Origin of the sequence: Shewanella piezotolerans WP3, assembly GCF_000014885.1 — a bacterium.
Classification (GTDB): Bacteria; Pseudomonadota; Gammaproteobacteria; order Enterobacterales; family Shewanellaceae; genus Shewanella; species Shewanella piezotolerans.
This window is the reverse complement of record NC_011566.1, coordinates 2,741,200-2,856,542: the sequence shown is the minus strand read 5'-3', so window position 1 is coordinate 2,856,542 and position 115,343 is coordinate 2,741,200. Positions and strand designations below refer to the sequence as shown.

The window sequence follows — 115,343 nt, the reverse complement described above, 5'->3', positions numbered from 1 at the left end:
ATAGTGGACACTTTAATCACTAAATATTTCTATCAAGTATGCGGAGCACTTTTAGTCACACTTAGCGTATCCATTTGCTTTTTTCTAGTGTTAAAAATATCTCCTCCTAATGAAAGTATGCTGAAGGAGATCAATGGCCCAATTGATAAGATAGAATATACCGATAATCAATTTATAATTTCTATTGGTTCATTAAGTTTGACTTATGAAAAATGGAATGGAGATATCACAAATGTCACCAAATTTCTTAGTAAAAAAATTAATGACAATGTGGATTTATTAGTCTATTTTGACCAATCTGATAGCGGAAAGATCTACTCAGTTCACGTTGGGAAAGTACCAGTTAGGACATTGAAATCAGTACTCGAACATAGGCGTAACCTAATCGCATCAATAGTGATGATATCAATCTTATGTATATTGTTGGGGCTGGCTGGCATATCTTTTGGTGGGAGAATTGCTGAAATGAACAAAAGCATTATGTAGTAGAACATTAAGCTTTAATCTGTGATTTATTACAGTTCTTCCTAGACATCAAAAGTTAAATTAGAATCCAAAGCCCCGTAAGGGGCTTTATTTTTGACTACTTTTAAGCCACTTTGAGTTAAAACAGAAACTTCGCACTCTATTCACCGTAAGGTCTGGATTGGCAGTTTTATGTTTCTACACCTGCCGAAACGCTTTGGAATAGTCTGCCAGTTTACTTTGGATCTCATGCTGACTTTGTTCGGAATGCCTGCCGAAAGTGATTGGATTTTGCAAATGTAGAGTCTATTGAAATCAGCATATGATCCAATTTTCACCAGCACAGATCCAATTAAAATCAGCATAAATAAGAAATACATAGACACCCATAGTTAATGGCGTCAATCGCGACCTCCTACTATGCTTGCTTTGAGCATTTAACAAGGAGGTTGCATGCCGAGGCCAAGACGAACCCTTATTAGTATTGAAGACACCCCCTATTACCACTGTTGTAGCCGTGTTGTTCGGCGTGCCTTTTTGTGTGGTGATGATAAATACACAGGTAAAAACTATGACCACCGCAGAGGCTGGGTTGAGGAGCAACTACTTAAGTTAACCGAAGCATTTGCCATTGACGTTGCGGCATACGCTGTAATGAGTAACCATTTGCATGTGGTGCTTTATATTGATTTAGATACCGTGAACAGCTGGTCAGATAGAAAGGTTGTCGAGCAATGGCATAAACTGTTCAATGGCACAGCGCTGACGCAAAAATTTGTTAAAGGTGAAGTGATTGAAGAGTGCATGGTCGCACAACTTAAACAGCTTATCGCGACTTACCGCTCACGTCTAAGTGACTTAAGTTGGTTCATGCGGTGCTTGAATGAACCTATCGCGAGGCAAGCCAATATTGAGGATAATTGTACAGGGCATTTCTGGGAAGGGAGATTCAAGTCTCAGGCGTTGTTGGATGAGGCTGCAGTGCTTGCCTGTATGGCCTATGTAGAGCTCAACCCTATTCGTGCCAAGATGGCGAATACACCGGAGAAATCTAATTTTACGAGTATCAAATTAAGAATCGAAGCTGCACTAAAAGGCGAGCAGCCCAAGTCACTCTTGCCCTTTATTGGTAACGAAAGAGTCAATCAGCCTAAAGGCATTGCATTCTCGCTAAAAGACTATTTAATCCTAGTCGATGAAACGGGAAGGGTTATTCGTGATGATAAGCGTGGGGCTATCTCTTCAAGTGCAGAAACCATTTTGAATCGACTCAATATACCATCAACGAACTGGGTTAAAATCGTCACGGAGTTTGGGCATTTATTTCATGGTCCGGTTGGTACGCTGCAGGAGCTTAATCGTTATTGTGAGCACTTAAGTAAACGACGACGGCACTTTTCCAACAGTTGTCAATTTATGCAAGGCAGCTAATTTAAAGCAGTACCTTTTGCCACCTTTTCCTCTATATTCCCGATAGAGTTAGCTAGTTACGTCTTCGAGCACATTGTTTTGGCTTCATTCATCAATTTTACCTTTTGTTCTTCCGCAATAAGCATTGAAAGTACTTTTGTAGAAGTAGGGCAAGATAGTGTCAGTTGATATTAAGAGGGAAGCTGGCTATGTTATTGATTTATAGTGGCTGGCAATAGAGATTACTATCGGGCGTTTTTATTCCAATGATCCGGTTGGGTACACTGCTGCAAATCCTGTAATGTCGTTTAATAGATATATGTATGTGAATAATAATCCATACAAATATAACGATCCTAATGGCGAGTTTTTAAACTTTATAGTTGGCGCTGTGGCGGGAGCTGCGTTGGATGCAGCAGTACAATACGCGACTACTGGTGAAGTAGATTTTGGAGAAGTGGCTGTTGCCGCTGGAGCCGCTAGTGTAGGTGTTGTTAAAAATATAGGTAAAGTCTCAAAGTTATTTAACAAGGGGCCTAAACCTAAACCCGGTTCTAAAGGTGGTCCCGGAGCAGGTAAAAACTTCTCAGAAAAAACTAAAGAAGCAGCTAGACAAGAATCGGGAAATAAGTGTGTATTTTGCGGGAAAAAAACAATTAGATCGAAAACATCTCACCCAGACAGATGGTAAGCCCCTAGTTTTCTAGACACTTTCTAAGTTCTCATAATACTGCTTTTCAAAATTCATTGGAGACAGTCCGTTATTACTACCATGATGCCGCACTGGATTGTAGAAATATTCGATATAGTTAAATATTTCAGCACGCGCTTCATCTCTGGTTTTGTAGACTTTTCGCTTAATCCTGTCTTTTTTCAGTAATGAGAAAAAGCTTTCAGCAACTGCATTATCATGACAGTTTCCTCTTCGACTCATACTCGCTTCCAGGTTGTGCTCTTTAAGAAAGCTGCGCCAATCAGAGCAAGTATATTGCACGCCTTGATCGGAATGGATAAGCACCTTTTCTGTTGGAGTGCGTCTCCATACCGCCATCAGTAGCGCATCAATAACTAGGTCAGCTCTAGCTGTACTTTTCATTGTCCAACCGACAACTTGTCGAGAGAATAGATCGATAACAACAGTGAGATATAGCCAACCTTCATGAGTCCGAATATAGGTAAAGTCGGTCACCCAAACTTTATTGGGCTCAGCGATGTCAAACCCTCTATTTAACGTATTTGGTGCTGTATGACTAACATCGCCTCTGCCAAAACTTGGATTGCGCTTATAGCCACGTACAGCCTTAATATCAGCTGTTCTCATGATCCGATATACCCGATTTTTTCCAACAGCCTCACCATCATCTTTAAGGTCTAAAGTGATATTTCGGTAGCCATACACACAACCGCTTTCTAGCCAATACTGTTTAATTTTACCTAGTAGTCGCTTATCTTCAGTAGCTCTGCGACTCAGAGGCTCCTTAAGCCAGGCATAGAAGCCGCTGCGGTGAACGCCAAGTATTTCGCATAGGGTTTTTACTGGGTAGTGCTTGAGCCTAGACTTTATGAACGTGTACTTTTCTTTGACTCGCTTGCAAAGTACACGGCGGCCTCCTTTAGGATATTTCGCTCTTCGGTTACGCGACGTAGTTCAGCCTTGAGTTTACGTATTTCGTCTTGTTGATTATCAATGGTGATGTGTTGCTTTTCCGGCTTATCAAACTTATTAATCCAGTTGTGCAAACTTTTGGAAGTGACGCCTAATCTATCAGCAACATCTGCGATTTGATAACCACGCTCAGTGACTTGTTTAACAGCTTCTATTTTGAACTCATCTGGATATCGTTTTCCGCGCATGTAACACCTCATATTTTTGGTTAAGTATAACTCTATGAAGTGTCTACTGTTCTAGGGGCTTACCAAGATCGAATATTGACCATTCTATATCCAAGAAAAATGGTGGGAATAATACGCTTGATAATGCTCAAAACACTTGTCAGAGTTGTAACTTAGAAAAGGGTGCCAAAGATACGGCTGAATACCTAAAATCAAAAACCAATTAAAGAGAGAAGGTTGTAGTATGACAAAATCTAAAGAGCGACCTTTAGTTAAGGTCGTCTTTAATTTAGAAGACGATTGGCATGGCTTTGAAACAGAAACCGTTTGGGCTGAATATCTCAGCGGAAACCGTTGTAAGCTAAAGAACTCACCGTTTTATGCGAAAGGAGTTAGTTTTGAAGATGTCGTGCATGTTAATAAAGAAAAACAGAGTGACGCATTTGTATTTGAGTCTATTTCAATAGCAGCAGGACATTCAACATATAGAATAATCGTTGCTAGAAGTACAGCCCTTAGTTTGTTTGAGAAGTATTGGAAACCTATTCAAGATCTTGGGTGTTCCTATGAGGCAACGCAAGATCTATATAGTATTCTTGCGGTAGATGTACCAAGTAAAGCCGATATTCATGAAGTTTATCGACTTTTGGAAAAAGGTGAAGATGATGAAATATGGGATTTTGATGAAGGTCATTGTGGACATCAGGTATAACCTATAATGGTCGCCACTTGAGATATTTTTTTACAAGAGCAGCTTCGGCTGCTTTTTTTATATCATCAGTTGAGCTTCCCACCAAGCAACTTTTCAAGAACTCACTTGTAAGATCTAGTGACCAACCGGGACAGGCAGCGGCAAGCCAAAAAACTAAGCCATCATTTTTTGATATTTCAACGTATTCTATTAAGATTTCAATGATTTCTTGCGCAGGAATCATTCTGTTCATTGCAATAGCTCTGATAGCACCTTCCAAATAATCGTTTTGTTTATGGGCTATCCAATAATCTATCTTCTCTACGTGATTGTACTTTATGTTCTCAAGGTTTGTTATTGCGTCACCGATAGCAACACTAATCATTGGCACAAGAGTTTGGTCATGAGCCAATTCGTATAAATAAGGTAAACTCTCGATGTATGAACAATCTGAAAGTGCCATGATCATGTGGTATTGTGTTTCCCAAGTTCTAGAGCTTTTCATTTCTTTTTGAAGTGCATTAAGAAGGCTAGAACCTGCACTAGTATCTTTAGTTTTTCTAAGTTTTTTTGCAGCAGATCTCCTTTTTGCAGAAGTAGAGTGAGACAGCATGTTAACTAGTTCAATATCGTATTCAGGCATTGTAAATAATTCTGGTGACAAGTAGTTAAATTCTAACATCGTAATGGATTAACCTAAAGTTTAGAGTATCTTAGTTTGAATCACTAAAAACTTAGTGAAGTGACTCTATACGTGCTCATTTCATTATGGGGTTTATTTTTGGCTGCTTTTGAAGCCAAAAGACAAGGCTAGATCGCAGCGCTCTAATATCAACAAAACAAGCTCTCGCTGAAAATACTGGTATTTATCTTCGATTTGCAGGTTTGTGATTTTAGCTAAAAATTTATTACCAGTATGTTCTTGAATGCGCTCAATATGAGTCGTTTCAAAAACATAAATTTTGTCAGCCCATTCAAGTTGCTCATTCGTACAAAGTGTTGAGCCAGCTTTTGCTACATACTTGGCGCTTAAACCCGCAGATTTGTATTGATTACTTTTATCAGCAGCACCGACTAGCTCTTCTGCTGTTTTGCTACGCTGTTTGTTTGCCGTACAAAGAAAAAGGATATTCATATTTGCCCCTTAAATTTTGAGGTTCTCATCATCTAATAAATAAACAACATAACATTCAAGAAAAATCACCTCGTTTTAATCGTTCTATCAGCCCTAGAACTTGTTCTTTACCTGCTGATGTATTAAATAGTGTGATCGGTGCTTTACCTAATAGATAGCTTTGCTTTTTATTGAGCCACTGAAACACATAATCTTCAGTTTTAAATATATCGATTAATACCTCGAAAACATCGGTGGGCACATCGATATTTTTACTCTTCCAAATAGTGATAGTTTTGGCGTTGCCAAATTCAATAAAATCATCTGGTGAAATAGCCAACTTTTCAATAACTGATTCAGGTATTTCAATCATCAATTTTCCATCGATATTAACTGCTTTTGAACAAAGTGGATTTTTCATTATTGCTCCTTCAAATAGGTTCGTGCCTTGTTACCCAATATTAGATTAATTTGAAGAGCCAAAAGTGGTTATTACCAAGCGTTCTTGTGGTCATTTTTATTCGGGTTTTTGGTGGTTTATTTGCGGAGCAATGGTTGTTTAGGAGCGTAATTTGCATCTGCATATTCCGTTAAAACTGTACCTTAGTTTCATTTACTAATAACCAGGATCCCGTTTAGTAGTGACCATTAAAACTCTATGAAATTAACAGGTAGGTTTTAAATCGTGTTTCGGTAAGTTTCGCAAGATTTGTTGAATTCAACCTGAGCATATTCATATTGCTCAATAGGGATATTGTGAGCCAGGCAAAAAGCTTTTCCTCTTAAGAAGTACAAATAAAGATGTAGAGATGAATGCTGAATCAGAGGTAAAAAATAAGCTGCATTTGAACTGTTGTTTACGCCTGGCAGTAATTGCTTATATTTAGGCGAAGAAGCAAGTGATGTAAGTGCCTGGTATAAACGATATAAGGCAAGGTAATTAATGTTTGTCGGCCCAGAGCCAGAGAATAAAATATATGAGTTAGGTTTGGCTAAAAAACCTGATGGGATCATTAGTTCCGCCTCCTTGTTTTCAAAGCTGCAATATAGCTCTAATGCTGAGATCTTGAGCTTAATATTACTCGGTTCATGCATGAGAAATTCACTACAAGATTTCCCTATAAGTTGGCATAAATAATTTAAATACTTAAAAGCAAAAGGCTCGAAATCAGCCTCTGATATAAAGAGCGTAAAAAGTCGGAAAATCATCTTGAAAATGCTTTCGTTCAATTGAGAGAGGACGGTTAGTTTTTTTTGAGTGTTAATATCATCACATTCATGGTTTACCCATACAGCCAAAGCAAACAAACCACATAGAGCATCTAGGTTTGTTTGGTTACAAATTGACTTCCAACCTGCACCTAAAGACAAACCATTATCTTTAGATATACATGATGTAATCTGAGGAGGAAGCTGAGCAACGATATCAGTTAATTCCAAATATCGCTTTTGGTTTGATGCCAATAAAGGCCATATAGGGTGATAAAGCAAGCGAGTGCATTCTTGCTCATACCCTTCAATATGCTCAAGTGGGTGATATCTAGAGCATATTTCTCCTTTCGATTTACGCTTTAAAAACCGATAAATTGCACGAAACTCTGAATGTGTTTTATCGATAGAGTCGTCACCAATAATAGATTTAGCTAATTGATAATGGCTACCAGCCTTTTTTTCCTCACATAAAAAACTGACCCAGAATACTGCCGCTATTTTGCGTAATCGCTTTGGCAGCGAACGATATTGCTGAAACTGATTAAAGCTTTTCCCTTTGCTGCACTGGCTCTGAATTTTTCTAAAAGGCATAAGCCCTCCAAGGGATGACACTAATCTTAAAAAAATGGCACTGACGTATAACTACATTAAGTCTAGTCTTAATTAGATTGTTTATTAGTCAACTTGTCGTAGTTGGTCTTGTAAGGGGGTGGCATGAGTGAAGATGAAGTTGATGAATTAGCGAAAAAGTTAGAGCAGGACTTGCTAAAAATGTATGGCAGCCCAGTTTTAAAAGGTGCTGAATTACAAAAAGCACTTGGTTACAGCTCGATATATGCGTTGAGGCAGGCAGTGGTAAGAAAAACACTACCTATCCCCACATTTATTGTACGTAACCGTAGAGGAACGCATGCATTAGTTAAAGACATTGCTCGATGGTTAGCAGAGCAAGCAAGGGAGGATAAATGACGTATTAAAAGGTTGGCGTAGAAAAGACAAAGCCTCAAAGCTGGTAACTTTGAGGCTTAAATTGCTTTGTCGATTGGTCATACACGACAACTATAAGCATTGTCTTCAATAGTCGTTTTGTCAAGGTTTCATCAAATGAAGTCTGCGGCTAGCTGCGTCTTATGAAAATTAATCATGAGGAATGACTATGTTGTCGAAAAAAACACGATGTTTGATAGCCAGACTATTACAAACAACTAAATTATCACTGAGAGCGGTAGCACGTACTGCAAATTGTTCCCACGTTACCGTGATGAAAACAAAGAAAGTATTGGAAGAAAATAGTATCTCGTGGCAATCAATGGAAACAATGGATGAGGTGGAGATTAATGTACTTTTTTTCCCTAACTGGCCATTTAGAAACGTTCAAAAAATTAAACCTAATATGGACGCTGTTATTGAGTTTATAAGTAAGCCAAAGCAAACGAAGAGAAATGCTTACTACCAAGTGTACCTTCCAACTTGCCCTGAAGGCGCAGCGTATAAACTGACTCAGTTCTACAAGTTTGTTCGAGAGCACGAGGGGCTGATAAAGCTATCCATGAAGCTTATGCATAATGCAGGTGAAGTAATGTATGTTGATTATGCCGGAACTCAAATTCCTTATGAGCCAGAAAATGTAATCGACCCATTAAAGGCAAGTATTTTTGTTAGTACTTTAGGTGTCTCTTCATACATCTTTATATACGCTACACCCAGACAAACCACTAAAGACTGGATTGAAGCACAGGTCGCCATGTTTGAGTTTTATGGTGGTGTGCCTGAAATAGTTATTCCCGATAATCCTAAAGCTCTTGTCACCTCTTCAAATCCTGAGAAGGTGCTCAATAAGAATTATGAAACTTTTGGTAAATGGTACAGCACAAATATCTTACCTGGGCGACCAAGAAAACCTAAAGATAAAGCAATAGCTGAAAACGCTGTTGGTTTTGTCACTAATCGTATTTTATCGAATATGCTAGATATGCATTTTGAAAGCATCGAAGCGATGAACCAACTCCTTCTTGTAGAGTGCCAAAAGTTAAACAGGGAAAAGTTTCAAAAGCTTAGCACCTCTCGACAGGCGTTATTCGATAAAATTGATAAGCCGATGTTGAAAACCTTACCAGATAAACCCTTTGAATTAATAGAAAGCGTATACGAAATGAATGTGCCGACAGATTACTGTGTTTTAGTAAAAGAGCATTATTATTCTGTGCCGTTTTCGTATGCAAATAAGCCCGTTACTATTCATGTAAAGTCTAAAAATGTCGAGATTTTCTATCAAGGAAAATTGATAGCCACACATAAACGCAGCTATTCAGTAGGCGAAATGACACGAGTATTTGAGCATATGCCACCAAATCATCAGTTTTTTGAAGATAAAGATATTGAGTATTATTGGCAATGGGCTGAAGTTTATGGGCAATACACTAAGAAAGTTATCGCTGCTCAGTTTGATTGTGCTCATAAAAAGTCACGCTTAGCGAATGATCGTTGCCGCAAGATTATCAAACTTGCTGAGTCTTCTAACTTATCCAATGAAGAATTTGAAAAAGCCTGTGAGTTTGCTACTCAATATAACCAAATGTCACCAACACGATTAAGAGATGTTATCTCAAGCAAAGCTTACGAAATAGATTTAAGTGACGTTAATACATTGGTTCAAATTCCTTTTTCTAATAAGCACCTTCGTGGTGCTGATTATTACAATTCGCATTAGGAGGTCACATGATCAGTCCGCAATTAACCGAGAAGTTTCAGCAATTGAAATTATCCGCCGCTATGAGTGGTTATGAGCAAATCGCTGAAAATCACGATATAGAACGAGAGCTTTTAGATAAAGCACTTGAAGAGCTACTTGATATTCAATTAGCGTCACGATTTGAAAATTCGCAACGCCTAGCTAGAAAAAACGCTGCCTTAAAATGGCCGCAAGCTATGTTAGAAAACTTACCTATAAATGATGCGTCACCATTCTCTCTTGACGATATCCAAGTGTTAGGCTCATGTGAATGGGTAGTTAATATACAAAATATATTGCTCATTGGTGCTTCCGGCTTAGGTAAAACCACTGCGGCTTCTGCGGTCGGTAATGGCGCTATTAATAAAGGGTTTAAAGTTAAATTTTTAAAGTATAGTCACCTCATTAAATCACTGGTTGAGGCAGAGCTTAATGGTGATACAGATAAATATATTAAAAAGCTTAACCGAATGGCTGTACTGATAGTCGATGATTGGGGCTTAACGCCATTAACAGATGAAGAGCGTTTACTGTTATTTAATTTGGTAGAAGAGCGAGAAGGTAATGGGTCTTGGGTTATCACCTCTCAATTTGATGTAGGCGATTGGCATAAGGCCGTTGGTGAACAATACATTGGAGATTCTATCTTTGACCGTATCGGTCATACGAAATTCAAATACACTTTCGAGCAAGGCAGTGATTCATTTCGCAAAATTAATGCTCAGCAAGGAGGAAAAAATGCTAACAAGTAACGAAAGCTATCTAAGTGTTTTAGGTCAGATTAACCTTGATGATTTATATATACAGCAAGCGTTTGAGCATTATCAGCGTCAGTTTGCATGCAGTGATATTGCCCAGCAATTTGTTCACATGAATTGCTTATTTGAAGAGCATACTCAGCATATTGATGATGTTGGTTTTTGTGACCGAACCTTGGGGAAGTGCATTCCTAAGTGTCGCACGCCTGAAGGTGCTGCTATTCGTGGCAGCTTACAACGAAGTGGCTTAGTTCGCTCAAGCGGTCATGAGTTATTCCGTGGTTGTATTGTCTTTCCAACTATTAAAGATGGCCATATTGTTTCAGCAACGGGCTACCGAATTGGTCGCATTCGAGGTGGCGACAAAGCGATTGTTTACTGGCATAAACCAGAGCCGAAAGCATTTGTTGATTCAGGAATGACTTTTGCGAAGGAATTAATTCATGGACAAACCTACCACTAAGCACTTTTGGCCTTGTGTAGAGTATTATCTAGAGCTTTGTCTTGCCAAAGGGCAAAGCTCAGATACCGTTCGCAATAAACGAGGAGGCCTTAAGAAGTTCATTATTTGGTGCCAAGAGCGCAACATCAGTACGATTGACCACATTAATTTAGATTTAATGGATGACTATGCTGCTTACCTCAATAGCTATCGTAAAAAGCTAGATAACGAACCGTTAGGGCCTGCTCAAAAGCGTAATTTACTGACGTATGTAAAAACTTTTGTGAAGTATATGCACAGAAAGGGATTGTTATCGAAAAACACGCTATCTGATATAGAATTACCAAGCAAAGGGCATCAGATACCGAAAGCATTATACAGCGTTGAAGAAATAGAAGTTATCTTAGAGCAGCCGTTATTGTTTGGCATTAAAGGGCTGAGAGACAGAGCTACACTCGAAATATTCTTTGCCACCGGTATTCGCCGTGGCGAGTTAGTTAAGCTCAATGTTGATGATATCGACTTTACCGGCAAAATGGTGTGTGTACATGGTAAAGGCAAGAAAGAACGACTAGTTCCCATAAGTCAGCGTGGGTGTGAATGGCTTGCGTTTTATACCGGTAAAATACGCCCAAGGTTTGCCTTTATCAGCTCAGGAAAAGCATTGTTTTTAGCGAATAACGGCAAACGCTATGTACCAGGTAAATTATCAGATATGGCTTCACAATATGTCAAATTAGCAGGATTTGACCGCACAGGCGCTTGCCACTTATTCCGTCATAATACCGCAACCACCATGTTAGACAATGGTGCTGACTTACGTCATATCCAAGAAATGCTCGGCCATGCTAGTATTCTTACCACTCAGCTATATACCCACGTTAGCCGTAAAAAACTGTCTGAAGTTTATGAAGCAACTCATCCATCTGCGGAAGGTGGTAGTGGGTTGTTTTAAGTCCATAAAAGTCACCATTTAATACTGAAGCCATATCACACCTTATAAAGTGAGATATGCTAATCATCGTTTGTAAAACAGGTATAAAGTCTATAGCTTAGTAAAACAATTTTGATACGAAGTTACGTGGTATATTTTAGTTATGAGTAAGCCTGATAGAGATAGAGTTGTATTCCACTCAATACATGATATGTCGAGTGGTCATTATTTATCAAAAGCAGAGCCGCTATTGAATAGCGAGTTATCGGAAGATATCAAAGACATAAACGATATACTTGAATTGTACAATATATCGCTGTTTTTTGAAAAAGAGATATATCTTAAAAACTGGTCTGAAACAGACATTGTGGCTTATAAAGAAAAAGTTAATAGTTTCAAAACTGTAGTTGGTAAGTTTATAACTAATATTGATGATAGTAGCTTCCTATCGCATTTTGAAAATATATTTTACGGTTATTGTGAGAGCTTCTGGGTATTAATAAATAATTATCAACAGTTTAAAAGAATATCACCATCTCAAATAGAAGAAGTTTTAAATAAATATCCGCATCAAATTAGGTACTTGTTGAGTCAAAAAAAATTGGTTAATAAGTATAAGCTTGTTCTTTGTGAATTTTTAAAAAGTTATCAGTAAAGTGCAGAGATCCTTCTGTCTATATATGAAGTCGAAAATAGTTTTAATGAAACTCAACTGTATCTACCTAGTTGTTTAACTATTCAAGATAAAGAAAATATTATTTCATCTTATATCGACTCAGAGCATTGCAACACTAACTATCTACCGATAATACAAAATGCTAAAAAACATGGTGGTTTCCGCATCTCAGATAAAACAAAATTGGCAGCTAAGAGGCAATATCAACAGTCTATTGAAGACTTTTTCGATAGTGGTTCTAGTTCATCATTTGAATATGGGGTAGCTATCAGTTATCCAGAAAATGCTTCTAAAACTAAACATGCTTGGATTGAGCAGGGTACAGTCCATTATGAATTTAGCTTAGATTACATTAAAGAAAATAATCACCCACATATTCTGTATAGAAACTTCAAAACACTTTTTGAGTATATGGACGAACAGAATATTGTAGGCCTAACCAGCAAAGAAAATCAGCTCGGAATTTTTGAAAGAACTTTAGGAGTTAGGTCAAAAACTGAATATGTTTATGGTGTAGCGTTCACACAATTAGAAATGGCGTCTATGGGGCAAATATTCACGTATTCTAATATACCAAAAGGGCTTGGACATTCATTAGAAGATATTTTAAAGGCAGTTTTCAATAATATTTTGCCAGAATTATATGACTTACCAAGTAATGCAAATTTAACCGTCCCAACTGCAAATGCCTCTGCTTTAGAGAAAATAAGAATAATCGCACCTGAGTTTGAATCGATATTAAAGCAATACAAATTATTTGTAGAAAATAAACAGATTGATTTTGAACTTCTACAAATGTCATCTGGGCCTACAGCAATCAAAGATATTTCAAGCTTAAATAGCAATAAGTACATATATATTAACAAGGATGTTCAAGAAGTTAATTTTCTAACCCATCTGCTATTTTCGGATCAGACTATGCTAACTTATGTTGACCCTTTCAAAGATAAAAAATACAGGAATTTTGTTGATTTATTGGTAAAAGAAGAGGAAATAAAGTTTGGGAATTATGAAGAATATCAGCATGAGAATCTAAATTATTTAATAGATAAGAATTATATATCTGCCGATGAAAATAATAACATTAAAGTCACTAATTGGAATCGAATTTTAATATTAAGAGATGTCTTTGAAAATGAAGTCGCTTCGTTACACCATTATCCTGCCGATATTCAAGACGAAGTTATTAATATGAGTAATGACGGCATTGTGTATTTTGGAAATTCACTTTTTTCAGTACCTGAGCAAAATTACTTCAATTACTATCTAAACAAAAGTGAGTTTACAAACGGACACGATCTAAGAAATAGCTATTTACATGGTACACAAGCTAACCCGACTGAAATTCATTTGCATGAAAATTCGTATTTACTTTACTTAAAGATTTTAATCTTAGCCATTTTCAAAATAGAAGATGATTTGTTTATTTATAAAAAGCTTATGGCTAACTAAGAATAATAGTTAGGAAGGATCGTAGTTCGTACTAATTTATATGCAGGCACGATACTATGATCCACTTATCGGGCGGTTCTATTCGAATGATCCTGTTGGGTTTACAGGTGCTGTAGATACTTTTAATCGATATTCATACGTTGGTAATAACCCATATAAATATACTGACCCTACAGGAATGACAAAAGAGTTTGATGAACTTATGGAAAAACGAAAACAGGAGAAACGCGACGAATGTAACAAAAATCCCAATTGTTCCGGTACCAGCAGTAGAGTAATTACTAGAGAAGTCAGTGGAAAGTTATATAATGTTAAGATGTACCGTTGTGGTACAGCTGAATGTGTTGCTAGTGGTGCTAACATTCCTTACGAAGGAAATGAAAAATATTTTAATGCTCTCAATAATAAAGCGGTTGATGACGGCAAGGTTGCTCTGACTGCCATATCTATAACAACTGGAATTGGCGGGCTTTACTTAACTTCAGCCAGACTGCATGCTCTAGCTTTTGGTTCCGCATCTTTAAATGCTTCAATAACGCCGAATCAGGATAACTTTGCTTCTATGGTGCTCACAGGGGCAAACCCATTTTTGGCAAAGATTCACCCGACTATTGCAGTTGGTGTAAGTAGTTACCAAGTATTAATTGAGGCAGGGGTAGTGATAGATGATAGATAGAAAAGCCAATTTGAATATAGTCGCCAATTTAGTGCCTGCAGTCTTGCCAATACTTGCATACTTCGCACTTTTTGAGATTGGGATGATAGCAGGCTTGATGGTGTGTTTTGGTGTATTTGGCATTTCATTTTGTATGCCTATTGAAGTTCGAGTATATGGCTCACGTTCAAGGTATGTATGGTACGTGCTCTGGGCTGTCATCTTCTCTCTAATAATATTCATTTTTTGTTTTTTTTATCCCGAGTACACTACTATAGCGAGAATAGTTTTTGGGTTGGGCTTTCTTGTTACAATTTATATTTACGCATCAAAAATTGATGAGATTTAATGTCATAGCAAGTTAACGGAATTAACGGTGCCATCCAAGCAAAGCAAATAGTGCCACCCATCGTTAATGGCATCAATCGCGACCTCCTACTATGCTTGCTTTGAGCATTGAACAAGGAGGTTGCATGCCACGCCCCAGACGAACTTTCATTAGTATTGAGCTCTTTATTTGATAAGAAGTCCCTATTATCACTGTTGCAGCCGCGTTGTTCGGCCTGCATGCTGTCGAAACAAAGAGTGTGTGGTGATGACAAATACACAGGTAAAAACTACGACCACCGCAGAGGCTGGGTTGAGGAGCAACTACTCAAGTTAACCGAAGCATTTGCCATCGACGTTGCGGCATACGCATTCTTTACCAAAGAGAGGGAGTAATCATTTGCACCTTGTACTTTATATTGATTTAGATACCGTGAATAACTGGTCAGATAGAAAGGTTGTCGAGCAATGGCATAAACTGTTCAATGGCACAGCGCTGACGCAAAAATTTGTTAAAGGTGAGTGATTGAAGAGTGTATGGTTGGCTAATAACAATGTTGTTATCCGGCGTATTGTTGATGAGATTAGCGGCTAATGCCATTTCATTTTCAGCCACACTCCCAAAAGATGAGTCTACTAACAGATGACTACTGAGTTCCATTAGACACACCATGCGAGCTTGGGGATAGGAAGCATTACTCGATTGGTTACTCGTGCGAGAAAAAGCACTATCGTTTTCAAGTGTATCAGGGGGGCTTCAGACGACACCGTCTACGCCATAAAGATTAAGGCCGCACCATTGTGGATGCTCAGCCAGCATGTTCCACCTCTGTGGAGTCTGTCGAAAGATATCTTCTACAACGTCACTGGTTAATTTCTTTCTTGTTTGAGTGACAGTGCTTCGAGCAACATAACCGACTTCATTTAGGAGGATAATATCCAGTTTATAAATCAGTTGCCTAACGGACTCCCCGGAAATTAAGCCATGCCGATAACAGCCAAAATCATTGACTCCATAGGTAATTTTTGTATGTGAAGCGTGGCTACACCATTGGATTGTGAACAGTTTTTGAATAAGCTCTGGACAAAGAAGCTCCCCAAGATTGGCGAACTCAGTAGGTCGATTGATAGAAATACGCGTTAAAGCTTCAGAAAGTTCCATTAAAAAATCCAGTACAAACAAGAGTCTGTACTGGATTTTGAAGGCTTTTAAAGATCGGTTAACCAATCATATTGGTTTTACCTGATCGGCATTAGGCGCTTAGAGCAACTTTTGTATAGTAATGTCATCCCCATAAGGTTTAGAGGAAAGTTGATGCGAGCTGTCACTGTTCTTTGCTACTTTCATCATGCTTATCTGAACCGTCTGCTTTACCTTTAGCTACAGACTCAGGAGCTTTTGAGCGACTATGTTTTTTCTGATCTTTACCAAATTGTGGCATTTTATACTTTGCACTGTACTTTAGTACGGCTAAGTTGCTGGCGATTACGCCAATAACTAACAATATCAGTAAACCAACTTCAAGATCAGACATAAACTTATCCTTAATTAATCTACAGCTAAACGCGCTTCACAGATGCGAATGTCTTCTGGTGTATCAACTTCGGGAGAGTCAAAGGCGCTGATGGCGACTTTAATTTTATGACCGTGTTCTAGTGCACGTAATTGCTCAAGTTTTTCAAGATCTTCTAAACGCCCTAAAGGTAGTTTAGCAAATGTTTGTACAAACTTGCGGGTATAAGCATAAACACCCAAATGTTTATATACTGGGTAATCATCAGTATCACGCCCAAAAGGAATACGTGCTCGTGAGAAATACAGCGCGTTAAACTCATTATCGAACACGAGTTTTACGTGTTTAGGGTCGTTGAGCTCTTCCTCTTCGGTGATTTGAAAACCGAGTGTTGCCATTCCGAACTCACCGGGATGACGCTCAAAAAGACTAATAATTTGTTCTATCGAAATCGGATCGATAAGCGGCTGATCGCCCTGCAGATTGACCACTAAGTCATCTTCCGCTAGTCCCAGCTGGGTAATCGCATCTTCGATACGGTCGGTACCTGATGCTGCCTCTGCACTTGTCATGACAACTTTTCCGCCAAACCCTTCAACAGCATCTTTGATGCGATCGTCATCGGTTGCGACGTAGATATCAGTCAACCCTTTTGCTAACGATGCACGCTCGTAAACATGCTGGATCATTGGTTTGCCATTGATTGGAGCGAGTGGCTTACCTGGAAAACGGCTTGAGCCGTATCGAGCAGGGATTAACAAGGTTACATTCATTCAATTTACCTAATAATAAAATTAATGGGCTTCCTTTATAGAAGCCCATTTAGTATCTAAAAGCGAGTTTAGATACGACGGAATAACTTAGTTAGCATTTCGTCGGTGACTTTCTCTTCCCAACCTTCACCGTAAACATTGTCCCATAATGGACCCATGCTCTTAGTGACGGCAACCATCTTAGCGATAGTTTCATCTGGCAGATCACGACAGATGTTCTTCGGAAGTACGATGTTATGGGTTTCCATCATCTTACGGAACTCTGCCACGCCTTCTGGATAGAACTCTTCAAGTACGTCAAATGCTAGGCAATTACCAATACCGTGATGGTAACCGAGAACGTAACCTAAGCCATAAGAAACAGCGTGACATGCGCCTACTTGGCTATAAGCAATGCTCATTCCGCCCATGTAAGATGCCATCATTAACTTGTCATCTTTCTCTTCATGGTTATCAATAAAGACTTCACGACAAAGATCCATCGACTTTTCAGCGAAGGCTTTAGCAAATTCATTAAGGTAAGTACCCTCTAATGATTCAACACAGTGGATGTAGCAATCCATACCTGTATAGAACCATTGGTCAGTCGGAACGCCAGCGATGAGTTCAGAGTCCATAATGATCTGATCAAATACTGTGTAATCTGAGTTAAGACCCAGCTTACGAACTGGACCACATAGTACTGCAGTACGTGACGCTTCGGCACCTGTACCAGATACCGTTGGGATACCAATGTGGTGAACCGCTGGATTCTTGATTAAGTCCCAACCTTGGTACTCGGCACTGCCACCTTCATTGGTTAGCATCAAAGATACTGCTTTTGCCAAATCAAGAGTAGAACCACCACCAAGACCAACCACGCTTACTGGAAGCTTAGTGCTAAACGCTTGTACTTGCTCAGTTAACGCATCAACTTGTTTCGTTGTTGGCTCATCGTCAACATTAACGTAAACCACTAAATCGTGTGCTTTAGCTGGTACACGTGCACCGAGAGGCTTTTCTTGATGAACATCGTCTACTAAGAAAACCACAAAATCATCTTCGCTGTTACGCTCTTCAGCAAGAACGGCATCTAATTGTGCGAAAGATCCACGTCCAAAAATCATTTTTGGTACACATTTGAAATTTTTAAAACTCATTACAACATTCTCCGTTGAGATTATTACTGTAAAAAGTGCCGCGGGTTCTTATAACTGAAGCCGCGGCATATTAAATGCGATTAAGCGAAAGCGCGCTTAATGTTTTCAATACGTTGGTTAATCTCTTCTTCTGTCCAAGAAAGTTTAATCAACATTGAGATAGTGCGACTCATAATGGCATCAGACTTAGGTACTGATACTTGAGTATAGTCAGGTCTATCCTCGATTAATGTGATCGGCAAAGCTGATGGCGACTTAAGCTCTTGAATATGCTTCCATTGATTTAGGTAGTGCCAGTTGTTGATATACCAGTAAAAACAACCGTCAACGCCATTTTCTGCAAGCTTTTTGTTGATTTCAATCGTACGTGCTTCAGTTGGCATAAAGAAAGTCAGGAAGCCTGCTGAATCACCTGCAGGATCTGGGATTTCACGGAATGTCACTTCAGGGATCGCAGCCATAGCATCTTTGATAACTTTTTTATTGGTACGTTGTATATCAATAATTTTATCAAGCTTACGAAGCTGAGCTAAGCCCATAGCAGAGTTCATTTCAGAGATACGGAAGTTCAAGCCCATGATCGGATGATCTTCGGCGCCGCGATCGTTACCGACGTGGTCATGGCCATGATCTGAGAACATGTGTGCATGATTGTAGATAGTTTCGTTATTGGTAATTACCGCTCCACCTTCACCACAAGTAATAGTTTTGACGGAATCAAAAGAGTAACAACCGACATCACCAATGGTACCAAGGGCTTGACCTTTATAGCTGCCACCAATGGCTTGGCAAGCATCTTCTAGAATGATTAGATTGTGCTTGGCACATACGGCTTTAATCTCGTCCATTTTGGCCATTGAGCCACACATATGCACAAGATTAATTGCTTTAGTCTTAGGGGTGATAACCGCTTCAATGCCTTCTGGAGATAGACAAAGTGTTTCATCTATCTCTGCAAAAATAGGGACCGCACCTGCCATGAAAACAGCTTCTACAGAAGCGACAAATGTGAAAGGCGGTACAATAACTTCGTCGCCAGCACCAATGCCAGCTGCTGCCATTGCAGTTTGCAATGCTGCTGTGCCACTCGATACTAAATGTGCGTGCTTTGCGTTCATTTTTTCGCAAAGTAGCGCTTCCATTTCACGGGTCTTCCAACGATCATTACGCATATGATCGAAGTTATAACGGAATGTAAAACCATTATCCATTACGTCTGCAACTTCCTGCTTCTCTTCAGGACCAAATAATTCAAAACCAGGCATGGAAATTTCCTTAGAATTTACTGCGCATAAAAGCGCTAAAAATAACTAATGGATTATAACTGCGATATGGGGGTAACTGCGAGATTTCTTGATGATTTTCTTCCGATATATATCAAATATCCCTTAAACAAGCTGTTTTAGTGCGAATGATTTACTACAAAGAGGTCGATTGGCTGCAAGTAATAAAATAAAAGGCAATCATTGCGGGACAATGATTGCCTCTTTAACTGTCAAGCATGCTTATTTTCCAAGCTCGCTTTCTTTATTAACAGTGACATCTAAGTCAGAAAGAAGCCCGTTTTCAACGCTATAGATCCAGCCATGAATAGCGACATCTTGGCCGTTGTGCCAAGCTTCTTGCACTATGGTCGTACTGCTGACATTGGCGACTTGCTCCATTACATTAAGCTCACAAAGTCGGTCAAAGCGGGCATCTTCGTCTAACTGATCTAAATCTTGTTTGTGTAGACGATGTATATCACGTAAATGCCCAAGCCAGTTGTCGATAAGGCCTAAACGCTCAGTTCCCATTGACGCTTTAACACCACCACAGCCATAGTGGCCAACGACCATGATATGTTTTACTTTCAACACTTCAACGGCATATTGTAATACCGACAGGCAGTTTAGATCGGTATGAATGACCATATTAGCGATATTGCGATGAACAAAGACTTCGCCAGGCATAAGATCGATAATTTGGTTAGATGGTACTCTACTGTCGGAGCAGCCTATCCATAAATATTCAGGGTTTTGCTGCTTAGCTAACTGTTCAAAGAATTTAGGGTCTTCTTCAAGAATACGGCCAGCCCAGCGTTTGTTGTTATCAAAAAGCGGTTTAAGTAATTTCATTCTGGTCTTATTTTCAGTCTGTTAACGAGAATATTGATGCGTTGCCAGCATAGCATTAATGACTTGGCTTGCTGGTCTATTCAGTCGTGCTGTTATGCTAGATAACAGCATAGAGCACAAACCTTAACTAATTGTTAAAATTAAGCGTTGTTCAATAACAAATAAGGTTAATCTGTGGCTTTTAAAAACTGACTAAGCTGTTCGTTAATAAATTCAGGCTGTTCAAGAGTCGATATATGCCCTGCATCTGGAATATGAACAAATTTACTGTCTACAATGATGTCGTGCATTAGATAGCTTTCTAGCACCGAACGGGCTTTATCTTGTACGCCTGCCATGATTAAGCAGGGAAGGGTTAGCTTATCTGCTTCTTCAGTTGTATCGCGTCTACCGAAAATCATTTTGCCTAATCGATAAATAGTGTCTACCTGCTCATTATCAAGATTTGCTAAACGAGCATTAAATAACTCAACTAGTTCAACCTTAGGCTGGTCAGCAAAAAACAGTGGTGCTATAGATGAGCACAGTGAAGCAGAGACACCTTGTTCTTGCTTGATCATGTCGAGCATGGCGTAGTATTTATCGCGAGTGATTTCTGGTTCATAACCGATAAAGCTGTTCAGCATCACTAAACGTTTAACACGCGTTGGCGCCGCAAGGGCTAACTCGGCGCCCCACATTGCCCCAACGGATAAGCCGATGACTGAAAACTCTTCAATTTCTAAACTATCCATTAATGAAAGCATCTGGGCTGATATATCACGAAGGCTGCGGTTACTTGTAGGCATTGAAGCTGACAAGCCATGGCCCCATAGATCTGGCACAATACAGCGATAGTATTGGCTCAAAAATTCAATCTGCGGTGCCCACATTTGCGCATCCCACAGGTAGCTGTGGCCAAATAAAAGGGCTGGGCCTTGACCAATATCAATAAAGCTTAGTGTCTGGTTATCAATAACATATTGCTGCCTATAGGCGGCGAAGTCTTTATTTTTCACGGATTATTCTCTGTCAATTGTGAATATATTAGATATTAAGTGAATACTGTTTTATAGCGGAGTCGGCGCCACTCGAAAAACATATTCTTGTGCCAAACTCTCTAGATTATTGGACAGTAATTCTTTATATAAGACTGAAGAGTTCAGCAGTATCTTTCGTAAGCTTTGAGTGTCAAAACTATCCACAAAGCCTTTAGCTACGGGGTAATAGCTTAAATGCCAAGGCTCTGCACTCACGCCGCTCAACCCATGCTGAAAAGGAAAGTAAAAACCGAACTGTGGAGCGTTCTGCACTAACCAACTATAAAGTTGATGGCAAGGACCATTCGACGCGTATTCTTGCGATATTAGTTGCAAGTTGGCTTTAGAGATAGTGTTGCTATCGAAAACATCGATATCAGTTCCCCAGTGATGACGTGAAGTGCCTGGCAGTGCTGACCATAATAAGATTAGTGCTATTATTTGCTCAGGGCTCTTTTTATCAACGTCAACAGGCTTTGAGTCTGAATCGAGCAACACTCGCTTACCGCTGGCTTTTGCATTCCAAATAAGCTGTTGTCGATCAAAGTCTCGAAATGCGGAACATATTTCTATCGCGATACCGTCTTTCGCGGCTGCTATGCGCATTTTATCAAATGCGATCGCGGTTTCTGTTTCGAGTTGAAAGCCGCAGTACTCAACTAAATGAGCACTGCTAAGTCCGTAAAGATGAGGCAAGGCTATTGGCAAAGTAAGTTTTCCAAAATAGCTTCGTAGCACAGCGTAAGTTGCTCAAGATCTGATACTTTTACACACTCATTGACCTTATGAATTGTGGCGTTGACAGGCCCTAATTCAAGAACATGTGCTCCGGTCGGTGCAATAAAGCGACCATCGGAGGTACCACCTGATGTTTGCGGATCAGTGTCTAGTCCCGTCACTTTTTTAATCGCATCACGGGTAGCATCAAGTAATGGACCATCACCAGTTAGAAAAGGTAGCCCATTGAATATCCAATTGATATCGTAATCTAACCCATGGGCATCAAGGATATTGAGCACTCGCTCAATTAGGATCTCTGCGGTGACTTCAGTGGAATATCTAAAATTAAACATTACCTCTAAAGTGCCTGGAATGACGTTCGATGCGCCTGTACCACCGTTGATATTGGCTATTTGAAAGCTAGTCGGTGGAAAGAACTCATTGCCGTTATCCCATTTCATACGCGCTAGTTCATCTAGTGCTGGAGAAGCTTTATGTATTGGGTTATCAGCAAGGTGAGGGTAGGCAACATGGCCTTGCATCCCTTTAACCGTTAAATTGCCTGTTAAGCTACCGCGGCGGCCATTTTTGACAATATCGCCTAGCTTATGAGTAGATGATGGTTCACCGACAAGTGACCAAGTAATTTTTTCATTACGAGCTTCTAAGGTATCGATGACGCGTGTAGTACCGTTAATAAACGGTCCCTCTTCATCACTGGTAATGAGGAACGCGATAGAGCCTTTATGATCTGGATGCTTCTTTACGAATCGCTCTGTGGCGACAACCATCGCTGCGAGTGAGCCTTTCATGTCAGCAGCGCCACGACCATGGAGGTAATCATCAATTACGACGGGCTCAAAGGGAGGTGTATGCCAGCGATTGAGATCGCCAACGGGGACAACATCGGTATGACCTGCAAAACAGAATACGGGACTCTGTGTGCCTTTTCTCGCCCACATATTGGTGGTGTCTTCAAACACCATATCTTCAATATTGAAACCGGCATCTTTTAGTCTATCGGCCATCAAAGTTTGACAACCCTCATCCAGTGGTGTGACTGAAGGTCGAGAAATAAGGTCTTTAGCTAGTGCTAGTACAGGCGAATTGTTGAACTGGCTCATAGTTCGAACCACGCTTTATATTCAGCCTCTTTGAATCCAACTTTGACTTTGCCGTTGCCTGCGAGTACCGGACGTTTTATTAAAGTCGGGTATAGCACCATAAGCGCAATAGCTTTCTTCTCGTTGATGTCATCTTTTTCTGCATCAGTGAGATTTCTAAAGCTAGTGCTACGTTTATTAAATAAGGCTTCCCAGCCAACAATGGCCGACCACTCTTTTACTAACTCTTCGGAAAGTCCGTCTTCACGAAAATCGTGAAAACTAACGCTAAGATTATTTTGTTCAAGCCATTTGCGGGCTTTACGTACGGTATCGCAATTCTTAATGCCGAAAAGTGTCAAAGGGGGTACTCCATTGTATTATTTTAGTGTTTTGCATTGTGGCATTGCTTTTCTCAAGCCTCAAGATGAATTCGTGTTCTAATGCTGTTATTGAGGTTTATTCACGCCAATGCAAGTGACTTTTAAAGTTTATTTTCTTAAAGCCTACAAGGCTGCAACAAAAAGCCTAATGGAAATGATTAGGCTCTCATTATGCAGATAAAGAACATGCAGAGTTAGAGTATTGCGGAAAAAATAACGTCTTTACCAGCTTCTAAGCTACCTTGTTTTTTCTCCAAACTTTGTATGTCTTCCATATTTGCGATAAGCACAGGTGTTAATAAGCTATCAGCGTGCTCTTTTAAATATTCGATATCAAATTCAAGAATCGGTTCACCCATTTTTACCTCTTGCCCCTCTTCGGCAAGACGCTGGAAACCATTTCCTCTGAGCTCAACAGTACCGATGCCAAAATGGACGAAAATCTCTAAGCCTTGTGGAGATTCAATACTGAACGCATGGTTAGTCTCAAAAATTTTACCTATGGTTCCGTCAATGGGCGCGACAATATGCTTACCCGTTGGTGAAATAGCCAAGCCATCACCGACTATTTTCTCGGAAAATACCGCATCTGGTACTTTCTCGATAGCAACAATTTTGCCTGAAACGGGTGCGTATACGTTTACACTTCCCGCGATGTCTGTTTGTCCGGAAACAAGACGTCTAATGCGGCTTAAAAATCCCATTTATTTGCCCCTTGGAATCATTATTATATTCAAATTAGACTGCACTTATTATATCTCTATAAACTAAGACCTGTTAGATAAAGATTTAATTCCTCAATTCTTTTTAATTTGTGAGCGTGTTGTGCCATTGCTAAACACGCTTGGTGTGAACTGGCTCTTATGGCTGATTTAACTTCCAGTAATGAGGCTAAATTGACGCTGAGTTCGTCTATTCCCATACCAACTAAAAGCGGCGCTACGATTGGATCGCTGGCTAGCTCACCGCAGAGTGATACTTTAACATTGTGTTTTTTTGCACTATCTATTGTCATTTGAATCAAGGTTAATATAGCGGGTGATAGTGAGGGGTAATCTCTTGTTAGCTGTGGGTTAGTTCTATCAGCAGCCATAGCATATTGGGTTAAATCATTGGTGCCTATGCTAATAAAGTCAAGCCTTGGCAACATTGATTCAAGATTAATAACCGCAGCTGGGGTTTCTACCACTATGCCATAGCTAAGCTGACCAAAACCTTTTTCTTGTTCATTTAAGCTGACTTTACACAGCTCTATTAACTCAAAAAGCGTATCGAGCTCCTCAACTTGATTAAGCATTGGAAACATCAATCTAATAGGGCCGTGGTTTGCTGCCCGCAAAATCGCTTTCAGCTGGGTAGTCAATATTTCTGGGTGGGCGAAGGTATAGCGTATGCCTCTCACACCTAGCGCTGGGTTGTCTTCACAAGCGGGATTTAAACAAGGGAGCTCTTTATCCGCACCAACATCGAGTGTCCGTATGGTAAAGGGCTTACCATCCATCAAGTGCAGCGCATCACAGTAAAAGTGATACTGAATTTTTTCTGATGGAATGGTGGTGGTGTTCATTAACATAAACTCTGTTCTGAACAAACCGATCCCTTCAGCCCCAACATCGGTAAGGTGGCTTATTTCATTTAAGCTACCGACATTGGCAAGAAGGCCTACGCTGTGACCATCAAGTGTTTGCGTCGGTAGATCTTTAAGCAATAGTAACTGTTGCTTATGCGCCTCATCTTGTTGACGAAGCTCAGTCAATTTTTTAAACGTTTTAGCGCTGGGCTTAAGATGAAGCTCGCCATCAATGCCATTAAGGACGACATCGTCGCCGTTATGGATCTGTGCTCGAGTGAACTGACAGCTTAACAGTGCAGGTAAGCCCGCACTGCGAGCCAAAATTGCAGTATGGCTAGTTAGCCCGCCAGTATTAAGCACTAAGCCGGCTATGTGCTCTAGCGGTAACATGGCAAACTCTGCAGGAGTTAAATCATGTGCCAGTATAATCGTGGGCTGAGTCATCTGGCTGAGATCTAGGTGCTGCGCGCCACTGAGTCTCGCAATCAGCCGACTGGCAAGGCATAACACATCTTGGGCTCTGTTAGCGAGGTAGGGGTCGTCGAGTTGTTCTAATTCAGATGCTTGCAGCGCAAAAACCCTTTCAATAGCAACTGCTGCATTAATCTGTAATTGCTCCACTTCTGCTAATACGAGTTCCAGTAGAGATTCATCATCTAAAAAAAGTATGTCAGCTTCTATTAGATCATAGTGGTCAGAACCAACTTCAAGTTTTGCTAAACCCTCTTCTAGGTGGCACTTTTGTTTCTTAAAAGCTTGGGTTAGTTTTCGTTGTTCATCTGCTATTTGAGCTGTTGGTAGCCTACGGTAGTCAATTTTTTCATGGTGCAGGTTTAAATGTAGGGCTTGGCCAAATGCAACGCCTGAAGAAACAACAATACCTTTAATAGACATGACGTAACCTTTTAACTAAGAGTAATCAGTAATTCGGAAACTTCTTCTACGGCTTGCTCGGCTTGTTCACCGTCAGCAATCACTTTCACTTCAATACCATAATAGAGTCCTAGGGTTTGTAGTTTAAATAAACTTTTTGCACTGGCTTGTTTACCGTTACATTCAACTAAAATATCGCAATCGAATGACTTTGCCTTTTTAACTAAAAGTGCTGCTGGGCGAGTGTGTATGCCGTGTTTGGCGGTAATCGTGACTATTTTCTGATACATATATTATTCTCTATCTAGCGCCAAGCGAGTGACTAAGGCATCTGCGTAACTATCTTTGATGATTAATTATCTGATAGTTCTTTTTTTTGAGTGCCTTAGTGGCCTCGGCAAGTGTTTCCTTCTTTACCAAAATATAATCAGTATCAAAGGTAGAAATTGCGAAGATTGAAATTTTTTGTTCAGCAAGAGCACCAGATACACTCGACAAAATGCCTGTCATTGAAAAACCTAAAGGCCCGAGCACTTCTAAGCAACTCCAGCCATGCTCCTGCTCTAAGCTGTCTATTTCGAAAGTGGAGTCTACGACAACCGATAACTCTTCTCGTGTCTTACCTATAAAATAGATCTCTTGTTGGAATATGCTGCTTGGCACGATAGTGTCGGGAGCTAGGCTATGGATAGTAAAAAGCTGCGGATGAACAGCTAATGTCATACGTGCCATAAATTCAATTCCATTTAGATAAGTTTTACAAATTGAATTTAGCTTAACATAGATTGAGAAATGAAAAAGGGGCAAATAATGCCCCTTTTAGAGTGTGGATAAGGTGTTCAGCTTACCTTAAATTGGCCTAAGGTTTTAGCCGAGTTCTGACTAATAGATTGTAATGACACCGCAGCGTGATGATTACTTTCATTCGCTTTAACAGAGACTTCGGTTAATTCTGTAATACTGCAAATGTTTCGATTGATCTCTTCAGTAACTAAAGACTGCTCTTCTGTTGCACTGGCTAGCTGGGTATTCATGTCACTAATATGTGCGATTAAGGCTAAGATCTCTCCTAGAGAATCACCTACACCTTTGGCTTGGCTTTGTACTTGTTCAGATTGCTGCTGAGTGCGTTCATTACTTGAGACTACCGAGCCAACACCAGTTTGGATTTCAGTAATAATCTTTTGGATTTCATCGGTAGAGTCCTGAGTACGATTAGCAAGAGCACGCACCTCATCGGCTACAACGGCAAACCCACGGCCATGAGCTCCAGCTCGGGCTGCTTCAATCGCTGCGTTAAGGGCTAACAGGTTTGTTTGGTCGGCGATGCCTCTAATGACATCCAATATACTGCCAATCTGCTGTGAAGAACTGCCGAGGTCATGGGTGATCTGCTCCGATGTTTTAAGTTCCTCAACTAAGCGTTGGGTATTGTCTAAAGTGCTGCCCATTTTTTCCATACTTAGCTGTGCCTGCAGCTTAACACTGTTCGCTGCTTCAGCAGCCTGGCTGGTGTTACTGGCCATTTCATGGGTGGTTGATAACATTTCGTTGATTGCTGTGGCGACGCTGCTGGTTTCTTGATGCAGGTGGTCAACACTGTTATTGGATTCCTGAACAGCATTAAGCAAGCGATTAGCATCATCATCAAGACTTTTACCTAAAGGCTGTAATTGAGCGACAGTATCAGCAATTTTAATGACAAACAGGTTAAATGCTTCAGCGAGTTCTGCAACCTCATCTTTACCTTTTGTCGGTAATCTTTTGGTTAAGTCGCCTTCACCTTGAGCGATATCTTTCATCGCAGCTATTGCATCTTTTAGTGGCGCAGTAATTGAGAGGTTAAGCATTAAAAAGAATGAAAAAATTGGAATGGATATCATCAACATTATTACTAAATAATCGATGGCCATCGAATACATGACAGTGCTGACTTCACTTTTATAGCTACCTGTAATGAGTGTCCAATTCCAGGCTGGGTAATATCTAGCTTCAACTAATTTCGCCTCCGATTGTCTGCTTTGTGGGTTGATAAAATTGATCTCTCCTCGAGAAGAGCCAGCGATTGAAGCTTGAGAGACTAAGGCTGATAGTGTGGTGTCATTTCCTACTTGGCTAATGCTCGCAATTGATCTGCCTATTGCTTGTTGGTTTTCGCCATGGGCAAGAATGGTTTTGTCTTTGCCTGCTAGGATAAAGTAACCGTCATTACCAAAGTTTATCTGATTAATGAGGTTGGCAGTTTCTTTCTTTGCGTCGTTTTCAGAAATATCACCTTTGAGCACTTGCTGCCTATGCGCCTCAACGATACTAATGACTGTATTGAGTTGAGCATCATTTTGTTGCCACTTTTGTGTCACAAGGTTGTTGTACTGTTCATTGATCGAGAAACTGGCAAAAACGACAGTGCCAATTGCAGCGAGCATAAGCATTAAAATCAGTCTTTGGAGGATGGTAAGTTGTCTTAAAATAGCTGTCATAACTGCTAAGCTCTAGGATAGAAAGAGTAGTGTAAATGTACCGCTTATTTGAGGTGAAAAGAACATATAAGATTATGTTTATTTTAAAAATGTTAACTATATCGGTTCTTTGGCGTTTTTTCTTATTGGTGCATTAGTTGCGTTTGTTTGTGGCCTTTTGAACCTACAGCGTCCACCTTTGTAGTTAGAAGGAAAAATGGAGTAGCTCTTAGATATTAATTTGGCTAAAGAGTGAACGAGTTACTCGCTATAAGACATTATTGGCATGATTTTACTTTGATTTGTTACAGGTTTGCGGCAATATGAAACGATTACAACAAGAAGGTTTTCATTATGCTAACAACGCAAGATTCTGTAACCACTGATGACATATTACGTAAGCTTTGTATATCGGTCTCTCATGTACTTTCTAGCACCACAAATAGCCAGATCACACATGCAGGAATGGTGCAGTCAATAACACGTACTTGCTTAAAACCTGATTTGGGTTGTTTTTCTATTTTTGATGGTGGCTTTTCAGGCCTAGTAGTGATTAATTTTTCTGCTCCAGCAGCGATCGAGATTTACCGAGAATATATGTTAAATATGGGAATGCCTGAGTCTGAGCTTGCATTTTCACATACCTCTGATGAAGTCGGTAATGTGATGGGGGAGCTGATGAATCAGATGTTAGGCGATTTTATCAATAAAATAAGTAAAGAGTTACAGACATCGATTAGCCAAAGTCAGCCGAAAATGCTCACCATAAACAAAGAATTGACGATATCAGTTGATACCAATCTTGATGAGGCCGTGGCGCGAAGAGTCTCCTTTAAAACCCAGAATAATCATATCTTTTATCTTGAGTTTGCGATGGATAAAACGGAGTTTATTAAGTTAACAGACTTTGATGCGGACGAAGACTTTGACTTAGATGATCTGTTGGCAGAACACGGCCAAGCTACCGCTGAAAAAAAGCCTCAGTCAGCAGTTAATGCTGCAAAAGAGACGCAAATGAGTAGCGCAGACGATCTGTTTGACGAGTTAGGTATATAAGCTGATTCAAATATTGCTCTATAGCTATATTGATGAGAGCGAAGCAAGTAACTACATAAAAACTAAATAAAACTATAATAAAGGTTTGAAATAAATCATGGTTACAAAAGCAACGTCCATTGATATAGCTTATAAAGCGGGAGTGTCTCAATCAACAGTCTCAAGGGCTTTAAGGGACAGTCCGTTGGTTAATTTGGAAACTCGTCAACGCATCCAAGCTATTGCGAAAGAACTTAATTATAAAGTTGATAAAAACGCCAGTAACTTGCGCATGCAAAACAGTCAGACGCTTGCGTTACTGCTTTGCGAAGACCCTACCAATGATGATTCGCTGATCAATCCTTTCTTTTTATCTATGCTGGGCTCTATCACTAGAGCTTCCGCGCAAAAAGGCTATGACCTGCTGGTCTCATTTCAACAGTTAAGTAGCGATTGGCATGCGGATTATGAGGACAGTAATAAGGCTGATGGGATTATATTACTCGGCTATGGTGATTTTGTTGATTACGAGAGAAAATTAGCAAAATTATTGGAGCAAAATACTCACTTTGTCATTTGGGGCGCGGAGCATAATCATAAATCGGTATTAACCATTGGTTGTGATAACCATCAAGGTGGCGTGAGTGCGACTGAGCATCTCTTGTCTAAAGGGCATAAAAACATTGCTTTCATTGGCGATTCATCTAGTCATAGCCCTGAGTTTCGTGACCGTTACTTAGGTCATCTAGCGGCACTGAAAAAAGCTGGGATCAAGGACAATTCCGCCATGCAGTTTGCAGCGATAAGCACAGAAACATCGGGATTCGATGCGACCAATGCTTTATTGAATAGCGGTGAGAGCTTCGATGCAATTTTTGCAGCTAGCGACCTTATCGCAATTGGCGCCATTAGAGCGCTTAACGCTAGGGGGCTAAAAGTTCCCGCTGACGTAGCGGTAATTGGTTATGATGATATACCGGTAGCCAGTTTTGCGAACCCACCGTTAACGACGATCAAACAGAACACCAAACTTGCAGGAGAGATCTTGGTTGATAGTGTATTAAAGCTAATTAATGGTGAGCAGGTGTCTCCACAGTTGATCCCAACGAACGTGGTTATTAGGCAATCAACTTAACCATTCTCGTTCTACATGCCTAATCGCTATTATTTAAACTAAAGTTCACTTGTTGCAGCTATCTAAGATGCTACATTGATAACTCGACGGTGTTTAAGATCAACTGGTTGCAAGTGCTGAGCTCAGAGCGACAGCCTGCCAAATTGACCTCGGCCAATAAGTGGGTCTGAGGTCGTGAGAGGAGTGCTCTAGCGTGAAGTTACTGCACGGCAAACTTAAATAAGAATTCGGTGATAATTTTATCGAAATTAGAAAGTTATTATTGGTTTTTATGGGAGTTATTTAATGGCACATGATCACGACCACAGCGGTGCAGGGCATAGCCATGGCGCTGGAAATCAAAAGGCAGTAGGGATAGCTGCGCTCCTAACGGGTAGCTTTATGTTTGCCGAAGTCGTTGGCGGTGTTGTGTCGGGCTCGCTGGCGTTAATTGCAGATGCTGGCCATATGTTGACAGATTTTGTGGCCTTAAGCTTGGCTTGGGTTGCGTTTTATCTGGCTAAGCGTCCAGCGTCTTGGAAAGCCACTTACGGGTTTGACCGTTTTGCTGTGTTAGCGGCTTTAGTTAATGGTCTTTCCCTGTTCCTTATCGCGGCATGGATCTGTTTTGAAGCTTACAAACGGATAAATGAACCTGTAGAGGTGCTTGGTGGCACCATGTTCTTGGTCGCCGTTGGGGGCTTAGTTATTAATATTCTCGCGTTTTGGATCTTAAGCCGAGGCGAAAAGGATAACTTAAACATTAAGGCTGCTTTGCTACACGTTGCTGGAGACTTGTTGGGCTCTGTGGGCGCCATTATAGCGTCAATCGTTATTATCTATACAGGTTGGACACCGATTGATCCTATCTTATCTGTCTTTGTGGCCATTATTATTCTTCGTTCGGCATGGCATGTTGTGCGAGAAAGTGGACATATCTTGCTTGAGGGGGCACCGAAAGGGTTTGATCGTCGTCAGTTGATTGAACTGTTAGAAACTGAAATATCAGAGGTGATAAAGGTCGGCCATGTCCATGCTTGGTCTATCACCCAAGAGCGGCCGATGGCGACGCTTGAGGTTACTATAAATGAAAAAGCAGATATCAATCAGGTAAAAAAGACGATCAAAAGAATATTACAAGAGCAGTTTGCTATAGAGCATTCTACGGTAGAAATTAATCTAGCTAACCAAAAACAAGATGCCGGTTAACGACGAGTGGTTCGGTGCACAAAAAGACAATTTAGTGTTAACGGGAATAGTTATATAAGTACTTTTGTACGTTGGCTTTAGTCTGTTTTGTTATCGCCTGCATTAATTTAAACTCTGGCTCTTGAATATTATGATCTCGTTTTAAATCGTTAAGCATCACTAACCATAAATCGGCTGTCATCTCTGAATCGGCTAATGCTCTGTGAAATACACCATCATGTTTAATTTGCTTGTAATTTATTAAACTACCAAGTTTGTGATTGGGTGCCTCTTGATAAAGCCTTCTGGCAATTAACATAGAGCAAGCAAACTCACCGCGATATTCACGCCCAATAGAGTTGAGCTCAGCATCTAAGAATCGTTGATCGAAAGATGCGTTATGGGCAACCATATTATAATCAGCGATAAAATCAGCAAATCTCTCCATAACCTCTTCACAAGGTGCTGCATTATTTAGCATTTGATTGCTAATGCCGGTGTAACTCTCGATAAAGCCGCTAATACGAAAGCCAGGATTCATTAACTCTTGAAAACGATCGACAACAATGCCGTGTTGTAACTTTACGGCACCAATTTCTATAGCTCGGTCACCTTGGTTTGGAGACAGGCCAGTGGTTTCAAAATCGAGCACGATGACTGTACTTGCATCAAGGGCAATATCGTTTCGAAGTTCTGTAGCGCGGGGTGAAGCAAAAGAGTGTGCCAATGTGCAGTTCTTACAAGTCGAGTTTGCGCATATTGTAGAGAGACATTGGTGGGAGTCAATTTAAATGTTGCGTTGATTGAAAGGTAACCAACTCGCTAATTTATGATCTTGCCCAAATAACTAAATGCTAATACTTGCTAGGATCACCACAAATTTTAGTGAGTGATAAATATGCAATTAGATTTAAATGGTATTACGCCGCAGCAGTTCTTAGAGCAATACTGGCAAAAAAAGCCACTGGTGATCCGTCAGGGCTTTAAAAACTTTCAAGATCTGCTCTCTCCTGAAGAGATGGCGGGACTTGCTTGTGATGAGTTGGTTGAATCTCGTCGAGTTTTCAAGTCAAACGATGAGTGGCAAGCAGAGTTCGGCCCATTTGAGTCTTATGAAGAACTTGGTGAAAAAGATTGGACCTTAATTGTTCAAGCACTGAATAACTGGCTACCAGAGGCAGAAGAATTAATTCAATGTTTTGATTTTATTCCACGCTGGCGTTTTGATGATGTCATGGTGAGCTATGCAACACCTGGTGGTGGAGTCGGGCCTCATATCGACCTATACGATGTGTTTATATGCCAAGGATCGGGTCGTCGACGTTGGCGAGTGGGGGATCTTGGCCCTCACAAAGAGTTTGCAGCTCATCCTGCACTGCTTCATACAGAAGCATTTGAGCCAATCATAGATGTTGAACTCTTACCTGGCGATATTTTGTATCTGCCACCAGGGTATCCTCATGACGGTGTGACTCTTGAGCCCTCAATGAGCTTCTCTGTCGGTTATAGAACAGCCTCTGCTAAAGATATGGTGAGCGCGATGGCTGATCACATCATTGATAATGATCTATGTAATGAGCAAATTGCCGATCCGGACCGCGAACTAGCTATTGGCTCTGGCGTGGTCAATCACTCTGACTTAGCTCGAATCAAGCAGCAACTATTTGCCACATTAGATGACAAGCTAATCAGTGAGTTTAGTGGTCGTTACCTTACTCAGTCGAAATGTGAACTGGATTTACCTGAAGAGCTTTTAGGTTTTCAAAGTCTAGACGTAACTGAGCAGTTAAAGCTACAGCCTCTAGTTAAGCTTGGAGGGCTGCGCTGTTTGTATTTTGAAGCAACAGTCGCTGATGGTGTTCTCTATATCAATGGTGAACAAATACAGCTAGGCAAAACCAAAGAGTCGTTAATCGAGTTGCTGTGTGACTCGCAGCAGCTAACATTGGAGGCTCTTACTCCTTGGTTGGCTGATGATGAAATACTCAGCAAGTTAACTGATTGGGTTAATGCAGGTTACTGGTATTTCGAAGATATTGAATAACTTATAACTGCTAGCATATGGCATATGCTTGACGACAAATAGATAGGTTCAATGGTAATACCGTCATTAGAGCATTCTACTATTGGACCAAGTGAAGCTGTTTATTTTATGGCAGTACATCTAAAAAATGTACTGCCATACAGCGCCGAATGTATCGAAATCGCTACCTACTTGGGTAACAATGCCGGTACTCGCATAGAGTTTAATGGAATTGCTTCTGTTTATCGGTGCAGAGTAAGTAATGCCAAAGCGAGAGTTTTCCTGTGAATCAAACGAGTCGACATCGTCTTTGTGGGTTTCGCCACCAAAATAAAAGTTGCCATTGAGTGATAACCAGTGACCTCGGCTAAAGTTGTAAATTAAATGGCCTTGTAGCGTATATTGTGGATCTTGTTTTAGCTTAACTTCATTGAAGTATTCGTCATTATCACCGTAAAAACGCACAGAAGCGATTAAATCATAATACCAATCGCCGATTTTATGAGACATGCCTAAGCCAGGTCTAAATATCCAGCGATTTGCCCCAGCATTAAGTAGTTTATCTTTGTCATAACTTCCCGTAGGTGCTGTTATTTGTAGACTCGTGCCTATTACAATGCCTTGCTTCCATTTGGAAAAGTCGGCAGGTTTTAGAGCCGGCGCGCCAAAAAAATTCCAGGAGAGCCGAACATTAGCATCTCCATAGCCACACCTATCAGCAGTGACTGGTTCGCCTTGAAAGTCAGCGCTGCCTTTATAACAAAGTCGACTCGCTGTCATATCAATTTTTGATGATTTCCCTGCCAGTGAAAAAGTATGGGCGTAACCGACAACGGCGGCATTGATGTTGATATCTGCATTATCAATTGGCGCGGTGGGGGCGGGTGACAGTTCACCTTCAGAATGTGCTGCACCTAGGACTAAAAAGTTCATTCCAATGGGAATATTAGTATAGCTTCTTGGTTCAAGATCTTGCGCTATGCAAGTCGTTGCGGTCATTGCTACGCTGAGCAAGCCAAAACTGAGGAGTTTGTTGTTTTTATTATGGCTGTTTTCCATTTGTGATCCCTAACTGAAAAATGGCGCTCTCTAAGCGGCTCCGCTACTTAGTTAATTCGATTGCACATACTCTAAGTTAACTAATTTGTCAGTTTAATCAAGCATGTTATGCTGCAAGCTATTAAAACCAATATTCAACATTGTTTTGAATTATCGACAGGGTTTTCCGTGTTTACCAGAGAAGAGATAGAGTATTCGATTCATCAAGCCCTAATCGGTGTACATCAGGATGCAATGAATGCCGCCAAGCGTGCCCACGATACAGCAACCAGTAGTGAAAGCGTTGCTGAAAATAAGTACGATACTTTTGGGTTGGAGGCGTCATACCTTGCTCATGGTCAATCGGTGAGGGTAGCGCAGTGCCAAACAGATATTACCGCTTTTGAGCAACTTTTTTCCTTGTTAAAGCATCGAGCCTTGAATGAAAGTGATAGCGATATACCATTACAAATTGCGCTTGGTCACTTAGTTGAGCTTGTTGACGAACAAGATATTGTTAGCCTGTTGTTTATGGGACCTAATGCTGGTGGACTAAAAATTGATTTTGCTAAATGCAATTTTATGCTGATCACGCCGCAGTCACCGATTGGTGAAAAACTGATGTCGCGCGAAGTGGGTGATGAAGTTTCGATTAACGTTGCCGGTAAGCGACATCATTATGAAATTGTTGGGATCTATTAGAAACAAGTTAATAGATATATAGTTTTGATTATAAAAGGATTTGTATGGCTTTAATGACCAGTGAAAGATTATCAATTCGACAAGTTACTGCTGCTGATGCGAGTTTTATTTTATCTTTGCTTAATGAACCTAGCTTTATTGAGGGGATAGCAGATAAACAAGTGCATAGTCTCGAACAAGCGGTAAAGTATATCGATGACAGTTTTACCAAAAGCTATCATGATAACGGCTACGGTATGTACTTGGTTTCATTGCGAGAGGGCGAGATTCCTGTTGGGATCTGTGGCTTAATACGCCGCGAATATCGTGATGATTTTGAACTAGGCTATGCTTTTGCAAAAGCCTTTTGGTCTAAGGGATATGCTCAAGAAGCGGTAAAAACGGTACTCAACTATGGTCAGACTGTTCTTGAGGCAAAGGAATTTATTGCAGTGACTTCTATGGACAATCAAGCATCGATAAAGACGCTAGAACGTGTAGGTTTTGTATTTAATTGTATTGAAAAGTTAGCAGCATATGATGAAGAGAGCCGTTTGTATAAATTAACAGTTGAGTTATAACAATGTCTAAGATATTTACAGTGGATGATTTAACTATCCGCGAGTTTGAACTTGTCGACTTAGAGATATTTGCGCGTTATCGAGCGGTAGAAGCGGTTGCTCGATACCAAAGCTGGAGCCAATACTCAATAGAAAAAGCTAACAGCTTGTATCAATCCATGCAGGGGCATCATTTTGGCGAAATTGGGCTGTGGTTTCAACTAGCAATTGTTGAAACTAAAACCAATCTACTGTTAGGTGATTTTGCAATCCACTTTATCGATGCTGAGCAAGTTGAAGTGGGCTTTACCCTGGCACCAGAGCATCAAGGTAAAGGGATAGCGACTAAAGCGTTAAATGCATTTATTGAGTTTTTATTTAATGATATGAATAAGCACCGAATCATTGCGACTACTGACTGCGAAAATCATGCTTCTTATCAATTATTAGAAAGAGTCGGGTTTCGTAGGGAAGCGCATTTTATCAATAATATATTTTTTAAAGGGGCTTGGGGAAGCGAGTTCCAATATGGCTTACTTAAGACGGAAAGAGATTAGCCGAGTCATTCAGGCTAAATATTAAAAAATGCGATCGGCCCATTAATACACCGATTTTAAAGCCCGCTAGCTTGTTGCTAACGGGCTTAATGTATTGAACTAAAGTTGCTAAATCAGTACACCTAATGCTTGAGTTTGTCGCTCACGATTGAATAATTATCCCATACTTTTTTATCGGACATAGAGCGCACCAGCTTAATGTACTCTGCGTGAGTCCATGCAAGCGGGGTTGCAGAGTTAGTGCCTTGGCCTAGCTTATAGTTGTAACGTGTAGGGTTACCAACTCCATCCCATACTTGCTCCGGTAGCATTAACCCTTCATTAGCAAAAGTTTCCATTCCTTGCACATAGGTGTTAATGAGTGCTTGGTGTTCCTTATTACTTAAACTGTTGTTTTGGATTAACTTAGCGAGTTCGAAGTGCCCGCGCTCTCCAGTAAAGAATGGCCAAACACGGCCGCGTTGCCCAGCTGTGTTGACGCCCCTCTCGGCGTAGCTATTACCGTTGACTTCATCTTCACCGTAACCGTCATTACCATAGCGTCTAAACCCTGGAATGGCTGAGCCATCTTTAGCATTGAACTGGTATTTGACTCTTAAGTTATCCTCTAGCTGCTGATTGTCAATAAGGCTAACCGTATTGTTGATGGTCTTATCATTTGCTGAAGTGACGCCATAACGCACTAACTCTAAGAAGCCACCATCCAGAATCAAACGTTGATCTAAACCTGCTCTACCATTGTTATCGCCAAGCTTGTTATCTTTATTTGGCTCTCCATTTGGTGCTAAGCGCACAAAGTAGGGCAGACTAGCTTGTGTTTGTGTATTGTCACGTTCTACGCCGCTGGGAGCTGACAATAGACCTGCGGTTGTAACCATCAGACCATTGATTTTACCTTGCATATTTTTAGCTGTTGCTAAGTAGCGCTTAGCCGCTTCTTTATCGCCAGCATGAGTGGCAATATCGCTGGCGCTTATCAGCCCTGAAATAACTGCAGCTGTTGTGGAGGGCGAGTAGCCTTGTTGTTCTTCCCAGCGCTCTTGTTGAGTTTTTAGTGGCGTAATATTGGTATGGTTCCAATCTAGATTAACTTCGCCGCCGTTAACAAGAAACTCTGCGGCAGGTTTGAGCATCTTTTTGTACCAATGGTTTATTTCTGTATCGCTTAATACACCTGCTTGCCATAACTTCCAGCCGAGCATGATGGGCATCGCTGTTTGATCTAACTGCACGCCGACCCATTCAATCTGTCCATCTACATGGGTTTTTTGTAAAAACCATCCCGGAGTGCCGCTATAACCCGGAGTATTTTCATTCACCTGAACTTTTTCCAAATATTCAAAGGCTGTTTTTGGCGTTTGGCTGTCGCCCATTGCTAGAAATGCCATCGCGCACTGATAAAAGTCGCGTGGCCATACAGCCTTGTAGCCCGTGCTGCCAACTTTTGCAGAAACCGTATCGCCCCATGGGTTAGAAAGTGAAGCGATTAAGGCACCTGCATGGGTTTTATCTTCTTGTGCCTTTAACACTAATGCACTGGCGTATAACAACTTGCCATTGTCTGTGGTGGTATTAACCATGTTGTTTAAAGCTTGGAGTGAGCTTAGATAATCTTCCCACCCTAAGGCGTCGCCTTCACCATTAAAGTCGGCAAGTACTTGGTCACTACCAGCAGCGAGAGTCGCGTCTGTATTCGCTAAACTGGTTTGCTTGTTGTTGCCAAAACCGATGACGAGATCAAAACTGATCTTAGCTTGCTGCGCGCCTGCAGCTATTATTGGGCTCGGGTACTGGGCTGTGAGTGCGACATTCCCTCCTTGGTTTTCATCAGAGGTTGCGCTGTACTGCCAGTTCATATCACCGTTATTATTTAGATCGGTTAATCCATCTGAGATGCCGACAAAGCCAACGCTTGCTTGGCTAAAGTCAACACTCGATTTTACACTCATGACACTGCTGTTTTTATCGGTAGTATTAACGGTAAATACTTTATTAGCATCGTCATACTGAGCAATATCATTTGCCCCGCTATTGTCTATATGCGGGTTAACGACTAGGTAAGGGGTGATCCCTGATTCAAATGCAGTAAAGACCACCTTCATCATTAGTGAATCGCGATCAGGATCAGTAAAAATGTGCTTTTCTATTTGGTATTTGCCGTCTCTATCTTTATTAATAAGCTTATAGGCGAGTGATAGTGGCTTACCATCCTCATCAGTGTGTAAATATTCGACAGAGTGTTCAGTATCGTCTTTTTCTGTATCCACAAAATCTTTACCGCTGATTACAAATTGCATCTCTTTTAATTGCGCGTTGTGGATAAGACCAAACATGGTTTCAGTCACAATACCTTGGGCAAGCGAGAACCAAACTCGGCTGATAGGATTTTTAGCGCTATCCTGATAACTGCCATCTATATAGGGCTCATAAGAGGTACCTATGCCGGTTTTTCCTGCAAAAGCCCAAGTTGGAGAGTTGCCTGGTATTCCGGGAGCGATAGTGTTTTGCTGCTTATCACTACTCAGTGGTGTTGTATCACTTTTAGTCGTACTTTTTACTGTATGTTGATTATTACAACCAGTAATTAACAATGCCATACTCACGGCTGCAGTAAGTACTGTTTGTTTAAATGCGTTTGGACCTACCATTTGCTTCCCCAAAATGATGCTCTTTTTAATTTACTTTATGTAATATATAAAGCTTATTGTTAACGTTTGTTGCTTTGTCTGATATTGAGCTTGAACTACTCGTTATTGTCGATATTGACTCTTAACACTGCTAAACCAGCAACCATCATCAGCGCGCCACCAGTGAGCAGTGCGTAAATCGGCTGGCCATTGAAAAGGACTCGAACGATAAGACCAAGCACACTTGCTGCCAATAGTTGAGGGATGACGATAAAAAAATTGAATATACCCATGTAAATGCCCATTTTTTTTGCCGGTAACGCGTTAGCGAGCAGGGCGTAAGGGACAGACAGTATTGAAGCCCAAGCGATGCCTATACCTATCATTGGGAGCCACAATAATGTCGGATCGCTGATGAATTTAAAGCTAATAAGGCCGAGGCCACCACAGAAAAGGTTGATGCAGTGAGTCACTCTTAACCCCAGCTTTTTGGCAAGAATAGGGATGAAAATAGCAGCGATTGCCGCAAAACCGTTATACACAGCAAAGAGTAAACCAACCCAGTCTGCGCCATCGTTATAGGCTTTTGATAAAACATCTTGGCTACCATAGTGATAGTCAGTCACGGCTGCCGTGGTATAGATCCACATCGCAAATAATGCGAACCATGAAAAAAATTGCACTAAAGCGAGTTGGTGCATCGCTTTGGGCATATTGAATAGATCATCAATCACGCAAAAGACTAAGCTCTGCTTTTCACGGTTTATATTGAACTGTACTGATGATTCTGATTGCTGCTTTAGTAGGGTTAATTTGTTTGAACAGTAAAGCTGTAACGGACCAAAGCTCAATATTCCTATACTAAGTATAAATAGCTGTTTATCCCACTCACATAAACAAATAGTGGTAGTAAAAATAATGCCAATACTTGCCCAGAGGATACTAGCGCTTCGGTACTGTGCTGCGCTACGTTGACTTGTTGTTTGGAATGGACTTTTGTCAGTGTGCTTTTCAAATTCAGCCAACTCTTCTGGTGAGTACTCTTTTGTTGAAACGACGGTCCACATTACCGCAAGGAAAAGTACTGCACCGCCAAAATAGAAGGCATAACGCACTGAATCAGCTATTTCACCAGCTGGCGCGGTATTACTCACATCAAAATAATTACTTAAAATGTAGGGCAGTGCTGATGCGATGACGGCGCCAATACCGATAAAAAAGCTTTGCATCGCATAACCTAGTGTGCGTTGCTTATTAGGCAAGTTATCACCGACAAATGCGCGAAAAGGCTCCATGGCAATGTTAATTGAAGCGTCCATAATCCATAGCATGCCAGCTGCAACCCAAAGAGCAGGAGAATGTGGCATGACGAAGAGTGCTAATGTCGTACAAACGGCCCCAAGCACAAAGAATGGCCGCCTTCGCCCCCATCGACCCCAAGTGTTATCACTTAAATAACCGACTATAGGCTGGACAATAAGGCCCGTTAAAGGCGCCGCTATCCACAAAATTGGGATATCATCAATCGATGCACCAAGGGTTTGGAATATTCGGCTTACATTGGCATTTTGCAGCGCAAAGCCAAATTGAATGCCCAAAAATCCAAAACACATATTAAATATTTGCCAGAAGCTGAGCTGCGGCTTTTGCTGTTGAGGGTTATTTTCAGACATTAACCATACCTTTCCGGTGTTAGAATTATTAGGGGTTGTTTATCTTTCGAGCTTAGTTTTTGTTCCAATCCAAAGGGCAGCATATCTTGGCCATTTTTCTGCTTTAAGGCTATTTGTGGAGAATGACTACACTACATAGCCTTTGCCTTGCTAAAATGGCCATTAAATTGGCTTAAAAACAACCATGAAAGATCAACAGACCTTTATGTTGGTCGAATCTTAAAAAAATGGGTAACAACTAGCGACCTCTGCCAGCCGTTACCCTATACCTATGCTAATTAAGCGATAACCAAACATTGTTAATGTTGTTGGGCTAAAGCTTGTTATAGAGTGGTAAAACTAACGGTAAAACCGTTAGAAACGACCATACTTTTAATGACCACACCACAAGCAGAGCATGAACAAAAGTAGGTTTCCATGTTACCCTTGAGCTTGAATTTGGCACAACAGAATACATACGTATTCATGCTGTGTAATTAACAATTGCAAAACTTATATTTAACGGGTGATGTTGATGATTAAAGTGATAAAAATACAAGTTTTTGTTTTTATTTGTTTTTTAATCTTGAGCGGTTGTAACATTGCAAATCACGGTTCATTTACCTCTAAGACCTATGATGGTGCGGCTCAGTCTGAAGAGCTGGTTGAGTTAGGTGCCGTCATTGGTGAAAGCTGTCAAACACAGTTTTTATATTTACTGCCGATCGATGAAGGTGTGTCGACATTGATGGCTATTGAGCAAGCTAAGCAAAAAATTGCAGGTACCGTCTTACTCGCTGATATGATTATCGACGATACGCTGGCAATTGAATTTGGCTATTCAGAGCAGTGCATCATTGCGCATGCAACTGCAATGGGCATAGCAAATCGTTAAGCTACTCTGCATCACAAAGTGCTTTACCTGCTTTATAACAACTTGGTTGTCTTGGGCACACGGCGCCTCTTGAGCAAATAAGCCGAGCTTCATTGTCTATGCCGCGCTCTATCCAATTTATGTTAAGGATTTTTGCAACGCTTAATAGGTTTTGTTTAATATGTTTTGGCATTTCAATTGAGCCACTATTTTCTGCACAGATCTGTTTTAGCTCTGTGGCTATAGACGCAGAATTACCCCCTTGGGCATCAATAGCAGGGTTGAGATCGATGCCTGCGCAAAGTACGTGATTGTTGCCCGCCATATCTTCTACCTTCACTGATTCACAGCAGTAGATCCGTGGTTCTTCAGCAACCTCAAGAATAGATATTTGAGCCGAGGTGCCAACTTTAGGTTCATTGATCATTCTAAACACGGCCCAATGCTGACAGGGATCTTCGACCACTCGCATGTTGCCCCAGGGAAGAGGAATACCGTTACCGCGATAAACAGCTTTTAATTTGCCGGGTGCGTAGGCATCAAAGTAGTGCCAGTGGGGGTAGGGAGAAACGACGGTCATTCGTCGCATCGCAACTGATGCCGACACGCCAACGGTTTTGTTGACATTTATTTCATAGCCGTGCCTGTCTAGTAATTGTCTGAAGGGCACTTTTGGACAAAGCAGTGCACCAGCAAAAAAGCTAGACTCGAAATCACGCCATGCATGCAAAATATCTTGGGCATTCAAAGTCGATGATGCAGGGGTAGTTAATTCGTCGTGGGCTGCGGTATGTCTCCTTCCCGCAGTTAATACGCACTTTAAACCGTCTTTGTTATGTAAGACGCAGTGACCGATATGCACCGCAAGGTCATATTTAAGCCTTGTTGGGAACGACTTGAGCATCTTATTGAGATAAATAGTTGATGGTGGTTCAAAGAATGAAGTTACGACGTGGGCGGTACTGACACCCATCTCATCTTCAACCTCTTGCGGGGTTCTATCGACCCATTTCAGTTTTAACCCAAGGGATTTAGCAATATCTTTTAAGTCATCTAATGCCAAAGGAAGCCGTTTTTGACCGACTTCTTCAGCAGCGCGTTCAAGATCTGGGAAGTGGTTTTGATGATGTTCTTGGTGTGCGCGGATCAATAAATGGGCAAACTCTCGACCAGTAGTCCCAGTTTGTGACAACATTTCGGGGATAGCGATTTGTAAAATATCACTCGAAAACAGAAAACTTGGCTCTAAAGCCATACCACTTATTCCGCCACGACGACCTTTTTCTGGTGTAATTGCGTTGTCTTCGGGAACGTCATCGAGGAACCAATCAACCTCTTTTTGAAACACTGCGGCAATCACCGCAAGCATACCAGCACTAGGGACTCGTTTACCCCGTTCAATCATCGAAAGGTAAGATACAGAGGGGGCTGATTCAGGATCGACACGTACACAGCGGGCGGAAAGATCTTCCATTGTAAGGTGGTTTCTCTTACGCAAATTTCTAATCTTGGTACCGAGAAAATGTGACTTTCTGATCAGGCTCTGATTACTTTTCATATTGTAAAATTCACATTGTAAAATTTTTATTGTGAAATTGTAGCGGTTTTTACACTAGACTACAAATCAAGCAGTCAGGAAATAAACAGTTTTTTGAAAGCTTTCAATGCTAAGTAACGGTGAGTGACCTATTTTAGGAACGAATGAGGACAGGACAATGGATATATCAACAATCAATAGCACTGCAAACAACCACGAGAATAATTTATATAATGGTTCGGATTTTGTTGATGTGAATGTTGTCCGTCAGGCAGCAAATGATACCTCAACACCTTGTGCCAAATTATTTTTGGATGACAAGTTTCCGCTAGCCAAAGGATCCCACAAGGATGCTTGCAGCTATGTTGTCTACTACCAACAGCTGTTAGTGTTTATGAAAGACGGTAGCCAAACGGGTTTACGTTGCCCTAAGCAGTTTGTAGCGCTCAATGGCCATAAGAGCGAGCCTACCGCCATTTTACTCAAAGATAATGGCGTTCATGTGGAGTTAACTTTTGATAGACAAAGTGAAAAGGGCGCAGAAGATTGTGCCAACATTGAGGATATCTTAGTTGAAGGGCACCAATATTGGATAAGCTTAGTTAATGTTGAAAATACTGTGGTAGCTTCATCGGTACTCGATCAAGAGTTTACAGCAAAAGATGGTAGTGATTACCAGCTAAAGCGATAAATATTGCTGAGAAAGCGAGTAATAGCAAAAGCCCTTAATTAAGGGCTTTTTTGGGGCTAAAATTATGACGAAGGCTAGCTTTTCTAATCTACAGCTTTGAAACGAATCGCGGTGCCGCCGCTTGATGCAAGCTTTAGTGTGAGTATATCTGCAGAATCTACTCGCTTGGTCTCGATAACATAGTCATAAGGATTATTTTGCCAGTTGGCATCTTTACCATCGCGGTAGATCTGCGCCTCGTAACTCACTCCTTGTGTTAAAAAATCAAGCTTTACATCTATTTCTCTGGCAATGTCATCGGTAATTGCACCTAGATACCAGTCTTTTCCGTCACTTTTGCCTGCTCGCTCTTGTCTGGCGAATACCACATACTCACCCACTTCACCTGCCAAGGCGATACTCTTATGCCAATCGGTGGGTACATCCTTGATGAACTGAAATGCATCTTGGCGCTCAAGGTAGTTTCTAGGAAGATCCGCTGCCATCTGAATAGGGCTATAGAGTACGACATAAAGTGCAAGTTGCTTGGTTAACGTTGTTTGTACTCGATTAACTGCATCAAGTCCCTTTGGGGCAAGATCGAAAATACCTGGAGTGAAGTCCATTGGCCCCGACAACATCCTAGTATAAGCAAGCGTTGTGGTATGTGACGGATTGTTCGGTGGCGTACCCCAAGCATTAAACTCTTGCCCACGTGCTCCTTCACGGGCTATCCAGTTAGGGTAAGTACGGCGCAGTCCGGTATCTTTTATCGGTTCATGGGTATTGATACTAAGCTGACGTTTAGCTGCCTCCTGAACACTAAATAAATATTCGTTAGCCATAAATTGACCATCATGCCATTCATGGCGAGTAATACCGTTTTCATCTATACGCTTAATGTCGCCGCCATCAGCGACATAGCCAGTTTTTATTTGGCTGACGCCATGCTGTTGATAAAGATCGTAGGCATCTTGCATCTGATTGCGGTAGTTTGTCACTGAGCCTGAGGTTTCGTGATGGCCAATTAGCTTAACCCCTTTTTGGTTGCCGTAATGACTTACAGCATCAAGGTTAAAATCGGGGTAGGGTTGAGTAAAACTGAATACATCACCATTGTGGAACCAACTGCCATCCCAACCTAGGTTCCAGCCTTCTACTAACACACCGCCGAAACCATTGTTAGCGGCAAAATCCATGTAACGTTTGGTTTCGCTGGTGGTGGCGCCATGTTTATCACCTGAGCCCCAAGTATTCTCGTTAAGGTGCATGCCCCACCAAATACCGACATATTTCCCTGGCTCTACCCAGCTTACATCGCCGAGTTTATTGGGCTCATTCAAGTTAAGAATTAGGTGTGAATTTAATAGTCCTGCAGCGTCATCACTTATCTGTATGGTACGCCATGGTGTGAAGAAGCCCGCTTGAGTTTTAACTAAACTACCGTCGGACCAGGGAGTGAGATCGGCTTTTAGTTTGCCGCTACGACGTTGATTTAGCGTCATCGAAGCGTAGTCAACAAGCGCTGCTTCGTGAATGCTCATGTGCACACCTGAATCAAGCCTAAAAGTGAAAGGGGTATGTACATTAGTCACTTTGTCTAAGGCGCTGTTGCTGTATAGGTACTCATAACGATTCCAGCCTCGGGCTGGGATCCACCAGGCTTGTGCTTTTTCGGGCTGAGGAACTGAAAATTCAGTTAATTCATTGGTGATGGTTAACTGGCTTAGCTCGGCTTGTTTTGGCAGTTCATATCGAAAGCCGATACCGTCATCAAAGGCTTTAAAATGCAATTTAAACTTATATTTACCGTTGCTTAGGGTGATGTTAGTTTGGTTGTAATTGTCTTCTATCCATTCTTGCTCGCCCCATGGCTGCTGCCAACGATTTTTAGTGTTGTTTGTTTTGCTTTGCTCAATGGTAAAACCTTTAGAAAATTCACCTAAGGACTGAAAAACCAGCCCAAGGCGAGAATCAGAGATGACCTCCTTTCCATGGAATTCAACTTTATATTCCGGTTGGCCATTGTCATCAAAAATAGAGATCACTATTTGTTTGTCTGGAGAGGTTACTGAAACAGTTTTGGCTTGTGCGACATTGCCAAAGGCCGTACCTAGTATAATTGAAGTGATGGCGGCCAATTTAGATAATGAACGCTTTTTAGCGTTAAAGTCGTGTTTATGTGTTGAGGTGTCATCATCGTGTGAAAGTGCTGCAGGGCGCTGGGAGTTCATGGTGCCATCCTTGTGTTTAATTTATTGTTATATTTTTATTGTAATCGCTGTGTTGTAAGCATACTAAATTGAACCTCAAACCTGCTGCAATGGCTTGCATACGTATTCAAATGGGGAAGTTAGTTGTAATGCTCTAAGGGGATTTTTAGATTTCCAGCTCAATGACAAAGCCCGTCGATACGGGCTTTGTATTACTTTTAATGGAGAGTGCCAATTGCTGCTTAGTGATGATTAAGCATCAGCACTTTTGACTCGTTAGGCGCAAGGGTCAAAGCAACTGTTGCCTTATCACTGTTAATTGTTAGCGTTAACTCTTGGTCGTTAAACGACTTTATAGGTTCATTTAAAAGATCCACCAGCGCTATATTCTTGGCGTTAATGTTCCACTTCGAGATAAGTGAATATGGCAACTGTAAAGTAAACGTCTTACTGTGTTGCTGGCTGAAGTTACTCACGATAATTAATTGCTGCTCAGCATTGTATCGGCTAAATGCAAAAGTCTGTTCATCATAGCCAGCCACTTTGTTTGCACGATTAAAACTATCGAGTTCGCTATACTCTCCGGTTAATGCAGAGGCGCTATGGCTTAGGTTAAGCAGCTTTGTGTAATATCGTCTAAGTTCAAGTTCTTTTTCCGTTGATTGCCCGCCGTCAAATTTGCCGTTACTCATGTAGCGCTGATGGGCGGGTACGCCAATATAATCAAAAATGCTGGTGCGGGTCGGGCTACCAAAACCTGCTTTTTCTGCTGCTTTTTCACCAACTTCTTGTCCGAAATAAATAAGAGTAGGGGCGGAGCTTATGGTGGTTGAAACGACCATAGCGGGCAAGGCTGCAAAAGCATCATCTGCAAAATCGGCACTGGCTATTCTTTGCTCATCATGGTTTTCTAAAAAATGCAGCATGTTTGAGGAGATATCACTGACCAATGCTTGTTTTTCTGCGATAGCAGCTGTGCTTTTTTGCCCTTGAATAATGGCCTTCAGCGTATCGTACATATCCACTTTATCATACAGGTAATCCATTTTTCCAAGCAGTATATAGTCTCGATAAAGTGCAGGGTTATAGACTTCGGCTAATAGGAACGCCTCAGGGTTAGTGTGTTTAATATTGGAGTTTAGATAACTCCAAAATGCCACTGGTACCATCTCAGCCATATCATAACGAAAACCATCAACGCCTTGCGCTAGCCAGAACTGAGTGATTTGTTTGAATTTCACCCATGAGTTTGGAATGCGTTTATTTTCAAAAGGCAGCGCTTCATCTTGAGATTCAATCTTTAACCAATGCTGATAATGGTTATTGGCGTTTTTACTAGCGAGTGACGATGGCAGGGCTGGAAAGTCATCACTACCATCTGGTTTTACGCCATAATTGATCTTAACGGTTTCGTACCAATCATTTGCATCAGGCTGCGCTGCGCGAGAGCCATTGCCGGTCCATTTAGCGGGGAATTCTGCAAATTTACCATCGGAGAGGGGATGAACCTCTCCTCCTAGTGGGGCATTTTCGTGTGTTTGCTGAGGGACTTTAAAGGCTTTTGCTGTTCGCTCGCTGCCAGTATCGTCTACCACATAGTAGAAGTTATTATGCCTTTTGTAACTTGTACTGGTGTCATCATTTTCACCAAAATGACTAACGCCATGTTGTGTATAGTCAGATTGATAAGCTCTAGCAACATGGTTTGGCACAATATCGATGACGACCTTCATGCCGTTTTCATGGGTGCGTTTGATTAAGTCTTTAAATTCTTGCAGCCTGTTTTCGACATTATCAGCAAGATCTGGGTTCACATTGTAGTAATCTTTTACTGCATAAGGCGAACCTGCACGGCCTTTAACGACATCTGGGTCATCGTCGCTAATACCGTAGGCTTTATAGTCAGCAACCAAAGCATGATGGGGAACGCCGGTATACCAAATGTGGGTGGTACCTAGGGCTTTAATACTTTGCAATGCAGTATGATCAAAATCACTAAACTTGCCAACGCCGTTTTGCTGTTGTGTTCCCCATGGTTGATTGTTGGTGTTTTTGTTGCCAAATAAGCGTGTGAATACCTGATAAACAACAAATTTTTCTTGTTTATTCGTAGAAACTGGACTTTGAGCAGTATCTGTTTTTACCGCGTTATTTACTTCGATGTTCTTTGATGATCCTGTGCAACCAGTTGCAAAAATCGCAGGCAAGACTAGAGTTGCAATTAGTGCGCTTTTTAATTTCCTTTGCTTGATCTTCTCAACACTTTTTTTAAAACGACATGCGTTAGCTCGCTTTGTTTTAAATATCATAAAATCTAACCCTATCTTTTAATTTTGTTGTTTTTTTGATTATTTTAGGCTTAGCACTAACACCGAATTGGCTGGGATTTTTAAGTTGTTTAAAATATTTTGCGACTGGCCAGTTACCACGTCCGTTGCAGTTGAAAAGTCTTTCAACTGTGTTTTGAATCTTGCGCTATCTAGAGTTGTCTGCTCATGGTTTTTGTTCATTACCACCATCACCGTTTCTGTCTTATTTGCTCTAAAGTATACGTAAATGCCGTTTTTGGGCACGTAATGAACCAGCTTACCGTTATGAATAGCAGATGAGTGCCTCCTGAAATTGAGCAATTTACGCACAAAATGCTGGGCGTCTAACTGCTGTGAGTTCAATCCTAGCTGAGTGATTGCGTTGCTAGTATCCGATGACCAACCACCAGGGAAGTCAGCTCTTACAGCGCCGTCGTGTCGACCCTCTACTGGGCTTTCCATTAACACTTCTGTACCGTAAAAAACCTGCGGAATACGATTAGAGGTCAATGTGTACGCCATTGCCATCTTGAAGCGGGATAAATTGTTATCTAAAAGGCTGAATAAACGGTTGGTATCGTGGTTGCCTTCAAATAACACAAGGTTTGTAGGATCGGCGTAGACCACATCGTTTGCCATCATTTCATATAACTCAATAAAACCTTTGTCCCAAGACTCTGGACTATTAAAGGCTTTCAGCATGGTTTCATATAGTGGAAAGTCCATTAAACTAGGCAGATGGGAAACATAACCATCTTGGTTGACTTTTCCCCTCTGCCAATAGGAGACAGTTATTGGGTTGCTCGTCCACTCTTCGCCGACAATATTAAACTTGGGATACTCTGCCATAATCGCTTTTGACCATTGCGCCAAAAACGCTTTATCGGCGTAGGAATAGGTATCTTCGCGAATGCCGGATAAATTGGCGTACTCAACCCACCAGATACTGTTTTGAATCAGGTAGGTTGCTAGTTTTTCATCAGTCTGGTTTAAATCAGGCATACTATCAACAAACCAGCCATTGACGAAGTTGCTCAAATCGCTTGGAGCTGAGTAGGGATCTTGTACAGTCGTTCGGCGGTGTGTGGTAAAAGGTAAGTTACTGGTATCCATTGCCTGAGCTGAAGCCAATCCATTGATCCAGGTTTGGCTAGGAATATCTTTCATCCACCAATGATTAGAGCCAATATGGTTAACGATGATATCTTTGATGATCCCAATACCTCTATCTTTAGCTGCATCACTCAGTTGGCGATAATCTGCGTTACTGCCAAAACGTGGGTCAATTTTATAGTGATCCGTTGTAGAGTAGCCGTGGTAGGAGTATTGCTGTTGATTATTTTCTAGCAATGGGTTGACCCAAAGCTGAGTGACGCCAAGCTCTTGTAAGTAATCTAGGCTGTTAATAATACCTTGTATATCACCACCATGACGGCCATCTTTATCTGCTCTATTGACCTTTTCAAGCATTGAACTGTGGTTATCATTGGATGTATCGCCGTTCACGAAGCGATCTGGCGTTATTAGGTAGATAACATCACTGTTATCAAAACCTTGTCGCTGGCTAGAAGCTGCACGTCGTTGCTTGATTTGATAATCAAACCGATGCATTTGAGTGTTATCTTTTGTAAGCGAAAAAGTAATGGTCTGCGCCTTTGCGTCTTTTAAAGATAGCTTTATAAACAAGTAGTTTGGATTTTCTGAGCGTGATTGTTCAATGATGTTGATATTGGTAAGAGTCTGTAAGGATGCTTGCATTGACGCGATATTGTCGCCGTGAAGCATCAGCTCAAGTGTTGGATTGACCATATCCGCCCACCAGAACTCCGGTTCAACTCTAAGTTGCTCTGTTTTTAAGGTTTGCTTTGAAGCTCGCGATGACGAGTTGGCAGCCTGACAATTTTGCATTAAAGCAGTAATGAAGAATATCGAAATCGTTGTCGCGAGCGATGAGTTCATGATTAGAGCCTTGTTGGGTATAAAGCCTTTTAAGCAAAAAAGCCTACTTCTTGATAGAAATAGGCTTTGGTAAACTAGGATTACATGCTGTAGCTAAATCCTAAGTAATATTGACGACCGAAAGTTTGAATTGTTCCAGTTTGTTGTGGCTGGCCAAAGTAGGTTTTGTTTGGTTCATCAGTAAGGTTGTTTACTTGGAATAATAACTTTAAGCCATTTTCCATCCCATAGGACGCTTGGTAATCAAATATTGTTTCTGCATCAAAGAATGCAAGTTGAGATTCAACTGCAACTTGCTCTGAAACATATTCACTTCTGTAGCGCATGCTGACGCGAGTATCAAAACCTTCCAATGTGTAGAACAGTGTTGTGTTAGCAACATGTTCTGATAAACCAGGAAGAGGGATAGCGAGTGATTGACCACTTAGGTCAGTTTCAAACTCTACTTCACTGTCTGAGTATGAGTAACTCCCTGTGAAACCTAAGCCTGCAAATGCGCCAGGTAAAAAATCAAAGATTTGCGTATAAGCAAGTTCAACACCGCGGATGTAGCCGCCATTGTCGTTATTGATCGCAGTTTGGTATTGACCTTCATCCTTTACCACCGGGAATTCAACACCATTATCGACAATAGTATCTGGAACAATAAAACCTGCTTGTTCAAAATCAAATGGTTGAATAGTAAAGTTATTGATAAATGACTTAATGTCTTTGTAGAAAACGGCTAGGGCAATTGCCCCTTCGCTGTCTTCAAAGTAATGCTCATAGGACAGATCGAATTGGTCTGCATAAAACGGGTCAAGAAGTGGACTGGTATTACCCCATGCGTTGTACTTTTTGTATCCTGGTGTTGCTGAATCATCATACCAAGAGCCCATACCTGATTTTAGCTTATCGATAGGTGGTCGCGCCATAACTGAAGCAGCAGCAAAACGAATTTGGTCATTATCAGTAAGGTGAAAATTCAAGTTCATTGAAGGCAGGTAATCGGTATAGGTTTTACCGACTTCATTACGAATATAATCGGTGCTAATGACACCTTTTTCATCGACTATCTCTTCGCCTAAACCAAAACCAACTTGTTGCAAGCCTTTACTTGACTGGTCGGTATTGACGACACGTACGCCTATATTACCGGTAATGGGTAAGCTGCCTATCTCCATGTTTAGATTAGCTTGCACATAACCGGCTAATACGTCTTCATTAACCGAACCACTTTGGATCATTGTCCAGTTGTTGCTCCAATTTGCCGTTGGGGTAAATGGATCTTGCCCGGTAGCAGCAAGTTGTTGGTTAACTAGATCAACCGCTTTATTAAAATCAATTTTTAGGAAGCTTGGGTAGCTTGAAAGATCGCCACCGAAGTTAACCACATCAGTCATATCATCTGTTAGATGCAGAACAGGCTGATTAGCAGGGTTGTCGCCATACTCAAAGCCATAGCCAGCTTGAGAGCGCTGAGCGTTAAATTCTCGTTGTGAATATCGGACGCCAAAATCAACGGAAGAGATAAAGTCATTGTCTAATACATAATTAAAATCGAGTTTATAAGCGATAAGATCGTTTTGTTGATCATATGGCCACATACCGACTTCTCTAAGTCCTAGCGTGGCCGTATCGGTATAACTTTTGTCTAAACTGATATCTGCAGGATTCAGACCGTTCAATTGGTAATCAATCGATTCAGACGCACGAATTTGGTTATCGATATCATCATAAATGACTGCTCTGGTGCCACCATTAACAAACTCGCCATCAGCTTTTGAGTAGCTAATATCTGCAGCTACGGTCAGTGCATCGCCATTATTCCAGGTGATGTTAAACGCACCTGAAGTTAGGCTAGAGTATTTGGAATCGTTATCATTGACGACAAATACCGCAAAGTTGTCTGTGCCATCGGTCGATACTGTGCCGCCTGTCATTGAACCATTTTGGACCGTAGCGTTGCTGATCTCGCCATTTTTAAGCGACTTTACGCGAAAACCGCGGGCAAAGTTTTCTGAATCGAACTTTGAATGGAATACATCGCCTTTGATGCTCCAGTTATCATTAGGTTGCCAATGGATTGCACCCATATAACCATCGCGGGTATCTTCACCGCCTTTTTGCTGCATCTCAAAGCCTTCGCTAATTGATTCTGCTTCACCGTCTCCATTAATGTCGCGTGAATCATCATTAAACCTAAGGCCAATGAATTGACTGGCTACATAAGGTTGGTAGAGGTGAGCATATCCAATTGCTACGCCTAAAGTATCTTCTAAGTATTTACCTTGATATGAAAAACTTAAGCGGTTGCCGAATTCTTCTGCATCGGCTATATCTGCTGCTTGGTCATTGAAACTACCGCGCATGTTGACGACAAAAGAGTGTTCTTTGTCATTTTGTAGCGGGTCTGCCGTTTTTAGTTCTACAGTACCAGCAACGCCACCTTCAATAAGTGAAGCCTTTTGTGATTTGTAGACTTGGGCTTGAGTGATCAATTCGGAAGGGTATTGGTCAAACTCAACTGCGCGTTTACCGCCAGTAGTTACCTGTTCACGGCCGTTTAACGTGGCGAAAACGAAATCTCCATCTAAGCCGCGAATGTTCAAACCACTGGCTTGACCGCCGGTTCTGACAGCTGTCACACCAGGTAGACGAGTTAGAGCGTCAGCGATAGATTGATCAGGCAAGGCGCCTAAGTCATCCGCTGAAATGCTTTCTGAGACGGTATCAGCAAAACGTTTTACATTAAGCGATTTAATGACACTGGTTCTAAAACCCTTAACCTCAATAACTTCTATTTGCTCTTCTTGTGCTTTCTCGTCTTTTTTTGCTTTGACTTCTTCTGCAGCGTAACTGCTCATACTCGCGCCAGCAGCCACTAATGCTAAGGTCAGCACGCTAGGTTTAAATTGCAACATCTTCATCCCCTTTAACTAGACTGTCGGCTAGTTACTTTTTAATTATCACTGACGTTGTAACAAAATTGGGTACAGAAGCGCACGTGTTACAACATATTTGCAGCGTTTATAAGTATATTGTTGCGCAACGGTGAAGATACTACTCCCGAGATTCTGACCATAACAATGTTATGCATACGTATTCAATCATTTTACTGGTCCAAAACAACATCGGAAAACGGTTTTTTATCAAGGATGATAGTTCGCTTTAATCTTGTTTAGTTGTTGTTTTTATGTGGGATTATTTTTATGTGGCGTTTGGTGTTAGCTACCAGCTTTATTACATACGTATGCAGAGATATTGAACCCTATTTCGCAAATCACGTATGCTGCCAACATTCTAACAACAAAAGCCACTAATCTTTAGTGGCAACATTGTTTTAACTAACGGTAGGGTTTGTTAGTTTTAAATATTGAGTGTTAAGGGGCAAGAATGGATCAACTTACATGGTGGCGAGGAGCTGTCATCTATCAAATCTATCCACGCAGTATGTTGGACACAAATGGTGATGGAGTTGGAGATCTACAAGGGATTATTAAGAAGCTGGATTACATTGCTAGCTTGAATGTTGATGCAATCTGGGTGTCGCCTTTTTTTACTTCGCCAATGAATGACTTTGGTTATGATATTAGTGATTATCGAGACATTGACCCAATGTTCGGTAATATGGCTGATTTTGATGAATTGATCGCCAAGGCACACTCACTGGACATTAAAGTTGTTATAGACCAGGTACTGAGTCATACGTCCGATCAACATCAATGGTTTATCGAGAGTAGGCAAGATAGAACGAATAAAAAACAAGATTGGTACGTTTGGGCTGAGCCGAAAGAAGATGGTACAGCGCCTAATAACTGGCTGGCCATTTTTGGTGGCTGCGCTTGGGAATGGGAGCCTAGACGGCAGCAATATTACTTGCATAACTTTTTAACTAGCCAACCCGATCTTAATTTTCACAATCCGCAAGTGCGCACTGCCGTGCTTGCCAATGTGAAATTCTGGTTAGATAAGGGCGTTGATGGCTTTAGGCTCGATGCTATTACGTTCTGCTTTCATGATGATCTTCTCCGTGATAACCCGGCAAAGCCCAAAGACAAGCGTCAGGGTCGCGGGTTTAGTGAAGATAATCCATATGCTTATCAGTATCACTACTTCAACAATACGCGGCCTGAAACAGTTAGCTTTATAGAAGAGTTACGGGCACTGATTAATCATTATCCCGGTGCAGTAACCCTAGGGGAAGTATCTTCAGAAGATTCGTTAGCCACAATGGCTGAATACACCCAAGGTAATGACAGATTGCATATGGCTTATAGTTTTGAACTATTAACCAATGACTACAGCGCAAGTTACATTCGGGAAACCGTTGAAGCGCTAGAAGGCCGGATAGGTGATGGATGGCCATGTTGGGCTATTGGTAACCATGATGTACAGCGGGTGGCTTCACGGTGGGGTCAAGGACGAGCATCTACCGATATGATAAAGATGCTCAATGCCTTGCTATGTTCCCTTAGAGGTAGTGTTTGCAGTTATCAAGGCGAAGAGCTTGGGTTAACTGAAGCTAAAATTGATTTTGAACAACTGCAAGACCCATTCGGTATTGCATTTTGGCCAATGTTCAAAGGTCGAGATGGCTGTCGCACCCCGATGCCTTGGTCTAATCAAATGCTTAACGCTGGCTTTAGTGATGGCTTGCCTTGGTTACCTGTTGCAAAAGAGCATTATTCGTTGGCTGTAGAAAGCCAAGAGCTGAATAAGGACTCCATTTTAAACAGGTATAGAGCTTTCCTTGCTTGGCGAAAACAACATCCTGTACTCATTGATGGTGACATTCGCTTTATAGATACCCCTGAACCAACGCTGTGTTTTATTCGAAGCGATGACAACATCTGCTATTTAGTCTGTTTCAATTTGGGCGAAGTGGAGCAGTCGGTACTGCTACCTAGTGTTGAAGTGGAACTTGAGTTTATCGACCATGGTTTGGTAACGGGTAACATCAACAACGGAGTATTGACATTGCCACCCTACGGCAGCTTTTACGCCAAGCTTGGCAAAAAAAATTAGCCTTTAAACGACTTCACCTTATGAAGATTGACCTGATAAGAGAGAAAATAATATGGCTTCATCTTTTAGTTCTAGTACTGCGGCAGTAACATCTGGCGATAACGGCAGTTATCGCTTTGCATTGGTTTCACTCACTTCACTGTTTTTCATGTGGGGCTTTATAACCTGCTTAAATGATATTTTGATCCCGCACCTAAAAGCGGTTTTTTCGCTTAGCTATACTGAAGCAATGCTAATCCAGTTTTGCTTCTTTGGTGCCTATTTTTTAGTGTCAGTGCCAGCAGGTAAGTTAGTTAAGACCATGGGCTATCAGCGTGGGATTATCACTGGGCTAGTTATTGCAAGTATAGGATGTGCCTTGTTTTATCCTGCAGCAGCCTTAGCAGTTTACCCACTATTTTTAGGCGCACTATTTGTGCTTGCATCGGGGATCACTATTTTACAGGTTGCAGCTAACCCTTATGTAAATGCATTAGGTAGTGTCGAAACGGCTTCCAGTCGTTTAAACCTGACTCAAGCGTTTAATGCACTTGGTACTACAGTCGCCCCATATTTTGGTGCAATATTAATATTATCTGTAGCGGTAGAAGCGCAATCAGGGCTTTCACAAATGCAAGCGGAAGCAGAAGTGGTCAAATTGCCTTATCTGCTACTGTCAGCAATGTTAGCAACTTTAGCGATTATATTCTCAAAGCTAAAACTGCCAGTCATAAAAGCTCATACAGAAGCTGTTGAAGGAATAGCAGACAAAAACGGTAAAACTAGCGCTGGTCAGTACAAGCATTTAGTACTCGGCGCGGTGGGGATATTTGTTTATGTAGGTGCTGAAGTATCAATAGGTAGTTTCCTAGTCAACTTTTTAGGTGAAAAGCATATTGTCGGTATGCAGGAAGCTGACGCTGCAAAATATATTGCTTACTACTGGGGGGGAGCGATGGTTGGTCGCTTTATTGGTTCGGCGGTGATGCAAAAAATCCCCGCTGGAACAGTGTTGGCCTTTAATGCATTTATGGCGGCAAGCCTTGTTGTTATCGCGATGAATACCACTGGTGAAGTTGCAATGTGGTCAATACTTGCGGTTGGACTGTTCAACTCAATTATGTTCCCGACTATCTTTAGTCTAGCGCTACGTGACTTAGGCCCGCATACTTCTCAAGGTAGTGGCTTTCTATGCTTAGCGATTGTCGGTGGTGCGATTGTACCTTTGCTACAAGGTGTTATGGCCGACAGTATGGGGATCCAACCAGCGTTTATCCTCCCGGTTATCTGCTATGGCTTTATTCTATACTACGGAGCTAAAGGTTCTAAACTATAGGATTTTAGATTAGCGATTTAGCGCTTGTTGGTGCTAATAAAAAGCGACTTGTATGAAGTCGCTTTTTTATTGCGACTTTTCGCGAGTAAGCTTGCGTATTTAGCTCTTTGCTCCTATGATCGCTGCGATTTCTCTCTATGGTAACTTTTTAATGTTGAATTCGTCTTTATCCCCTAGCTCTACAGAACTTGTGATTAGTATTCTTGACCTTGTATTAAAAGAGGGAAAGCCACTGGATCGCGCTTATTCGCAGCACTTTTCGGGGCTGCAACTAGAACCTTCTGAGCAAGGGCGGATCACACTCGTCACTGGTGCTATCTTAAGACGTTTAAACCTTTACTGCTTTTTGTCTGACGTAAAGCCAGAAGAGATGGCGAGAATGGGATCGCGTTTGTTAAACGTATGGCATCTATTTCACCAGTTACCGCTGCCGAAAATGAAATATGCTCTGCAAGTCGATGAGCAAGAACTGGCAACACGTATTGAAACCGCAAAGCAGAAACCCGTATTGTGGGATGGTTGTCCTGATTGGCTAGATGAGATGGGACAGGCGCAAATGGGTGATCGCTGGCCAGCAGAGCGAGCAGCGCTTAACAAACCAGCTAAACGCTTTTTACGTGTTAACACTCTTAAGTGTACTCGCGATGAATTAGCGAAAAAATTGCGTAATGAGCGGGTGCAAACTGTAGAAGTTGAAGGAGTAGAGACTGCTTTAGAAGTGGTATCAGATTCAGCACTGTTTAGAACCGAATGTTTTAAGAAAGGTTGGTTTGAACAGCAAGATGCTGGCTCCCAACTTATTGCTAAAGCCCTTGATGCAAAACCGGGTATGCGAGTTGTTGATGCTTGTGCTGGAGCAGGCGGTAAAACACTGTCTATCTCTGCGCAAATGGAGGGCAAAGGTCGTTTGCTCGCGATGGACGTAGAACAATGGAAACTAGATAACCTTAAGCAGCGAGCTCGACGAGCGGCTGCTCATAATGTAGAGACACGCATTATTGCCAGTAGCAAAACGATTAAGCGTCTTAAATTGTCTGCTGACCGAGTGCTGCTTGATGTGCCATGTTCAGGGCTTGGGGTACTAAAACGCAACCCTGATGCTAAATGGCGTGATACTCCTGAGCGATTACCCGTTCTGGTTGAGCTGCAAAAGCACATTTTGCAAAGTTATAGCAGAATGGTCAAAGTCGGCGGAATTTTGATTTATGCTACTTGCTCTATTATGCCTGAGGAGAATCGCCATCAAGTCGATGCATTTCTAGCTGAGAATAAGCATTTTCGATTTATAGAAGATGAGAACATTAGTCCAGCTGAAACGGGGTTTGATGGTTTTTACTACGCTAAACTAGAGCGTATCGCTGAAGCATAAGCTTGCGATTGGCCAACATTTAAAAAAAAAGAGCGCTTGATGCGCTCTTTTTGTTATCTAAAATCTAATGCTATAGGCTGTTCCACCTTGCAAAATATACCAGATTGAATAGTCGTTCCCTTTGGGCAAATGTTATTCACCCTGTAAGGTGATCAAAATATTGCGCGACCCGCCATAATCCCTATGCTCGCCTAAATATATACCTTGCCAGGTTCCAAGGTTAAAGCGCCCATTGGTTATCGGCAGCGTTAAACTGACTCCAAGTAGACTTGATTTGAGATGTGCCGGCATATCATCATCTCCCTCATAAGTATGGGTGTAGTAAGCGGCTCGTTCTGGTACCAAACGATTAATAAAGGACTCAAAATCAACCCGTACACTAGGGTCTGCGTTCTCGTTTAATGACAGAGAGGCTGAGGTATGCTGCAGCAAAATGTGAGCTGTACCAATATGAATTTGAGCCATTTCCTTTAAACTGAGTTCTATTTCCTCGGTGATTAGGTGAAACCCTCTATGTCTAGCTTTTAAAGAGATAGATTTTTGTATCCACATCGCTATTGATGTCCGCCAGTTATGTCTATTAACAAAGATTATAGCCCTATAGAGCATACTTCTAAACGCTAATTACTCTCTCTATTGAGAGCTGTTGTTTAATTTGGCGTTTCTAATATTTACAGTTAAAACTGTCGCAAATGAAAGGATTAATAAAAATAGTGGCTGGGAATGGTAAAACGTACCGTCGACTAGTCCATGTATCGACAGGCTTACAATGACTATCAAGGCTGTGCGGCTATCAAGCATGAATTGATTAGCCTGCTGTAATACTTGCTTTATTGCTATTGATACTGCCTTAACATAAAAGTATATGAAGATGCTCGTACCCAATGTGCCATAGCTAACTAATAATTGTAGGAATACATTATGCGGCTGGAGTCCAAATATATGCAGTGGATGAAAACGATATCCTTCAGCACCAAAACCGAACCAGGGATTTTCTGCAATTGCTTCAATAGCTTGAGTCCAAATGGCAATACGATTTGAAGTGAGTTTATTGATGCTAAAAGGTGTTTCCTGCGAATCTGTTAACATTGAACGCAAAAAACTATATGGGCCATTCCAATAAAAAACAGAACAGATATATGCAAGGTAAAATGAAGTTATCACTAGAGCTAGCAATAAGCATAACCGCTGAAGTTGTAACTGTCCTAAAAGCGTTAAGTAAGCGAGGTATAATAGTACTGTAGTAGTAAAAGCGACTAATGACCCACGCCCTCCAAGCCAAACTAACATGCCTAGATTCGTGATAAAAAGAAGACAAACGAAAAGGTACTTCCTAAGAGTCATATCTGTTCGAAGGACGTCTATGACAAGCATTGATGAAGATGCGGTAACTAAATATCCCAAGTACCGTGCATTGGAAAAAAAAGGTACTCCTTGGTTAGCATGGCCTTCATAAAGGCGAGACGGATACTCTGTTGTTTGCATAAAAATAAAAAGCAAACATAAAAATGAGATCGTATAAGACAGTATTTGACTGTAATCAGTTAATTTTATTCTCAAAGAAGTACATACGCCAATTAAGCAGAATAGAAAAACTATGTGTAACAAAGAAAAGATAATGCTAAATGACACTACTGTTAGCTTAACTTGTTCAGGTGCTAGATAATTATTAGTAATAGTAGATATCGATATCGAAATTATAAGTATAATTAGTAGATATTTGTCTAGTGTTGATAGTGATTTTCTTTGTTTAAAATCTATTGTTTTTATAACCTTATTGAATAAATATAGTGAAATAAACACTAGTTCTATTTTAGCCACAGAAAACTCCACTAAGAAGTGCGCGCTACCGCCACGAGCGTTACAGCAAACAGCATTACTTTTAGTGTGGTTGTAAATACCTCACTTAAGTTTACTTTTACTAAGTTATTCTGTTGTGGTTTATCCATAGCCGCCTAATATTTTTCAATGCAATGCTTAAGGTTTTACTTCATAGTCGCTTTTATAGGAGATATGAAGGAACAATATTTATTGTAGATAACTTGGTATAATCTAATTTTTCAAATGCTGCGTAAAAATTTTGCTAATTGGCATTATTAACTGTTCGATTGAGCCCCTTGCCATTTTCATGGCTGGCAGTCTTTAAGCCCGCACAGCGATTTGATTTATCAAAACCAAAATCGTCTTTGTAAAACTGACATAGTCTAATCAGTAGTTTGTTGACTCTTAAATCATTTTCTTCTTCTATTATGACCCTAGCATCTTTGTTAGCAAAATCGAGTAACACTAAACTGTCTGACTCTGGCAGCAATGCAAGTTGATGTTTTCCTTGATATACCGAACGTTGTTTTCGGGAGAGCAATGTTATGTAGTCTTCTGGTTTCATGATAGCCTTTCCCGACGGTAGCACTACATAACTAGAGCCAACTTCTGACACAACTTTCTTTTCATCGATAAAACTCGCATTTATAGCCTTTAAGGGCAATGAAGATTCAACAAATAGGTATCTGTCAGAGTGCTTACTCTTTGTTTTTACAGGTAGAGGAATTCCATCTAGTGGCTCTGCAAGATTAAGATTTAGCTCTTTATTAATTGAGGGTAATATGTCTATAAGTGAAAAAAGTCCTTCAATTATATTTGCATTCCCAATAACTCTGCCATCTTCAAATTTCATTTTTGCAAGCAGTACCTTTGATTGAGTTTGATCTAATACATTGGTTCCATGCCCCCACGATTGTAATGCGGGGATACCTTCTGATTGCTCAGTATCAATGCTTGCGTTTAATTTAAAGCCCTCGCCATGGTCTGAAATGAAATAAACAATAGCGTTATTCAAATATTTTAAACGTGCTAACTCTGAAAAAAAGTGTGCAAGTTGGCTGTCTACTTTTCTGAGCATAGCTTTATACATATAATGGCTATAATTCCCTCTCCACTCATTGGCTTGGTTTTCTATAAAGTTAACCGAAGTATAGGGCCAGTGTAACTGACAGAAATGAACTGCTAATAGATTTGGGGTGTCTGTGCTCAAGGTCTTTATAACTTCTTTATTAAAAAGATTGGGCTGATAAGCCTTCCCATAAGCACGATTATTATGTAGATAAGGAAAAGCGTATCCGGAATAGGGGTGGTTTAATAGTATGTTAATGTAAGGCAAATCTGCGAAACTTGATATAAATGCGTCGGCGGCACCAATTTTAGGGCCTGCAGTGCTTTTGAATCCGTAAGATTCATCAATTTGGTTAAAGCGTCTCTCATCCATAGCATATGAAGAGTGGTAACCATTACTATGAAGGGCATTAAGTAGTGGTAATCGCTTATTGATGAGCTCTGGTGGGGCTAAGTTGAACCTTGCTCCATTAGTTTTTGGATATTGACCCGTAAGAATACTCATCCATGCAACATAAGTTCTGCCCTGAGGGCTATAACTGCTGTTATAAATTTCAGATTTCGACAGCAGTGAATTTATAAAGGGGGCGTAACGTATTGGTGCCCCCTCGTAGGCAAGGTGATCAGGTCTGAGGCCGTCAACGCCTACAATTATTATATTGGGCTTGTCTACTGTAATCTGAGGTTTTAGAGCCGTTATAAATGGATACGTTATAAATAGAGATAAAATTAAGACTAATTTTGAAATTGAGAATGTATGCTTTATTCGAGTTAAGCCAATTGAGAATAATATGAACAAAATAATACCAAGTACTATTAGGAATGCTGGTTCAGAGTATACATAGCCTCTGAAATAAGCGCTGATAGATGTCGGGTATAAGTATGAGTTTAACCCTACTACAAATGTTATGTGACATAAAACGAGCAATAACCATAGGAGTTCATTCTGTAACTCAAAACTACCTTTAGCTCGTATTGAATAGAACGTAACTGTTATCAATAAGGACCAAAATATATGAATGACCATTACAACGGTAAAAAAATAAACAATATCTTTTATCAATCCAATACTTTTAAAATGCTCAATATCTATAAGCGTCATGGCATTAGCAACTGAGAAAGCCGAGTAGGGAAGAACGCTGCTTCGATAATTGATGAGAGCTATGGTAAATAGGGACAAAATTGCTACTGTACGGATCGCAATTCTGAGGAATGAGTGGTTAGAGACTTCGCTCATTATTGGACCTCCTCATTTTCAGCACTTTTAGCACTTTTTGTGATTTGATAATTTGAGCTAAAATCATGGAGAGTATGTTGTCGATTTGCGGGCCAATCGCCAAGAATTAAGTATCGCTCAGCGAGAGTTGAACCTGAAGGGTTATCTGTCTTAACTGCTTTTACTTCTTTGAAGGTGTTTAATACTGCTGAAACGTGTATACCTACAACACTAATGATGAGTAACATTAGCACCGTTGTTTTTATAAACCTTGCGGATGTAAATTTATATTTATAGTTATCTATATTATCTAAGTTCATAATTTTCATGATAATTATGTATGGTATTACCTTTAAGTATAGATGGTGTTCTAAAAGTAACTGAATAAATATTGATTAAATATCAGAAAATGACATATTTTCTATGAAATGCCTGCCCAATGTTAAAAATGTGCCAGAAAATATGCGATGAATTTTGTGTTTTTTACAGATATATACTAGAAATATTGAATAGTAGAATCGAATCATACGTAAGTTAGACTCGATTATTTCGTTGCAAAGGTTCAAGGATGAAGCTGTTTGTGGTTAGAGGAAAGATTCTAACCAGTCGCCTTGAGGTGCTAGATTTGAAGCTATTCTTCTGTATATTGGTTTTAGGTATATCTTACTCTCCTGTTTGTATTTCCTCTGGAGTTTCTGGCGTTGAGTTAGCGAATAATCGGGTATACAACTTGGCTGAAGATCTTGGCCTGAACCGTGTTACAAGCGATGCAGAGGAGTCATCGCTTAAAATAAAAGTGATTGAGAGCATATTTAGCATAGAGACAGGCACAGAGTCACTTAGAAAATTGTATTTGTTTGATAATAAAAGGTTCGACGAGTTACTAACATTTGCCGAGTCAAATAAGCAAATAAAAGCCTTAAGAGATAAAATTAGGCAGTACGAACAACTTTCTAACTACCAGTGGCCACAGTTAGAAGCTAGCGTATTCAGTTTAGGTCAGAGAGCGACTGATATAGCCAAGCTTAGATGGGTGCTTGTTAAACTCGATGACTTAGAATTTAAAGATATTTCAGCTTATCGAGAGGCAATTTTTGATCCTAGCATTACTCGTTCACTAAAACGCTTCCAAAAAAGGCATGGATTAATACAAAGTGGTGAGTTGAATAAAGAAACGATAACGTTATTAAACACGGAACCTGCTTTTATCGTGTCGAAGTTGCAGTTATCACTTAAAGATAAGCTTTCTAAGGTTAATTACCAAAATAGCTCGTATATCGAAGTTAACATCCCCGAGTTTAAGTTACGTATTAAAGGTGATGAGTCATCAACACTTGAGTTCCCTGTGATCGTTGGAAGTATAAAAAATAAAACGCCATTACTGCATACATACGTTAGTAAAATAACCATTAATCCCACCTGGACGCCTCCAAGGTCGATTGTTTACAACGAACTCCTTGCTGAATTAAAAAAAAGTCCTAAATCACTAGAGAATCAAAAGTTTGTATTGGTTAAAAAGGGTAACACCAATGAAGTTAAAAGTTTAAAAGGGATGGACGCAAGTCGATTGAAACAAGAACTTAAAGTTTACCAACTTGTTCAATCGCCAGGTTTTAGAAATGCTCTTGGTAAATATCGCTTTACTATTCCAAATTCTGAACTCATTTTCATGCATGATACACCAGATAAGCAAGCATTCAAAAAACGAAATAGAGCGATAAGTCATGGTTGTATACGCTTGTCTCAACCTGAATTGTTAGCTAAATATTTAATTGATAGAGAGAATTCGATAGAAAGCATTAGGTTTTTATCGGCAAGGAAGGGCGTTAATACGGTGGATATTAAATTGAGAAATCCGATTCCTATAATCATAACTAACCACAATGTTTGGGTTGATAAGGATAATGTACTGCAGGTCAGGCCTAGTGTTTATAATAGAGAGGTTACAGAATAATGGAAAACTACTGTAATGATAATGTTGTTTTAAACCAACTGATACGAAAAGAGAAAAATGCTCGGATGAGATTAAAGTTACTTGCAGTACTGCACTTTCAAGATGGAAAATCTAGATATCAAATCGCATCTTACTTAAAAGTAAGCCGCACAAGTGTGAACCGTTGGATAAGTAACTATCTCTCTAATGGACTAAATGGGCTAAAAGAGAAAAAGCATACAGGGCGTCCTTCTGCACTTACTGTTGAACAAAAGCATGAGCTGGCAAAATTTATAGAGTCTACCAATAAAAATACAAGTGGAGAGAAGTTAAAGGGGCCAGAAATTCAAAGGTTTATAATTAGCAGGTTTGGGATTGAGTATGAAATCTCAAACATATACAAAATATTAGAGCGTATGGGCTATAACTAACAAAAAGTAGGTTGATTATATTAAACTCCCCTTCTTCTGTAATTGGATATAAATTGTTCTAATTGTTTGTTTGGCCGCAACACATCTCATTCTCATATTTACCTTAAGTTATAGATTTTTCAAATAAATTGCATAGTAATAACTTTCTATATATTTCCAGTTATTTAATACTAGAATAATATAGTGGTCTAATTTTTTAAGTGGTTTTACGGCTTACATACATTCGTTTACAAAGTTATTGGTTGTAGGTAAGGGTTGATGATGCATTTAGCACGACGTTGAGGGTGTTTGTCCGTATTTTCACTCCTTTTTCAAGTACTATCGTCATAAATAACCATCATTGGTGTGATTAGTTTTTTAGCCTTTCCTGGTTTTGTAAAAAAGCAGTTTTGAATATTAGTACACTTAATTAATCCACAAAGTGGTTCTTCTAAAGTTTTGCTACCTTTATATGTAAGCATTGTTGTAAGGCGTAACGGTGTTGAGTATATAAAGTGCTCAAAAAATACCTTTAGAATGGTGCCATTACCACTTTAATTTTTATCTGGAGTACAACATGAATATTAAATCATTACTAACTGAGTTTATTGAAGATGAAAGCGGCCTAACTGCGGTGGAGTATGCTATTGCTGGAGGTTTAGTCGTTGGAGGTATGATTGGCGCTTTTAACCTATTAGGTGACAATGCAACAAGTAAGATTAATTGCCTGGCATCAGCAGTTAATGGCGCGAGTACCGATTGTACGAGTTAATCTTGTTCTTATAAAGAACAGTATTTAATGCCCACGCTGTCAGTGGGCTTTAATTTCTAAAATATAAAAGGTATGTGATGACGGAACTCCAACTTTCTATTCAGGTCGTTATTGCCGGAGTGTTCTTTGTTCTCGCAATTAGTTCTGATTTATCTAAAGAGAGAATACCGAACTGGCTCTGTTTGCTTGCTATATTTTTAGGGTTTGCAGTTAATAGTTACTTTGCTCAGCTAAGCGGATTGCTTGTTTCGTTTGTTGGCTTTTCTTTAGCGTTTATTCTTCTTTTTCCCACTTTTATCTTAAGAATTTTAGGTGCTGGCGACATAAAGCTCATGATGGGTATAGGCGCTATCATGGGGCCAACTTTACTCGCATGGAGTATTTTATATGCGGTTATAGCTGGAGCACTAACCAGCATTCTTTTAATTGCTTGGAAAACTGGTTTATCAGGTATTAAGAAAACTGCAAAACGCTACTGGGATTGCTTCTATTTAAGAACCTATTTTAAACCAGAGCAAGGGGAGGCTGCTGGCGAGAAAGTTCCCTATGCCCCCGCACTCGCGTTGGGTTGGTTATGGGCGTGTTCATTAAACCCGCAGATAAGTCAATTGTATAATTCAATTAGCCAAAGTTACTTTTAGAGGTCATTTATGCAACAAGATCCTGGCTTAAAACAACTTTCAACAGCCCAATCTGTTACATCGCTTTCAGTGAGTTCGGATCAATATGCTCCAAGGCCTACTTCAATTGACCACACCGGATTATCAGAATCTCTTCTCATAGACTTGTTAATGAAGCACCTTTTAAATGGCGGAGTACTTACAAAAGAGCAAATGGTGAAGCGATTGGGAGTGACCGGCGGTATTATTCAGGATTTGTTAGATTCAGCTAAAACCCTCGCTTGGGTCGAAAATAGGCAGACTACCACTGATGGTCAAATGCGTTATGCGCTTAGTCTTGGTGGTGAGATCCACGCAAAACAAGCGTTATCACGCAATGGTTACCTTGGGCTTGCTCCAGTACCTTTAGGGCAATATAGCCTAGTCTGTAAGAAACAGTCTAGCCGAGCCAACCCAATTACATTTGAAATGCTCCAAAAGGGGTTATCCGCATTGGTGCTACCAAAAGACCTATTGTTTAAAATTGGTCCTGCGATGAATTCAAGTCGTCCTGTCTTAATTTATGGCCCTCCTGGAACGGGTAAAAGTTACTTGTGTCGTCATTTAAATCTAACAATCGGTGATGATGTTCTCATTCCCTATGCACTAGCTATCGGTAATGAAGTCATCCAAGTTTACGACCCTGAATTACACCACCGTGTCGATAGTGAAGCTTTTCCTGCAAGTTTAGATTTAGGTAAGGGGCATGATCCTCGCTGGATCAGGTGTAAGCGGCCTCTACGGATCACAGGTGGTGAGCTGACTGCCGAAATGTTAGAAGTTCAATTTGATAGTCATAGTCGAACCTATATGGCGCCTTTGCAGCTTAAAGCTAATAATGGAATATTGCTGTTAGATGATTTAGGCCGACAAAAAATCAGCGCTAAACAACTATTTAACCGCTGGATCATTCCAATGGAAGAGCGCAGAGACTTTTTGAGTTTACAGTCTGGTGAACATTTTGAGATCCCTTTCGAACTAATTCTTCTTTTTTCGACTAACCTTGATCCCAAGGAGTTGGTTGATGAAGCCTTTTTAAGGCGCTTAGGCTATAAAATTCATTTTGATGCATTAGACGAACAGCTGTATCGCAAAATATGGTTTCAAGTCTGTGCAGATTTAAACCTAAGTTGTACAGAGGAAGTTTTTCTACACTTGTTGATCGACTATCACAAGAGATATGAAAAGCCCCTAATACCTTGTTATCCGAGAGATTTGTTAGGGATTATGTCTGACCAAATAAGTTTTATGGAGTTTGAATCTGTAGTGACTCCTTCGCTAATTGACTCTGCATGGTCTATCTATTTTGTTTAAAGACAATAACCTACATATTGCTGGAGCTCTAAATGAATAATAAAACTCTTTTATTTGTCGTTTTATCATTAGTGTTTGGTGTTACTGCGGTTTACCTCGCTCAGAATTGGCTTAAGTCTAACACCAAGGATGAGGTTATAAGCACAACCGGGACAGTCATTACCATGGCGACAGAAGTTCCTTTGGGGGCAATTTTACAACGTAAGCATCTTTCTCTTACGACTCTGCCTGAATCGCTGATCCCTAAAGGTGCTGTTTTAGACTTGGCTGAAGCGGAAGGAAAAGTTGTGAAACAAAAACTTTATGCCGGGGAGGTGTTACGTGCCGAGCGACTTACCGCAAAAGGAGAGGGCAGTACTTTAGCGAGCTTAATTACCCCGACAATGCGTGCCGTGACTATTCGGGTGAATGACGTGGTTGGCGTCGCGGGCTTTTTATTACCAGGTAACCGGGTTGATATCATCAATATATTTAAAAGTAGCGGCCTAAAGACAGATATTGTGCTCTCAAATGTAAAAATATTGGCAATCGATCAGCGCGCTTCCAACGATGAAAATAAACCTGTTTTAGTTAGGGCTGTGACTCTAGAGCTGAGTCTAGATCAGGCTGAAATTCTAATGATTGCCAAAAGTAGAGGTTCTTTGCAATTAGCATTGCGTAACCCTAATGATAAGGCGGTTATTGAGCTTGCAGAATTAGAAGAGGATGAGGATTCAAAGAACAGGGAAGTCGCCCCACAGTTAGTCCAAACGGTAGTTAAATCAGAAGGTAATGGCTCTGACAAGGTCTTTATGCTTAAAGGAATGAAAGAGCTAGAGATTAAGGTTGATAATTAGACAGCACTTAATAAGTGCAAATGCATAGTGTTTCACAGGAGAACAACATGCCATTCTTTAGGAAATATTCATTTATATGTTTGTTGGCACTACTTTTTGCTTCGTTAGCCCATGCTGGAGGGCCAACAGCAAAAGTTAGAAGTGATATCCAAAAAATACCAATATTTAAGTCTAGGGTACTTATGCTCGAAGGGCCTGTGCACAGAGTATCAGTTGGTAACCCAAGTATTGCTGATATAAAACTTTTACCAAATGATGAGCTCTATATTCTAGGTAAACAGCTTGGCAGTACAAATATCATGATTTGGGATAAGGATGAACAATTGTCCAAGATTATGGACATTGAAGTTACGCATGATCTTAATGGCTTAAAAACTCGGTTACATGAATTTCTACCGACTGAAAAGCTAGGAGTTCAAACTTCTCAAGGTCAATTGCTGTTGAGTGGCCAAGCTTCTAACCTTCAGAAAATGAATACAGCTGTAGAACTTGCACAAGGGTATGCAGAAGCTGCTGCAGGTGGAACTGCGCCGAGCCGAGTCCTCAATATGATGACCATTGGCGGCGACCATCAAGTGATGCTAGAGGTTGTGGTAGCCGAGGTTCAGCGTAATGTTGCGCGCCAATTTGATTCAAAGTTTTTTATTTTTAATCAAGGCGATCATTTAGCTGGCGGTGTGATTGGTGGTGGAGGAGGTGGTTTTGCTCCTGGAGGAATAGGCGGAGTCGATGGTAAAGGACTTTTCGCACAATACGTGAACGGTGATCTGCTAATGAATTTTGCACTTGATGTCGCGAAACAAAATGGCCTAGCCAAAGTACTCGCAGAGCCTAATGTCACAGCAATGAGTGGACAATCGGCAGAGTTTCTGTCAGGCGGCGAATTTCCAATACCAGTTCCCGGTGAAAATGGTAACACTACCGTAGAATATCGTGACTACGGAGTCGGTGTTAAGTTTGTGCCGACAGTGCTCGATTCAGGTCAAATTAATTTGAATCTGAATGTTGTCGTTAGCGAAATTAGTACTGCTAACGGTTTTACGATTTCTGGAAATACATCTACCTCCTTAGTCGTTCCCTCATTAACCAAAAGAAGTACAGCGACGACAGTAGAGCTTGCTGATGGTCAAACCATTGCCATTAGTGGTCTCATTAGTGACACCCTGCGAGAGAATATTGACAAATTACCTGGGTTAGGCGATGTCCCAGTTTTGGGGCAACTATTTACAAGTAAAAGCTTTCAAAATGGACAAAGTGAGCTTGTTATTTTAGTTACCCCTCGCCTCGTCAGGCCCTTTAATCGAAATGACATCTCACTGCCTACCGATGGATTTGTATTGCCTTCTGATGTCGAATTTTATCTGTTAGGTAAGTTATCGCACAAAGAGAAGAGCGATACCAATAGCGATATGCCGTATGAACCCGCAGAGTCTGATGCGAAACTCGATGATACAGGCACTCAACAAAAGTATGGCCATTCACTCTAAATCAGGAGGAGATATTATGAAGTTAACAACTGTACTTCTTAACCGAGTAACAATTTTTATTACCAGCTTAACCATTCTATCGGGCTGCACTCAAATCAATGACTTCCCAATGGGAGAGAGCTATTACCAGATAAAACAGGTGCAAATATTAGATCCGGAAGCAGCAGAAAAAAATGACGGTATTATACTTAGTCTAGAAGGTAATTACGGTCGAAAGGTTATGCAGTCATATAGAAACAGCTCTGTAGAGCCTCAATCGTCCAAAAGCATGGGTTCGGTTACAGCGACTAGTTCAAGCAGCAATTGAACTAGTGGAGAGTAATGCGTTATTACAATTGTATAAAAAAATTAGTTTGCCTCGCAAAAACGTGGTTTCAATCAGGTGCTACCTAGCGGTGTTCATCATAGGAAAGAGTGGCTTTAGCGACACTAAATTTCCAATTTATAGTAAATACTCTCAATTTCTCTTAATTCTATAACGAGCTCTTCTAATTTACCGAGAGATAGCGTAGGTGTTTTTAAAGGCGGCTGTACAACATGCGGCTAATCTTTTTATCAAATAAAATCATAACTTAGCAAATTATGTCTATAGTAAATGTAAGCAAATTACAAAAAGGGGGGGGGGAGCAATGGACAAACCGCTGGAACTCTGTGTTTCAAATGTGAATGATGAGCAAAAGTTAGCTATGCCTATGTTATTACCTTTCCCTGTTAATGCCATTGTTGCCGTTAAAGATGTTTCTAATCTAGAGCTGTTTACAGCGCTGTTAAGCCAAATAGAACGCTTGTCGTGGAGAGCAAATTCCTATCTGGACATTTTTAACGAAGAATCGAAAAACGATATTAATCTGATACTTTTACATTTACCAAATGACGAGCGTGAAGCAAAAGAGGCACTTGGCTATGGTGCAAAATTTGATGCCCATATTATTTTGTTAGGCAAAGATACTCCACCAAATATTTTACGATTAGCCTTTCAGTACAATGTCAGCGACTTTATTGCTGTTGACGCGCCCATTGAAGAGTTACACGAAGCTATATTAAAAGTGTCTAACCGATTAATTGAAGAGGCTGAACTAGCACCAGTTTTAGCGGTAGTAAATGGAAAAGCAGGTTCTGGGGCGAGTTTTATTGCCGCTAGTATCGCTAGCGTAGCGGCTAAAAGAGAAAGTTATGATGTTTGCTTACTGGACACCGATCTTCATCATGGTTCACTCGGACATATTTTAGGAATGGAAGCTAATTACTCTATATGTGATGTACTTTGGTCATTAGAGGAGTTAGATGAAGTTGCGCTCAAAAGTACAATGGCCACTAGTGAAAACTTAAATTTATTGGCATCTAAACCGTTCGAGTTGTTGTCTATAAATAATGATCTTGACCTATCGATAACGATTGATCTAGTCAGGAAGTGTCGCCAGTTTTATAAGCAAGTCATATTAGATTTTTCACGAGGTCCAGAGCTTTGGAATGATGAACTTTTACTCGACGCAAAAATATTAATCGTTACCCAGCAAAATATCATGCACTTACGCCAGACTAAAGATTTGATAAGGCAATTGACTAACCATATGGGCATCGCCCGGAATCGAATTAGCTTGGTTGTGAATAGGTATGATAAAAAGTCAGATATTAAGCTGTCCGATATTAAACAAACTGTTGGTATTGATTCAGTATTTACTATTGTTAATGACTACAGACTATCTAGTGAATGCGTAGAGTTAGGAAAATCAATTACTGAAATAGCTAAGAAACAGAAAATGTTGCTGGATATTCAATATCTTGTAGCTGATTTAATGCCGCTTGATCTAGTAAAAAATACCAAGAGAGCGGGTTTTTGGGGGCGTTTATTAGGAAAGTGATATGGATATTAATCAGCATCATGGCCAAGAGCCTTCTGAATTTCAACCGTTAAGCCAAGAAGAGCAAGATATTAAGATTCAACTCTATGATAAATTACTCAGTGTCATGGATTTATCACTGATAGAAACAGTTTCAAAGGAGCAAGCTGAAATTCAAATCAGTCAGATATGTGAAAAACTGTTGTCTGAAATGCGTTTGCCTATCAATCTTTCATCACGTAAGCGATTGATAAAACTTATTATTGATGAAGTACTGGGTCTAGGACCTCTTGAAATCTTACTGGCTGATCCATCTATATCCGATATTCTGGTTAATTCCTATGATCGTGTCTACGTTGAGCGTAAAGGTAAGCTACAGTCAGTAAACATAAAGTTCCACAGCAACGCACACTTGCTTAATATCATCGACAGGATTGTATCAAGTGTCGGTAGACGTATTGATGAATCCTCTCCGATGGTTGATGCCCGCCTTGCTGATGGTTCACGTGTGAACGCTATCATTCCACCACTCGCTTTAGATGGTCCCTCGTTATCTATCCGCCGTTTTGCCGTTGATAAGTTGAATGCAAAGCAACTTATTGACATAGGTTCAGTTACCGAAGAAATGATTGAGTTGTTGCAAGGTAGCGTCAAAGGCAAGCTCAATATTTTGGTTTCTGGTGGTACTGGTAGCGGTAAAACGACCTTGCTGAATATGCTGTCTGGCTATATTCCACCCGATGAACGTATCGTGACTATTGAAGATTCTGCTGAGTTGCAGTTACAGCAACCTCATACAGTTAGGTTGGAAACACGTCCTCAAAATATAGAAGGAAAGGGAGAGGTTTCGCAACGGGATCTGGTGAAAAACTGTCTGCGTATGCGCCCCGATAGAATCGTTATTGGTGAGGTTCGGGGTGGTGAAGCGTTAGATATGTTAACTGCAATGAATACTGGTCACGAAGGCTCGTTAACAACGCTTCATGCAAACAGCCCAAGGGACGCACTCGGAAGATTGGAATATATGGTGTGTATGGCCGGTTTTGACATGCCGGTAAGTAACATTCGTACTCAAGTTGCTTCGGCGATTGATCTAGTTGTGCAGTTAGAGCGTCAAGAAGATGGTCGGCGTCGAGTCACCAGCATTCAAGAGATCAATGGCATGGAGGGGGAGATCATCACCATGTCTGAAATATTCAGGTTTAGCCGCTCAGGTATGAAGGAAGGCGGTGAAATTGTTGGTGAATTTGAAGCGACAGGTGTGATTCCAAGTTTTCACAGCAAGCTCAAGCAACATGGAATTGATCTGCCTTACAACCTATTCAATTGTGGCGATCCATTTGCGGAATTTTAGAGGCTAACTTATGTTTTCAAATGAAGTTATTTTTCTGGGGCTAATATTTATTGCAGTTATATTTTTGTCTCAAGCGCTGTTTTTGCCTGTTTATAGCCCTCAGCGCGTCAATACAGCTTTAGTTCGGAAACGTTTAAAAAGTTTGTCTGAAGACTCTGAGAATACAACGTATGAAACCTCTTTATTACGTAAGAGTCGGTTGGCGAAACTGGGTACCATTGGGCGTTATTTGGAAAGTTTCCAATTTATAGAGGATTTGAGTTACCGCTTAGAGCTCGCTGACTATAAATTGTTAGGTCATCAATATTTATTTTTGGCTTTAATTACAGCGACTATTCTTGCCGTTGGCGCTTGGTTATATTTAGCCGAGATAATAGCTGGGATGTTCGTATTTGGTCTTGTTTTGTTTCTATTTAACTTCAAGCTGGTCCGCGATACCAATAAACGAATGGACAAAATTGAGGAGAGTTTCCCCGACGCTTTAGACGTTTTAAGGCGCGCATTGCAGGCGGGTTATTCATTTTCGGATGCCGTAAAACTGGTAACCGAAGAGATGGAAGGCCCTTTGGCTAAAGAGTTCAGCTTAATGTTCGCTAACATTAACTACAGTAAAGATACCAAACGAGCACTGCTCAGCTTTATTGAACGCGTGCCAAGTGTTTCCGCGATGGCATTTGCCAGTGCAGTTATGGTTCAAAAGGAAACTGGCGGTAATCTTGCTGAAAATATTCAAAATCTTTCTAGAGTCATCAGACTGAGGTTTACCTTTAGGCGAAGAGTAAGAACTTTGTCTGCAGAAGGACGGCTCTCTGCTTGGATTCTTATCTTGTTACCTTTTGTGTTATTCGCTGTTATCTATATTCAAACACCTGGGTACGTAGGAGAGCTTACGGGCACTGAGGAGGGGCACAAATTATTGATGTGGGGGGCCATTGGTATGTTTGTTGGTGGCTTATGGATTAGTAAAATTATAAGGATTGATATGTAATATGGAATTCTTAAAAGGTTTACTTGGACAGTTTTTTGACAACCCAACACATGTAGAATGGGCTATCTATGCAGTAGCTGGAATTGCGGGCGTAACTTTAGCCATAGCAATATCGTATCTGATCAGTGGCTTTTACTCCCCTTTAAGGAAGCGCCTAAAAACGCTAAATACTGGTGATAGTGGTGCCCCAAGTGGTGATGCGGTCTCCGAAACTCTTGAGCATGGGATGGTTGAAATGGCAAAGAAACCATTTCTAAATTTTTCCAACCATGAAACAAGAAGATTGCTTATCCACGCAGGTTTCCATTCAGAGAATTCGCTAGCTATCTTTAATGCTATACGTCTGCTTTTGTTACTTCTAGGCGCCGTTATCTCAGTGCTTATTTTGAATTTTTTTCCTAAAATCGCTGGCATTTGGATTATTTATATATTTTGTATGTTTATTGGCGGTGCCTTTATTTTACCGTCTATGGTTCTTCAATCTCTTGCAAAGCGGCGAATGCGACTTTTAAGGGTTGGCTTCCCTGATGCATTAGATCTTTTAGTTGTTTGTTGTGAAGCGGGGTTGGGATTAATGGCTGCATTGCAACGTGTGGCGAAGGAGTTAGCGTTTAGCCACCCAAGCCTAGCCAGTGAGTTAGAACTGGTATGCAGCAAAGTACGCGCAGGACTTACCATTAAAGTGGCTTTACAGGAATTTACGGAAAGAACCGGGTTGGAAGACATTAAAGGCCTTAATTCTGCAATTTCACAAAGTATGCGATTGGGAACCGGAATCGCGGAGACCCTGAGAGTATTCTCCGATGAGTACCGAGATAAACGATTACAGGCTGCTGAAGAGCAAGCCGCTAAGCTAGCGGTTAAAATGATATTCCCGATGATGTGTTGTATTTGGCCTTCCTTTTTTATTGTTGCGGTGGGGCCAGCTGTACTTAAAGTGATGAAGGTTTGGGGACAAGCTTTTTAATTGAATCTCGTTTGAGTAGTGTAAAAGGAAAATATGATGACTGTTTTGGGGACTGTTAAACGCGCATTACGCTTTTTTTTAATCCTTTTCCTAATAGGCTCACTTCATGGTTGTTCCTCGACCACACCAGAGGAACCACAGGAAATAAAAGCGCCTGATAGACAAGATTTACTTGATGCTGGTGCTTTATCGTCTATTACTTCAGATTTTGAAGCGCCAAAGACAGAAGCCGATGCATTGATGAAAGCGAGCAAGGAGGAACAATCTGGCAATCTCGAAAAAGCATTATATGCGTATATTCAAGCATTAGATTTTAACGCAAAAAATGCGGAGACTTTTTATCATATAGGCCGGATCCATACTATGCGTGGTAATCCTGAGATTGCCTTTAGAGCATATAACGAAGCATTAGCTTTAGATCCAAACCTCATCATGGTGCATGCAGATCTCGGAGTGGTCAGCATGGATAAACGTCAATATAGAGAGGCAAGAATACACCTAACTAAAGCTATTGAGCTTGACCAAAAAAGGTTAGCATCAGTTTCAGTTAGTCGTATGATTGGCAATCTGCATGTTCCTGACCGTGACTCGCCAGCTAGAGTATATAACGCAATTGCAATTCTTGATGATGTACAAAACGACCATGAAAGCGCGCGTAAATATTTTCGCTTATTGCTAGAGCTGCAACCTCATTCAGCAATATTGATCTCTAACCTAGGTTATTCTTATTATTTGACTGGGGAGTTAACGAGTGCAGAAAGGTATTTAAGGCAAGCGATTAGAGAAGATCAGAACCTAGATCGTGCTTGGACAAACCTTGGCTTAGTTTATGTTCGAAAAGGTTTATATAAAAGAGCACTCGCGACATTTGAACAGGCAATGGAACCAGCTGATGCGCTTAATGACCTTGGATACTTTCTTATGTTAGAAGGTAAGTATCAACAAGCAATAGAATTGTTTGAAAGAGCGATTGATACCTCGCCAAGTTACTTTGAGCAAGCGCAGAAGAACTTAAAAAGAGCCAAAGCTGAGCTATCAGACGAATTTAGGCATGCCACAAACTAAGGCTAAATAGACAAGCGTAGTTATATCGATTGGTATTAGACTCTCAAACAAAAAACACCATTAACTCTAATGGTGTTTTTCTTCATGAATACCAATTTTAACTTTGCTCCAGTTCCAATTGCATCAACAACATCTCTTCTCCGTCGAGTACTGTGGTATTGGTGCTTTGGCAGTGGTCGCAAACAATACTCCGTTGTTGGTGGATTGTTTGCTCATTACAGCAATGACACTGCAAAATTAGCGGTTGGATCAGCATGTTAAGCTGCGCGTTATGACAGATCCCTTCAAGCTTAAAGGCTTCGAATGCTGTTTCTAATAACGCTGGCTCTACACCGCTTAAAATGCCAAGCTTGATGTCAACTCGGGTAATTTTATTTGCACTGTTTTGTTCTGCTAGCTTTTCACATTGTTCGATAAGCGCAGTGACGATGGAATATTCATGCACTAGCAGATCCTCGGCAGTAACTCACCTTGCGGAACATCTAAAAATCGACTACTTCCCCACGGAGTATTAAGGATAACTTTTCCTGGCTTAAAATCATTAACCTTACCGATGATAGCTGCTTGTTCGCAGTGGCAAAACGTTTGCATGATCTGTAGAGTTTTCTCAGCACAATCTTGGGGCACAGCAAGAATAAAAGTGCCCTCATTGGCTAAATCGAATGGCTCAAATCCATAAAGCTCACACAAACCTGCGACTTCTTGGCTAACGGGTATTTCAGATTCATTAGCAGTAATGCCAACTTGTGAGGCCGATGCCCATTCGTTTAGTACAGCAGATAGACCACCACGAGTGGCATCACGCATAGCATGTATTTCAACATTACTCGCGATGAGTTGTTCAACAATAGGCCATAGCGTCGCGCAGTCGCTGGTGAGCTCAGATTCCACCGCGAGACCTTCCCGAGCCATTAAAATTGCCGCGCCATGTCGGCCTATATCACGGGAAACAATGATGACATCATCATGCTTTAGGTTTTTAACTGAGATGCCGTTATTGATAATACGCCCGACCCCCGAGGTATTGATGAATACGCCATCAGCACAGCCTCTTGGCACAACTTTGGTGTCTCCACATACAATTCGAGCACCCGACTTTTTAAGCTCAGCAGCCATACTTAAGACAATAGTCTTAAGAGAGTCGATTGGAAAACCTTCCTCAATGATAAAGCTACTGCTTAAAAATTGCGGCTCTGCGCCCATCATCGCGAGATCGTTTACCGTTCCTGCAATGGCAAGCTTTCCTATATCTCCCCCTGCAAAAAAGAGTGGCGCTACAGTAAAAGAGTCTGTAGTAAAGGCGGTATCTCCGTTAAAGTGCAAACGTGCCGAATCCTCTTCATTCCTTAATATAGGATTGTCGAAGGCTTTAAAGAAAATGTCTTTGATCAGGCGGTTCATCTCTTTGCCGCCTCCGCCATGGCTAAGCTGAACGGTTTTACTCACATTAGTGCTCATACAGTCACTCCATTATATCTATAATACGCATTACAGGCACCTTCAGAGCTGACCATGCAACTCCCTAATGGGGTTTCTGGACTGCATCCGCGTCCAAACACTTTGCAGTCTTTAGGTTTAGATAGTCCCCGTAGAATATCTCCGCATTGGCACGCTTTGTGATCATCTATCTCTTGTTGTGGGAGTTTATCTTTATAAACGACTTCCGCATCTCTATGCTGGTATTCTTCGCGCAGCATTAATGCCGAGTCAGGTATTGGACCTAAGCCTCGCCAGCGAAAATTTGGTCGAACCATCATGTATTTGTTAACGAGCCCTTGAGCTGCTAAATTCCCTTGCTCTGATACAGCGCGGCTATATTGGTTCTCTAATTGTGATTGTGATCTCGATTTTTGCTTAGTGATCATCAAGATAGATTCCATAACATCCACTGGCTCAAAACCTGACACCACGACAGGCGTGTCATAGCTTTCTACGGCAGCCCGGTACACTTTGGCGCCACTGATCACGCTGACATGCGCAGGACCTATGAATGCGTTAACTTTGGCGGCAGGATCGGCCATTACCGCATCAATAGCTGGTGGCACTAGGACATGGTTAATATGGAAAAGTAGGTTATTTATCTGCTGCTTTTCAGCTTGCTCAAGCAATACCGCTGTCATTGGGGTAGACGTTTCAAATCCAATGGCGAAGAATATGACTGTTTTATCTGGGTTGTCTAACGCTATTTTTAAACTATCGAGTGGGTCATAAATAGGTCTTATATCACAACCATCTGCTCTAAATTGCGCCAGACTGCCTTTGGAGCCAGGAACGCGGATCATGTCCCCAAGGGTGATCAAAATAGTATCGGGCATACTAGCTAATGCGGCCGCATGATCAATACGTTCTTTTGGCATAATACAAACTGGGCAACCAGGCCCGTGAATAAACTCAATATTATCTGGCAGTAGCTGATTTATTCCATACTTCATGATGGTGTGAGTATGGCCACCACAAACCTCCATAATATTAATTTTATCACTACATTTAGCAGCTTCGAGTTTAATCTCTTTCGCTAATGATTTGATGACTTCTGGATCCCTAAAACCCTTGTAAAGAGCATCGAGAGTTAGCATCAGCTCTGCTCCTCTTGTTCAATCTTTGCGACGATCTCCCTATATAAACTCAGACTTTCTTGGGCATCTTCCTTATCGATCTTATTCATTACAAAGCCAATATGGATCAATACATAATCACCTAGCTTTAGAGGCTCTGTCATCAAGTGACTCGAGACTTTACGTTTAACACCCATAGTATCGACTGTGACCGATTCTTCATCTTGGTGGATCTCAAAAACTTGAGAGGGGATTGACAGACACATTAGGCTTTGCCTCCAAGATGATTGGCTAACCAGTTAGCCACCTTTTCTAAAGACTGGCTGTCCTTAATTGATACTTCGATTAGATCCACATTTGGGTTTAGTTTTTTTAGTTGGGCTTTGGATTCTTCGATACTGAAATCAAAATGAGGCATCAAATCCGCTTTGGTGATTAACACCACATCGGCACGGCGAAACATCACTGGGTACTTCTCGATTTTATCATCACCTTCGGGTACTGATAGCAACACCACATTTTTATGGGTACCCACATCATAGCTTGCTGGGCAAACCAAATTACCTACGTTTTCGACAAAGCAGATATCAATCGCGTTTAAGTCAATGTGGTGCAGGGCACTGTGGACCATAAAGGCATCGAGGTGACAGGCTGCCCCAGTTTGGATCTGAAATGCATCTATGCCTTTAGCTTTTAATCTATCAGCATCTCTTGAGGTCTCCAAATCGCCTTCTATCACTGCATAATTAAGGTCGGTATGTAGGTGAAGATGCTCTAACAGGGTCGTCTTTCCGCTGCCAGGACTGCTCATGAGATTAAAAGCTGTCACTGATTGTGCTTCGAAGTGTTTTCGATTGTGTTGTGCTTCAATATCATTTTTATCCAAGATCTTATGGATAACTGATAGGGTTTTTTTATCATTTAATTGCGGATTGGTTGCTATGTTTTCATCCACTTGAGCATGAGAATGGCTTGGGCTTAAAGAATGGTCATGACGGGTAATAGAACAGCCACAATCTTGGCACATAGGTAACTCCGTTTTATTAGTTATATTTTATTGTCGATCACTAAAAGCAAACCGACTTTGATGTAAATCAGGTTAATGGGTTTCAAAGCGCAATAGGGGTCACATTTGTGGTGGTGGGTTACAAATGTTATCGATAGTAGTTTCAATATTATTATTGATTGCAAACCATGCTTGCCCAAGGGCAATGCCGGCGTCATTTATAGGTACAAACTTTGGCTGCATGATTTTGTTTGCTTGGGCTGTGAGTTGTCTTTCGCATCGCTCTAAGAGGTAACGGTTTTGAAATACCCCCCCAGTTAACACTATAGGAGTAGATTTAAAGCCTAAGGCAATATCACATACCATGTTAGCAATACAATCCATAAAGGCTCGAGCGATAAAATTGACCCTGTCTGTTGTTAGTGGCATTTTGTGAATTTCGGTAAGGATCTGCTCAATAAGTTCTATCGGTTGCCATTGATTGCGTTCGGTTAAGTGCAGTTTAAAGTCGCACTGAATTTCAATATTATTGGCTTTTAAATCTTCTTTTGCTTTCCCGTGATAATTATTCATATCATCACTAGGTATAACGCTGTTAGCAGCCGTTTCGAGGAGTATCCCTGCTTGTCCTTCATACTGGATAATATCAACGAGGTTAAGCAATACAGCAACAACATCAAATAGCCTACCGATAGAACTGGTCTGGCTGTTAGGTGATGTTTTATGCCAGACCTTACAAAGATTGCTCAAATGAGTGCGACTTAGATTGTCGATGGCAGGCAATTTCATTGCTGCAATCTCTTCTGGTGAATACTTTTCAAGTAAGATTGAAATAAGTAACCTTACAGGCTGTTTAATCGCTTGCTCTCCACCAATGAGTTTAAAGGGGGTTAGGTGAGCGATACGCTCGAACTTATAGGCATCAGCAAGCAAAACTTCGCCCCCCCAAAGGGTATGGTCTTCACCTAAACCTGTACCATCAAATGTGAAAGCGAGCACTTGTTCGGTGGTTTTATTTTCGGCCAGTACACTTAGCACATGAGCGTAGTGGTGCTGAACCTCAGTTTTAAAGGCTTCCTCTTCATCAGCAGCCCATTGGCTAGTAAAGTAGTTCGGGTGCCTGTCATGCACTAATAGCTTTGCTTCGAAGTGGTATAGCCGTGAGAAAGTACTCAGCGTGTCGTGAAAATAGCGTTCAGCTTCGACGGATACCAGATCGCCTATGTGAGGGCTTAAAAATAGATTATGGCCGAAAGCAAAACATAGCGTGTTTTTCTGTTGGGCGCCTAACCCAAGTGTTGGTTTTTCGATATGCTGTGGGCTATAGATAGAAAGCGGCGCATATCCACGGGCTAGCCTTAAGATCTGCAGCCTGTTATTTATCACTTGAACGACGCTGTCATCACAGCCATTTAGGATAGGGCGATTATGATCTAAAATATGGTCAACAATATGGCCCAGTTTGCTCACTATATCTTCACTAGCTGTAATGATCGGCTCACCAGAAAGGTTGGCACTGGTCATGACTAAAGGCCGTGCGACTCGCTCCATTAACATTTGATGTAAGGGAGTATAAGGCAAAAATACTCCAAGCCTATCGATATCTGGGGCAATAATGCTGCTTATCTCTAGCTCAGGTTTTTGCCGTTTTTGCATAACGGTAATGGGTCGTTCATTACTGTTTAGTGTTTGCCACTCAGTATCATTACCTGTTACGAGTTTCTTCGCAACTTGACTGTTTTCAACCATGATAGCCAAAGGCTTTGCAGGTCGATTCTTACGCTGGCGTAATGCTTTCACACTGTCGTGGTTAGTAGCATCGCAAACTAAATGAAAGCCACCAAGCCCTTTTATTGCGAGTATTTTACCCGATTTTATTGCTTCGATTGCCTGTACTAATGGATCCGATTCACTGCTCGTTATGCTCAAATTTAGATTGCGAAAGCTCAATTGAGGACCACAGTTTGGGCAACTAACTGGTTGTGCATGGTAACGTCTATTTAGTGGGTCTTGATACTCCTTTTCGCAGGTTGTACACATGACAAAAGTCGCCATGCTGGTGTTGACTCTGTCGTAAGGTAAGTTGTTTATGATGGTGTATCTAGGACCACAATTTGTACAGTTGGTGAACGGGTATCTAAAATAGCGAGACTTTGGGTTGCTTATATCAGCGAAGCAATCAGCACAGGTACATTTATCTGCAGATACAGCGACTATCGCATCGGCATTATTTTGGCTATGGATGATACAAAACTGTTCTTGAGCTTTTTCTACTGGGATCTGTTTAGTCTCGAAACTGTCGATGCGAGCCAAAGGAGGGGGAGAAGTTAGCAGTAACTTGAACTGCTCAATGGTGTACTCACTAGCTTGAGCCTCTATGGTTACCCCTTCACTGTTGTTAAGCACACTGCCACTAAGTGCAAGGTCATGTGCTAAACGATAAACAAACGGCCTAAAACCGACACCTTGAACGATGCCGGTAATCTTGATCTCTACTCGGGTTAGTGCCATTGTCATTAATGTCTTCGCTGTTTTAAAAACAGAGAGCCAACAGCAATGTTTAACCCTTCTAAGTCCATTTGAGGGTTTGGATTTAGCTCAAAGTTTTTACCTAAACGTAAGGCTATTCTTTTGCCTAAAAGCTCATTATCAAAACTACTGCCAGCGAGAACGACAGATTTTATAGAGATGTTTTGATCTAAATGTTCAATCCAATTGCAGATAAAGTCGGCCAGTGAATCGTGCATAGCAAACGCGAGTTTTTCAATATTGCCTTCTTCTGCAAGTCTAAAACTTATGATACTTCCCAGTGTTTTGCACCAGTTTAGACTTCTATGCGCTTCTCCACGAGTAAGGGGGAAGTCGATACGTGGCGCATTGCTGCCTTTGTGCCGCATCGCATTGGCTATCACAAAGTCATTAAGTTGTATTTTGTCTAGGCGAAGGTTTTTCTCTTTTGTGGCTGCGCCCAACAAAATAGCTGCAATAGCCCATAGTGATTGGATATTATTGGTTGGGCCAACAAGTTTTAACTCTAGCAACGCTAAATAGTCGTCGGGGTAGAGTGTTTTATATTTTTCAAATAGATTTTTTTGTGGCGATGAATCTATCTGGTGTACGATTTCATATCCATTATTTGGTAAGTTTGGAAACTCAAAGAATAGTTCAATTTTTTGCTTGGCGTCCATAGTCACTATACGACTTTTGTTGCTGTTACTTAAATAAAGGACTGCACAGTTTTTTGCTTTTTTAGTGGCAAGATTGGCAGAGTGCAAAGCACAAGTCGCAGCATCATCTTGAGCTGAATGCTCGGTAACCCCTTGGTCTTTAGCATCAACATGAGTATTACCACACACTTCGATATGATCCTTTACCCAATGGACCTCATATTGGCCAAGGTGTACATCATCATGTAGTGGCACCAAATTTGATCGATAAGTTAAGGTCGAATTTCCAACCCCTGTTTCTTGAAGTGGCACCCACTGAGAGCTGACCATTGCAAATTGAGGGTTGTCGGTATGCTCGATATAGATCCAATCAATACCACGTTGACGAAGTAGTTCACATGCAACCATCAGCAATCGAGAATTTGCAAAACAAAGAGAGTAGAGTGGATCCGAAAGTCTCGGGTGGCTATCGATAGGACGACAACAGATCAGAGGCTTTTCGATACTCGATAGTGCGTGCACTTGCTGCTCTGTCACGATAAAGTGTGCATTAAGTTTGTTTGGGTTACAGATCACCAGCTTTTGTCTTACGTTGCTATTCTCTGCAATATTGGGTTGATAGCTTAACTTTATGCCCCGCTTGTTATCAATTGAAGGCAGTTCAACAAAGCCTTGGTTTTCAAGTTTTTCTAACAGTTCCCTAATTTCATCAAGGCTGGTTGTTTGATGTTGTTTAGCAATGCGTTTATCTGCTTGGCAGCAAGGACAAATATAGTCAAGACGGCCAAAGTGCTTGGCTTGATTGTCACCAAAGTAGGGCTGACATTGCTGGCAGTATTCTTGAGTTAATGGTGAGTGCTGCAATAATTTAACATCACCTTTGGGAGTGTCTATCAGGATAATATTGGGTTTGATTAACCAAGATGAAATTAAAAAATCTTCCGCGATAGCATCTGCTAGCCGTTCTAATTCGGGTTGTTCCCCTTTGGCTTCTATAAAGTAGTTGCTTCCTGTCTGGCCAATGGTAACGTCATACTGCTCGTTTAAAAGGTATTGATTGCAAAGGTGACCATAGAAGGGCACTTCGCGCTGACAGTCAAATTCAAATCTAATATTCTTCATCTGAGATTAAGCCACGTTTGTAAGAGTCGGGAATGAGCGCATTGATATCGATATTGGCATGCCGAGAGTGTGAGAAACCCAGTGTTTCAAAGTGGTTGAGCAAGGTTTTTTCCATTAAAGGCACAGCGGCTTGAATTTGCGGCGTAAGGCCGAGAGTCATAGGCTCAAGCACGGTAGGTGTTACGCCGAGCACAAAAGTTTTTGGTCTGTCACCCACCATTTCCATCATGATTAACGTTTGCAGCATCTCAACTTCGTGAGCACTACCTTGCCAGTCAATTTCAGGGGGGGCGTTATCAAAATCAAAAAAGTAGACCTCACCAGGTTCAACTCCATTTGCATTAACGGTATCTACAACGAGTAAGTAATCGTACTTACATAAAGTGGGAATAAGCCCTTGCGCAAGGGTGCCACCATCCATCATATCGAGCTGATATTCAGGATGCTGGAAACGGAAATTTTCTTGGATGTAATTGACGAAATGTACGCCGATACCTTCATCGGCGTACAGGACATTGCCAATACCAAGTAGCAATATCTTCATGTTTTCCTTTTATTTCTTCTTATGATAATCGTATCCTGAGACGATAGAGTCCACAGAGTTATGCTTAAATCGGATCCCCGACCACACTGCCATGTACACATGGATCACAACAAAAATAATGAATACCCATGTGAAATAGTGGTGCCAAATTCTGACCGGCGCTAACCCACCCATCATCATAGTGACCCAATTAGCCATACCGCCGAGCATGCCGCCTAATCCCTGATGATATACATTGGCATATAACACGAGACCAGTAACGCAGATAAGAAAGGCGACAACCGAAATTGCAAAGTAAGTCACAAATTGCAAAGGCCCGTAGACTCCAGCTTTGTCTAAATGTCCCATCCATAAATAGGACTTCAGTTGTGTCAGCCAACTTTTAGGACTTAGTACATCTTTAAATGAACGTCTTTCGATGTCACTTTTTCCGAAGAAAAACAGATAAGCTCTTACCAACGTGATGGAAACCAAAAGGAAACCAAATATTTGGTGGGCTGCGCGGATATAGCCTTGCACCAAAACATCTGAGCTTTCTGGTGCGACCAAAAATGGCCAAGAGATATAAAATCCCGTGATAACCAGGACCAAAATAGCTAATGCTCTTAGCCAATGAAAAATCCTGATCGCCGCACCAAAAACAAGCTCTCTTTGGTAGGGTGCAGATTGAGTTGCCATGCTAACCCCCTTAACTAGAATCCGTTGGGATCGATTTTAAATTCACCCAAATTAGTACCCTTGTAATCCATTACATGTACAGCACAAGCCATACAAGGATCGAAAGAGTGAATGATTCGAATGACCTCTAAAGGTTTTGTTGGATCTTCGAGTTTCAAACCAATGAGCGAAGCCTCATAAGGTCCCATGTTACCTTGGCCATCTACCGGTCCTGCGTTCCACGTAGTAGGTACAACAGCTTGGTAGTTCTCGACTTTGCCACCTTTGATGCGGATCCAATGACTTAGCATGCCCCGAGGAGCCTCAATCATTGCGTGGCCAACATACTCTTTATTACTATCAATTTCTGGCTTGGTGTAAGTGGACTCATCTGACTGCAAATTGGTTAGTAAGGCATCGAAGGTTTTTAAGCCTTCTTCAGCAACGATTACAGTCTGTAGCATACGAGCGGCAGTTCGTCCTAGGGTCGTAAATAGCGCTTCAATAGGAAGGCCGGTAGCTGCAAGTAGTCCATTGACGGCATCGACAACAACTTGATTACCACGAGCGTAGCTAACTAACAAACAGGCAAGTGGACCCACTTCAACGGGCTCGCCCTGATAACGGGGAGATTTAACCCAGCTATATTTACCGTCACCATCGACAGTAGGCAGTTTGCCGTAAACAGTGTCTCTTTCGACAAAGCCGGTATAGTCGGGAACCGTTGTACCATCATAAGGGTGTTGTGCGCCGTCTGCTTTATACCAAGCGTGGGTCACATCTTCTTTGATTAGCTCAGGATTCAAATCACTCACACCAGCTAAGTCGCCGTTCATGATCACGCCTTGGTTGAACATGAACTGCCCATCACCAAGTATAAAGTCATCTGTTGCTAGGAAGTTCTTAACGTTAACACCACCAAGCACACTAGGCTCAGAACCAAATGCTTCTGCTGCCATGACGACATCTGCTTTGTACGCGCGTATAATGAAATCATTAACGATGGCATGTTTTTGTTTCCACTCTTGCAGACGGGCAGGGCTTAACATGTCACGTACTGAAGTTACACCGCCAACTACGATTGACTGTGGATGAGGTGACTTACCGCCGAAGATAGCGAGCATCTCTGCAGCAATTCGCTGTACTTCTAGAGCTTTAAGGTAGTGTGATAAGGCGATCAAGTTTTGCTCTGGAGTAAATCGATAAGTGCTATTCCCCCAATAAGCATTAGCAAAAGGACCAAGCTTACCGGTTTCGACTAAACCTTTAACTCGCTCTTGTACAGCGCGTAAATCACCTTCGCCGGCACTAATTGGATTATCTGTATATTTAAGAGCGACTTGCGCTGCAAGTGCTGGGTCTGCACTTAGTGCTGACACCACATCTACCCAATCTAAGCCGTGCAAGTGATAGAAATGTACAATATGGTCATGCATATTGAGCGAGGTTTGCATCAAGCTTCTAAGATACTTAGCGTTGAGTGGGATTTTGACACCAAGTGCGTTCTCTACTGCTTCTGTACCACAGCGATAATGAGAGTATGTACAAACACCACAGATCCGCTGTACGATTAGGCCAACGTCCATTGGTGTGCGACCTTTTAGGATCACCTCAATCCCACGCCACAGAGTAGAAGAGGACCAGGCTTTTTGAATCACATTATTCTCGTCAACCTCTACCTCTACTCGTAGGTGTCCCTCGATACGAGTGATAGGATCGATAACTACACGTTTACTCATGATTATTCCTCTTCAGATTTGGCAAAGACACTAGCGACAGCATGGGCACCGATGCCGACGGCGGTGGCACCTAAAATGACAGCCCCGATCGTATCTGTGGTGGCGTCTAAGCCGTGTAGTAGTTGTCTACCTAGTGGCTTTTCAAAGTCAGCCATGTCATCCCAAAAATTAGGCTCAGAGCAGCCCATACAGCCATGTCCAGCTAATACGGGCCAACTAGTGTGATGGTTAAACCGCTCTGTAGGGCAGTTGTTGTAGGTATAAGGGCCTTTGCAACCCACTTTATATAAGCAGTAACCATCTTTTGCACCTTGGTCACCAAACTCTTCAACAAACTCACCAGCATCAAAACGACCCCGACGTTCGCAATTGTCATGTACGCGCGCCCCATACGCCCATTTAGGACGGTTAAACATATCCAATGCAGGTAGTTTGCCAAACATAATGAAATACATCAGTGTACCCACAATGTTCTTTTCGCTCGGTGGACAACCACCTAGGTTAATGACTGGTTTATTAACCACTTCATAAACCCCTTTAGCGCCTGTTGGGTTTGGTGCAGCTGCTTGAACACCGCCAAATGCCGCACAGGTACCGACAGAGATAATAGCAGCGGCGCCTTCAGCCGCTTCTTTTACGATATGAAGCCCTGTATGACCTTTACAACCAACGGTTAAGTAGGCGCCATTGTTTGCGGTAGGTACCGCGCCTTCAACGGCAAGTAGATAGTTACCTTTATAGGCCTCTAATGCGTGCTCTAAGTTCTCTTCAGCTTGCCATCCAGCTGCGGCCATTAATGTTTCATGATACTCAAGTGAGACATGGTCGAAAATAAGTGAATCTAGGTTTGGTGTATCCGTTCTGATCAGTGATTCTGAGCAACCGGTGCATTCTGCCATATGCAACCAAATAAGCGGGACGCGATTAGCAAGCTCTGCGGCTTCTGCAACTAATGTACTAAATGGTAGTGGTAGTGCTAGCATTGCGGTTACAGATGCACTCCATTTCATAAAGTCTCGACGACTAATGCCATTTTGTAGCATCTTGTCTTTCAGTGATTCGCTATGGCGAGGTTGCAATTGACGCAATTGCTCCATTCGCGCCACACCTTGCTGATATAGGGCTTCGTGTGTATCCATGGTTAAACCTTATTATTCTTGAAAGTAATTTGCTCAACCTCATCAGTCTAGGCCTCAAAAAGAGTGAAAATATTGATATGCGTCAAGGTTTAATGGGGTTTGAGAAGCTGACAAGTAGGCAGATTATGTAGGCTTGAGCTAGATCATTTATTTTTATTGGAAAAGGACAGAATGTCCCTGCAGGAAACTAACTGTGATGCGAGTCACGTATACGGCGTCTTTTGTAATTCGCTTGTTAATAAAGGGCTTTAGTGGATGCTAAATAAATGATCGGTTATGTAGTTGAGGTTTCTCGATAATAAGTGGCAACCAAAGCGCAAATAGGTTTATATCACTCAGTGTAAGAAGTCGATCTACTCAGCATGCTCTTTGCGAACTAATTCAGGTGGGTAAGCGATATAATAGTGATTCCCTTTTGAATTTCATCGTTGCCGAAGTAGGCAGCAAAAACCACTCCTTAAAGGCGATCTCTAGTGGTTCTTAGCCTGGGTTAATGTGCTTGGACGTAGACTTACTATGCCTTTCACTCATTAACTTTCCTCAAAATCGCTAAACTCTCGCTGAGCGTTCAACTCTTTATACTGATTGGTATTCTCGTGAGTATTAAGCTCTATTTAGCGAGGACGGTGTGAGCATTTTTAAAAAGAGAAGATAGAAGAGGCAAACTTTCGTCAGAGCAAAAAAAAGCCCCTGATAACAGAGGCTTTATTGTCTAGCTTATATCAAACAAGCGTTAGAAGTTTGCTGATTTTGGTGCTCTTGGGAATGGGATCACGTCACGGATGTTAGACACACCAGTTACATAAGAAACTAAACGCTCAAATCCTAGACCAAATCCAGCATGCGGCACAGTACCGTAACGACGCAGATCACGATACCACCAGTAATCTTCTTGGCTTAGCTCCATCTCAGCAAGACGAGCATCGAGAACGTCTAAACGTTCTTCACGCTGTGCGCCACCGATGATTTCACCAATGCCTGGTGCCAAAACATCCATGGCGGCAACAGTTTTACCATCGTCATTCAAACGCATGTAGAATGCTTTGATATCCTTTGGATAGTTCTTAACGACTACTGGCGCTTTGAAATGCTCTTCAGCAAGGTAACGTTCATGCTCAGAGTGAAGATCAATACCCCATTCAACATCGTATTCAAACTTCTTACCGCAAGCTTTAAGGATCTCGATAGCGTCAGTGTAATCAATCTGTGCAAAATCACTGCTTACAAACGCTTCTAAACGATCAATCGCGGTTTTCTCAACACGCTGGGCAAAAAACTCAAGATCATCACGACGCTCAGCCAATACTGCTTTAAAACAGTATTTAAGCATATCTTCAGCAAGTTTTGCTGCATCGTCCAAGTCAGCATAAGCTACTTCAGGCTCTACCATCCAAAATTCTGCAAGGTGTCGACTGGTGTTTGAATTTTCAGCACGGAACGTAGGACCGAATGTGTACACTTTAGAAAGTGCGCATGCATAGGTTTCAGCGTTTAACTGACCTGAAACCGTTAAGAAAGATTCTTTACCGAAAAAGTCTTCGCTGTAATCAACGGCGCCTTTGTCATCACGCGGCAGGTTTTCTAGATCCAGCGTTGAAACGCGGAACATCTCCCCAGCACCTTCAGTGTCTGATGCTGTGATGAGTGGAGTAGATACCCAGATGTAACCCTGTTCATTGTAAAAGCGATGAATAGCCTGTGATAAACAGTTACGTACACGGGCCACTGCACCAATGATATTTGTGCGTGGGCGAAGATGTGCCAATTCGCGTAAGTGCTCAATAGAATGACGCTTAGCAGCCATAGGGTATGTATCAGGGTCTTCTACCCAGCCTGCAACCTCAACGTTAGTTACTTGCATTTCGAAGGCTTGGCCTTTACCAGGTGACTCAACAACTTCACCGGTCATAATGACAGAACAACCCGCAGTAAGCTTTAACACTTCGTTGTCGTAATTCTCTAAATTATTCGGTACTACGCCCTGAATAGGGTCAAAGCATGAACCGTCATAAATAGCGAGGAATGATATCCCAGCTTTAGAATCGCGGCGGGATCTAACCCACCCACGTACTGTGATTTGCGAACCAATCGCAAAGTCACCTTTAAACACAGAAGCGACAGATGTAATGCTCATTGTTGCTTAGTTCTCCAACGAAACGTTTTAAATATAAAATTTGGTCGTTCATATTACCTTGATATAGGCTTTTCTCAAGTGGAAAGTAAGGTAAGTTGGTCTAGATCTTGGTATTGTTTTTAAAAACATGGCTAAAACTACGGATAGTATTGATGAAAAAGCTGAAAGTGTTCCAATATTTACTGACCACAATGTCGATTGTCGGTTGGTCGCTAGCAATTTATGCACTAATGTTATTTGATCAAGCAAGACCGGATACTGCTATTGGTTACCTTCAAAGCAAAGGTGCTGAGGTACGTCTTGAATGGGATCCTGTGCAAACGGTATTACTTGCGGATATAGTTTGGTGGTGTGCTTTAGTCAGTTTTATCAATTTGGGTTTCAATTATTATATTGCGACTCATAGCCGCCTTGGCTGGTGGGTCAATATACCTTTGTTATTTTTATGCTCTCTAGCCGCAGGTCTCTATATACGCTTCGTGGTTTAAAGCAGGCGCCTATCATTAACATTCAGCTAAAGGCCGTTATAGTTTATTGACTTATGGCCATTTAGATAAACTCATTTATATCTTCTTAGCAAAGCGGTTCATCTTGGCTAAGGAGTCTGCATAATTGATCTATCATCGCAGCTGTCGCTCCCCAGATGAAATATCGACCGTAGGGGATGAAATGCACTGGGTATTCAATGCCGCCCCGACTAAAATACTGAATATGGCGATTATTACTGTTAAGCAAGAATGAAAGCGGGATCGTAAAAAGTTCATCCACTTCACCGGGATCGATCACAGGAGTAAAGGGCTTAGAGATAATACTGACAACTGGGGTGATATCAAATCCGGTAAAGGTTTTATGATCATGCAACATACCAATCACTTCGACATGCTTGTTAGGTAAACCTATCTCTTCTTGAGCTTCTCTAAGTGCGGTATCTTCAAAGCTAAGATCAAACTTCTCAACTTTACCTCCGGGAAAACTAATTTGCCCTGGGTGCTGACGTAGATGGCTAGGTCTACGGGTAAGAATGAGTTCAAGCTGATCGTTATAACTGCTAAGCGCAACTAGCACCGCGGCTTTACGTAACGGTTGCTTTACTTCAAATGACAGCGTGGAAGGGAAATGATGGGCTTTGGGTAAAGAGTGGAGATTAAATCTGAGCCTAAAATCCACCAAATCCATGTAGTTAAGCCTCTTGATTCATATTTGATAGCACGGGTAAAATTTTACTCACTTTATCAAATGTTTCTTGATATTCACACTCGACTTTGGAGTCAGCGACAATCCCGCCACCAGCCCAGCAGTAGATAATATTATAATCTTTATCATTTTGTGCCACTAAGGTTCGTATTGTAATACTGGTGTCCATATTGCCATCTTGGCTAATATAACCAATAGAGCCACAGTAAAGGCTTCGGCGTGAGGGTTCAAGCTCTTCAATTATTTCCATCGCACGGATCTTAGGTGCGCCCGTAATCGAGCCTCCAGGAAAGCACGATCTTAACAGGTCGGTTGCATTAAGAGGTGGCTTCAACGTTGCGGTCACTGTGCTAACAAGGTGGTGAACTGCTGGAAAACTCTCAATATCAAAAAGTTTCGGAACTGCGACAGAACCAGCTGTTGCAACCTTACCTATGTCATTCCTAAGTAGATCTACAATCATCAGGTTTTCAGCCCGATCTTTTTCTGAACCAGCAAGTTCATTTGCTAATTGCTTATCGACGACAGGATCGTTATCTCTTGGCATTGTCCCTTTGATAGGCTTTGTTTGTACTTGAGCGCCCGTTAACGATATAAATCGTTCAGGCGATATTGATAGCACTACATGAGCCGGTAGCCTCATGAAGGCTGAGAATGGGGCTGCATTGCTTTGCCTTAATGTTTGGTAGGCTTGCCATTCATCGCCTTGATAGTAACTACTGAATCTTTGAGTGAGGTTTATTTGGTAACAGTCACCGCTTTGAAGGTATCGTTGGACCTGTGCGAATTTTTGATGATAAAAATTCGCATCAATTTGATTCTTCCAAGCGGAGGTTAATTTAAAGGGGTCACCAGCCAAAATAGGAATATTCGATGCGTGCTTTTTGTAAGTATCTTTGGCTTGTTGTTCAATTAAGCCATCGAGTTGTTTTTTTACCTTGGTTAATGCTTGTTGGCTTTGATAATGGACTAATGACCAGCATTTTTGCTGGTAATCAAACACCAGTGCCCAGTCATAAAAGCCAATATTCATTATGGGCAGTGTAATGTCGTCCGCGGCGCTGTTTGGCAATTTTTCAATATTACGCGCTAGATCATAACTAAAACTACCCATTGCACCGCCAGAAAAGGGCAAAGAACTCTCTTTTGAAACAGGGAATAACTCAGACAAGGTTTTGTTTAACAGTTCAAATGGCTCATCCAAATATTCTGCAGTGATAAACTGTTCATTTTCAGTGCCGCTTTGCAGCGAAAACAGTGCTTCTCGATTTGATGAACGTGTGATTTGGCTAGATGTTTCACCGCTAGTTAAAGTCGCGATTGGTGCGGCGCAGATCACGTCATACTTTGCGTCAACGTGATCAGCATTGGCAGAATCGAGCAGAATAGCCCAAGGAGAGTCGGAAAAAAGGCTGAAAATTGTTTCAGTGGTCAAATTCCAATCAAGACGCATCGAATAAACGGATTTAGGCGTCATATTGTTCATCTATTAACCCTATCTAAAATGTGATGTTTAACTCAAAGTCGCGAAAGAGTATCATATTGCTCACACAAGTTATAAAAACAAAACACACAAGCCATTAAGGCTGCTGGAGCGTACATCTTGGTCAGTTAACAGGATGTATCGGTTATCAAAATAAGTGTCTGTTAAAAAGGAAGTGTCTGTGAGCAAAGTAGTCCCTGTAATCAAGCAAGCCGATTTAATCGAAAGCGTTGCTGATGCCCTGCAATATATCTCCTATTATCACCCAAAAGATTTCGTTGACTCAATGGCTGATGCCTATGAGCGTGAAGAAAGTGCAGCTGCTAAAGATGCGATTGCACAGATCTTGATCAATTCACGCATGTCAGCGGAAGGGAAGCGCCCACTGTGTCAGGACACGGGTATTGTTACCTGTTTTGTTAAAATCGGTATGGCTGTCCAATGGGATAAGACCGATTTGACCGTACAAGAGATGGTTGATGAAGGCGTTCGCCGCGCATACACCAACCCTGACAACCCACTTAGAGCATCAATAGTTGCAGATCCTGCTGGTGGCCGTAAAAATACTAAGGATAATACTCCGTCTGTCGTGCATGTTGAAATGGTACCAGGCGATCACGTAGAAGTTGCCATTGCTGCAAAAGGCGGTGGCTCAGAGAATAAATCCAAGATGGTGATGCTAAACCCATCAGATGATATTGCCGCTTGGGTTGAGAGAACACTGCCTACTATGGGGGCAGGCTGGTGTCCGCCGGGAATGCTTGGAATAGGCATTGGAGGAACAGCAGAGAAAGCGGCAGTAATGGCCAAAGAGTCATTGATGGACCCTGTTGATATTCACGAACTACAAGCACGCGGTGCAGAGACGACAGATGAGAAATTACGTCTAGAGATCTTTGACCGCGCTAACAAGCTAGGTATAGGTGCGCAAGGACTTGGCGGTGTCACGACTGTTTTAGACATAAAAATTAAATCGGCGCCAACTCACGCAGCATCAAAACCTGTTGTGATGATCCCTAACTGCGCCGCGACCCGCCATGTGCATTTCCATTTGGATGGTACAGGCCCTGCTGATCTCGCTCCACCATCTTTGGAAGATTGGCCTGAGATCACATGGGAGGTGGGAGAAAGTGTTCGCCGCGTTAACTTGGATACCGTGACGCAAGAAGAGATGCAGCAGTGGAAGAGCGGTGATACTGTGCTCCTTAGCGGTAAAATGTTGACCGGTCGTGATGCCGCCCATAAGCGTATTCAGAGCTTAATTGAAAGTGGCGAAGGGCTACCCGAAGGCGTAGATTTCAAAGGTAAATTTATTTACTACGTAGGCCCAGTCGATCCTGTTGGTGATGAAGTTGTTGGTCCTGCAGGTCCTACTACAGCAACTCGTATGGATAAGTTTACTGACTTGATGTTAGAGAAGACTGGACTGATGGGGATGATTGGTAAAGCTGAACGTGGTCCTGCTACCGTTGAGTCAATTAAAAACCACAAATCATGTTACTTGATGGCGGTCGGTGGTGCAGCTTATCTTGTCTCTAAAGCTATTAAGAAATCTCGAGTCGTAGCATTTGAAGACTTGGGGATGGAAGCTATTTATGAGTTTGATGTGAAAGACATGCCCGTAACCGTGGCCGTGGACTCAGAAGGCGTTAACGCTCACGATACCGGTCCAGCTATTTGGAAAGTAAAGCTTAACGGATAATGACTACCACTTAATCTGATAGCTGCTGTGGTTTATTTCGGAAGAATACAGCAGCAGTTTATAATAGGATTAAGCAAGCAGCTGTTTTGCTTGGTCAAGTAAAAGAACAGCAGTCCATTTAATGGCTTAAACGTATTGCTTAAGCCATTTATTTTGGATAGTGTGCTGTATTGCTTCAGGGATAAAGATACCGTTTAGCCTCGGTAAGACTCTTTTTAAACATAACAATAAGATAACTACGATGAAAAAAACTGCAATCATTCTGGCGTTAGCGTCAGTGGGCGCTGCATTTAGCGTTCAAGCTGCTAGCCCACAGCCTTTCAGCGTTCAACAATTAGTTAAAATTAACAAGCTCCATTCTGCTGTACTGTCTCACGACGGCACTAAAGTTGTTTATGCCGTGAAAAATGTTGATGCTGACGGTAAAGCCAGCTCAGACCTTTATATTCAAGACTTAAATTCAAATGCTGCGACAGCGAAACAAATTACTCAATTTTCAGGGACAGAGCACAGCGTCGCTTTTGGCCCAAATGACAAGAGCATCTATTTTTTAGCTGCTCGTGACGGTTCTAGTCAGCTATATCAGCTTGCACTCGACGGGGGGGAAGCAAGACAAGTCACAGACTTCCCGCTCGATGTTGAGGGTTTTAAACTTTCTAATGATGGCACTCAAGCTGTCGTCAATATGCGTGTTTTCCCTGAGTGTAAAGATTTAAACTGCTCGAAAGAGAAGTTTGAACAAGAGGCAGCTCGCTCTTCAACGGGAAGAGAATATAAGCAGTTGATGGTGAGACACTGGGATACCTGGAGTGATCATTCTAGAAGCCATCTGTTTGTCGCCAAGTTAAATGGGGAAAAAGTAACGACTGCTGTTGACGTTACTGCGGGTTTAGACACTGAAACACCACCTAAGCCTTTTTCAGGTATGGAAGAAGTGACATTCACACCAGATGGTAAGCATGTTGTTTATAGCGCAAAAGCACCAGCTAAAGACCAAGCTTGGATCACTAACTATGATTTATGGAAGGTGAGTGTCGATGGCGGTGAAGCAAAGAATCTGACTGAATCTAACAAAGCATGGGATGCACATCCGACTTACTCTGCTGATGGGCGTTATCTGGCCTACCTAGCAATGTCAAAACCCGGTTTTGAAGCTGACCGCTACCGCATCATGTTACGTGATACGGTAACAGGGCAAGAAAAAGAAGTTGCACCGATGTGGGATCGTAGTCCGCACTCTTTAGCATTTGGTAAAGATAACAAAACACTTTACGTTACGGCACAAGATATTGGACAAGTCTCAATATTTGAAGTGAACACACAATTTGGTGACGTAAAAACTATCTATAACGAAGGTAGCAACAGCGTCGTTGGCATTAATGCTGACAAGATAGTGTTCAGTAAAAAGTCTCTGGTTGAGCCCGGCGATCTTTACTCTATTAATTTAGATGGTCAAAACCTAAATAGACTTACTGAGATCAACAAAGACAAACTCGCTGAGATAAAGTTTGGTGAGTATCAACAGTTTAGCTTTAAAGGTTGGAACAATGAAGAGGTTTATGGTTACTGGATCAAACCCTCTAACTATAAAGCAGGCGAGAAATACCCGATAGCCTTCTTGGTTCATGGTGGCCCTCAGGGATCATTTGGCAACTCATTCAGTAGCCGTTGGAACGCTCAGCTTTGGGCTGGAGCAGGCTATGGTGTCGTGATGATCGATTTCCATGGTTCAACTGGTTATGGTCAAGCATTTACCGATTCAATTACTAAAGATTGGGGTGGTAAACCACTTGAAGATCTACAGAAAGGTCTCGCTGCGGTTACTAAGCAACAAAAATGGTTAGATGGCAATAAAGCCTGTGCGTTAGGCGGTTCATACGGTGGTTACATGATGAACTGGATCCAAGGTAATTGGAATGATGGCTTTAAGTGTTTAGTTAACCATGCTGGTCTATTCGATATGCGTTCTATGTACTATGTTACTGAAGAACTTTGGTTCCCTGAGTACGAATTTGGTGGCACATACGCAAAGAACAAAGAGTTGTATGAAAAGTTTAACCCAGTCAACTACGTTGATAACTGGCAGACGCCTATGTTGATCATTCATGGAGAGAAAGATTTCCGTGTTCCTTATGGCCAAGGTCTAGCGGCATTTACTTTTATGCAGCGTAAAGGGATCCCATCTGAATTACTTGTCTACCCAGATGAGAATCATTGGATCTTAAACCCAGATAACTTAGAGCAATGGTACGACAACGTTCTCGGTTGGATGGATCGTTGGACTGAGAAGTAACCGTTGAAACGAGAAGCCAGAACAAATGTTCTGGCTTTTTTTTGCAATAAAATTCACATTGATTACCACCGGAATTGGCCCACCACTTTTGATCATTAAGCAATAAAAGGATAGTTATGACCACGCTAGCGAAAACCCCAAAACCACCTTACTACTGTGTAATATTTACCTCTCGTTTATCTAACGATACAGAAGGTTATGCTGCTATGGGCACACGTATGGAAGCCCTTGCAACAACCCAAGCGGGTTTTTTAGGGATTGAGTCGGCCAGAGAGGAGCTTGGTATTACCGTCTCTTATTGGCAGTCATTGGAAGCCATTAAAGCGTGGAAACAGAACGCAGAGCATATTGAGGCGCAGCAAATGGGGAAAGCGCGCTGGTACAGTGAATTTGCGATAAGAATTAGTAAAGTCGAACGAGACTACTTTATGTAAGCCAAAGTGCGTTACTCGAGCATTAATGTTAGCAGTCTTCTGTGCGTGCTATCACTGAGTAGTCTCTTGTTTTTGTCGGTGCACTATAAACCACATGGCATCGATAGCGGCCATTTTCTATTTCGTTTAACCTAATTTTTGATACCGCAGGCACTATTGCTGTTGCTGAGTTTTCTGTGCGGGCAATGGTGATATAAAATTGTTCTTCATTCAAACCAAAAGCATTACGATAATTAGCATTAACGGTGCTCGATGAAGATAACGGTGCGATAGGATAGCCTAAACTCACATATAATCGGCTGCCACCAGCATCAATATAGTACTCGCCGACAGTGACGTCCCAATTGGGATGGTTACCACACTGGAGGCTACACCCCTCCAATTTTTCAATGTTAGCTAGGTTACTTTTAGCAAAGGCTAAGCTGTTTTGAGTAGTAATTAAAGCGGCGAGTGAGCGTACGTCAGCAACTTTCGCTGCTGAACTGGTGTTCAACATTTTAGTTGTTGCAATGATAGATAACACAGCCAATAAAACGATGACCATAACCAATTCGATTAGGGTAAATCCTGAAGCTAATTTGCACTTAAATGACATGCTGTTTCTTACAAGGTGAAAGTTGCCTGCACCCTAACGATTTAGGCTTAATGCAACAAGGTATAGGAGTAACATATTGATACATAGCTTTGGTAATTGTTAACCTAATCACATTTTTTACGCTAGCAAAAGCTGCAAAATTTAAGCCTGTTAACTCTCTAGTACTTGATTGTATTACGCTAACTATATAGTCATTAATGGAGACACTATGGACGAAATAACAGTTCAGTAAGCACTAGATTACTTTGATGAAAAATATTGAGCTGCTATTTATTCTAAAGCCTCGGTGGAGTGAGCGTGGTTTTTATCTTCCTGTTATATCGGGGGGTGTTTGTGTTGCGTGTTTTGAATTATATTGATTGTAAATTTACTAATGTTACAAACGCTTGCTGAGCTAATGATTTAGTCAGACAAATAAAAAGGCCTGCAAAATAATGCAGGCCTTTTAGAGTTAGCTCACTTTGGGGTTAAGTCCACTTCAAAAACTTAGCGAATCCAAAGACGACAGAGACTAAAATTGGTTCATGGTGTTGTCTTTACCAGACGCCTTTAGTGCTTGATCACCAGAGAAGTACTCTTTGTGATCATCACCCATATCTGAACCGGCCATATTCTGGTGTTTAACACAGGCGATGCCTTGACGGATCTCCTTACGTTGAACATTCGCCACGTAGCCCAGCATACCTTGGTCACCGAAGTACTCTTTAGCCAAGTTATCAGTAGAAAGAGCTGCAGTGTGATAGGTCGGTAGTGTAATAAGATGATGGAAAATACCTGCTTCACGTGCAGCATCTGCTTGGAAGGTTCTAATTTTTTCATCTGCTTGAATGGCAAGTTCAGTCGAATCGTAGTCAACACTCATTAGCTGGTCACGGTTGTAAGCAGAAACATCTTGTCCCGCTTCTTTCATTGCATCAAACACCTGTTGACGGAAGTTGAGTGTCCAGTTAAATGAAGGTGAGTTGTTATAAACTAATTTAGCATTTGGGATCGTTTTACGGATTTCATTGACCATGCCACCAATCTGAGAAACATGTGGTTTTTCAGTCTCAATCCACAGTAAGTCAGCACCATTTTGCAGTGAAGTAATGCAATCGAGTACACAACGTTCTTCACCTGTACCAGCGCGGAATTTAAACAGACCGTTTGGCAAGCGTGAAGGTTTCACTAACTGACCATTTTGCTGGAACACCACATCACCGTTAGCAAGATTAGCCGCATCAATTGCTTCAACTTCTAGGAAAGAGTTGTACTGCTCGCCTAAATCACCTGCTTCATTGGTGACTGCAATTTTTTGTGTTAGTCCAGCGCCTAATGAATCGGTACGCGCAACGATTACGCCGTCATCAATTCCAAGTTCTAAAAACGCATAACGGACTGCGTTAATCTTAGCTAGGAACTCCACGTGTGGTACGGTCACTTTACCGTCCTGGTGTCCACATTGCTTAACATCAGATACTTGGTTTTCAAGCTGAATACAGCAAGCACCAGCTTCAATCATCTGCTTCGCCATTAGGTACGTCGCTTCTTCGTTACCAAAACCTGCATCAATATCTGCAATGATTGGTACTACGTGAGTCTCGAAGTTATCTATTTTTGCTTGAATAGCTGGTTTGTCTGCATCGCTTGCTCCGTCGAGTTGGCGAAATAAGCCGCCAAGTTCACGAGCGTCTGCTTGACGAAGGAAAGTGTATAACTCTTTAATCAGAGAGGCCACAGAAGTCTTCTCGTGCATAGATTGGTCGGGAAGGGGACCAAACTCACTGCGCAGTGCTGCAACCATCCAGCCTGAAAGATATAGGTATCGACGTTTAGTGGTAAGCAGATGCTTTTTAATCGAAATCATTTTCTGCTGGCCAATAAAGCCATGCCAGCAGCACAAGAGATTGGGTGTACTGCGATGAGTCTTTATCGTAGTTGTCCATATCTTCGCGCATAATCTTTGCTGTATATTTAGCGATGTCTAACCCAGTTTGAAACGATTTTGTAGACGCATACGCGCTACTGATTCTGGGTTGATTGCATTCCATGCACTACCTTCTGCATTAATCAAGGTAGCGGCTTCATCGATGTTAGTTCTGTAGTTTGTCATGTGTATATTCCTTTAACAATATGATTAGCGGCGATTGATTACGTTGAAAATATTAGTTAGATTTGGTTAAATAAGTCTAATTTATAGTTTCTATTCTCGGTATTAATCTTATGAATGTCTCTCGTATTGACCTGAATTTATTAGTTTATCTGGACGTATTACTACGTGAACGAAATGTTACAAAGGCAGCGGATCAGCTTGGAATAAGCCAACCTGCGATGAGTAACGGCTTAAAAAGATTGCGCACACTATTTGATGATCCTCTACTGATCAGAACCAGCCAAGGGATGACGCCCACAGAAAGGGCGCAAGAGTTGCAGCCAACAATTAGCGAACTCATTATTGGGTTAGAAAAAGCCGTACAGCCACGAGCCAAATTCAATGCAGCTGAAAGCGAACAAGTGTTCCGTGTAATGGCAAGTGATTATGCTGAAGCGACATTAATCCCACCGCTTATTGCAAAGCTTCGTACTGAAGCGCCAAATGTGATTTTAGATATCATGACCCCAAGTGATGTGAGTTTCCCTGATGTAGAACAAGGAAGAGTCGATATGGTTATCAACCGTTTTGACAGTATTCCACAGTCATTTCATCAAAAAGTTCTTTGGAGTGATGACTTTAGTTGTTTGATTAGTAAGACTAATCCTGTATTAGAAAAGTTCTCACTTGATAGTTACCTTGAAGCGAAACATGTTTGGGTTAGTAAAACGGGAATGGGAGTCGGTGTCGGAATGAACCCTGATGACGTGCAACGATTAGGCTGGGTTGATGAGGCGTTAACTCGTATCGGAGTAAAAAGACGAATAACTGTATTTACACGACATTACCAAGCAGCCTGTTTGTTGGCAGAACAACAAGATTTGATCGCAACCATACCAAGTAAGATGGCAAGACAACATGAACAAAACGACAGAGTATGTATCGTTGCTCCGCCATTTATTATTCAGCCTATCGCACTGACCATGGCCTGGAGCCCACTGTTACAACACAACCCTGCTCATAAGTGGATGCGACAACTCATTACACAAACAGCGGATAGTTTTAGTCGCGGTAAAGTGTAACTTGAAGAATTTGCACCATAATGATGTTTTTTTACACCAAAACGTCAATTGCCATAATCGCGGTGAATACTGAGGATTGCCATTATAAATTAGATAAATGAGGCTTACTTGATATAGGCTAAAGAATATAACGCTAATTAGGTGTAGTTAGTAGATGGACGAAAGTGTTCATTAGGACTTTGCAAAGGATTAAGAGGGACAACAAATGACTCAATATATTCAAATTGGCGGTTTAAAGGTTGCTACAGAATTAGCTGAGCTGGTCAAAGCTGAGATTTGTCAAGATATTGGGATCTCGGCAGAAACTGTATGGACAAAGTTTGAAGAACTTATAGCTGAATTTGCACCTATTAACCGTCGCTTATTGGAAAAGAGAGAGCAGCTTCAACATCAACTTGATGAATGGCATGTTGGCCATAAGGGGCAAGACTTTAACTTAGAGTCGTACAAAAGTTTCTTAACTGATATCGGTTATTTAGTGCCGGAAGGGGAAACATTCTCAATCAGTACTGAAAATGTAGATACAGAAATCACTGACCAGGCAGGTCCACAACTTGTGGTGCCGGTTAAAAATGCCCGTTTTGCTCTAAACGCTGCTAATGCACGTTGGGGTAGCCTATACGATGCATTATACGGTACTGATGCGATATCAGAGTCAAATGGTGCCGAACTAACCAAAACCTATAACCCTCAACGCGGCGCTAAAGTGATCGCTTTTGCAAAGCAGCACCTTGATACGGCAGCACCACTAATTCAAGCCTCTCATGCCGATGTAACCAAATATTGGATTGAAGGTGATCAATTAAAGGTATCCCTTGAGAATGGAGTAGAAACACAACTTGCTAACCCCGAGCGCTTTGCGGGTTATAAGGGAGCGGCCAAATCACCTGAAGCAATTTTACTTAAGAACAATGGCCTACATATAGAGATCCAAATAGATGCAGTGAGTCTAATTGGCCAAAGTGATAAGGCGGGGGTCAGTGATCTTTTAGTTGAGGCAGCTGTGACTACCATTATGGATTGTGAAGACTCTGTGGCTGCGGTTGATGCTGAAGATAAAGTCGAGATCTACCGTAATTGGCTTGGTTTAATGCAAGGCAATTTGACTGCAACGCTTGCTAAAAACGGCAAAGATATTGTTCGAGAGCTTAATGATGACAGAAGCTATACCGCAGCAAATGGACAGCAATTAGTATTACCTGGTCGTAGTTTATTGTTTGTCCGTAACGTTGGTCACTTAATGACAATCAATGCAGTATTAGATCAGCATGGTGAAGAGGTTCCTGAGGGGATCTTAGATGGCATGTTTACCGTACTAGCAGCGCTACATGATATAAAAGGTCATAATAACAATCGCAGTAACAGCCGCAAGGGCTCAATTAACATAGTAAAGCCTAAGATGCATGGGCCTGAAGAGGTAAAGTTTACTTGTGAGTTGTTCACTAAAATTGAAGATGCGTTAAAGCTGGCCCGTAACACAATTAAAGTCGGCATTATGGATGAAGAGCGCCGCACAACGGTCAATCTGAAAGAGTGTATTCGTGAAGCCTCTGAAAGAGTGGTATTTATTAATACTGGATTTTTAGATAGGACTGGCGACGAGATCCACACGTCAATGCAAGCAGGTCCATTTGTTGCGAAATCTAAAATGAAACAGCAAAAGTGGATTGCAGCCTATGAAGATTGGAATGTTGATATTGGCTTGGAGTGTGGCCTGCAGGGACGTTCGCAAATTGGTAAAGGCATGTGGCCAATGCCTGATGAAATGGCTGCAATGCTTGAGCAAAAGATTGGTCATCCGTTGGCTGGTGCGAATACTGCTTGGGTTCCGTCTCCCAATGGTGCGGTTTTACATTCTACTCACTATCACAAAATTAATGTAAAGGATGTGCAGAATGAATTGCAAAATCGTGACAGAGCAAGTTTAGATGACCTACTTACCATCCCACTTATGGCAGAGCCATCTGAGCTATCCTCAGAGTTAAAGGCTTTTGAGTTGGAAAACAATGCACAAGGAATATTGGGCTATGTCGTCCGTTGGATTGACCAAGGCGTAGGTTGTTCCAAGGTACCTGATATTAATAATGTGGGATTGATGGAAGATAGGGCAACATTAAGGATCTCTTCTCAGCATTTAGCGAATTGGTTAACACACGGCATATGCACCGAAGAAGAAGTCATGACCGCGCTTAAAAAGATGGCTGCAATTGTTGATGAGCAAAACAAAGGTGATAGTCGCTACATTAATATGTCTCCTAGTTTCGATGGCATCGCATTTAAAGCGGCTTGCGATCTAGTATTTAAAGGAACCACTCAGCCTTCTGGTTACACCGAGCCTTTATTACATGCTTATCGCATAAAGGCTAAAGCTTTAGCACTTTAGTAAGCTATAGCCATCCCACTTAATCCTGCATTTTCAGATCGGATGGGTATAGAACAAAAAGCCTTAACAGCTCGCTGTTAAGGCTTCTATTTAATAGAACAGCGTATCTCTACGCTACTTATACAGATTGGTATTATTCATCGCTGTAATCATTACCGTAGTAGCTTGCTAGTAAAACCTGCTTCAGTTCTGCAATAAGTGGGTAACGAGGGTTAGCCCCAGTGCACTGATCATCAAATGCATCTTCAGCGAGTTCATCTAGTTTTGCGATGAAGTCGGCTTCGTTGACGCCTGCAGCTTGGATTGAGCTTGGAATGCCAATCTTCTCCTTGATGACATCAATTTCTTTAAGTAGAGCCTCGACTTTTTCTTCATCTGTAATGCCTTCACCGATGGTGCCTTCAAGTTTTAAGTACTCAGCTATTTTTGCATAGCGACATAATGCTTTTGGTCTATCGTATTGACTAAATGCTGCTTGCTTGGTCGGCATGTCTGTCGCGTTGAATCGAATAACATTACTAATAAGCAGCGCGTTTGCAAGACCGTGTGCTAAGTGGAACTCAGCGCCGAGCTTATGCGCCATAGAGTGACAGATACCGAGGAATGCGTTGGCAAATGCGATACCCGCAATAGTTGCGCCGTTATGTACTTTCTCTCGGGCTAATGGGGCATTGGCTCCATGCTCATAAGAATCCGGTAGATGAGTGAATAGCAGGTCTAGCGCTTGCAGAGCTTGGCCGTCACTGTATTCGTTTGCCATTACACTTACATAGGCTTCAAGTGCGTGAGTAATTGCATCAATACCGCCAAAAGCCGTTAGGGATTTCGGCATATCCATCACTAAATTAGGATCAACAATTGCCATGTTAGGCGTGAGTTCATAATCGGCAATAGGGTACTTCATCCCCGTTTTTTCGTCTGTGACCACAGCAAAAGGAGTCACTTCTGATCCCGTTCCTGACGTTGTGGGTATCGCAACCATCTTGGCTTTTTTACCCAATTTAGGGAATTTGTAGATACGTTTACGGATATCCATAAAGCGTAATGCAAGATCGGCAAAGTCGACGTCTGGATGTTCGTACATCACCCATATAATTTTTGCTGCATCCATTGGTGAACCACCACCCAGAGCGATGATGACGTCTGGTTGGAAACTGTGCGCAACTTTAGCGCCTTGCTCAACGATTTGCATCGTTGGATCAGCTTCGACATCGTAGAAGACTTCAGTTTCTAACCCTTGGCTTTTGAGGATTTTTATAGTTTCATCACAGTATCCATTGTTGAATAGATACTTATCAGTGACGATAAGCGCACGCTTCTTCTCTGAAAGTTCCTCTAAAGCAATGGGCAAACTACCACGGCGGAAGTAAATAGATGATGGAAGTTTGTGCCACAACATATTCTCAGCCCTTTTAGCGACCATTTTTTTGTTAATTAGATGACTTGGACCTACATTTTCTGAAATTGAGTTTCCACCCCAAGAACCGCAACCTAGCGTTAAAGAGGGAGCGAGTTTGAAATTGTAAAGATCGCCGATGCCGCCTTGTGATGCTGGAGTATTAATTAGAATGCGTGCAGTTTTCATTCTAAAGCCAAATGTTTTTACGCGCTCAACTTGAGTATCTTGATCGGTGTACAAGCCAGATGTATGACCAATACCGCCAAGAGTGACTAACGCTTCGGCTTTATCCATCGCATCTTCAAAATCATTTGCACGATACATGGCTAAAAGAGGCGATAATTTTTCATGAGCAAAGGCTTCTGCTTGGTCGATATTGCTGACTTCACCAATTAGCACCTTAGTACTGTGATGAACGTCTATGCCCGCCATTTTTGCGATGTTAGCGGCACTTTGTCCTACAATATCGGCGTTCAAACCACCATTTTTAAGGATAACATCTTGCATAGCTGTAGTTTCAACAGCATTAAGTACATAACCTCCATGGCTGGCAAAACGTTCTTTGACGACATCATAGATCTCATCAACAATGACAACGGCTTGCTCTGAAGCACAGACCACACCATTATCAAAGGTTTTTGACATCAATATAGAACTGACAGCGCGTTTTATATCAGCCGTTTCATCGATAACAATCGGCGTGTTTCCGGCACCAACACCAATAGCTGGTTTCCCTGAAGAGTAAGCAGCTTTGACCATACCTGGGCCGCCAGTAGCTAATATAAGGTTAATATCGGCATGGGTCATTAATTGATTTGAAAGGGCGACTGAAGGCTCATCTATCCAGCCTATAATGTCTTTGGGCGCACCAGCAGCTACAGCGGCTTCTAACACTATTTTGGCAGCTGTTGTGGTTGAGTTTTTAGCTCTTGGATGAGGAGAAAAAATAATACCATTACGCGTTTTTAGGCTGATTAATGCTTTAAATATCGCAGTAGATGTTGGATTCGTGGTGGGCACGATACCGCAGATTAATCCAACCGGTTCTGCAATCGTGATGGTACCAAAGGTAGGGTCTTCAGATAAGATCCCACAGGTTTTCTCATCCTTGTATTTGTTGTAGATATACTCAGAGGCGAAGTGGTTTTTAATGACTTTATCTTCGAGTACGCCCATTCTAGTTTCTGAAGCCGCCATTTTTGCTAGCGAGATCCGAGCATCTGCTGCAGCAAGCGCTGCTGCTCTAAAGATCACATCAACTTGTTCTTGGTTATAATCGGCAAATTGTCGTTGAGCTTCAACGACTCTGCTTACCAGATTATTGAGTTCCTGTTCGTTAGTAACTGTCATAGTGTGGGTCCTAAAAAAATTTAGCAAAATTTGATTTTGCTAACTATTCTCAGATCTAGAACTGCATCCATGGAGAAAAATTACACTCAAATGGCAGGTTTCACCGTGATCAACTACGCAAAAATGTTGCTATCTGTAATAAAATAACTATCTTAGCAACAGGGTGTTGCATTTATGTAAACAACAGCTTTAAAAATCGATTAATAAAATTTATTCAAAGTTGTGATTTCGGTTAGAAAAACTCATTTTTGGATTTCGATTAGTTGCGTTAGAGTAGCGCAACTTTTTTATTGCTTGTTATAGAGGCGCTAAGGCGCAGAGGACGAGATGTTGGATTTAACTCTTTATGTAAAGTTTTTCTTAGGGTTAATTGCGATCATCAATCCATTCGGATTGTTGCCGGTTTTTGTAAGTTTAACTAGCCATCAAACTGAAGTTGAACGTAATCAAACTGGAAAGATCGCAAATTTTGCGGTTGTTGTGATTTTGCTGGTCACTATTTTTGCTGGTCAACATATATTAAATCTGTTCAGTATCTCTCTATCCGCTTTTAGAATTGCCGGAGGTTCACTTATTTGTATTATCGCGATGTCGATGTTGCAAGGTAAATTAGGTGAGGTAAAACGTAACAAAGAGGAAGACCGTGAAGCATCTGGAATGGAGTCAGTTGCTGTAGTACCGTTAGCGTTGCCATTAATGGCAGGTCCTGGCGCAATTAGTTCGGTAATCGTTTCGGCGGCAGAGCATAATACCTTGGAAAACCTGATTGGTATGTCTATCACAGTAATTTTATTTGGTTTATTGAGTTTTTCACTGTTTAGAATGGCACCTTTGATTTTTAAAGTGCTAGGTAACACAGGTATTAACGTTATTACTCGTTTGATGGGCTTGTTGATGTTATCTATTGGTATTGAAGTCATCGGTGCTGGTATTAAAGGTTTGTTCCCTGGTGTAATGGCCTAGTCATTCCTGAATGAAACAGGCACCTTTTCGGTGCCTTTTTTGTATTCACACTCTTATAGATGATTAAACTAAAGCTCGCGGTTTAACTCAATCATTGACCCTGATTTCGGACTAAACAAGTGCTGATGCAGCCTTGCTGCAAATTCATCTGTCATTCCCGAGATATAGTCAGCAATCACTCTGTGGCAGTTTAAGCCTTGCTGTTGGGCTTCTTTCCATCGCTCTTGAGTGTTGATTGGCAATAACCTTTCTGGATCAGATATAAATGCTTCAAATAATTCCATGACTATTTGCTGGCCTTTATATTCAAGCATCTGTATTTCGGGTTTTCGGATAACGTATCGGTAAACAAATTGTTTGAGTATTTCGAGCGCTTCATCAAAAGCGGCTTCTAATGCTGCGTTATAGCGCAGCAGAGGTTCTTCAAACCTAGTATTTTCAGTAATTGATATCGCCGTTACAAATCCGTTGACTAGGGTACCAATGGCATCTTTACGAAGGTGGTGTTTACTTGAAAATAGTCGTTCCCCTATAGTAGTGAACTCATTTTTGATCCAATCATCCTTGCTTTGCTTCAGCCTATCCTCAACATCTATTAACCACTGCTCTCGGCTGACGATCCCCATGACGATGGCATCTTCAAGATCATGAACGGCATAGGCAATATCGTCGGCCAGCTCCATAATCGAACAATCGAACGATTTATATTGGGTTCTACGATGGGCGGAGCCATCAATTAGCTGATGAGAAAGAAACATCGCTTTATCAGATTCGGATAATGGCGCTAATACCCAGTCTAAGATCTCAAGATCATCATCAAATAGCCCTTTAACTGGCGGCCATTGTGAAGGCTTTAATTGTCTAAAATGATTCACATCCTTACGAGGTTGTTTTCGGTAAAGCAAACTATAAGGGGCAGGGTATTTAAGTATTCCAAGCAGTGTACGTCGACAAAGGTTCATCCCATAATATTCGGTATAGGGTTCAATTCTCGTTAGGATCCGAAACGTTTGCCCGTTGCCTTCAAAGCCTCCATGGTCACGCATCATATAATTGAGTGCCACTTCACCACCATGACCAAAGGGCGGGTGGCCAATATCGTGAGCCAGGCACAAAGATTCTATCAAGCTCATGGAATCAAGTAGTCCGTTTTGTTCTGGGTGTTTCTGTTTTAGTTGAGCACGGCATCCCGGTACCAATTTGGCTAACTTCAAGCGAATGAGGTTAATCGAGTTCGGTAGAAAGTCATTGAGGCCAATACCTAGCACCTGCGTCTTAGCTTGCAGTCGCCTAAACGCTGCTGAATGGAGTATACGAGCTCGATCTCGCTGATAGGGGCTACGATGATCGTTACGTCTGTGTTTATCTTCAATTAAACGTCTCTCATGCCAAGGTGTAATATCCATGCGCCTTCCTTCTATCAACTTATAGCAACTTATTGATATCATCCAAATCAAGAGTGAAGCTTGGGATGAAACATTCAGTGAAATAGTTTACCGCTGGATTAGGATCGTTTTTAAGACTCTGCTCTAATCGCTTCTGCGCAGTATTAAATTCAGTATTTCCAGCCCGACGCTCTTCTAGGCACTTTAGGTAAGCACAAAGTGTATCAGCTGACTTTACTAGTGTTTTATATTGGCTGTCTGCATATTCACTGGTTAACAGGGCCTGATAGTCTTCTTTAAATTCTTCAGGCACCATTTCTAGTAAACGGTGCTCAGCAATGGCCTCGATTTTTTTGTATTCAGCTTCGATCTCTTTGTTGAAGTATTTTACTGGTGTTGGAAGGTCGCCGGTAAGGATCTCGCTAGCATCATGAAAGATAGCTATCGTAGCTGCTTGGTTGGGGTCATAGTTGCCATCAAATTTTTTGTTGCTAATAATGGCAAGTGAATGGGCTACCATAGCAACTTGAAGGGAATGTTCTTGCACGTTTTCAGTTCTTACGTTGTACATAAGTGGCCAGCGTTGAATTAATTTCATTCTAGCTAAGTGGGCAAATAAATGGCTCATTCGTTTCCTTACATCATGTGAGAACCTATTGAGGTTAGCATAATCGCTTCAATAAAAAACGACCCTAGGGTCGTTTTTCAATAAAAGAATACACCACTATAGAAGCAGATATTTTACTGCTTGTAGCCATCAAGGAACTCACCAAATTCACCCAGTGCTTTGGTTAACTCATCTTTATAAGGTAAAAAGACTACTCGTAAATGATCAGGCTCTGGCCAGTTAAACGCAGTACCTTGAACCAAAAGAATCTTTTTCTCTTTTAGCAGATCAAGCACTAGCCGCTCGTCATCGCGTAAATTGAATTTTTTCTGATCGAGTTTTGCGAAAGCATAGAGGGCGCCTTTTGGTTTAACGACACTGATCCCAGGGATCTGATTTAGCATCTCAACACACGTATCTCGCTGTACGCGTAGGCGTCCTCCAGGTTGCACTAGCTCTTTTATACTTTGATAGCCACCGAGTGCAGTTTGTATGGCATGTTGATTCGGTACGTTGGCGCACAAACGCATCGATGCCAACATGTCTAAGCCTTCGATATAGCTTTTTGCTGACTTTAAATTACCAGTAAGCATCATCCAACCGACACGAAAGCCCGCAGCCCGGTATACTTTCGATAGACCATTAAAAGTGACTGTCAAAATGTCAGTCGAAAGACTTGCCGACGGAATATGCTCCGCGTCGTCGTATAAGATTTTATCGTAGATCTCATCACTAAATAAAATCATGTCGTTTTGCCTGCACAACTCGATAACTTCTAGAATCAGCTCTTTTGAATAAACGGCTCCGGTTGGATTGTTTGGATTTATCAATACAATACCGCGAGTACGTGGGGTAATTTTACTTTTTATGTCATCAATATCTGGAAACCAATCTGATTCTTCATCACAGCGATAATGTTGTGCTTTACCACCTGACAGGTGCACGGCTGCAGTCCATAGTGGGTAATCAGGCGAGGGGATAAGCACTTCATCATCACTGTTAAGTAGGCCTTGCATTGCCATTACTATTAGTTCAGATACACCGTTACCGATATAGATATCTTCGATATCGACGCCGAAAATCCCTTGGGATTGATAATGCTGAACGATCGCCTTTCTGGCTGAAAAAAGACCTTTGGATTCACAATATCCCTGAGCACTCGGCAGGTTTAAAATAACATCGCGAACGATCTCTTCAGGCGCTTCAAATCCGAAGGGGGCAGGGTTACCGATATTGAGTTTTAAGATCCGGTGACCTTCATCCTCTAATCTTCTCGCTTCTTTATGCACTGGGCCACGGATATCGTAGCAGACTGAGTCCAATTTAGTGGATTTGATAATGGGGCGCATCTATACCTCGAAAATGCTTTTAAAATGAGTCTATTGCCTCAAGGACATTATGGAATGAACAATAACTAAAATGCCCCTACAAAGATAGTATTAAATAAGGCGGTTATTAGGTAATTATTCCGCCATAAATGAGTATGTGAGTTTAATGTGGTGGTTTGTGCTGTAAGGTGGTCGCCGATTTGGTGGTATGCACTACCTTGGGGGCAGTACGCCTGTTATCTTAACTAGCGGTAATACCAATTGCATTAAAAGTTTGACCATTCAGCGGGAATTCAAAGCGCTGTAGGCAAGTAGTGGAATTTGAGCTAATAGTTATTCTATATCCAAATCCCATAGCGAAGCATACAGCGTTTTGAAACCCGCACTACGTGAGCCCCTCAGTCTTTCCACTTCTGCTTTGCATTGGCTTAAAAGGGAATAACCATTTCTTTACCAATGCGCTTTGAATTGAAAAGGCTGAGGGGCTCTGAACTGGTCAAATACTTAATGCAATTGGTATAAGACCTCACAAAATAGTAAGTGAGAACAATTTACCCCTGTATAGAGCGTAATGTAGATAATAAAAAGCCAACCGAGCGGTTGGCTTAGATGAAAAGCGTTTAAGCTTAAACGCGTTTCTTAAATTCGTTTGTGCGAGTGTCGATTTCGATCATATCGCCAGTTTTAACGAAATCTGCAACACTTAATGTGCTACCGCCAGCAATAGTCGCAGGCTTCATTACTTTACCTGAAGTATCACCACGTGCTGAAGGCTCAGTGTAGGTCACTTCACGGGTAACGATAATTGGGAGTTCTACAGAAATCGCTTTCTCTTCGTAGAAAGTCACTTGGCAAACATCTTCCATTCCATCAGTAATGTAAGCTGCTGCATCACCCAAGTTTTCAGCTTCAACATCATACTGATTGAATTCTTCGTCCATAAATACGTACATAGGATCAGCAAAGTATGAATATGTACAATCAAGGCGATCTAGAACAATAACGTCTAGCTTATCTTCACCCTTGAATGATGTTTCAGTTGTAGAGTCAAGCAATACGTTCTTTAGCTTTAACTTTACCACTGCAGCGTTACGGCCTGAGCGACTTGTTTCAGTTTTTAGCACAACCCATGGGTTGCCATCTAACATGATCACGTTACCAGGACGGACTTCATGAGCAGTTTTCATTACACAATTTCCTATTTTAGGTTTTTTCTATTTCAACGCAGTATCTTAGCTATTTTTGACGAATTGAACTAGTCGAGAAGCAAGATCTGTATCATTTAATGTGTTAATTGGCCATTGTTTGGCGTTTTTATTGAGTTCGGGCATGTTACAAGTCAAACTTTCCCATGCTTTATGCGTATCTTCTTGGTTACCTGTATTAAACGAGATATTTAATTTTTGATAAAAATGGGCAGTATTTTCGGACAAATCACTGCAGTACAAATTGAGAAACGCATCTAATTTAATCAGGTGATAATCATCTTCTTGAGGATAGATATGCCAAATAAAAGGTTTAGCCGCCCACTGGGCGCGTAAAAAAGAGTCTTCACCACGTACAATATTAAAATCACAGCTCCACAACAGCTCGTCAAAACCTTGCTGGTCAGTCATTGGTAAAATATGCAGGGTTAGCTCTCCATGTTTTATCTGTTGTCCGGGTTTAAGCTCTTCGATAGAGCAGGGCAACAAGGGCTGTAAACAATTTAAGCTGCGCCCTTTTGGTATCAGAGCGTGAATTGGCTTTTTACTCTGTATCCATAGATTGCATAGAGCTAGCAATGCTGGAGTTTCATAGCTAAAAACACTGATGACGGTATCACTACTTGCAATATCTTTAAGGCCTAGTTTGTCAAATAACTGCATGCGGTAATGTAGATGACTTTGCCATACTTTTCGTCTATCAAGAGTGCCTTTTTCACAAATTAAGCCGCCAGTCTTTTCGGTAAATCCAGGGAAATAGAAGTGCTTTTTCAAACCGTTATTTTGCATAGACGGTAGCCCATGACACCCCTCAACCCAAGATTCAGCACTGAGGTACTCAAGATTTAACCAAACTGGTGCTTTAATGTTGCTTAGATTTTTCTTAAACGCTTGATGCTGGTCATACATGATTTGCACAACATCGTCAGGTAAATTACAGGCAAATGCTTCAATGATGACATCGGGGCAGTTAAAACTGACTGGTAAAGGGTGACTCCAGAGGTTTATTTTCACACCATAGTGAACTTGGCTGGTAAGCTCTGGATCGAGAGAAGGGAGGATATGGGAGAAACTCGTTAAGTCGTCAACCCAGAGAGTGACGCTTATTGGGTATTCATTTGTAAGTTGCTTGGCCAAACGCCAAGTGACACCGATATCGCCATAGTTATCGACAACGGCACAAAAGATATCCCAGTTTGCCAAAGGCATTGCTGTTTTTACCCTACTCGTCATTACTACTTGCTACCTAAAAAGTAATTTTAAGAATACCGCAAACACAAAAAACGGCATAAATGCCGTTTTTTTTAAAGTTTAGTCATACTAATGGACTGTTAATCTTCTAATTCAGCTAAGCACATCTCTTCGTAGATCTGCTTGACCCAAGCATCAACACGCTCTTCAGTTAGCTCTGGTTGACGGTCTTCGTCAATGCCTAGTCCGACAAAATGTTTGTCATCGACTAATCCTTTAGATGCTTCAAAATCGTAGCCTTCTGTTGGCCAGTGACCGATAACGATACCGCCACGACCTTCAACAATCTCATTAACCATGCCCATCGCATCAAGGAAGTATTCAGCATAATCTTCTTGATCGCCACAACCGAAAATAGCGACTAACTTATCTTCAAAGTTAACTTGCTCAAGTTCTGGGAAAAAATCGTCCCAATCACACTGTGCTTCACCGTAATACCATGTTGGGATCCCGAAAAGAAGCAGATCATAATCTGCTATCTGTTCTTTGGTACTTTTGGCGATATCTTTCACCTCAACCATTTTTTTACCCAGTTTTTTCTGGATCATTTTGGCGACGGCTTCGGTGTTGCCTGTGTCAGACCCGAAAAAAAGACCTACTGTAGCCATTGTTGTTCCTTTAATATCTAGTTCACTTTAAGGTATTTATGCTGCAAAAGCCTTTAATTACTTACTAACTTTTGCAGTATTGATTCTATTAACTGACTGCGGCTGATGTTACTGGCCATTGCCTGTTCATTCAAGGCGTCATACAAATCTTGTGACACCTTTAACTCTATTCGCTTTAATCCATTCGCTCTGTCGCGTTGGATCTGATTTCTTTTATTAATTTTTAATTGCTGGTCCCGCGGCAGTGGGTTGCTGCGAGGACGACCACGTCGTTTTTCTGTTGCGAACAGATCAATGGTGGTTCTATCTGATGTTTCTTTTGCCATTGAGTTCGTATTTAACTGATGCCTGAGCCTTCCCAAGTCATCTGTATAATCCCTTTTGCTATAAACCCGGCGCAGCCGAGAAATAAAACTAACCAAACAATGTATCGCCCAAACTTAGGGACTTTTCCCTGCTTGAGTACATCGTGTATGGCCATACCAATAAAAAAGAAAATGGCTGCAAAAAACAGGTTTAAGCCTAGAGCTTCAATCTGTTCCATATATTGCATTAACATCTACCATTCCTTCTGGCCAAAAAAAGTGGCGCGAATATACCACATAAGTTTTAAAGCGGCTAGACGATTTACACCTTTATAGCCCAATTTAAAGCTCATTTATTGGTAATGAAATCTTTAACCATACGGTTAAAAATGCTGGCTTTTTGAGCATGTAACCAATGGCCCGTGCCCTCAATAGTCTTTGCTTTAACTGTTGGGAATTGCTCAATTATAGCGTTTCGGTGTGCCGACGTAACATAGTCTGAGTCGCCGCCTCTAATAAATAGACAAGCTCCTTGGTATGGCGATGTGAATGTTGGCCAACTAATTATGTCGCTATAGCTTTGTTTTAAGCCGGTTAAATTCATCTTCCATTTAAAACCTTGGTCACGACGCACTAGCGATTTTAAAAGAAACTGAGCGGTACCTTCATCGATATCATGCGCACGCATATGTTCGAGTGCATCGCGTCTGTCTTTAATTTGGTTCAGCGGCATACTTTCGAGCGCTTCAAATACTTTATCATGGCGACTGTTATAGGAGACGGGGGCTATATCTGCTACCACCAGCTTGTTAACCAGGCCAGGGTAAGATAGCGCTGTCGCCATCGCTATTTTACCGCCCATGGAGTGGCCAACTAAAATAGCACTGTTAACTTTTAGGGTTTCAATGAGCCGCTTGATATCTTCAGCCAACGATAGGTAGGTCATAGAGGAGACTTTCTTACTACTTCCATGGTTGGCAACATCAACTCTCACGACGGTAAAGCTATCTTCTAAACTTTTACCAAGCGCTTTAAGGTTATCGAGATCTCCAAATAATCCGTGGATAAGAATCACAACCGGTCCATTGCCATTGGTCGTATAGTGCATTTTATGTCTACCGCTAAGATCAATTGGTGCAGATTGTGCCTGTATCCATAAAATAATCCAAGTCAGGTCACAAAATTGTCATCTCTTTGGTGCATTATTAAGCGCCTAATAGGGTTAACCGTCACTCTTTCTTATGCGGATCGCAGTTTTCAATTATTGGTGCTTTATCAAGGCTCTAAACCTCGTTACACTGAGGGGATAATTCGGGGCTGTAATATAGTCATTAATAACACCGAAACCAGTTTTCTACGTAAGGAAGATAAACGTTATGAAATATATCGAGGTTGATGAAGAACTTTACCGTCACATTGCCAGTAAGACTGAACATATTGGCGAGAGTGCTTCAGATATTTTACGTCGAATACTAGGGCTGCGCGTTGATTCAATTGCACAAACAGAGCCTGAAACCATCAGTCATCCAAGCTTGGAAGTCAACAAGGACGTGGTAGAAGCTGTCGTAGAACCTAAAGTAGAGCAAATAAAGCCAACATCAGACTTCATTGGGCTTATAGATGCAGATCTGCTTGCGGCTCAAAAGGGCGCTGTAGGACGTTTTTTATTTATACTCGACACGGTTTACCAATCGTCTAACAGTCAATTTCAGCAAGTGCTGCAGATCCAAGGACGAGACCGATTGTACTTTGCCACCTCAAAGGATGCATTACTAAAGGCCAGTAAGTCGGCTAATCCAAAAGAGATTGG

General features: G+C 41.4%; 105 protein-coding genes and 4 pseudogenes (2 of these 109 only partly in view). 49 read left to right on the top strand and 60 right to left on the bottom strand.

Annotated features, from left to right (window positions below):
• The 4 genes from SWP_RS24455 to SWP_RS24450 all read left to right on the top strand — a co-directional run.
• Positions 1 to 4, top strand: partial view of an RHS repeat-associated core domain-containing protein gene (locus tag SWP_RS24455; RefSeq protein ID WP_020912814.1) — the final stretch only. It extends 1,529 nt beyond the left edge of the window; only the last 4 of its 1,533 coding nucleotides appear in the window; its start codon lies off the left edge, out of view; it ends in the stop codon at positions 2 to 4.
• Positions 4 to 486: a hypothetical protein gene (locus SWP_RS12295; RefSeq protein ID WP_044555892.1), complete on the top strand. Its 483-nt coding sequence runs from the start codon at positions 4 to 6 to the stop codon at positions 484 to 486. Before SWP_RS24455 ends, SWP_RS12295 begins: the two co-directional genes overlap by 1 nt.
• A gap of 432 nt (positions 487 to 918) precedes the next feature.
• Positions 919 to 1,896, top strand: a complete 978-nt coding sequence (locus SWP_RS12290) for a hypothetical protein (protein WP_020912813.1) — start codon at positions 919 to 921, stop codon at positions 1,894 to 1,896.
• 208 nt (positions 1,897 to 2,104) lie between these two features.
• Positions 2,105 to 2,566, top strand: a complete 462-nt coding sequence (locus SWP_RS24450) for an RHS repeat-associated core domain-containing protein (RefSeq protein WP_338057174.1) — start codon at positions 2,105 to 2,107, stop codon at positions 2,564 to 2,566.
• A gap of 12 nt (positions 2,567 to 2,578) precedes the next feature.
• Here the strand turns inward: SWP_RS24450 and SWP_RS12280 are convergent.
• Positions 2,579 to 3,729, bottom strand: a protein-coding gene (locus SWP_RS12280) for an IS3-like element ISSpi1 family transposase (RefSeq protein ID WP_143711153.1) whose coding sequence is annotated in 2 segments (ribosomal slippage) — positions 2,579 to 3,492 and positions 3,492 to 3,729 — 1,152 coding nt in all. Because the reading frame shifts where the segments join, the coding sequence is not laid out codon by codon here.
• Between the two features lie 56 nt (positions 3,730 to 3,785).
• Here SWP_RS12280 and SWP_RS24825 point away from each other — a divergent pair.
• Both SWP_RS24825 and SWP_RS12270 read left to right on the top strand, forming a co-directional pair.
• A pseudogene (locus tag SWP_RS24825) lies at positions 3,786 to 3,935 on the top strand (HNH endonuclease signature motif containing protein); the annotation flags it as partial.
• 17 nt (positions 3,936 to 3,952) lie between these two features.
• Positions 3,953 to 4,420 (top strand): DUF4265 domain-containing protein, encoded by a 468-nt coding sequence (locus tag SWP_RS12270; RefSeq protein WP_020912811.1) that lies wholly within the window; start codon positions 3,953 to 3,955, stop codon positions 4,418 to 4,420.
• Between the two features lies 1 nt (position 4,421).
• Here SWP_RS12270 and SWP_RS12265 read toward each other — a convergent pair whose 3' ends face one another.
• The 4 genes from SWP_RS12265 to SWP_RS12250 form a co-directional block, all read right to left on the bottom strand.
• A complete protein-coding gene (locus tag SWP_RS12265; RefSeq protein WP_020912810.1) occupies positions 4,422 to 5,081 on the bottom strand; it encodes a hypothetical protein in 660 nt (219 codons plus the stop codon).
• Positions 5,082 to 5,174: 93 nt separating this feature from the next.
• Positions 5,175 to 5,534, bottom strand: coding sequence for a low molecular weight phosphatase family protein (locus tag SWP_RS12260; protein WP_020912809.1), 360 nt, complete (start codon positions 5,532 to 5,534; stop codon positions 5,175 to 5,177).
• 55 nt (positions 5,535 to 5,589) lie between these two features.
• Complete coding sequence (locus tag SWP_RS12255) at positions 5,590 to 5,934, bottom strand: hypothetical protein (protein ID WP_020912808.1); 345 nt, start codon at positions 5,932 to 5,934, stop codon at positions 5,590 to 5,592.
• A gap of 257 nt (positions 5,935 to 6,191) precedes the next feature.
• A complete protein-coding gene (locus SWP_RS12250) occupies positions 6,192 to 7,316 on the bottom strand; it encodes a hypothetical protein (protein WP_020912806.1) in 1,125 nt (374 codons plus the stop codon).
• Between the two features lie 123 nt (positions 7,317 to 7,439).
• On the opposite strand from SWP_RS12250, the gene SWP_RS12245 reads away from it, so the two are divergent.
• The 10 genes and pseudogenes from SWP_RS12245 to SWP_RS23490 all read left to right on the top strand — a co-directional run.
• Positions 7,440 to 7,694 carry a hypothetical protein gene (locus SWP_RS12245; protein ID WP_020912805.1) on the top strand — a complete coding sequence of 85 codons (255 nt, stop codon included), beginning with the start codon at positions 7,440 to 7,442 and terminating at the stop codon, positions 7,692 to 7,694.
• Positions 7,695 to 7,881: 187 nt separating this feature from the next.
• The gene (istA, locus tag SWP_RS12240; protein ID WP_020912804.1) at positions 7,882 to 9,435 is read left to right on the top strand and encodes an IS21 family transposase; all 1,554 of its coding nucleotides are present in this window, start codon (positions 7,882 to 7,884) and stop codon (positions 9,433 to 9,435) included.
• A gap of 8 nt (positions 9,436 to 9,443) precedes the next feature.
• Positions 9,444 to 10,208: an ATP-binding protein gene (locus tag SWP_RS12235; RefSeq protein ID WP_020912803.1), complete on the top strand. Its 765-nt coding sequence runs from the start codon at positions 9,444 to 9,446 to the stop codon at positions 10,206 to 10,208.
• Positions 10,195 to 10,677, top strand: a complete 483-nt coding sequence (locus SWP_RS12230) for a DnaG primase-like protein (protein WP_020912802.1) — start codon at positions 10,195 to 10,197, stop codon at positions 10,675 to 10,677. The genes SWP_RS12235 and SWP_RS12230 overlap by 14 nt, the downstream gene beginning before the upstream one ends.
• Positions 10,658 to 11,611: a tyrosine-type recombinase/integrase gene (locus SWP_RS12225; protein ID WP_020912801.1), complete on the top strand. Its 954-nt coding sequence runs from the start codon at positions 10,658 to 10,660 to the stop codon at positions 11,609 to 11,611. The genes SWP_RS12230 and SWP_RS12225 overlap by 20 nt, the downstream gene beginning before the upstream one ends.
• A gap of 142 nt (positions 11,612 to 11,753) precedes the next feature.
• Entirely contained in the window at positions 11,754 to 12,245 is a 492-nt protein-coding gene (locus tag SWP_RS12220; protein ID WP_020912800.1) for a hypothetical protein, read from the top strand.
• Positions 12,246 to 12,449: 204 nt separating this feature from the next.
• Positions 12,450 to 13,718, top strand: a complete 1,269-nt coding sequence (locus SWP_RS12215; protein ID WP_020912799.1) for a hypothetical protein — start codon at positions 12,450 to 12,452, stop codon at positions 13,716 to 13,718.
• Between the two features lie 40 nt (positions 13,719 to 13,758).
• Positions 13,759 to 13,839 (top strand): annotated as a pseudogene (locus SWP_RS24820) (hypothetical protein); the annotation flags it as partial.
• 57 nt (positions 13,840 to 13,896) lie between these two features.
• The gene (locus tag SWP_RS12210; protein WP_143711194.1) at positions 13,897 to 14,394 is read left to right on the top strand and encodes a hypothetical protein; all 498 of its coding nucleotides are present in this window, start codon (positions 13,897 to 13,899) and stop codon (positions 14,392 to 14,394) included.
• Positions 14,395 to 14,846: 452 nt separating this feature from the next.
• Positions 14,847 to 15,223, top strand: a pseudogene (locus SWP_RS23490) (hypothetical protein); the annotation flags it as partial.
• Here SWP_RS23490 and SWP_RS24185 read toward each other — a convergent pair.
• The 16 genes from SWP_RS24185 to SWP_RS12130 all read right to left on the bottom strand — a co-directional run bounded on the left by SWP_RS24185 (position 15,146) and on the right by SWP_RS12130 (position 28,394).
• Positions 15,146 to 15,361, bottom strand: coding sequence for a hypothetical protein (locus tag SWP_RS24185; protein WP_052634180.1), 216 nt, complete (start codon positions 15,359 to 15,361; stop codon positions 15,146 to 15,148). The pseudogene SWP_RS23490 and the gene SWP_RS24185 sit on opposite strands and share 78 nt — an antisense overlap.
• 96 nt (positions 15,362 to 15,457) lie before the next feature.
• Positions 15,458 to 15,862 (bottom strand): transposase domain-containing protein, encoded by a 405-nt coding sequence (locus SWP_RS23200; RefSeq protein ID WP_052634178.1) that lies wholly within the window; start codon positions 15,860 to 15,862, stop codon positions 15,458 to 15,460.
• A 163-nt stretch (positions 15,863 to 16,025) separates the two neighbouring features.
• On the bottom strand, positions 16,026 to 16,235 hold the full coding sequence (locus SWP_RS12195) for a DUF2897 family protein (RefSeq protein WP_020912793.1): 210 nt from the start codon (positions 16,233 to 16,235) through the stop codon (positions 16,026 to 16,028).
• 14 nt (positions 16,236 to 16,249) lie between these two features.
• Positions 16,250 to 16,987, bottom strand: coding sequence for an 8-amino-3,8-dideoxy-manno-octulosonate cytidylyltransferase KdsB (kdsB, locus tag SWP_RS12190; RefSeq protein ID WP_020912792.1), 738 nt, complete (start codon positions 16,985 to 16,987; stop codon positions 16,250 to 16,252).
• 68 nt (positions 16,988 to 17,055) lie between these two features.
• Positions 17,056 to 18,126, bottom strand: coding sequence for a 3-deoxy-alpha-D-manno-octulosonate 8-oxidase KdnB (kdnB, locus tag SWP_RS12185; RefSeq protein ID WP_020912791.1), 1,071 nt, complete (start codon positions 18,124 to 18,126; stop codon positions 17,056 to 17,058).
• Positions 18,127 to 18,206: 80 nt separating this feature from the next.
• Entirely contained in the window at positions 18,207 to 19,391 is a 1,185-nt protein-coding gene (kdnA, locus tag SWP_RS12180; protein ID WP_020912790.1) for an 8-amino-3,8-dideoxy-alpha-D-manno-octulosonate transaminase KdnA, read from the bottom strand.
• A 240-nt stretch (positions 19,392 to 19,631) separates the two neighbouring features.
• The gene (can, locus tag SWP_RS12175) at positions 19,632 to 20,243 is read right to left on the bottom strand and encodes a carbonate dehydratase (RefSeq protein WP_020912789.1); all 612 of its coding nucleotides are present in this window, start codon (positions 20,241 to 20,243) and stop codon (positions 19,632 to 19,634) included.
• 167 nt (positions 20,244 to 20,410) lie between these two features.
• A complete protein-coding gene (locus tag SWP_RS12170) occupies positions 20,411 to 21,241 on the bottom strand; it encodes an alpha/beta fold hydrolase (protein ID WP_020912788.1) in 831 nt (276 codons plus the stop codon).
• 51 nt (positions 21,242 to 21,292) lie between these two features.
• A complete protein-coding gene (locus SWP_RS12165; protein WP_052634176.1) occupies positions 21,293 to 21,970 on the bottom strand; it encodes a M15 family metallopeptidase in 678 nt (225 codons plus the stop codon).
• A complete protein-coding gene (gene dapE / locus SWP_RS12160; RefSeq protein ID WP_020912786.1) occupies positions 21,961 to 23,106 on the bottom strand; it encodes a succinyl-diaminopimelate desuccinylase in 1,146 nt (381 codons plus the stop codon). Before dapE ends, SWP_RS12165 begins: the two co-directional genes overlap by 10 nt.
• Positions 23,103 to 23,447: an ArsC family reductase gene (locus SWP_RS12155; protein WP_020912785.1), complete on the bottom strand. Its 345-nt coding sequence runs from the start codon at positions 23,445 to 23,447 to the stop codon at positions 23,103 to 23,105. Before SWP_RS12155 ends, dapE begins: the two co-directional genes overlap by 4 nt.
• Before the next feature lie 215 nt (positions 23,448 to 23,662).
• On the bottom strand, positions 23,663 to 24,172 hold the full coding sequence (gene crr / locus SWP_RS12150) for a PTS glucose transporter subunit IIA (RefSeq protein WP_020912784.1): 510 nt from the start codon (positions 24,170 to 24,172) through the stop codon (positions 23,663 to 23,665).
• A 56-nt stretch (positions 24,173 to 24,228) separates the two neighbouring features.
• Positions 24,229 to 25,935, bottom strand: coding sequence for a phosphoenolpyruvate--protein phosphotransferase (gene ptsP, locus SWP_RS12145; protein ID WP_020912783.1), 1,707 nt, complete (start codon positions 25,933 to 25,935; stop codon positions 24,229 to 24,231).
• An 11-nt stretch (positions 25,936 to 25,946) separates the two neighbouring features.
• Positions 25,947 to 26,204, bottom strand: a complete 258-nt coding sequence (locus tag SWP_RS12140; protein WP_020912782.1) for an HPr family phosphocarrier protein — start codon at positions 26,202 to 26,204, stop codon at positions 25,947 to 25,949.
• Between the two features lie 49 nt (positions 26,205 to 26,253).
• Positions 26,254 to 26,646: an ACT domain-containing protein gene (locus SWP_RS12135; protein ID WP_044555886.1), complete on the bottom strand. Its 393-nt coding sequence runs from the start codon at positions 26,644 to 26,646 to the stop codon at positions 26,254 to 26,256.
• 107 nt (positions 26,647 to 26,753) lie between these two features.
• Entirely contained in the window at positions 26,754 to 28,394 is a 1,641-nt protein-coding gene (locus SWP_RS12130) for a methyl-accepting chemotaxis protein (RefSeq protein ID WP_020912780.1), read from the bottom strand.
• Positions 28,395 to 28,727: 333 nt separating this feature from the next.
• On the opposite strand from SWP_RS12130, the gene SWP_RS12125 reads away from it, so the two are divergent.
• The 3 genes from SWP_RS12125 (at position 28,728) to SWP_RS12115 (ending at position 31,731) form a co-directional block, all read left to right on the top strand.
• Positions 28,728 to 29,429: a DUF3334 family protein gene (locus tag SWP_RS12125; RefSeq protein ID WP_020912779.1), complete on the top strand. Its 702-nt coding sequence runs from the start codon at positions 28,728 to 28,730 to the stop codon at positions 29,427 to 29,429.
• A gap of 97 nt (positions 29,430 to 29,526) precedes the next feature.
• On the top strand, positions 29,527 to 30,543 hold the full coding sequence (locus SWP_RS12120; protein WP_020912778.1) for a LacI family DNA-binding transcriptional regulator: 1,017 nt from the start codon (positions 29,527 to 29,529) through the stop codon (positions 30,541 to 30,543).
• 285 nt (positions 30,544 to 30,828) lie between these two features.
• Positions 30,829 to 31,731 (top strand): cation diffusion facilitator family transporter, encoded by a 903-nt coding sequence (locus SWP_RS12115; RefSeq protein ID WP_020912777.1) that lies wholly within the window; start codon positions 30,829 to 30,831, stop codon positions 31,729 to 31,731.
• A 37-nt stretch (positions 31,732 to 31,768) separates the two neighbouring features.
• Here SWP_RS12115 and SWP_RS12110 read toward each other — a convergent pair whose 3' ends face one another.
• Entirely contained in the window at positions 31,769 to 32,437 is a 669-nt protein-coding gene (locus tag SWP_RS12110; RefSeq protein WP_020912776.1) for a 3'-5' exonuclease, read from the bottom strand.
• 171 nt (positions 32,438 to 32,608) lie between these two features.
• Here SWP_RS12110 and SWP_RS12105 point away from each other — a divergent pair, with 171 nt between their 5' ends.
• The gene (locus SWP_RS12105) at positions 32,609 to 33,754 is read left to right on the top strand and encodes a ribosomal protein uL16 3-hydroxylase (protein WP_020912775.1); all 1,146 of its coding nucleotides are present in this window, start codon (positions 32,609 to 32,611) and stop codon (positions 33,752 to 33,754) included.
• Positions 33,755 to 33,874: 120 nt separating this feature from the next.
• On the opposite strand, the gene SWP_RS12100 is transcribed toward SWP_RS12105, so the two are convergent.
• On the bottom strand, positions 33,875 to 34,792 hold the full coding sequence (locus tag SWP_RS12100) for a transporter (protein WP_020912774.1): 918 nt from the start codon (positions 34,790 to 34,792) through the stop codon (positions 33,875 to 33,877).
• 168 nt (positions 34,793 to 34,960) lie between these two features.
• Between SWP_RS12100 and SWP_RS12095 the strand changes: the two genes are divergently transcribed.
• From SWP_RS12095 to SWP_RS12085, 3 genes are read left to right on the top strand one after another with little or no spacing between them, the layout of a single operon-like run.
• Positions 34,961 to 35,473: a GreA/GreB family elongation factor gene (locus SWP_RS12095; protein ID WP_044556415.1), complete on the top strand. Its 513-nt coding sequence runs from the start codon at positions 34,961 to 34,963 to the stop codon at positions 35,471 to 35,473.
• A gap of 44 nt (positions 35,474 to 35,517) precedes the next feature.
• Positions 35,518 to 36,033, top strand: a complete 516-nt coding sequence (locus SWP_RS12090) for a GNAT family N-acetyltransferase (RefSeq protein ID WP_020912772.1) — start codon at positions 35,518 to 35,520, stop codon at positions 36,031 to 36,033.
• Positions 36,034 to 36,035: 2 nt separating this feature from the next.
• A complete protein-coding gene (locus SWP_RS12085; protein WP_020912771.1) occupies positions 36,036 to 36,569 on the top strand; it encodes a GNAT family N-acetyltransferase in 534 nt (177 codons plus the stop codon).
• 122 nt (positions 36,570 to 36,691) lie between these two features.
• Here SWP_RS12085 and SWP_RS12080 read toward each other — a convergent pair whose 3' ends face one another.
• Positions 36,692 to 39,217 (bottom strand): glycoside hydrolase family 15 protein, encoded by a 2,526-nt coding sequence (locus tag SWP_RS12080; RefSeq protein ID WP_020912770.1) that lies wholly within the window; start codon positions 39,215 to 39,217, stop codon positions 36,692 to 36,694.
• A 95-nt stretch (positions 39,218 to 39,312) separates the two neighbouring features.
• Positions 39,313 to 40,869, bottom strand: coding sequence for an MFS transporter (locus SWP_RS12075; protein WP_020912769.1), 1,557 nt, complete (start codon positions 40,867 to 40,869; stop codon positions 39,313 to 39,315).
• Positions 40,870 to 41,383: 514 nt separating this feature from the next.
• On the opposite strand from SWP_RS12075, the gene SWP_RS12070 reads away from it, so the two are divergent.
• Positions 41,384 to 41,743 (top strand): hypothetical protein, encoded by a 360-nt coding sequence (locus SWP_RS12070; RefSeq protein WP_020912768.1) that lies wholly within the window; start codon positions 41,384 to 41,386, stop codon positions 41,741 to 41,743.
• Between the two features lies 1 nt (position 41,744).
• On the opposite strand, the gene SWP_RS12065 is transcribed toward SWP_RS12070, so the two are convergent.
• Complete coding sequence (locus SWP_RS12065) at positions 41,745 to 43,280, bottom strand: DUF3612 domain-containing protein (protein ID WP_020912767.1); 1,536 nt, start codon at positions 43,278 to 43,280, stop codon at positions 41,745 to 41,747.
• Between the two features lie 157 nt (positions 43,281 to 43,437).
• Here SWP_RS12065 and SWP_RS12060 point away from each other — a divergent pair, with 157 nt between their 5' ends.
• Positions 43,438 to 43,950: an aldolase/citrate lyase/malate synthase family protein gene (locus tag SWP_RS12060; RefSeq protein ID WP_020912766.1), complete on the top strand. Its 513-nt coding sequence runs from the start codon at positions 43,438 to 43,440 to the stop codon at positions 43,948 to 43,950.
• Positions 43,951 to 44,033: 83 nt separating this feature from the next.
• Here SWP_RS12060 and SWP_RS12055 read toward each other — a convergent pair whose 3' ends face one another.
• The 4 genes from SWP_RS12055 to SWP_RS12040 form a co-directional block, all read right to left on the bottom strand.
• Positions 44,034 to 46,163, bottom strand: coding sequence for a glycoside hydrolase family 97 protein (locus SWP_RS12055; RefSeq protein ID WP_020912765.1), 2,130 nt, complete (start codon positions 46,161 to 46,163; stop codon positions 44,034 to 44,036).
• Positions 46,164 to 46,384: 221 nt separating this feature from the next.
• On the bottom strand, positions 46,385 to 48,451 hold the full coding sequence (locus tag SWP_RS12050; RefSeq protein ID WP_020912764.1) for an alpha-amylase family protein: 2,067 nt from the start codon (positions 48,449 to 48,451) through the stop codon (positions 46,385 to 46,387).
• A gap of 39 nt (positions 48,452 to 48,490) precedes the next feature.
• Positions 48,491 to 50,410, bottom strand: a complete 1,920-nt coding sequence (locus tag SWP_RS12045; protein WP_228371060.1) for a glycoside hydrolase family 13 protein — start codon at positions 50,408 to 50,410, stop codon at positions 48,491 to 48,493.
• Positions 50,411 to 50,490: 80 nt separating this feature from the next.
• Positions 50,491 to 53,313, bottom strand: coding sequence for a TonB-dependent receptor (locus tag SWP_RS12040; RefSeq protein WP_020912761.1), 2,823 nt, complete (start codon positions 53,311 to 53,313; stop codon positions 50,491 to 50,493).
• Positions 53,314 to 53,785: 472 nt separating this feature from the next.
• Here SWP_RS12040 and SWP_RS12035 point away from each other — a divergent pair, with 472 nt between their 5' ends.
• The 3 genes from SWP_RS12035 (at position 53,786) to SWP_RS12025 (ending at position 58,101) form a co-directional block, all read left to right on the top strand.
• Entirely contained in the window at positions 53,786 to 55,417 is a 1,632-nt protein-coding gene (locus tag SWP_RS12035; RefSeq protein ID WP_020912760.1) for an alpha-glucosidase, read from the top strand.
• 52 nt (positions 55,418 to 55,469) lie between these two features.
• Positions 55,470 to 56,732: a sugar MFS transporter gene (locus tag SWP_RS12030; protein ID WP_020912759.1), complete on the top strand. Its 1,263-nt coding sequence runs from the start codon at positions 55,470 to 55,472 to the stop codon at positions 56,730 to 56,732.
• A 151-nt stretch (positions 56,733 to 56,883) separates the two neighbouring features.
• Positions 56,884 to 58,101: an RsmB/NOP family class I SAM-dependent RNA methyltransferase gene (locus tag SWP_RS12025; protein WP_044555885.1), complete on the top strand. Its 1,218-nt coding sequence runs from the start codon at positions 56,884 to 56,886 to the stop codon at positions 58,099 to 58,101.
• 132 nt (positions 58,102 to 58,233) lie between these two features.
• Here the strand turns inward: SWP_RS12025 and SWP_RS12020 are convergent, their stop codons facing one another.
• The 4 genes from SWP_RS12020 to SWP_RS12005 all read right to left on the bottom strand — a co-directional run bounded on the left by SWP_RS12020 (position 58,234) and on the right by SWP_RS12005 (position 62,535).
• The gene (locus SWP_RS12020; RefSeq protein ID WP_044556411.1) at positions 58,234 to 58,653 is read right to left on the bottom strand and encodes a secondary thiamine-phosphate synthase enzyme YjbQ; all 420 of its coding nucleotides are present in this window, start codon (positions 58,651 to 58,653) and stop codon (positions 58,234 to 58,236) included.
• An 81-nt stretch (positions 58,654 to 58,734) separates the two neighbouring features.
• Entirely contained in the window at positions 58,735 to 59,445 is a 711-nt protein-coding gene (locus tag SWP_RS24180; RefSeq protein WP_228371155.1) for an O-antigen ligase family protein, read from the bottom strand.
• A 739-nt stretch (positions 59,446 to 60,184) separates the two neighbouring features.
• A complete protein-coding gene (locus tag SWP_RS12010; protein ID WP_020912754.1) occupies positions 60,185 to 62,227 on the bottom strand; it encodes a sulfatase-like hydrolase/transferase in 2,043 nt (680 codons plus the stop codon).
• Positions 62,227 to 62,535, bottom strand: coding sequence for a hypothetical protein (locus SWP_RS12005; RefSeq protein WP_044555883.1), 309 nt, complete (start codon positions 62,533 to 62,535; stop codon positions 62,227 to 62,229). The genes SWP_RS12010 and SWP_RS12005 overlap by 1 nt, the downstream gene beginning before the upstream one ends.
• A 239-nt stretch (positions 62,536 to 62,774) precedes the next feature.
• On the opposite strand from SWP_RS12005, the gene SWP_RS12000 reads away from it, so the two are divergent.
• The 13 genes from SWP_RS12000 to SWP_RS11940 all read left to right on the top strand — a co-directional run bounded on the left by SWP_RS12000 (position 62,775) and on the right by SWP_RS11940 (position 75,832).
• The gene (locus SWP_RS12000) at positions 62,775 to 64,160 is read left to right on the top strand and encodes a L,D-transpeptidase family protein (RefSeq protein ID WP_044555882.1); all 1,386 of its coding nucleotides are present in this window, start codon (positions 62,775 to 62,777) and stop codon (positions 64,158 to 64,160) included.
• A complete protein-coding gene (locus tag SWP_RS11995; RefSeq protein ID WP_020912752.1) occupies positions 64,160 to 64,570 on the top strand; it encodes a helix-turn-helix domain-containing protein in 411 nt (136 codons plus the stop codon). Before SWP_RS12000 ends, SWP_RS11995 begins: the two co-directional genes overlap by 1 nt.
• 556 nt (positions 64,571 to 65,126) lie before the next feature.
• Positions 65,127 to 65,321, top strand: a complete 195-nt coding sequence (locus SWP_RS11990; RefSeq protein WP_020912751.1) for a Flp family type IVb pilin — start codon at positions 65,127 to 65,129, stop codon at positions 65,319 to 65,321.
• A 77-nt stretch (positions 65,322 to 65,398) separates the two neighbouring features.
• Entirely contained in the window at positions 65,399 to 65,962 is a 564-nt protein-coding gene (locus SWP_RS11985; RefSeq protein WP_020912750.1) for an A24 family peptidase, read from the top strand.
• A gap of 150 nt (positions 65,963 to 66,112) precedes the next feature.
• Complete coding sequence (locus tag SWP_RS11980; RefSeq protein ID WP_228371059.1) at positions 66,113 to 67,294, top strand: AAA family ATPase; 1,182 nt, start codon at positions 66,113 to 66,115, stop codon at positions 67,292 to 67,294.
• Positions 67,295 to 67,326: 32 nt separating this feature from the next.
• The gene (cpaB, locus tag SWP_RS11975; RefSeq protein ID WP_020912748.1) at positions 67,327 to 68,130 is read left to right on the top strand and encodes a Flp pilus assembly protein CpaB; all 804 of its coding nucleotides are present in this window, start codon (positions 67,327 to 67,329) and stop codon (positions 68,128 to 68,130) included.
• Positions 68,131 to 68,177: 47 nt separating this feature from the next.
• On the top strand, positions 68,178 to 69,617 hold the full coding sequence (locus SWP_RS11970; protein ID WP_020912747.1) for a type II and III secretion system protein family protein: 1,440 nt from the start codon (positions 68,178 to 68,180) through the stop codon (positions 69,615 to 69,617).
• 16 nt (positions 69,618 to 69,633) lie between these two features.
• On the top strand, positions 69,634 to 69,924 hold the full coding sequence (locus SWP_RS11965; RefSeq protein ID WP_044555881.1) for a hypothetical protein: 291 nt from the start codon (positions 69,634 to 69,636) through the stop codon (positions 69,922 to 69,924).
• Positions 69,925 to 70,279: 355 nt separating this feature from the next.
• Complete coding sequence (locus SWP_RS11960; RefSeq protein ID WP_228371058.1) at positions 70,280 to 71,479, top strand: CpaE/TadZ family protein; 1,200 nt, start codon at positions 70,280 to 70,282, stop codon at positions 71,477 to 71,479.
• 1 nt (position 71,480) lies between these two features.
• The gene (locus SWP_RS11955) at positions 71,481 to 72,812 is read left to right on the top strand and encodes a TadA family conjugal transfer-associated ATPase (RefSeq protein ID WP_020912745.1); all 1,332 of its coding nucleotides are present in this window, start codon (positions 71,481 to 71,483) and stop codon (positions 72,810 to 72,812) included.
• A 10-nt stretch (positions 72,813 to 72,822) separates the two neighbouring features.
• The gene (locus SWP_RS11950; protein WP_020912744.1) at positions 72,823 to 73,800 is read left to right on the top strand and encodes a type II secretion system F family protein; all 978 of its coding nucleotides are present in this window, start codon (positions 72,823 to 72,825) and stop codon (positions 73,798 to 73,800) included.
• Position 73,801: 1 nt separating this feature from the next.
• The gene (locus SWP_RS11945; protein ID WP_020912742.1) at positions 73,802 to 74,767 is read left to right on the top strand and encodes a type II secretion system F family protein; all 966 of its coding nucleotides are present in this window, start codon (positions 73,802 to 73,804) and stop codon (positions 74,765 to 74,767) included.
• 33 nt (positions 74,768 to 74,800) lie between these two features.
• On the top strand, positions 74,801 to 75,832 hold the full coding sequence (locus SWP_RS11940; RefSeq protein WP_187148496.1) for a tetratricopeptide repeat protein: 1,032 nt from the start codon (positions 74,801 to 74,803) through the stop codon (positions 75,830 to 75,832).
• Between the two features lie 97 nt (positions 75,833 to 75,929).
• On the opposite strand, the gene SWP_RS11935 is transcribed toward SWP_RS11940, so the two are convergent.
• The 12 genes from SWP_RS11935 to asnS all read right to left on the bottom strand — a co-directional run bounded on the left by SWP_RS11935 (position 75,930) and on the right by asnS (position 89,895).
• Entirely contained in the window at positions 75,930 to 76,277 is a 348-nt protein-coding gene (locus tag SWP_RS11935; RefSeq protein WP_020912740.1) for a hydrogenase maturation nickel metallochaperone HypA/HybF, read from the bottom strand.
• Positions 76,277 to 77,290, bottom strand: a complete 1,014-nt coding sequence (gene hypE / locus SWP_RS11930; protein ID WP_020912739.1) for a hydrogenase expression/formation protein HypE — start codon at positions 77,288 to 77,290, stop codon at positions 76,277 to 76,279. The genes SWP_RS11935 and hypE overlap by 1 nt, the downstream gene beginning before the upstream one ends.
• On the bottom strand, positions 77,287 to 78,408 hold the full coding sequence (hypD, locus tag SWP_RS11925; RefSeq protein WP_020912738.1) for a hydrogenase formation protein HypD: 1,122 nt from the start codon (positions 78,406 to 78,408) through the stop codon (positions 77,287 to 77,289). The genes hypE and hypD overlap by 4 nt, the downstream gene beginning before the upstream one ends.
• Positions 78,408 to 78,653 carry a HypC/HybG/HupF family hydrogenase formation chaperone gene (locus tag SWP_RS11920; RefSeq protein ID WP_020912737.1) on the bottom strand — a complete coding sequence of 82 codons (246 nt, stop codon included), beginning with the start codon at positions 78,651 to 78,653 and terminating at the stop codon, positions 78,408 to 78,410. The genes hypD and SWP_RS11920 overlap by 1 nt, the downstream gene beginning before the upstream one ends.
• Positions 78,653 to 79,414, bottom strand: coding sequence for a hydrogenase nickel incorporation protein HypB (gene hypB / locus SWP_RS11915; RefSeq protein ID WP_020912736.1), 762 nt, complete (start codon positions 79,412 to 79,414; stop codon positions 78,653 to 78,655). The genes SWP_RS11920 and hypB overlap by 1 nt, the downstream gene beginning before the upstream one ends.
• Before the next feature lie 99 nt (positions 79,415 to 79,513).
• The gene (hypF, locus tag SWP_RS11910) at positions 79,514 to 81,910 is read right to left on the bottom strand and encodes a carbamoyltransferase HypF (RefSeq protein WP_020912735.1); all 2,397 of its coding nucleotides are present in this window, start codon (positions 81,908 to 81,910) and stop codon (positions 79,514 to 79,516) included.
• Positions 81,910 to 83,682: a Kae1-like domain-containing protein gene (locus SWP_RS11905; RefSeq protein WP_020912734.1), complete on the bottom strand. Its 1,773-nt coding sequence runs from the start codon at positions 83,680 to 83,682 to the stop codon at positions 81,910 to 81,912. The genes hypF and SWP_RS11905 overlap by 1 nt, the downstream gene beginning before the upstream one ends.
• The gene (locus SWP_RS11900; protein WP_020912733.1) at positions 83,669 to 84,226 is read right to left on the bottom strand and encodes a HyaD/HybD family hydrogenase maturation endopeptidase; all 558 of its coding nucleotides are present in this window, start codon (positions 84,224 to 84,226) and stop codon (positions 83,669 to 83,671) included. The genes SWP_RS11905 and SWP_RS11900 overlap by 14 nt, the downstream gene beginning before the upstream one ends.
• A 9-nt stretch (positions 84,227 to 84,235) precedes the next feature.
• The gene (gene cybH / locus SWP_RS11895) at positions 84,236 to 84,904 is read right to left on the bottom strand and encodes a Ni/Fe-hydrogenase, b-type cytochrome subunit (protein ID WP_020912732.1); all 669 of its coding nucleotides are present in this window, start codon (positions 84,902 to 84,904) and stop codon (positions 84,236 to 84,238) included.
• Between the two features lie 14 nt (positions 84,905 to 84,918).
• On the bottom strand, positions 84,919 to 86,622 hold the full coding sequence (hyaB, locus tag SWP_RS11890) for a nickel-dependent hydrogenase large subunit (protein WP_020912731.1): 1,704 nt from the start codon (positions 86,620 to 86,622) through the stop codon (positions 84,919 to 84,921).
• A 2-nt stretch (positions 86,623 to 86,624) separates the two neighbouring features.
• Positions 86,625 to 87,761, bottom strand: coding sequence for a nickel-dependent hydrogenase small subunit (gene hyaA / locus SWP_RS11885; RefSeq protein WP_044555880.1), 1,137 nt, complete (start codon positions 87,759 to 87,761; stop codon positions 86,625 to 86,627).
• Positions 87,762 to 88,494: 733 nt separating this feature from the next.
• A complete protein-coding gene (gene asnS, locus SWP_RS11880; RefSeq protein ID WP_020912728.1) occupies positions 88,495 to 89,895 on the bottom strand; it encodes an asparagine--tRNA ligase in 1,401 nt (466 codons plus the stop codon).
• Between the two features lie 152 nt (positions 89,896 to 90,047).
• On the opposite strand from asnS, the gene SWP_RS11875 reads away from it, so the two are divergent.
• Positions 90,048 to 90,383 (top strand): hypothetical protein, encoded by a 336-nt coding sequence (locus SWP_RS11875; protein ID WP_044555879.1) that lies wholly within the window; start codon positions 90,048 to 90,050, stop codon positions 90,381 to 90,383.
• Between the two features lie 85 nt (positions 90,384 to 90,468).
• On the opposite strand, the gene SWP_RS11870 is transcribed toward SWP_RS11875, so the two are convergent.
• Both SWP_RS11870 and pabB read right to left on the bottom strand, forming a co-directional pair.
• A complete protein-coding gene (locus SWP_RS11870; protein ID WP_020912726.1) occupies positions 90,469 to 91,071 on the bottom strand; it encodes a CoA pyrophosphatase in 603 nt (200 codons plus the stop codon).
• A gap of 4 nt (positions 91,072 to 91,075) precedes the next feature.
• Positions 91,076 to 92,575: an aminodeoxychorismate synthase component I gene (pabB, locus tag SWP_RS11865; protein WP_020912725.1), complete on the bottom strand. Its 1,500-nt coding sequence runs from the start codon at positions 92,573 to 92,575 to the stop codon at positions 91,076 to 91,078.
• A 178-nt stretch (positions 92,576 to 92,753) separates the two neighbouring features.
• Here pabB and SWP_RS11860 point away from each other — a divergent pair, with 178 nt between their 5' ends.
• From SWP_RS11860 to SWP_RS11850, 3 genes are all read left to right on the top strand, one after another.
• Positions 92,754 to 94,274: a fumarate hydratase gene (locus SWP_RS11860; RefSeq protein WP_020912724.1), complete on the top strand. Its 1,521-nt coding sequence runs from the start codon at positions 92,754 to 92,756 to the stop codon at positions 94,272 to 94,274.
• Positions 94,275 to 94,515: 241 nt separating this feature from the next.
• A complete protein-coding gene (locus tag SWP_RS11855) occupies positions 94,516 to 96,567 on the top strand; it encodes a S9 family peptidase (RefSeq protein ID WP_044555877.1) in 2,052 nt (683 codons plus the stop codon).
• Between the two features lie 116 nt (positions 96,568 to 96,683).
• On the top strand, positions 96,684 to 97,001 hold the full coding sequence (locus SWP_RS11850; protein WP_020912722.1) for an antibiotic biosynthesis monooxygenase family protein: 318 nt from the start codon (positions 96,684 to 96,686) through the stop codon (positions 96,999 to 97,001).
• A 28-nt stretch (positions 97,002 to 97,029) separates the two neighbouring features.
• Here SWP_RS11850 and SWP_RS11845 read toward each other — a convergent pair whose 3' ends face one another.
• Positions 97,030 to 97,596 carry a type II secretion system protein gene (locus SWP_RS11845; protein ID WP_020912721.1) on the bottom strand — a complete coding sequence of 189 codons (567 nt, stop codon included), beginning with the start codon at positions 97,594 to 97,596 and terminating at the stop codon, positions 97,030 to 97,032.
• 511 nt (positions 97,597 to 98,107) lie between these two features.
• Positions 98,108 to 99,688: pseudogene (locus SWP_RS11840) on the bottom strand (isocitrate lyase).
• A 110-nt stretch (positions 99,689 to 99,798) separates the two neighbouring features.
• Here SWP_RS11840 and SWP_RS11835 point away from each other — a divergent pair.
• Both SWP_RS11835 and SWP_RS11830 read left to right on the top strand, forming a co-directional pair.
• Positions 99,799 to 100,749: a LysR family transcriptional regulator gene (locus SWP_RS11835; RefSeq protein ID WP_020912717.1), complete on the top strand. Its 951-nt coding sequence runs from the start codon at positions 99,799 to 99,801 to the stop codon at positions 100,747 to 100,749.
• Between the two features lie 205 nt (positions 100,750 to 100,954).
• Positions 100,955 to 103,132: a malate synthase G gene (locus tag SWP_RS11830; protein WP_020912716.1), complete on the top strand. Its 2,178-nt coding sequence runs from the start codon at positions 100,955 to 100,957 to the stop codon at positions 103,130 to 103,132.
• A gap of 133 nt (positions 103,133 to 103,265) precedes the next feature.
• On the opposite strand, the gene adhE is transcribed toward SWP_RS11830, so the two are convergent.
• A complete protein-coding gene (gene adhE / locus SWP_RS11825; protein WP_020912715.1) occupies positions 103,266 to 105,881 on the bottom strand; it encodes a bifunctional acetaldehyde-CoA/alcohol dehydrogenase in 2,616 nt (871 codons plus the stop codon).
• A 330-nt stretch (positions 105,882 to 106,211) separates the two neighbouring features.
• Between adhE and SWP_RS11820 the strand changes: the two genes are divergently transcribed.
• Complete coding sequence (locus SWP_RS11820; protein WP_044556409.1) at positions 106,212 to 106,844, top strand: YchE family NAAT transporter; 633 nt, start codon at positions 106,212 to 106,214, stop codon at positions 106,842 to 106,844.
• 68 nt (positions 106,845 to 106,912) lie between these two features.
• Here the strand turns inward: SWP_RS11820 and SWP_RS11815 are convergent, their stop codons facing one another.
• From SWP_RS11815 to SWP_RS11775, 9 genes are all read right to left on the bottom strand, one after another.
• On the bottom strand, positions 106,913 to 108,250 hold the full coding sequence (locus SWP_RS11815; protein ID WP_228371057.1) for an anti-phage deoxyguanosine triphosphatase: 1,338 nt from the start codon (positions 108,248 to 108,250) through the stop codon (positions 106,913 to 106,915).
• A gap of 19 nt (positions 108,251 to 108,269) precedes the next feature.
• Positions 108,270 to 108,857 (bottom strand): 5'-deoxynucleotidase, encoded by a 588-nt coding sequence (yfbR, locus tag SWP_RS11810; protein WP_020912712.1) that lies wholly within the window; start codon positions 108,855 to 108,857, stop codon positions 108,270 to 108,272.
• Positions 108,858 to 108,970: 113 nt separating this feature from the next.
• A complete protein-coding gene (locus tag SWP_RS11805) occupies positions 108,971 to 110,185 on the bottom strand; it encodes a pyridoxal phosphate-dependent aminotransferase (RefSeq protein WP_020912711.1) in 1,215 nt (404 codons plus the stop codon).
• 605 nt (positions 110,186 to 110,790) lie between these two features.
• The gene (gene efp / locus SWP_RS11800; protein ID WP_020912710.1) at positions 110,791 to 111,351 is read right to left on the bottom strand and encodes an elongation factor P; all 561 of its coding nucleotides are present in this window, start codon (positions 111,349 to 111,351) and stop codon (positions 110,791 to 110,793) included.
• Positions 111,352 to 111,396: 45 nt separating this feature from the next.
• Entirely contained in the window at positions 111,397 to 112,602 is a 1,206-nt protein-coding gene (gene earP, locus SWP_RS11795; protein ID WP_020912709.1) for an elongation factor P maturation arginine rhamnosyltransferase EarP, read from the bottom strand.
• A gap of 98 nt (positions 112,603 to 112,700) precedes the next feature.
• The gene (gene fldA, locus SWP_RS11790) at positions 112,701 to 113,228 is read right to left on the bottom strand and encodes a flavodoxin FldA (RefSeq protein ID WP_020912708.1); all 528 of its coding nucleotides are present in this window, start codon (positions 113,226 to 113,228) and stop codon (positions 112,701 to 112,703) included.
• A gap of 53 nt (positions 113,229 to 113,281) precedes the next feature.
• Positions 113,282 to 113,554, bottom strand: coding sequence for a LexA regulated protein (gene ybfE, locus SWP_RS11785; protein WP_044555876.1), 273 nt, complete (start codon positions 113,552 to 113,554; stop codon positions 113,282 to 113,284).
• An 11-nt stretch (positions 113,555 to 113,565) separates the two neighbouring features.
• Entirely contained in the window at positions 113,566 to 113,787 is a 222-nt protein-coding gene (locus tag SWP_RS11780) for a DUF2788 domain-containing protein (RefSeq protein ID WP_020912706.1), read from the bottom strand.
• A gap of 95 nt (positions 113,788 to 113,882) precedes the next feature.
• On the bottom strand, positions 113,883 to 114,641 hold the full coding sequence (locus tag SWP_RS11775; protein ID WP_020912704.1) for an alpha/beta fold hydrolase: 759 nt from the start codon (positions 114,639 to 114,641) through the stop codon (positions 113,883 to 113,885).
• A gap of 268 nt (positions 114,642 to 114,909) precedes the next feature.
• Here SWP_RS11775 and seqA point away from each other — a divergent pair, with 268 nt between their 5' ends.
• Positions 114,910 to 115,343 carry the 5' portion of a replication initiation negative regulator SeqA gene (gene seqA, locus SWP_RS11770; RefSeq protein WP_020912703.1) on the top strand. It continues 124 nt past the right edge of the window, so 434 of the gene's 558 nt are visible here — the first part of the coding sequence; the start codon lies at positions 114,910 to 114,912; its stop codon lies off the right edge, out of view.

What these genes read in the sequence shown, in the direction of transcription:
- SWP_RS11980 (WP_228371059.1), top strand. Translation starts at nt 66,113, where the DNA reads ATGAAGCACCTTTTAAATGGCGGAGTACTTACAAAAGAGCAAATGGTG.
- SWP_RS11830 (WP_020912716.1), top strand. Translation starts at nt 100,955, where the DNA reads ATGACTCAATATATTCAAATTGGCGGTTTAAAGGTTGCTACAGAATTA.
- cybH (WP_020912732.1), bottom strand. Translation starts at nt 84,904, where the DNA reads ATGGCAACTCAATCTGCACCCTACCAAAGAGAGCTTGTTTTTGGTGCG.
- fldA (WP_020912708.1), bottom strand. Translation starts at nt 113,228, where the DNA reads ATGGCTACAGTAGGTCTTTTTTTCGGGTCTGACACAGGCAACACCGAA.
- hypE (WP_020912739.1), bottom strand. Translation starts at nt 77,290, where the DNA reads ATGAGCACTAATGTGAGTAAAACCGTTCAGCTTAGCCATGGCGGAGGC.
- SWP_RS12260 (WP_020912809.1), bottom strand. Translation starts at nt 5,534, where the DNA reads ATGAATATCCTTTTTCTTTGTACGGCAAACAAACAGCGTAGCAAAACA.
- SWP_RS12040 (WP_020912761.1), bottom strand. Translation starts at nt 53,313, where the DNA reads ATGTTGCAATTTAAACCTAGCGTGCTGACCTTAGCATTAGTGGCTGCT.
- SWP_RS12050 (WP_020912764.1), bottom strand. Translation starts at nt 48,451, where the DNA reads ATGATATTTAAAACAAAGCGAGCTAACGCATGTCGTTTTAAAAAAAGT.
- SWP_RS11985 (WP_020912750.1), top strand. Translation starts at nt 65,399, where the DNA reads ATGACGGAACTCCAACTTTCTATTCAGGTCGTTATTGCCGGAGTGTTC.
- istA (WP_020912804.1), top strand. Translation starts at nt 7,882, where the DNA reads ATGTTGTCGAAAAAAACACGATGTTTGATAGCCAGACTATTACAAACA.
- SWP_RS11940 (WP_187148496.1), top strand. Translation starts at nt 74,801, where the DNA reads ATGATGACTGTTTTGGGGACTGTTAAACGCGCATTACGCTTTTTTTTA.
- SWP_RS12245 (WP_020912805.1), top strand. Translation starts at nt 7,440, where the DNA reads ATGAGTGAAGATGAAGTTGATGAATTAGCGAAAAAGTTAGAGCAGGAC.
- SWP_RS12230 (WP_020912802.1), top strand. Translation starts at nt 10,195, where the DNA reads ATGCTAACAAGTAACGAAAGCTATCTAAGTGTTTTAGGTCAGATTAAC.
- hypF (WP_020912735.1), bottom strand. Translation starts at nt 81,910, where the DNA reads ATGACAATGGCACTAACCCGAGTAGAGATCAAGATTACCGGCATCGTT.
- kdsB (WP_020912792.1), bottom strand. Translation starts at nt 16,987, where the DNA reads ATGAATGTAACCTTGTTAATCCCTGCTCGATACGGCTCAAGCCGTTTT.
- SWP_RS11855 (WP_044555877.1), top strand. Translation starts at nt 94,516, where the DNA reads ATGAAAAAAACTGCAATCATTCTGGCGTTAGCGTCAGTGGGCGCTGCA.
- SWP_RS12065 (WP_020912767.1), bottom strand. Translation starts at nt 43,280, where the DNA reads ATGAAAAGTAATCAGAGCCTGATCAGAAAGTCACATTTTCTCGGTACC.
- SWP_RS12140 (WP_020912782.1), bottom strand. Translation starts at nt 26,204, where the DNA reads ATGTATCAGAAAATAGTCACGATTACCGCCAAACACGGCATACACACT.
- SWP_RS12135 (WP_044555886.1), bottom strand. Translation starts at nt 26,646, where the DNA reads ATGGCACGTATGACATTAGCTGTTCATCCGCAGCTTTTTACTATCCAT.
- SWP_RS12210 (WP_143711194.1), top strand. Translation starts at nt 13,897, where the DNA reads ATGACAAAAGAGTTTGATGAACTTATGGAAAAACGAAAACAGGAGAAA.
- SWP_RS11950 (WP_020912744.1), top strand. Translation starts at nt 72,823, where the DNA reads ATGTTTTCAAATGAAGTTATTTTTCTGGGGCTAATATTTATTGCAGTT.
- SWP_RS11780 (WP_020912706.1), bottom strand. Translation starts at nt 113,787, where the DNA reads ATGTTAATGCAATATATGGAACAGATTGAAGCTCTAGGCTTAAACCTG.
- SWP_RS12225 (WP_020912801.1), top strand. Translation starts at nt 10,658, where the DNA reads ATGGACAAACCTACCACTAAGCACTTTTGGCCTTGTGTAGAGTATTAT.
- hypB (WP_020912736.1), bottom strand. Translation starts at nt 79,414, where the DNA reads ATGTGCCAAGATTGTGGCTGTTCTATTACCCGTCATGACCATTCTTTA.
- ybfE (WP_044555876.1), bottom strand. Translation starts at nt 113,554, where the DNA reads ATGGCAAAAGAAACATCAGATAGAACCACCATTGATCTGTTCGCAACA.
- SWP_RS12080 (WP_020912770.1), bottom strand. Translation starts at nt 39,217, where the DNA reads ATGGTAGGTCCAAACGCATTTAAACAAACAGTACTTACTGCAGCCGTG.
- SWP_RS11815 (WP_228371057.1), bottom strand. Translation starts at nt 108,250, where the DNA reads ATGGATATTACACCTTGGCATGAGAGACGTTTAATTGAAGATAAACAC.
- SWP_RS12070 (WP_020912768.1), top strand. Translation starts at nt 41,384, where the DNA reads ATGATTAAAGTGATAAAAATACAAGTTTTTGTTTTTATTTGTTTTTTA.
- SWP_RS12055 (WP_020912765.1), bottom strand. Translation starts at nt 46,163, where the DNA reads ATGAACTCCCAGCGCCCTGCAGCACTTTCACACGATGATGACACCTCA.
- SWP_RS24180 (WP_228371155.1), bottom strand. Translation starts at nt 59,445, where the DNA reads ATGACTCTTAGGAAGTACCTTTTCGTTTGTCTTCTTTTTATCACGAAT.
- SWP_RS12005 (WP_044555883.1), bottom strand. Translation starts at nt 62,535, where the DNA reads ATGAAAATTATGAACTTAGATAATATAGATAACTATAAATATAAATTT.
- SWP_RS12265 (WP_020912810.1), bottom strand. Translation starts at nt 5,081, where the DNA reads ATGTTAGAATTTAACTACTTGTCACCAGAATTATTTACAATGCCTGAA.
- SWP_RS12250 (WP_020912806.1), bottom strand. Translation starts at nt 7,316, where the DNA reads ATGCCTTTTAGAAAAATTCAGAGCCAGTGCAGCAAAGGGAAAAGCTTT.
- SWP_RS11870 (WP_020912726.1), bottom strand. Translation starts at nt 91,071, where the DNA reads ATGGATTTGGTGGATTTTAGGCTCAGATTTAATCTCCACTCTTTACCC.
- SWP_RS12000 (WP_044555882.1), top strand. Translation starts at nt 62,775, where the DNA reads ATGAAGCTGTTTGTGGTTAGAGGAAAGATTCTAACCAGTCGCCTTGAG.
- kdnB (WP_020912791.1), bottom strand. Translation starts at nt 18,126, where the DNA reads ATGAGTTTTAAAAATTTCAAATGTGTACCAAAAATGATTTTTGGACGT.
- pabB (WP_020912725.1), bottom strand. Translation starts at nt 92,575, where the DNA reads ATGAACAATATGACGCCTAAATCCGTTTATTCGATGCGTCTTGATTGG.
- SWP_RS11905 (WP_020912734.1), bottom strand. Translation starts at nt 83,682, where the DNA reads ATGAAGAATATTAGATTTGAATTTGACTGTCAGCGCGAAGTGCCCTTC.
- SWP_RS11970 (WP_020912747.1), top strand. Translation starts at nt 68,178, where the DNA reads ATGCCATTCTTTAGGAAATATTCATTTATATGTTTGTTGGCACTACTT.
- SWP_RS12085 (WP_020912771.1), top strand. Translation starts at nt 36,036, where the DNA reads ATGTCTAAGATATTTACAGTGGATGATTTAACTATCCGCGAGTTTGAA.
- can (WP_020912789.1), bottom strand. Translation starts at nt 20,243, where the DNA reads ATGAAATTACTTAAACCGCTTTTTGATAACAACAAACGCTGGGCTGGC.
- SWP_RS11875 (WP_044555879.1), top strand. Translation starts at nt 90,048, where the DNA reads ATGAAAAAGCTGAAAGTGTTCCAATATTTACTGACCACAATGTCGATT.
- SWP_RS12105 (WP_020912775.1), top strand. Translation starts at nt 32,609, where the DNA reads ATGCAATTAGATTTAAATGGTATTACGCCGCAGCAGTTCTTAGAGCAA.
- kdnA (WP_020912790.1), bottom strand. Translation starts at nt 19,391, where the DNA reads ATGCCTGGTTTTGAATTATTTGGTCCTGAAGAGAAGCAGGAAGTTGCA.
- earP (WP_020912709.1), bottom strand. Translation starts at nt 112,602, where the DNA reads ATGACGAGTAGGGTAAAAACAGCAATGCCTTTGGCAAACTGGGATATC.
- dapE (WP_020912786.1), bottom strand. Translation starts at nt 23,106, where the DNA reads ATGAGCCAGTTCAACAATTCGCCTGTACTAGCACTAGCTAAAGACCTT.
- SWP_RS12255 (WP_020912808.1), bottom strand. Translation starts at nt 5,934, where the DNA reads ATGAAAAATCCACTTTGTTCAAAAGCAGTTAATATCGATGGAAAATTG.
- SWP_RS11995 (WP_020912752.1), top strand. Translation starts at nt 64,160, where the DNA reads ATGGAAAACTACTGTAATGATAATGTTGTTTTAAACCAACTGATACGA.
- SWP_RS11945 (WP_020912742.1), top strand. Translation starts at nt 73,802, where the DNA reads ATGGAATTCTTAAAAGGTTTACTTGGACAGTTTTTTGACAACCCAACA.
- SWP_RS12030 (WP_020912759.1), top strand. Translation starts at nt 55,470, where the DNA reads ATGGCTTCATCTTTTAGTTCTAGTACTGCGGCAGTAACATCTGGCGAT.
- SWP_RS12220 (WP_020912800.1), top strand. Translation starts at nt 11,754, where the DNA reads ATGAGTAAGCCTGATAGAGATAGAGTTGTATTCCACTCAATACATGAT.
- adhE (WP_020912715.1), bottom strand. Translation starts at nt 105,881, where the DNA reads ATGACAGTTACTAACGAACAGGAACTCAATAATCTGGTAAGCAGAGTC.
- SWP_RS12035 (WP_020912760.1), top strand. Translation starts at nt 53,786, where the DNA reads ATGGATCAACTTACATGGTGGCGAGGAGCTGTCATCTATCAAATCTAT.
- asnS (WP_020912728.1), bottom strand. Translation starts at nt 89,895, where the DNA reads ATGAGCATTACATCTGTCGCTTCTGTGTTTAAAGGTGACTTTGCGATT.
- SWP_RS12090 (WP_020912772.1), top strand. Translation starts at nt 35,518, where the DNA reads ATGGCTTTAATGACCAGTGAAAGATTATCAATTCGACAAGTTACTGCT.
- SWP_RS11850 (WP_020912722.1), top strand. Translation starts at nt 96,684, where the DNA reads ATGACCACGCTAGCGAAAACCCCAAAACCACCTTACTACTGTGTAATA.
- SWP_RS11990 (WP_020912751.1), top strand. Translation starts at nt 65,127, where the DNA reads ATGAATATTAAATCATTACTAACTGAGTTTATTGAAGATGAAAGCGGC.
- SWP_RS12010 (WP_020912754.1), bottom strand. Translation starts at nt 62,227, where the DNA reads ATGAGCGAAGTCTCTAACCACTCATTCCTCAGAATTGCGATCCGTACA.
- SWP_RS11805 (WP_020912711.1), bottom strand. Translation starts at nt 110,185, where the DNA reads ATGCGCCCCATTATCAAATCCACTAAATTGGACTCAGTCTGCTACGAT.
- SWP_RS12130 (WP_020912780.1), bottom strand. Translation starts at nt 28,394, where the DNA reads ATGACAGCTATTTTAAGACAACTTACCATCCTCCAAAGACTGATTTTA.
- SWP_RS12290 (WP_020912813.1), top strand. Translation starts at nt 919, where the DNA reads ATGCCGAGGCCAAGACGAACCCTTATTAGTATTGAAGACACCCCCTAT.
- hyaA (WP_044555880.1), bottom strand. Translation starts at nt 87,761, where the DNA reads ATGGATACACACGAAGCCCTATATCAGCAAGGTGTGGCGCGAATGGAG.
- SWP_RS12235 (WP_020912803.1), top strand. Translation starts at nt 9,444, where the DNA reads ATGATCAGTCCGCAATTAACCGAGAAGTTTCAGCAATTGAAATTATCC.
- SWP_RS11965 (WP_044555881.1), top strand. Translation starts at nt 69,634, where the DNA reads ATGAAGTTAACAACTGTACTTCTTAACCGAGTAACAATTTTTATTACC.
- SWP_RS12125 (WP_020912779.1), top strand. Translation starts at nt 28,728, where the DNA reads ATGCTAACAACGCAAGATTCTGTAACCACTGATGACATATTACGTAAG.
- ptsP (WP_020912783.1), bottom strand. Translation starts at nt 25,935, where the DNA reads ATGTCTATTAAAGGTATTGTTGTTTCTTCAGGCGTTGCATTTGGCCAA.
- SWP_RS11920 (WP_020912737.1), bottom strand. Translation starts at nt 78,653, where the DNA reads ATGTGTCTGTCAATCCCCTCTCAAGTTTTTGAGATCCACCAAGATGAA.
- SWP_RS12025 (WP_044555885.1), top strand. Translation starts at nt 56,884, where the DNA reads ATGTTGAATTCGTCTTTATCCCCTAGCTCTACAGAACTTGTGATTAGT.
- efp (WP_020912710.1), bottom strand. Translation starts at nt 111,351, where the DNA reads ATGAAAACTGCTCATGAAGTCCGTCCTGGTAACGTGATCATGTTAGAT.
- SWP_RS12020 (WP_044556411.1), bottom strand. Translation starts at nt 58,653, where the DNA reads ATGTGGATACAAAAATCTATCTCTTTAAAAGCTAGACATAGAGGGTTT.
- SWP_RS12120 (WP_020912778.1), top strand. Translation starts at nt 29,527, where the DNA reads ATGGTTACAAAAGCAACGTCCATTGATATAGCTTATAAAGCGGGAGTG.
- SWP_RS11835 (WP_020912717.1), top strand. Translation starts at nt 99,799, where the DNA reads ATGAATGTCTCTCGTATTGACCTGAATTTATTAGTTTATCTGGACGTA.
- SWP_RS12270 (WP_020912811.1), top strand. Translation starts at nt 3,953, where the DNA reads ATGACAAAATCTAAAGAGCGACCTTTAGTTAAGGTCGTCTTTAATTTA.
- SWP_RS12045 (WP_228371060.1), bottom strand. Translation starts at nt 50,410, where the DNA reads ATGAACTCATCGCTCGCGACAACGATTTCGATATTCTTCATTACTGCT.
- SWP_RS12115 (WP_020912777.1), top strand. Translation starts at nt 30,829, where the DNA reads ATGGCACATGATCACGACCACAGCGGTGCAGGGCATAGCCATGGCGCT.
- SWP_RS24185 (WP_052634180.1), bottom strand. Translation starts at nt 15,361, where the DNA reads ATGGAACTCAGTAGTCATCTGTTAGTAGACTCATCTTTTGGGAGTGTG.
- hyaB (WP_020912731.1), bottom strand. Translation starts at nt 86,622, where the DNA reads ATGAGTAAACGTGTAGTTATCGATCCTATCACTCGTATCGAGGGACAC.
- yfbR (WP_020912712.1), bottom strand. Translation starts at nt 108,857, where the DNA reads ATGAGCCATTTATTTGCCCACTTAGCTAGAATGAAATTAATTCAACGC.
- SWP_RS11900 (WP_020912733.1), bottom strand. Translation starts at nt 84,226, where the DNA reads ATGAAGATATTGCTACTTGGTATTGGCAATGTCCTGTACGCCGATGAA.
- SWP_RS11955 (WP_020912745.1), top strand. Translation starts at nt 71,481, where the DNA reads ATGGATATTAATCAGCATCATGGCCAAGAGCCTTCTGAATTTCAACCG.
- crr (WP_020912784.1), bottom strand. Translation starts at nt 24,172, where the DNA reads ATGGGATTTTTAAGCCGCATTAGACGTCTTGTTTCCGGACAAACAGAC.
- cpaB (WP_020912748.1), top strand. Translation starts at nt 67,327, where the DNA reads ATGAATAATAAAACTCTTTTATTTGTCGTTTTATCATTAGTGTTTGGT.
- SWP_RS12100 (WP_020912774.1), bottom strand. Translation starts at nt 34,792, where the DNA reads ATGGAAAACAGCCATAATAAAAACAACAAACTCCTCAGTTTTGGCTTG.
- hypD (WP_020912738.1), bottom strand. Translation starts at nt 78,408, where the DNA reads ATGCTAACTCTCGATGCTCTTTACAAGGGTTTTAGGGATCCAGAAGTC.
- SWP_RS23200 (WP_052634178.1), bottom strand. Translation starts at nt 15,862, where the DNA reads ATGGAACTTTCTGAAGCTTTAACGCGTATTTCTATCAATCGACCTACT.
- SWP_RS12075 (WP_020912769.1), bottom strand. Translation starts at nt 40,869, where the DNA reads ATGTCTGAAAATAACCCTCAACAGCAAAAGCCGCAGCTCAGCTTCTGG.
- SWP_RS11775 (WP_020912704.1), bottom strand. Translation starts at nt 114,641, where the DNA reads ATGCACTATACGACCAATGGCAATGGACCGGTTGTGATTCTTATCCAC.
- SWP_RS11845 (WP_020912721.1), bottom strand. Translation starts at nt 97,596, where the DNA reads ATGTCATTTAAGTGCAAATTAGCTTCAGGATTTACCCTAATCGAATTG.
- SWP_RS12195 (WP_020912793.1), bottom strand. Translation starts at nt 16,235, where the DNA reads ATGTCTGATCTTGAAGTTGGTTTACTGATATTGTTAGTTATTGGCGTA.
- SWP_RS12060 (WP_020912766.1), top strand. Translation starts at nt 43,438, where the DNA reads ATGGATATATCAACAATCAATAGCACTGCAAACAACCACGAGAATAAT.